Raw genomic sequence first — 106,473 nt, forward strand, 5'->3', positions numbered from 1 at the left:
AAGGTTTACCTACGGGGTCTGGCCTTTCCGGTCTGGGTCAGTTGGTACCGCTACCCTCTGCCCAAGGGGAAATGGGAATGGCGGTATGTGGTGGCCACCTTTCCCGCCAGCGGAAGGACGGTGCTCCTGTGGGGCAGGCGGAGGTTCAGCATCGAGCATTTCTTCAAGGCCATGAAAAGCGAGTTTTCTTTGGGGCAATTCGGCCAGAGAACCCCCTTAGGGGTGCATCGCTTCCTGGTGCTTTGCTTTCTCGCCTACCTGCTGGCGCACTGGGTGCGGATGGAGCAGGAGGGAGAGGGGCTGACCTGGCGGGAGGCGGCCAGGGAGTCCCTGCGCCTTCTCTTGCCCGGACTTGTAGCTCAGGCGGCACTGGGGGAACTTCATGCCCTAGGCCTCTGGCACCCACCGCCGGATGAAGTGAGAGGAAAAGCAGGTTTATGCAGGCTATGCAAGAGGTGCAAGTTTTGAGTCAACCGAAGGCAGGCCCTGCGGTTTTCCCTGACCTATCTGGGGTTGGGCTTGCTGGCAGGCGGCATTGGCCTGCTCGCAAGCCCCTCCCTCAACGCTACCTCCATCAATACTGCTGTGCAATTTACCCTTTCCAACATTGCTTACCTGGCTTTGCTGTACATGTTTGCCTTTCTGCGCCGCCACTACGCCCAGATGCATCAGATGGCCCATACCGATGCGCTTACCAACCTGATCAACCGGCGGGGCATGCAGCAAAAGCTGGAGGGCGAGCTCGAGCGGGCCCGCCGCTACAACCGCCCGTTTGCGCTTGTTCTGGCCGACATCGACCATTTCAAGAAAGTCAACGACACCTACGGCCACTCGGTGGGGGATCAGGTTTTGCGCGAAGTTGCTGGAAGGCTGGCCCAGCACCTGCGCGATAGCGATAGCCTGGCCCGCTGGGGCGGTGAAGAATTCCTAATCCTGGCCCCCGAGACCGACCTGCACCAGGCCCATCTCCTGGCCCGGCGCCTGCTCGAGGCCATCGGCGAAAGCCCCATATCGGGGGTACCGGTCACGCTCAGCCTTGGGGTGGCCTGCTACCGCCAGGGTGACACCGTGGCGGCCCTGCTGAGCCGCGCTGACGAGGCCATGTACCGGGCCAAAGCCGGCGGACGCAACCAGGTCGTACTGGAAGAGCAGCTCGAAGATGTGATCATCCCGGCCCACACCACACTCAACTCCTAGCTGCCCCTTGGCGATAAGCTATAGCCATGCAACTCGACCAGCTATCGCCCCACACCCTGCGCGACCCCCACGGCTACAGCGGCAAGTGGCACTTTTACCCCGAGGACGTGCTGCCAATGTGGGTAGCCGATATGGACTTTCCCATCAGTCCGGCCATCACCCAGGCCATCGTGGAGCGGCTCAAAGAGCGGGTGGGCTATCCTCAGATGAAGGGCGACAGGCAGCTTTTAGAGCTTATTGTTCAACAACAAAGCCGGCACGGCCTGGAAGGCCTTACCCCCGAAAACCTGCTGCTCACCACTTCGGTCGTACCGGCCATCTATGCCAGCGTGCTGGCCCTGAGCAGCCCCGGCGACGAGGTGATTACCCAGGTTCCGGTTTATCATCCCTTTCTGAACGTGCTGACTGAGCACCACCGGATTGCCCGACACAACCCTTTGCTGCCCACCCCCAGCGGCTGGGAGATCGATTTTGAGCAGCTAAAGCGCCTGGTCACACCCCGCACCCGCCTGCTGATGCTGTGCAACCCCCAGAACCCCACCGGGCGGGTCTTCCGGCGCGACGAGCTAGAAAAGCTGGCCGAGTTTGCCCTCTCCCACCGCCTGTGGGTGATGTCGGATGAGCTCTGGGCCGACCTCATTTACGAAGGGCGGCACATTCCCATCGCCTCCCTGGGCCCCGAAATAGCCCAGCGCACCGTTACCCTGACCGGGCCTTGCAAAACCTACAACACCGCCGGGCTGGGCGGCGGCGTGGCCATCAGCCACAACCCGCAGATACTGGCGGCCATGGCCCAGGTCAGCAAGGGGCTGGGCGGCCACCCCAACGTACTCTCGATGGCGGCCTGGCGGGCCGCGCTCGAGCACGCCCAGGACTGGCTGGAAGAAGTGCGGGCCTACCTGAAAGGCAACCGCGACTTCATCACGGCGTTTATGCAGCAACACCTGCCCCAGGTCGGCTACCGACCCCCTCAAGGCACCTACCTGGCCTGGCTCGATTTCAGGGGTACCCCTTTTGCCCAGGAAATCCATAAGGTCATGCTCGAGCGGGCCAAGGTGGGCCTCAACGAGGGCCGGATGTTTGGGCCGCAGTACCAGGGCTGGCTGCGTTTAAACTTCGCCACCAGCCGCAAGCTGCTGCAGGAGGCGCTCGAGCGAATTGCAGGGGTAGTGCAGGCTACAGATTAGAGCGGCTTCAGAGAAAATGACCTTAGCAAGTGCTGTTCAAGTGGGGTTCATTTCAGCATTTCCCGCCCCACCAGCACATACTCCTCCCAGGCCCGTGCAGCCCGCGGATCTGGGGCATTTTGCACCAGGGTTCCAGCCAGCACCGCCTTCTCGTAGGCAGCCAAGCGATGGATGGTATGTTTGAAATGCGGTATTTTCCGGGCCTTCAGATGGGCAAGCGTGCGCACTCCATCCAGCGAGGGAAAGGGTGGAACCAGGGTCACCAGGGCCTTAAACGGCAGGCCCTCGAGCGCCTGTACAAACTGCTGCAAGCTGGTCAGCGAGAGCACCCCCGGCGAAGTGGGAACTACCACCAGATCGGCCTTGTTCGCGTACTCGCGTAGGGTCTTGCCCCTGGGGTGCCCGGCTGTATCAATCACCACGTGCTCAAACCGCCTGGGCCGGGCCTCCTCGGGGCCCACCACTTCAAAGGGCAGCCCTGCGCCTTGCCGCGCCCATACCAGCGCGCCCTCAGCAGGATCGGCATCTATCAGCAAAGTGGGTGCGCGAAGCTGCAAAAACGCTGCCAGGTGCACCGCCGTGGTGGTCTTGCCCACCCCGCCTTTGAGCGATGTAACCAGAACGCGCATGTCTGGCTACATTCTAGCCGCACCGGCAGGGCATCCCGCTTACGACGCGGCAAATTTGCTCTGGTAAGCACAGAAGCAGCCTGCCCCTCCCAGCGCCATCTGCCAGGGAGGGGCTTGTATGCCTATGCGCTAGGCTCGATGAGGCCGTAGTTGCCATCGCGGCGGCGATAAATCACGTTAATCTGCTCGGTGTCGGAGTTGCGGAACACGAAGAAATCGTGACCCAGGGCCTCCATCTCGAAGGCTGCATCTTCTGGGGTCATGGGCTTCATGTTAAAGCGCTTGGTTCGGACAATGCGCGGCTCATTATCTTCTTCGGCTTCGGCAAAGCCACCCCCCGCCAGCACCGGCTCTGGAACTGCCTGACGTTCCCGCTGGAAGTGGCGCTCCTTGTAGCGTTTGAGCTGGTACTCCAGGCGGTCAATTGCGCGGTCGATGGCCGCGTACATATCGGAGTCGGACTCCTCAACCCGCACAATGCCCCCCGGCACATTGACCTGAATCTCGGCCTTAGCCTTACGCTCAACCCGCGCGCCCTGGGCCATCGAGAGCACCACTTTGGCCTCGGCGTTGTCGAAAAAGCGATCCAGGCGAACCATCTTCTTATCCAGATAGTTCTTGAGGGCCTCAGTAATCTCAATTTGACGACCAACCAGCTTATAGACGTTCATACTCGCCCTCCGATCGTACTCCGAGTTTGGCTTTCCAGGCTGGATTTCGGGGTGGAGGCGGCTCGGAAACCTCTAAATTTGGGTTTCCCGAAACGCTGTTTGGGCTTTCAAAATACCCCTATAGCCTGGTACCTAAATACTACCACCACCTGATGCGGGATATTTGTCCAAATCCACCTGGTGCATCGCGGTTCAACAATTGCGCTGTACCGGGTATTCCTCAGGGCACTCATACCGGATTCAAAAAGATAATCTTCAAATAAAAAGCGCTAAGAGGCTATCTTTTTGAATCCTAGAGCACACCCCTCGCTGCGCTCGGCGAAGAAAGCGTATCCCTTCGGTCGGGTTAGTTCGACACCGTTCGGTGACGAACTAACCGAATCTGGTATCACACCAGGCTGTACTTCCCCTCTCGCTCGTCGCGCACCAGTTGTCCGGCCTTGAGCACCACCACCCGCTGGGGATAGGCTTCCACCAGGTCGCGGGAGTGGGTGGCCATCAAGACGGTAGCCCCTCGAGCGTGCACCGACTTGAAAATTTCCAGCACCGCCAGGGCATTGGCCGGGTCGAGGTTGCCGGTGGGTTCGTCGGCCAGCAAGACCTGCGGGTCACCCACCAGGGCCCGGGCAATGGCGACCCGCTGGGCCTCACCCACCGAGAGTTCTTCAGGATAGGCCCGCTTCTTGTGGACAATCCCCACCTGGCGCAGCACGCGGGTCGTCCGGGCATCCCACTCGGTTTTGGGCACCCCCAGCACATGCAGGGCAAAAAGCAGGTTCTCTTCAACGGTTCGATCCCTTAGCAACCGGTGATCCTGAAAAACCACTCCGATGCGGCGGCGGTGCAGGGCAATGCGGTCACCGTGGAGGGCCTTGAGGTTTTCCCCGGCGAAATAGACCGCCCCCGAACTGGGCTCGAGGCGCTTCAAAATCAGGTTAAGTAGGCTTGACTTACCCGCACCCGAATGCCCAACCAGAAAAACAAACTCACCTTTTTTTATCTCCAGGCTAAGGTCGAACAGGGCCTTGGTCTGGGTACGGGGGTACTCGAGCGTCACCCGGTGAAAGTGAATCATCAGTACCCAGGGTACAACAATGCACCCCTGGCTGTAGCCGAGCAGGCCAAGGCCCGCTGGGTAGCGGGTCTTGGTACAGGTTCAACGTCGGGGCCTTCAGTATTGTCTGCGGGTGAACACTCCGCTCTCATCCATTGCCGCTACACTGTGGACTTAGGTGAACGAAACCATGAAGCGCAGAGCCTGGTTAATTGTGGTGGGTGGCATTCTGGCCGCCCTGGTTTATGCCCAGCTATCCGGCGGGGCCGCCGAGGCCTTTAGCCGCAACCCCTACGGACAAGCCCTGATCCAAACCTATCAACTCCTGCAAAGTCAGTACCTGACGCGCCTCGAGCCCGAAAAGCTCAACCGCGTGCTCGAGGGCGGCATTAGGGGTATGCTGGGCGCTTTGGACGACGAATTTACCAGTTATTCGCCGCCCCAGCGGGCTAGCCTGCGCAACCAGGACGTGCAGGGAGAATTCTTCGGCATTGGCGCTACCCTGGCCCCCAACGAGAACGGTGGTGGCGCACGGGTTCAGGGGGTGATCCGGGGTCTACCGGCCTTCAACGCTGGCATACGGGCTGGGGACATCATCGTCGAGGTCAACGGCCAGGACGTCACCAAGCTCGACCTGAACGAAATTGTGGCCCAGATTCGGGGCCCCCAGAACACCAAGGTAACCGTTGGCGTTCGCCGCGAAGGCAGCAACGCCATCCTGCGTTTCGAGATGATCCGGCAGCGGGTAGAAATTATCTCGGTTTCCAAAACCATCCTGCCGGGCAATGTGGGCTATGTGGCGCTGGAAACGTTCGGCAACGTGCGGGTAATTGAGCAACTGAATGCCGCCCTGAACGAGATGAAGCAACGGGGTGTGCAAAAGCTGGTCTTCGACCTGCGCGACAACGGCGGCGGCCTGCTGGATCAGGGCTGCCAGGTGGCGCGGGCTTTCATCCGCGAGGGCCCCATCGTATACGTCCGCACGCGCAGCGAGACCCGGCTCTACTGTGAGGCCAACGGCCAGGTCACCTGGAGTGGCCCCATGGTGGTGCTGATTAACGGCAACTCGGCCTCGGCCTCGGAGATTGTGGCGGGGGCCATGCAGGACACTGGGCGGGCCAAAGTCATCGGCGAAACCTCGTTTGGCAAAGGTGTGGGGCAGAACGTCATCGACCTTCCCAACGGGGGCGACCTGACCCTGGTCACCTTCGAGTGGCTCACCCCCAAGCGCCGCGGCATCAACAAGCAGGGCATCAAGCCCGACATCGAGGTTAAGGACACCCGCTTCGAAGTTCCGGTGGCCTTCGAGGGCACCGGGGCCAAGCCTGGGGAGACCGTGACCATCACCATCGGCGGCCAGACCTTCACCACCAAGGCCGATGAGCGGGGCAAGTTCAGCTTTAGCCAGCCCCGCCCAGCAGTGAACCTGCCTGCCGAACGCGGCCAGGCCGAGGTAGACCTGAACAAAGACGCCATCCTGCGTCGGGCGTTGGAAGAACTCAAGTAAAAGCCCCCAGTCCAGAGGCTCAAAGTCGGCTTTTTCACCGTTGTTTTGGGCCTTTGGCCTTAGGCTTTAGTGGTGGCGATGATCTGTCTGGAAGACCTCAGCAAGCGCTACGGGCAGTTTGTAGCCCTGGACGGCTTGAACCTCGAGGTACGCCCTGGCGAAACCCTGGCCCTCTTGGGGCCCAACGGGGCAGGCAAAAGCACCGCCATCAAGGCCCTGGTGGGGTTGCTGCGGCCCAGCCGGGGGCGGGCACTGGTGGGCGGGGTGGATGTGTGGAAAGAGCCTGTGCGGGCCAAGGCCCAGTTTGGTTACGTGCCCGACCGGCCCTACCTGTATGGCAAACTATCGGGCCTCGAGCTTCTGCGCTTTGCCGCTGGGGTGTACCGGCTGCCTAAGGCTAGGGCCGAAGCCCGTATCGAGGAGCTGCTGGTGCAGTTTCGCCTCGAGCGCTTCGCCTCTTCCCTCATTGAAACCTACTCGCACGGTATGCGGCAAAAACTATCGCTGGCCATGAGCCTCCTGCATACCCCCCAGGCCCTCATCCTGGACGAGCCGATGGTGGGGCTCGACCCCCACGCCACCCGGCTGGTCAAAGACCTGCTGCGCGAGTATTCCAAAGATGGGCGGGCGGTGCTCTACGCCACCCACCAGCTCCACCTGGCCGAGCAGGTCGCCGACCGCGTCGCGCTGGTGCATCGGGGCCGCCTGCTGGCCCTGGGCTCCCCCAGAGAACTCCTGCATCAACACGGCTCTGCCGATCTGGAGGAGTTTTTCCTGCGCCTCACGGAGGATGCCAGCGCATCCGAAACCACGCTGGTCTAGTTCAGGGTGCGGGAACCGGCTTCTGGCAGGCGCAGGGCAAAAGCCGGAATTTCGACGCGAAACAGCTCGCCCAGCATGTTTTGGAAGGTATAAAAACCCTGCATCGAGCCGGGTGGGTGGGCAATGGGGCAAAAGCTGTTGTACTGGTAGGCCTGTCCGGGCTCGAGGATGGGTTTTTCGCCCACCACCCCCTCGCCCTCCACGTGTCCTACCTCGCCATTGCCATCGTGGATGAACCACTCGCGGCGCAGGAGCTGCACGGTTTCCTGGCCCCGGTTTTCCAGGGTGATGAAATAGACAAACACATGCTGCCCCGGCCTCGAGTGCTGCTCGGCATAGAGCACCTTTACCTCGATGTGGATATCGTTGCGGATAGGCAGGTGCTGCGGCACCTTATAAGCATATCGCTGTTTCACGCAAACCCCACCAGAAATGTCTTTGATTTGGTCTTTTTCTGGGGCCCCGCCTGAAGCGCGGATAGCAACAGCCTTAAGCCCCAGCCTGTCCCTAACAGAACGATTCAGGCGAGGTTCATATAAAGCATTTCTGTTGGGCAACCACACTACAGCGGGTCGTCCTGAAAGACCACTGTCTTCAGGTACAGCGACTCCGGCACATGCAGGCTCCAGGGGTGATCGGGCGGGTTGTAGTGGATGGCATCTACCCGCAGCCGGCGGCCTTCATCGGCAGCGGCCCGGCGGGTCACCTCGAGCAGCGCATCCACCCCCAGATAGTACGCACAGCTCGATAGCCACAGCCACCCCTCCCGATCCAGCAGGCGCAGGGCCGGTCGGAGCAAGTCCACCAGGAGCCTTTTGACCCGCGGCAGTTCGTCGGGCTTTTTGACCAGGGTGGGCGGGTCAAGCAACACATGCTGAAAGGGCGTGATCTGGCTTCGGGCCAGGTTTTCCAGTACTGCTACCGCATCGCCCTGGCGTATGTCCACCCGCCAACCCTGCAAGGAAGCTGCCCGATCCAGCACCGCCAGGGCGTCCAGGTCTTTATCCACAGCCAGGGCATAGGCCCCCTTGCGCGCGGCCCGCAGGGCAAAAGCCCCCACGTAGCTGTACACGTCCAGCACCCGCTGGCCCGGCTGAATCATCTGCTCGAGCCGCCTGCGGTTTTCCCGCTGATCGAGGTAGTAGCCGGTTTTTTGCGCCAGGGCCAGCGGAATGGGAAAAACCAGTCCGTCCTCCCGCACTTCCAGCACCGGCGGCACCTGACCATACAGAACACCCACCTGCTCGGGCAGACCCTCCTGGCGGCGGCTATCCACATCGGAACGCTCGTAAATACCGGCTGGCTGCATCACTTCGATCAGGGCTGGCAGCCAGCTTTCCCGTAGGGCTTCCATGGCCCGGTTGCGCACCTGCACCACCAGCAAAGCAGCGAAGCGATCCACCACCAACCCTGGCAGCCCGTCGGCCTCGGCGTGCACCAGGCGATAAAAATCTCCCAGTTGAGCCCGCTTTTGCTGGGCCCGCGCGAAACGCTGCTGAAAAAACTTTTTATCCAGCGGGCCGTCCTCAAAACGGTAAACCCGTACCGCCACCCGGCTTTTGGGGTCGTAGTAGCCAACGCCCAAAAAAATGTTCTCGTCCGAAAATACCTGTACAACCCCCGCCTGTTCGGGCACCAAGGCCAGTTCATCGGCGAACAGACCGGGATAAAAGTTGCGTATTTTTTTGTCTTTACCTGCCTTGGTGATTACCCGGTTCACCGGCTCCCCCAAATCGTAAGTCCCGGCAAAAAAGCCAGGACTTTCAACAAGCTACTGCTTGCCAGAAAACTGGTGGGCCGTGCAGGACTTGAACCCGCGACCTGGCGATTATGAGTCGCTTGCTCTGACCAACTGAGCTAACGGCCCCCAAGCAGGTAGTCTAGCGGGTTTGGCCGATTTGCTCAACGCGGGGGGGGCGGATGCCTGTCCTGGCCGGTGAGCTGGTCCTCGAGCTCGCCGATATAAGCAGCCAGGGTATTCCCGGCCTTCTCGATATCTTCTCGCAGCTCGTGCTCTACTCGGTCAATCCGCTCGACGATCTCCTGTAGCCGGGCCTCGAGCCCCGCCGGGCTCTGGGCTTTGATGCTGGCCAGCTCGCCCTCGAGCCACTTTTTTAGCTCCGAGAAGCGGCTGGCCTCGGCCTCATCGGCCAGCTTCCGGGCCGCCAGAAGCTCCCGGGCATACCGCTTGACCTCGAGCAAAGCCGCGGTCTCGAGGCCTACCGTGTACATGAAATAGATCACCACCAGCACCGCCATAATCGAGAGCATCACGATGCCAAAGGGCGCGGTGACCTGGGTAAAGATCAGCGAGAGTGTCTTCTGCTCGCTAAAGACAGCCCAGTTGCGCCAGGCAAAAAGCGCCATCGCGACAACTAAAATCAGTAGGAAAACATTTCGCCCTCGCATCTTTAGCCTCAAACGATTATATCCTTGTCCTGCCTGAATCAAGCCAGGTCGGAGCTTCAGGCGGAAGCCCGCCGAAGCCGATCCATAATTGCCCTTCCCAGGCCCACTTCGGGTATCGGCTCAGCATAGATGGCCTCCAGGCCCAGCCGGTCGAGCTGGTGCAGGGCCTCAAATAGGTGTGCGGCAGCTTCCAGCAGATTACCGGTAGGGGACAACACCTTGACCACCTTGAACCCCTTGGGCACCTCGCGGAAGGCCAGGTAGCCCACCCGTTTACGCAGGGCCGACGGAACCTCTTCTGGCGCAGCTATGCGTATGGGTGTGCGGGGAGCATAGTGCTGGGGCAACTGGCCCGGAACCAGGGGCTTTTCGCTCGCCTCCACCTGCAGCGCCACCGTACCCAGCACCCGCTCCAGCTCTTCCAGCGGCACTGCCCCATGGCGCAGCAAGACCGGCTTTTCGGCCAGCAGCACAATGGTAGACTCCACCCCAAAAAGGGTGGATCCCCCGTCCAGAATCAGGTCTACCCGATGGCCCAGCATGCGCTCGACATGCTCGGCCCGGGTAGGGCTCAGGTAGCCAAAGGGGTTGGCACTCGGCGCAGCTATCGGCACCCCGGCCTTTCGAATTAGCGCCTGGGCCACCGGGTGAGCCGGCATCCGCACGGCCACTGTGGGTAGCCCTGCGGTAACGATGCCGGGCACCGCTTCCAACCTGGGCAGCACCAGGGTAAGGGGGCCAGGCCAGAAACGCGCCATGAGCTTCTCGGCCACCGCCGGGACTTCTCGCACCACCTGCTGCAACATCTCTCGATCGGATATGTGAACGATGAGCGGGTCAAAGCTGGGGCGCTGTTTGGCCTCGAAGATTTTAGCCACAGCGGTCGCGTCTAAGGCGTTGGCCCCCAGCCCATAAACGGTCTCGGTAGGAAAGGCCACCAGCCCGCCGCTGCGAATAATCTGGGCGGCGCGCTCGAGGTTTGCGGGGGTGGGCGGTACAACCATAACAACCTGCACATCATAGCAGAGCCGGTACAGCCCAACCCCATCTCATCGCGTTTCCACAATCGCTCCGCACGCACTGCGGCGTACTGGGTATTCGTGGGAACCGCTCGCAGACTGGGCGTTTACACACCGGCGGGCCGTGCCCCAAAAGGTAGACTGAGACTATGAGCTGGCTACAACGCCTCAAAGAAGGCCTGAGCAAAACCCGCGATAACCTGGTCAAAGCCATCCCCTGGAACGAAAACCCCGAAGAGGTACTAGAGGAGCTCGAGTTTGCCCTGCTGGCTGCCGATGTGGGGGTCGAAGCCACCCGGGAAGTGCTGGAAGAAGTGCGCCAGTCGGGTAAAAAAGACCTGCGTGAAGCCCTCAAACAAGCCCTTACGGTAGAGCTCGAGCCCGATCGCTTCCGGGCCAAAATTCGCAAAGCTGGCTTCAACCCAAGCGCCAAAAAGTCCACCGTGGAGCCCGTCGGCAAGGTGATTCTGATGGTAGGGGTCAATGGGGTGGGCAAAACCACCACCATTGCCAAACTGGGCCAGTACTACCGCTCAAAGGGCAAGAGCGTGATGTTTTGTGCGGGTGACACCTTCCGGGCCGCGGGGGGTGCTCAGCTCGGGCTGTGGGGTGAACGGCTGGGCATCCCGGTAATCCAGGGCCCCGAAGGCTCCGACCCCGCCGCGCTGGCCTTCGACGCCGCCTCGGCCCGCAAAGCCCGGGGGATCGACCTGCTCCTGGTAGACACTGCCGGGCGGCTGCACACCAAGCACAACCTGATGGAAGAGCTGGCCAAGGTCAAGCGCTCCATCGCCAAGGCCGACCCTGGCGAGCCGGGCGAGGTCTGGCTGGTGCTGGATGCCGTCACTGGGCAGAATGGCCTCGAGCAGGCCAAAAAATTCAACGAAACCGTGGGCCTGACCGGGGTGATTGTGACCAAGCTCGACGGTACGGCCAAAGGGGGCATTCTGGTGCCCATCGTGCGCGAGCTGGGCGTGCCCATCAAGTTTATTGGGGTGGGCGAAAAAGCCGACGACCTTCAGCCGTTTGATGCAGGCGAGTTTGTCGAGGCCCTGTTAGAATAGAGAGGAACCATGAGTTGGCAAGATAAGGCTAAAACTAACCCTGGGCAACGCACCTTGGCCAAATCGGATTGGCCGTTGTTCGAGTGCCTCATCAACCAGGATTGGCAAGACCCTACGTCTTTATGCCAAATTCTGGTGGCTCGGAAATCCGCGCAAGGCGAGATCGCCTTTAGCTTTTTTTTGGTAGATCTGGCCTGTCTTGGAGTAAAAAACGCGGGCTATGGGCGTGGGGCTTGGCAATACGAACAGATCAAAGAAGCGATGGTTTCGACCCAAGACATGGTTCCTTGTTCGCTCGACCTGGCCGCAAAAGTGCTTTCCGAGGCCATCTTGTATGCAAAGCGCTGGGGTTTTGAACCCCACAAAGATTACGCTAAAGCCAAGGCGTTGCTCAAAGGAGCCAACCCCATAGACACACCCATCCCAACCGGTGGCCCCACTGGCAAACCGTTTTATGTGGCTGGGCCCTACGATAACATCAAGCTCATCATCGCTACGCTCAACCGTACCGCCGGAGAGGGCAACTACGACTTCCTACTCCATCTGTAATCTTTATTTACCCCTGGCCTCGCGACAGCATTCCGGCGAGGTAGCGGGTATTCCCTATCTGCTCCAGCCCAACTTTCCTCTGCTTCTTGCCAACACCGCCTTTGGCTACGCCAAGGCCGCCCAAAAGGAGCTCGAGGCCCGTTTTCGGGCTATCCAAGCCCCACCGGCATTTACCATGCTCGAGGGCGACCTTCCCTCAGCGTTACTGGCCGCGGGCTACCGGGCGTCGGCCACATTCGAGCTGTGCCAGTCTGAACCCAGCCACCGGGCTTTCTGGACCGAGCAAGTGCCTTGGTCGGAAGCCTGGTCCATCGCGCGCATCCTAACCGAGGCCTACCAGGTTCCTCAGTGGCGCTTTCCTGTTTCTCAGCGGATAGGCAAGCTGCTACAAGACCCCGACAGCCAGGCCTTTGTGGCCTATCTGTATGGCGAGGCGGTGGGGGCCATTCTCGTTTACCAGGGCATCGGTCTTCTGGCGGGGGTGGTGCCCAAACGACTGGGCCACGGGGTAGGAGCCGCCCTGATAGGCCGCATTGACCCAAGGCCCTTCTTGCGTCCGGCAGGAACCGAAGCCGAATTTCCGGGTCAAGTCCTAAACCGCTTCATACGCTACAGCTTAGAATAAGCCCAATGCAGAAATCGTCTTCTTCCACGTTTGATCGCAACGCCTTGCTGCTGGCTTTTGCCTGGCTGGTAGCGCTGGTCGCCACCCTCGGTAGCCTGTACTACTCGGAGGTGCGCAACTTCATCCCCTGCACCCTGTGCTGGTACCAGCGCATCGCCATGTATCCCCTGGTGTTCATCCTGGGCATCGCTACCTGGCGCAACGACGCCCAAATCCGGCCCTATGCCCTCACCCTGTCGCTTTTAGGGCTGTTTTGGAGCAGTTACCACCTTTTGGAGCTGTGGGTGCCCGGCCTGGCCCCCAATGTCTGCAAAGGCCCCATTCCCTGCAACGTGGAATACATCCCCAGCTTCCCCATTCCGCTGCAGGCCGCAATCGCTTTCTTGCTCATCTCGGTAGCCCTGTTTTTGGTACGCCCGCCCCGGCGGTAGTAGCGGCTAGGCCCTTTTGCGTACCCAGTGGGGAACCCCTAGGGTGCAAAACAGGGCCACGCCAAAGGGCAAGGTCAGGGTTAGTGCCAGGAAGGGGTCAAATAGCCCCAGCAGCGCACCTGCGCCCATTAGAACCAGCACGGCAAAGGCAAAAGCCCGGTGTCCTTTAAGCTCCAGGCGCTGGAACAGGTTTCCTCGAGCCTCCGTAGGGTTCTGGCCCATGGCTTTGCTCAGGCCCAGCATGGCATACCAGGCCAAGAGCAGCATGACCGAAATCACCAGCAAGGCATCGCGCCAGGAGCCCACCGTCTGCACCAGCAGCACATACACCGCCTGGGTGGCCGCAGTACAGGCCAGGTTGATGCGGCTTTGCAAGCGGTTCTGGGCCTGGCTCAGGCTTACCTCTACCGAGACCACCAGGGCTAAGGCCCAGGCCCCCACCGCGAAGACCAGCGCCAGCAGCAGGTCAATAACCATCGGTCACCACGTTTTGCAGGGGCTCGCCGCGCAGGTAGCGGGCCACCTGCTGGCGCACCAGCCGAAAGCCCCGCTCGAAAAGCCTGGGGGTTGAGCCAGCAATGTGTGGGGTCAGAAACACCTCCGGCAGCGACCACAGCGGGTGTCCTTCGGGCAGGGGCTCGGGGTCGGTGACGTCGGTAACCAACCGCACCTGCCTGGCCCGGATGGCCTCCACCAGGGCCTCCTGGTCTACGGTTTTGCCACGCCCCGCGTTCACAAACAGCACGCCCGGCTTCATCTGGGCAAAGTGAACAGCCCCAATCAGCCTGTCGGTCTGTTGGGTGTGGGGCAGCAGGTTTACAATCACGTCGGCTTTGGGTAGCAAATGGGGCAGGTCGGCCCAGGTGTGTACCCCCTCGCGGGCTGTGCGGGCTACCCGGATAAACTCCACTTCGAAGGGGGCCAGGCGTTTCTCGGTGGCCCGGGCAATGGAACCATAGCCTAAAAAAAGCACCGTGGCGCCCTCGAGGTCGTCCACCCAACGGTAGTCCCAGCGTTGTTCCCGCTGGGCATCGCGGAACTCGGGGAAACGCTTCACAGCACCCAGTATGGCCGCCACGATCCACTCCGAGACCGGGATGTCGTGCACGCCGGCCGCATCGCACAGCACCAGACCGGGGGGCAGGTGGGGCAGGATCCAGTCCACCCCCGCCGTGAGGGTCTGCACCACCTTGAGCTGCTTGAGCTTGGGCAGCTCGGCAAAAAAGCGCCGGGCCCCGCCCCCATAGGGCGCCACCGCAAACTCGGCCTGAAGGGCTTTCTCCGACAACGGCCCTTCCTTCGGTAAAAAAGCCACCTCGACCCCTTCCGGAAAGCCCTGTAAAAGCCGGGGCTCCACCGCTTCGGAAACCAGCAGAATCATCAGGGTTACTATATCGCGGGCCCAAACTTTTTCTCCAGGCGTTATAGCGTTGGTGTCTGCTGGGCACTGTCCGCTCTAGCCCAGGCCTGTACAATCGGGTTGGCCGTGAGCGATACCTCGGAGATTCAAACCCGCAAGCGCAAGCACTTGGAGGTCTGCCTACAGGAGCCCGTGGAGTACACCCGGCTCACCACCGGGCTCGAGCGCTACCGCCTGCGCTACCGGGCGCTGCCCGAGCTGGCCCTGGAGGATGTCGATCTGTCCACCCAGTTTCTGGGCAAAACCCTTAAAGCACCCTTTCTGATTGGGGCCATGACCGGGGGTGAGGCGCACGGGGGGCGCATCAACCACGCCCTGGCCCAGGCCGCCGAAGAGCTTGGGGTCGGCATGATGCTGGGCAGCCAGCGGGTCATGCTCGAGCACCCCCAGGCCCAAAGCAGCTTCCAGGTGCGCGCGGTAGCCCCCAGAACCCTGCTCATCGGCAACCTGGGGCTGGTGCAGCTCAACAAAGGCTATGGCCTACAGCAGCTCAGGCAGGCCGTTGAGCTGGTACAGGCCGACGCCCTCGCCCTGCACATCAACCCCTTGCAAGAAGCCCTGCAGGTGGGGGGGGATACCGACTTCAGGGGCCTCTTGCATAAGCTACAGGGCCTGCTGCCCCAGGTGGAATTCCCGGTCATTCTCAAGGAAGTAGGACACGGAATCGGGCGTGAAATCGCCCAACATCTGGCAAACCTGCCATTCGCAGCATTGGACGTGGCCGGTGCGGGTGGTACAAGCTGGGCCAGGGTAGAGGAACTGGTGCATCACGGGCGCATTCTGCACCCCGAGCTGGTGGAAATCGGCATCCCCACCGCCCAGGCCCTGGTGGAATGCCGCAGCGTGCTGCCCCACAAGCCCCTGGTGGCCTCGGGAGGCATCCGCAGCGGTACCGATGCCGCCAAGGCCCTGGCCCTGGGCGCACAGGTGGTGGCGGTGGCCCGGCCTTTGGTAGAACCCGCCCTCAAAGGCCCCGAAGCGGTGGTGGACTGGATACAGAATTTTTTGCACGAGCTGCGGGTGGCCCTTTTTGCCATCGGAGCCCGCACCCCTGCCGAAGCCCTGGGCCGTATCGAAAATGTGCAGTAAAAAACCCCCCGATTAGCGGGGGGCTTCTTGGATTTTGGTTGCGGGGATAGGATTTGAACCTATGACCTTCGGGTTATGAGCCCGACGAGCTACCAGACTGCTCCACCCCGCGATGGCGGCTGCATGTGACAGCTTTTACATATTAGCCGGAAAAGCCCGTTTGGTCAAGATGCCCCCTGCCCTCAGGGGAATGCCTTCCACCGGTGGCTAGATGGGCAGTGGAAGAGGCAAGCAGTCAACCATAGACCTCGCGTTGGGGTAAAGCAAAACGAATATCTTCCTGCCTTTTGGTTAACCCCGACTGGGTAGGATAAGGGGTATGAAGCAGAACCTGACGGTCGAAGATGCTCTGGAAATCGTATTACAGGGGGCCAGACCCCTACAGCACATTGAACACCTGCCGCTGGCAGCAAGCTATGGTGCAGTTTTGGGTGAAGACCTGCGCTCCAGGGTCAACCACCCCTCGGCCAACGATACCGCCGTAGACGGTTATGCCTGCCTCGAGGCCGACACACGAAGTGCCTCCCTGGGCAACCCGGTTCGGCTTAGGGTAATCGGGCAATCCCCCGCAGGCAAGCCTTTTGCCGGGAAAATTGGGCCTGGCGAGGCTGTGCAGGTATTTACCGGAGCCCCCATCCCAAAAGGGGCCAATGCGGTGATTCGGGTGGAGGATACCCTGCGCGAGGGCGATTTTGTCTGGCTGATGAAGCCCGCCTCGGCAGCGGACATTCGCCACCAGGGCGATGATCTGGTAGAGGGGCAGACCTACCTGCACAAAGGCGACCTGCTCACGCCAGGGCGGGTGGGGCTGGCCGCTGCCATGGGCTACGCCACCGTGCCGGTGGTGCGGCGGCCTCGAGTAGGCATTTTGGCTACCGGAGACGAGGTGGTCGAGCCAGGAGAACCCCTGCCTTATGGAGGGGTTTATAACTCCAACAGCTACTCTGTGGCAGGTCTGGTGGTTGAGGCGGGGGGCGAGCCCATCATTTTACCCAGGGTCTCGGATAGTGTGGAGGGCCTGCGCACTCAGCTCCAGCGGGCCGGGAGGCTCGACCTGCTCCTTACTACCGGTGGGGTTTCGATGGGGGAATACGACATCGTGCGGCGGATGCTCGAGCTCGAGGGCGAAATTCACTTCTGGAAGGTTAAAATACAGCCCGGCGGCCCCCTCTTGTTTGCAACCTGGAACGAACTACCCCTGATGGGCCTACCTGGCAACCCCGTATCGGCCATGGTAACGTTTTTACTTTTTGGGCGGCCTTTTCTTTTCAGGCTATTGGGGCGCACCGACCCCCCCCTCAGCCGGGTCAGGGCCGTGGCCGATACCCCTTTCGAGGCCAACCCCACCCGCCGGGCCTACCGCCGGGCGGTACTGCGCTGGGTCGAGGACCGTTACCACGTAAGCAGCACCGGTAGCCAGTCCAGTGCAGTGCTCCATTCGATGGCGCTGGGTAACGCGCTGGTGGTACTCGAGGCCGGGCTTTCGGCCAAGCAGGGTCAGATGGTCGAGGTGATTCCCTTTCCAGGAGCGCTTTAGGGCCTGGCGGCCTCGAGCGCCCGCAAGCGGTGCCAGAGCTCCCAGCGGCCAGTCCGCAGTAAACTTGCACCGCTTGACAAAACCTGCTCCATCCGCCACACTGCAAGGGTTGCGCTTACTTTCCGCAGGGTGCGGCCAAGCGCATGGTTCACCAAAGCCGTACATCCTACACCTCCGTACAGTCTGGACATTCGGTTCTTTCTGGGATGAGCGGCTCGAACCCTATGGGGTTGGATTCGCCCAAGCGCTTTGCGCCCCGGTGGCTTTTCAGCCCACACCCAAAAAGGACGTTTGAGATATGGAATTTTCAGCATTTCCGTTAAGGCCTGAGGTAGCTCAGGCCATCCAGGCTAAAGGTTTCTCCACCGCCACCCCCATCCAGGCTGCGGCCATCCCGCTGGCCCTCAAGGGCAAAGACGTGCTGGGCCAGGCCCGCACCGGCACCGGCAAGACCCTGGCTTTTGGCATTCCCATCGCCAACCGCCTGGATGCTGCCCGCGAGCGCGGGCGTCCCCCCAGGGCCTTTGTGCTTACCCCCACCCGCGAGCTGGCCCTGCAAGTAGCCAGGGAGCTCGAGTGGCTGGCGCCCCACCTCAACATTACCCCCATCTACGGGGGCACCGGCTACGGCAAGCAGGCCGAAGCCCTCAAGCGCGGCACCGACGTGGTAGTAGCCACCCCAGGCCGGGCCATTGACTACCTCGAGCAGCGCGTGCTCGACCTTTCCAAGGTAGAAATCGTAGTGCTCGACGAGGCCGACGAGATGCTCTCGATGGGCTTTGAAGAAGCCGTCGAACAGCTGCTGGAGGCCACCCCGCCCACCCGTCAGACGCTGTTGTTCTCGGCCACCCTGCCCACCTGGGCGCGCCGCCTCTCGGAGCGCTACCAAAAGGCCGCCATTCACATCAACGTAATCAAGGACGAAGCCATCTCCTACGAGGAAGTAGCGATTCAGGCACCCATTCAAAACCGGATTGCGGTGCTGTCAGATCTGCTCTTTGCCTACGCCCCCGAGCGCACCATTGTCTTTACCAGCACCAAGGCCGAGTGCAACGACCTGGCCCTGGGCCTGGAGAGCCGCGCCCACAGCGCAGCGCCCATCCATGGCGACATGGGCCAGATTGACCGGGAGCGCGTGATGGAGCGCTTCCGCAGCGGAGCCGTGAGTGTGCTGGTAGCGACTGATGTAGCCGCCCGCGGGCTGGACATCCCCGAGGTAGACCTGGTGGTGCACTACCGCCTGCCCGACCAAAACGAATCGTACCTGCACCGCTCAGGCCGCACCGGACGGGCGGGGCGCTCGGGCAAGGTGGTGATTCTGTACGGCCCCCGCGAAAAGCGTGAACTCGAGAACCTCGAGCGCGAGGTCAAACGCAGCTTCAAGCGGGTTAACCCGCCCACCCCTGAAGAGGTCATGTCGGCCAAGTGGGCTGTGCTGGCCCGCCGCATCGCCAAACAGCCCGAGGCCGACAAAAAGCTCTGGCGTGAGCAGGCCGAGCGCCTGATCGCCGAAGGCGGCGTGGATGCCGTAGCCGGGATGCTGGCCCTGATTCTGGGCGGAGCCCCCACCCCCAAAAGCCTGATTACCGGCGAAGAGAACTGGGTTACGGTGAAGCTGTCGGGTTCCCGCCTCAGCGTGAACCGAGCCGTAGCGGTTCTGAAGGGCGCTGGAGCAAGCGAAATTGGTCGCGTCCGCCTCGAGGGCGAGATAGCAGCATACGTCGATATCCGCCCTGAAGACCTGGGCAAACTCGATCACTCGGCCCTGCGCGACCTGCGCCTGAGCAAAGCCAGTGAGGTTCCAGCCGAGGCCCGCCAGTCCGAGCGCCAGGGACAGGGCTTTGGCCGCAGTCAGGGTAAGCGTCAGGGTCAGGGGCGCCGCGAAGGCAGTGGTCAGCGCCACAGCCAGGGTGAGCGCCCTTTTGAAGGCCCTGAAGAGCGCCGTGAGGGCGAACGCAAGCGGGTGGTATACCGATAAACGACGTAAAAACCCAAAGCCCCCTTGAGCGAGGGGGCTTTGGCGTCAGGCTGGCAGGCGGGGACGGCGTTTGCGCGTCAGTAGCCAGATTCCAGCCACCAGCAGCAACAAAGGCAGCCCCCATTGCAGCAAGAAACCCAGCAAGCCCGCCGCCACGCCCAGGGCGCTGCCCACCACCCACAGCACCAGGCCCAGCACCAGCAATACCAGCAGCAGCGGGAACAGCATCACGCCCAGCACGGCCAGCAGCGGCAGGGCCACAATCGCCAGCACCACCCCCAATAGCGGCCCCAGCAAACCCGTGACCAGCAGGACGGCCAGAATTACCAGCAACCACCCGAGCAGTTCCATGCCTCGAGGGTAGCGCACCTGGGGGTGGGGGTCGTAAGCCCCCTTACACTTCAAAGCTCCTCGTCGCCGCCCAGCCCCTGCTTGCGGAAGCGGGCGATGATCACCGGAGCGAAGAGCGAGAGCGCCGCCAGCACCCATAACCCAATGGCAATGGGGCTGCTGAAGAGGTAGCCCACATCGCCGTTGCTGATGGTCATGGCCCGGCGCAGGTTAATTTCCATCAGGTAGCCCAGCACCAGCCCCAAAAGTACCGGGGCCAGGGGAAACTCGAGCTTGCGCATCAGGTAGCCCAGCAGCCCGAACACCGCCATCAGCAGCAGATCGAAGGGGTTGTTGTTGACCGCATAGACCCCAATGAAGCTGATGGCCAGCACCGCCGGAATCAAGAACCAGGCCGGGACAGCCAAAAGGCGCACGAAGAGGCCCACCAGGGGCAGGTTCAACAAGAGCAGTACCGCGTTGCCCACATACATCGAGGCAATCAGGCCCCACACCACCTCGGGATTCTTCTGGAACATCTGCGGCCCCGGCGTCACCCCCAGGCTCACCAGGGCCCCCAGCATGATGGCGGTGGTGCCGCTGCCGGGCAGGCCCAGGGTGAGCAGGGGGATCATGGCCCCGCCCGCCGCCGCGTTGTTGGCCGACTCGGGGGCCGCCACCCCGCGCAGGTCGCCCTCGCCAAAACGGGCCTTGGCACCCAGCAGGCGTTTCTCGGTGGTATAGGCCACAAAGCTGGCGATGGAAGCCCCCGCCCCCGGCAAGACCCCAATCAAGAAGCCCAGCACGCTGCTGCGCAGAATGGTGACGAGCGAGGCCATGAAGTCTTTGAAGGAGAGGTAGATACGCCCCACCTGGGCCCGCACGGCGCCGGGGGTTTTTTCCTCCAGGAGCATGAGTACCTCGCTCACCGCAAAGAGCCCGATGGCCACCACCAGAAAGTCCATGCCGTCTTCTAGCTGCAAGAACCCGAAGGTGTAGCGCGAGATGCCCGACTGGGGATCCTGGCCCACGGTGGCCAGCATCAGGCCGAAGCCGGTGGCAATCAGGGCTTTGAACATATTCTTGCCCGCTAGGGCCGAAAGGGTGGAGAAGCCAAAGACCATCAGGGCGAAATACTCGGCGGGGCCAAAACGAATCGCCCACTGGGCCAGCAAAGGCCCCAGGGTCATGAGGCCCACCACCGAGAGGGTTCCGGCGATAAACGAGCCCCAGGCGGCCATGGCCAGGGCCGGGCCAGCCTGCCCCTGCTTGGCCAGTTTGTGGCCGTCGAGGGCGGTGACCACCGAGGAGGTCTCGCCGGGGATGTTGAGCAGGATGCTGGTGGTGGAGCCGCCGTACATGGCCCCGTAGTAGATGCCCGCCAGCAGAATCAGGGCCGACTCCGGCGGCATCTTGAGGGCAAAGGTGAGGGGCACCAGCAGGGCCACCCCGCTGATGGGACCGATGCCGGGCAGTACCCCGATGAGCGTGCCTACCAGGCACCCCAGCACCACCAGGAGCAGGTTGAGGGGCTGGAAGGCCACCCCAAAACCGTTTAGAAGCGCTTGCAGGATGTCCATGGGCTGCTCCTATCCAAAAACCCGCCCCACCGGCAGGGTTACGCCCAGCGCTTCGGTGAACAGGAAGTAGACCGCCAGCGTAAAGGCCAGCGCCCCGCCCAGGCCTTGCCACCAGCGCGCCCCAAACAAAACCGAGAGCAGGGTCATCTCGAGGGTGGTGGTGAGGATAAAGCCCAGCGGAACCACCAGGTAAGCGTAGGCCACCAGGCTCAAGAGCACCAGCCCCAGCACCGGCCAGAAGCGGGCGGGCGGCCAAGTGGGATCGGGGTCGGGCCTGAAGAGGAGCCACAGGGCCGAAAGCCCCACCAGAAGGGCGATGATGTATGGGAAAGGCCGGGGGCCCAGGGGGTCGGAGAGGAAACCCACCTGCATCCGGCTGGCCTCGAGGCCATACCCCAGGGCCAGTAACAATACCAGGATGCCAACGATGCGGTCGGTCATAAAGGGAGGCTTTAACGCTATAGCCGATAGCCAAAAGCGGTGTGCCCTGGGCTATCGGCCATCTGGTTAGGGGCTACCGGATGATGCCCAGCTCGCGGGAGAGGTTGCGGAACTGGTTCACCTGGCGGTCGATGAAGACCTGGAACTCGGCCCCGATCATGAAGAACTGCCCCAGGCTGTTTTGCTCGCGCACCTTGGCCCACTCGGGGCTGCGTTCGACCTGGCGCAGCGCGTTGGCCCAGAACTCATAGGCGGGGGTAGGCATGTTTTTGGGCACATAGAAACCACGCCAGACCACCCATTCCACGTTGTAACCAAGCTCTTTGAGGGTAGGCACGCTGGCATACGGCGCCGGGAGACGACGGGGCGACATCATGGCCAGCACCCGCACCGTTCCGGCCTCGACCTGGGCGCGAAGCTCGGAGGCATCGCCTGCAAAAACCTGAATAAAGCCCCCCAGCAAAGAGGTCAGGGCCTGGCCGCCGCCGTCGAAGGGGACGTATTTAATCGCGCGCGGCTCGATACCTGCCGCCCGGCCCAGAAGCAACACCTTCATGTGGTCCTGGCCGCCCACCGCGCTGCCACCCCCCACCGCAATTTTGGCGGGGTCGGCCTTCCAGGCTGCCACCAGCTCCTGCATGGTTTTCCAGGGGGCATCGGCCTTGACCGCTACCAGACCAAAGTCGGCGGCCACTGCGCCCAGCCAGCGCACATCGCGCTCGGTAAAGCGGCTGAACTGGCCCTGGGCCAGGCGCACCGTGGTGGCCGGGCTGGCTGCCACAATCAGGTTGGGATCGTCGCTGCGTTGGGTCACCACGTGGGCATAGGCTACCCCTCCTCCACCCCCGGTCATGTTGGTCACCTTGATGGGCTGGTTCACAATCCTGAGATCCTGCATGACCTGCGCCACGCTGCGGCAGGTGAAGTCCCAGCCGCCCCCGGCCCCCGCCGGGGCGATGCACTCGGGGTTACGCGGGGTGAACTGGGCCAGCCCACCTCCAGCCGCCAGCAAAACCACAGCTAAAGTTGCCAATCGTACCATGTGTCCTCCCTTGCCTGAAGCGTTGAGCGTCTATGATTCTATCCAGCCTACCCCACCCGTCAAGACGGCCTGGCGCCCAGCAGAATGGAGCCCTCGAGGCTTTGCAACAAGGCCTCCCTCGAGCGCTCGAGGTGTTTTTGTAAAAAGGCCGCTGCTTCCTCGGCCTGCCCTTGCTGCACCAGCTCAATCAGGTGCAGGTGGTCGCTCAGGGCCTGGTCGGCCCCCTGCGGACGGGTAATCTCCAGGTAGCGGGCCCGGTAGATGCGCTGCAAAACCTGGGCCAGCGAGGCCACCACAAAGCGGTTGCCGGTGAGCTTGGCCAGGGACAGGTGAAAATCGGTGGCCTTCTCCAGTTCGATCTCGGGGTCGAGGTCGGCCTCCACCGAGGCCAGCAGCTCCCGAAGCTGGCGGGCGTTGGGTCGCCGGGCCGCAGCCACCCGAACGATATGGCCCTCGAGCCAGTTGCGAAACTCAAAGGCCTCCTCCAGCTCGGCCAGGTCGAGGGGCGCTACGGTATAGACCCGGCCCGTACGCTGCGCCAGCCCCTCGCGGAAAAGCTGCTGAATGGCGGCCCGAATGGGCGTGCGTGAGACCGCCAAAAGCTCTTCCAGTTTGCGCTCGACCAGTGGTTCGCCGGGCCTGAGCTGTAGCGACAGGATCATCCGGCGCAGGCGACGGTAGGCTTCTTCAGTTTGCGGTGCAAGCATAGTGTATGGAAGATATGCTACCTTTTTTGGTATACCACCTCAACCCGCTGGGCTGTGCTGGCTGGACAGATTCGCCTCAACCAGAGCCAGGATTTTCTGATCCAGCCGTGATAAAGGACGGCTGGCCGGGTTCTCGCCAGCCACCCAGGGCGCTCTGTACACCTCGATGTGCAGCTTGCGGTGGGTAAACTCGTGGCGAAGGCTACCCAGCCGCTCGGCCCGCTCGAGCCCAAAGCGGACCAGCAAACGGGCCAGGGCCCCGGGGCCTTCTTCCATCGGAACCCCCCACAGCCCCCCTAGAATCGGCCCCTGGCGCTGTTCCAGGTAAACCCCACCAGGGCCTTGCAGCACCAGCGCGGTCAGCTCGAGCCGCCTTTGTTTGCGTTCCTTGGCGCCAGGGTAACGCTCGGGCGCTGCCTGGCCCAGGCAGAAGCGGGCCACAGGGCAGCGGCCACAAGCGGGGTTTTTGGGCAGGCAGACCGTGGCCCCCAGCTCCATCAGGGCCTGATTCCAGTCGCCAGGGCTAGGGCCTTGCGACTGTGCAAGCCCAGCCATCAAGGCCTCGGCAGCCTGCTGGATTTGTCCCGCCGTAGGCTTTTCCCAGGCGTACCAGCGTGACAAAACCCGTCGCACATTGCCATCTACCGCTGCCACCGGCTCGCCAAAGGCAATCGAGGCCAGCGCAGCAGCGGTATAAGGGCCGATGCCGGGCAAAGCCCTTAGCGCGCTCGAGGTTCTGGGAAATACCCCGCCAGCAGCAACAACCTGCTGGGCCAGCCGGTGCAGGTTGCGGGCCCTGGCATAGTAGCCACAGCCCTGCCAGACTTTCAAAACATCTTCCTGGTCGGCCCTGGACAGGGCCTCGAGGCTCGGGAAACGCGCTAAAAAGCGCTCGTAATAGGGAATGGTCTGCTCAACACGGGTCTGCTGCAACAGCACCTCCGACAGCAGCACCTTGTAGGGGTCGGTCACCCCCCGCCAGGGTAGTTTGCGCTGGTGCTGCCGGAACCATTCCAACAACACCGTTTGAACACTCGACATAGGCCATGCGCTCCCATTTGTATAGACCCAGGGCGCTTCCCGGCTGACTGTGGCCCCGCCTAGCCCATTAGCTGGCGGTGCACCACCATCAAACACCGGTTCTGCACCACCTGAATCCCGGCCTGTTGCAGGGCCTCGGCAAAGGCCTCGTTTGCAATGCCCGATTGCAGCCAGACCAGTTTGGGCCGGACGGCCAGAATCTCCTCCAGGTGGTCGGGCAGGGCCTCGCTACGACGAAACACCTCCACAATATCCAGGGGCACTGCCAGGTCGGTGAGCTTGCTGACCACGGGCTGGCCCCAGAGCACCTGTCCTGCATAGGCCGGATTAACCGGCAGCACGGTATAACCCTTCCGGGCCAGGTACTCGGGTACATAGAAGGCTGCTTTGGCGGGGTTGGGGTGGGCCCCCAGCACCGCGATGGTGCGGGTCTGGTGCAAAAACGCGCGCAGGTTTTCCATAGCAACTAACCTCATCACCGATTTTTACATGCCCTGGGGGCTGGCCACCGCGAGCACGCAAAAGTTCGACCATCCATAACCGTTTTGCCCCGGAAGTTTTTCCCGCCCAGCCTAGGCGAAACGTTCCGGGTGGGCTGCCCGATAAAGCCGCCAGGCGTCCCAGTCGCGGGGGAGGGCCTGCGCCTCGGCCCAGTACCAGAAGTGCATCAACAGCGAGCGGGCCGTGCGGGTCTCGTGGTAAAAGATGTCTGCCCCCAGCCCCCCAGCCTCCATCAGGCCCGAATCGTAATAGGCCTGCAGGGCAGCTTGCAGGTTATAAGGAATCTGGCGGAAGTCGGCCTGCACATGGTTTTCCCCAATTTCCACCACCACATACTGGGCCCGCACATCGCCGTTGAACGGAGCCCCCACCGCCCCGCTGTTGAGCACCAACGCCTCGCCCAGTTGGTACATGAAGGGGCGATGGGTATGCGAACCCACCAGCAGCCGCGCTGGGTAGTCTTCGCTGATTTCCGTGAGGGTACTCAGGGTCTGGTGTTCGTCATAACCTTCCCGGTAGTGGCGGGGTGAGCCGTGAGTGGCCCGTACCAACACCGGTTCCCCCAGGCCTTCGGCTTTGTCCAGCCCAAAGGTTCGTCGAGGTGCTTCGCCAATGGCAACCTGAAAAGGCAGATTACCCAGCCAGTCCAGGTGGGCCTGGGATAGCTGGGTCACCGACCAGGCGGTGGGCTCGAACAGGGAATCGGTATAAAGGTCTTTTAGAGAAGGATCGCGCTGGGCCCATTTGACCAGTAGGTCGTCGTGGTTACCCAGGGTAAACCAGAAGCCCTCGGGAGCCAAGGCCTGCCCATCTTTAGAAGCGCACAGGTTGAGCAAGCGCTCAAGCACCTCGCGGTTGGAAGGCCCTCGGTTCACGATATCGCCGTTGACAATCACCAGCTGGGGCCGCACTTCCTTCAGGTCGGCCAGGACTGCCTCGAGCGCCGGCAGATTACCGTGAATATCCGACAGAACCGCAATACGCATAGCTTAGTTTGCCGTTGCAAAAGGGTTGCCCTGAATGGTGATAATGCCGGTTACTAAAGCCACCATCGCCAGTACACTTACCACGCTAAGGGCAACCAGCAGCATCCAGAAAAAATCCCGCAGGCCCCACAGCACAGAGGTTTTGGGGGTCTGGCGTAGCACCAGAAAGCCCACCAGCGCGATAATCCACAAAATAGCCAGAACTATCAGGGCTTTACCCACAGTTTACTCATGGTAACAGCTAAAGCGCCCTGCAAATAGCACGGTTCCCACCATTGCGCCACTGCACGCCTCTGCAAATAGAGCGCTTTTCATACGAACCCCGCCTGAATCGTTCCGTAAAAGTGGCCGCCCAGATGGGAGGCCACGTCTGTGAAGGGTGCGATAAGGGCCTTCGCAGGCAGCGCGCTCACTTGCCGCCTGAGGGGTCGGGGTTTTCTTCGCTGGGGTCGCCCTCATCTGAGCCGGCAGCACCGCTATTGGAGGGGGGCGTGGGGGGGCGCTGCGGGCTGGGCGGTGGCGCGGCTTGTCCGGTGTTTACACTGGCCCAGGCATAGGAGGAGCGCAGCAGGTCCAGGTCTTTTTGGTCCACCACCCCGTCGCCATTAAGGTCGCCCTCGAGTTTGGGGGCCTGGAGCTGGGCTGGGGCTGCTGGCTGGGGCTGGACTGCTCCTGGCGGGTTGGGCTGCGCCTGCCCAGGTTGGGGAGGCTGTGCCTGCCCAGGTTGGGTGGATTCGGTTGGGTTGGGGGGCGCAGCCAGAGGGGTGGCGGGTGAACTCCCCTGGGTTTCGGTCTGGCCTGGCGGTGGGGTACCCGGGGTGGGGGGCGGGTTGGTTGCAGGGGCTTGTGGGGTCACGGGCGCGGCAGTTGAGGCCAGGCGACGACCCCAGTTGCGGGCGATGGCCTCGAGGTCGCTGTACCTGTACTGGCCCTGGGTGCTCACGCGGGTGATGGCCTGGGCGTTGCCGGCCAGTTTGCCGTTTTTGTCATAAAAGGCCACCCTGGTCTCGCGGAAGCTCGAGTCGGGGCGTACTTTTTTGTCGGGCAGGGGGGTAGCGGTAAAGCGAAAGGCCTCGAGGTCCTTGCGCGGACTGGTAAACACCGCATCAATATCGAGGAGGCCATTTTCTTGGTCGTAGCGCAGCACATACAACAGGCTGGCATCGGCCTTGAAGCTATCCGGGGTGAATTGCAGGTCTTTGAGCGGAATTTGCGCCTGGAAGCCTCGAGCCTCCCTATCGCGCACCCGCCACAGGTAGGGGAAGGGGTCGGATACCTCCGCCAGTGGAAAAACCTGGTCGAGCCGGGGGGGTGGGGTTTCCCCAATTACCAGGGTTACTTTCTGGGTACGGTTGGAGAGGTTGGCGTCCTCTACGCTAACCGTAAGCTCGAAGCTACCTTTTTCCTGCGGCGTGCCACTGATGCGGCCATTGCTGTAGATCAGCCCTTTGGGCAGGTTGCCCTCGAGGGTGAAGCGGTAAGGCCGCACCCCACCATCGGCAGTAAGGGTGGTGTTGTAGGGTTCGTCCACATAGCCCGTCTCGAACCGAAGCGTCAGGCGCAGGGGCTGGCGGCTCTGGTTGTTCTGGCTGTCCGAACCACAGGAGGCCAAGAGAATGCCAAAGGATGCCAGCCAGCCCAGCAATAAGACCCTGCCCAATACCGGTAGCTTGCGCATGACTTCAGTTTAGACCTATTGATGAAGGCCGGTTGTGAAAATGGCCGGGAGATTCCTCATGGCGGGCCGCTGCAGGGCGCAGGGATGCCCTGTAGGCCACCTTGTATAGTGTGGGTCATGAGCGTTAAACCCGACTGGTGGATACGTGAAAAGGCCAAGCAAGGCATGATTGAGCCTTTTGAGGAACGCCTGGTGCGCGATGGGGTGATTAGCTATGGCCTGTCGAGCTTCGGCTACGACCTACGGGCGGCGCGGGAGTGGAAAATTTTCGCCAACGTGTTCCACACCATCGCCGACCCCAAGGGCCTGGACCCCAAAAGCTTCGTGGACTACGAGGGGGACGAGGTCATCATCCCGCCCAATTCCTTTGTGCTGGCCCGCAGCATGGAGTACATCCGCATGCCCGACAACGTGCTGGCCATCGCCATTGGCAAAAGCACCTATGCGCGGGTGGGTATTGTGGCCAACATCACGCCCTTAGAGCCCGGCTGGGAGGGGCACGTGACCCTCGAGTTCTCCAACACCACCCCCTTGCCGGCCAAGATGTACGCCGGTGAAGGCGTGGTGCAGTTGGTCTTCTTCGAAGGGGAGCGCCCCGAGGTAACCTACAGCGACCGTAAAGGCAAGTACCAGGGCCAACGGGGCATTACCCTACCCCGGATCTGAGCCCCGAAGCGTTCTGTCTTTGGCGATAGTCTGTGAAGGCTGCTGCAAAACCAACGAGAAGGCCTGGTCACACAATTTGCTCGGCCCAGCAAGCGCAGTGTGAGAAGCCCCTCTACCAGGTAGCGAGGCTTTATTGCTGCGTGGCTTTCCGGTTCCTGGCGTGTTCTCATCCTGGGCGGTAAACTGTTTTAGATGCGCGTTGCTTTGGTAATTGCCGTCCTGCTGGCTTTGGCCGTCGCCGCTTTCTTCTTTTGGCAGGGAAGCAGCGGGGCAAGCGGTAGCTTTGGAGGAAACATGGAAGCCCTACCCTACAAATCCGACAAGCCCATTACCCAGTTTTCTAAACCCGAGCAGGTGATAGACCCCAGCAAGTTCGACTACTACGCCGAGATCGAGACCAGCAAAGGCAAAATCGGCATAGATTTGTTCGAAAACGAAGCGCCTATTACCGTCAACTCCTTCGTGTTTCTGGCGCTTAACCGCTACTTCGAGGGGATTGTGTTTCACCGGGTGATTCCGGGGTTTGTGGCCCAGACCGGCGACCCCACCGGCACCGGCATGGGCGGCCCCGGCTACCAGTTTGGCCTCGAGGTCACCCCCAAGCTCAACTATGACAAAAAAGGCCTGCTGGGCATGGCCCGTACCATGGATCCCAACTCCAACGGCAGCCAGTTCTTCATCACCTATAGTCCCACCCCCAACCTGAACCAGCAGTACACCATCTTCGGGCAGGTGGTGGAGGGGATGGAGGTGGTCGAGCGCATCGCCCCCACCGAAGGCCCCATGGCCAGCCGGGAGCGCGACAAAATCCTCTCGGTGAAGATTTTTGCCAAGCGCAAGTAGCGGCATGATCCCCGAAGGCACCCGCTACTTCCTGCCCCCCGAAGCCCGCCTGCGCCGCGAGCTGCAGGAGCGTTTGGTGAATCTGCTGTATGGCTGGGGCTACGAGCCGGTCGAGCTGCCCGCGCTCGAGTTCTACGACCCCCAGCACACCCTGGCCGAGCGGGCCTTTAAGCTGGTGGATAAGAGCGGCGAGGTGCTGGCCCTGCGCTCGGAGTTCACCACCGCGGTGGCGGGGCTGCTTAAGAGCAACGGTCGGCTGGTGTCAGGCCAGCCGGTGCGGCTGCAATATGCCGGAACCCTCTGGCTGCGCGAGGCCAACGCCGAGCTGGGGCGCAGCCGCGAGTTCAGCCAGGTGGGGGCCGAGCTGGTGGGGGTCTCGAGCCCCCAGTCCGATGCCGAGGTGCTCGAGTTGGCCTGGGCGTGTTTGCAGTTGGTGGGCTTTGCCGAGGCCAAGATTGAGGTGGGGCTGCCCGCTTTGGTGCGGGACTTACTGGATGCCACCGGCTTACCGGGCGATCAGAAAGAGCGCCTGCGCCAGGCCATCCACCGCAAGAATAGCCCCGAGCTCGAGGCCTTGCTGATGGGCTACCAGGTACACCCCAGCCTGCAAAAAGCCCTGCTGGCTCTGCCCGATCTGTACGGCGGGCGGGAGGTGCTGGAGGAAGCCCGCCGGCTGCCCCTCTCGGGCAAAGCCCAGGCCGACCTGGACTGGCTCGAGGCCGTCCTGGCCCTGCTGCCCGAGGTGCCTTTGCTGCTCGATCTGGGCCGGGCCCGGCTCCTCGGCTTCTATACCGGCCTCAACTTCCAGGCCTACACCCCCGACTTCGGCCTGCCCCTGCTGGGTGGAGGCCGCTACGATGGGGCCTTGCTGCCCTACGCGGCTGGCTTCGCCCTGGGTTTAGAGCGGGTGATGGAAGCCCTGCGCCTGCCCCTGTCCGAAACCCCGCCGGAGGTTCTGGCGCTGGATCGGGCCCTGGCCCGCGAGTTGCGGGCTCAGGGCAAGCGGGTGGAGCTGGCCTGGACCCATCACCTGCGCGAGCTAAAGGAGTACGCCTTAGAAAAAGGCATTCGCTGGCTGGCGGTAGACGGACGGCTGGAAGAAGTGCTTCCAGGGCAGTAAAGAATACCCCTTCTGCCCAAAGCAAAGGGAAAGACCCACGGACGCGGTAAGTGGGCGGCGCTAAGCCGCCCACGCGCAGAGTTGGTAGAAGGGCGCTCCCACCAAGGAGAGCACCCTTCTCCCAGCCTCACAATCCAGGGGACTGAAACTGACCCACCATTACCAGGAGCCAGCGCAGCCCTACCGCACCGGCCAGGCCCAGGGCAGCCGCCCAGCGGGGGTTGCGGAATAGCAGTGCGGCCACAGCAATCAGCAGGCCGGCCAGGGCATACCCCACCAGACCCTCGCGGAAGAGGTGTTCGCGGGCCGCTTCCTGAAGCGTAAAGGGGTAGGCCAGCAGCAGGCCAAGGCTCAGGGCAGCCGCCCAGACCTCCCAACGTTTGGCCCAGGTGCTGCCCAGGAGTATTGCAATCGCCAGCACCATCAGCAGGGCCGTGATGGGAAAGATAGCCAGCATCATGCTGTTCCACAGCGGGCGGGTGGTGTTCACGGCAAGGGCAAAGCCGGGGTAGGCCAGGACCACCAGGCTGCCCAGAAGCATCACCACCCCCAGCACACCCTCGGGGATGCGCTCAAGGAGACGCACCCACTGTTTCAGCAACAGCAGCGCCACGGCAGCCATGGCAGCCGACAAGCCCCAGGCCCCCCACCAGATGGGCGCGCCAGGTTCAAAACTAAAGAAGAGCCAGATATGGCTAAACCGCCAGCGCGCGGGGGACTCGGCCCAGAGCACAAACAGGTCCAGGGCAATCAAAATTCCCGCCAGCCACCAGTAGCGCTTCCGTTCGGGGTGCTGGCGCAGGGTCAGGATGGCGGCCAAAAAAGCCATCCCGCCCGCCAACCCTACCAGCACAAAGTGCAGGGCATTGGTCCAGTGCCAGAACTCACCGGTGTTGGGCAGGCCGTAGAACTCGGTCATGATTCCATCACCTCCTGTGTGAGCCCTTTCTTGCTAGGGGCATTCAGGTAAATCACCTTGGGCCGGGTGCCCATATCGGGCCTTAACACATCCTGGCGTCCGGCGGCCTCGAGGGTTTTGGAGATCTCGCTATTGGGATCGTCCAGGTCGCCAAAAATGCGGGCATAGGTGGGGCAGGTTTCCACACAGGCAGGTTGCTGGCCCTTGGCGACACGGTGGCTGCAGAAGGTGCACTTATCGGCATAACCGCCCTTCTTATCGATATAGCGGGCGTCGTAGGGGCAGGCCGCAATGCAGGCTCCACAGGCAATGCACTTGTTGTAGTCCACCTGTACCAGCCCGTCCTGGGTCTGGTAGCTGGCCCCCGTGGGGCAGACCGGTACGCAAGGGGGGTTCTCGCAGTGGTTGCACTGCTCGGGACGAAACTCCACGGTCAGGTCGGGGAAGACACCCACTTCGCGCTCCCGAATCCACAGCCGATTGGCCCCGGCAGGCACCTGGTTCTCCATTTTGCAGGCCACCGCACAGGCGGCACAGCCCACGCAGGCCGATAGGTCTATTAGCATTCCCAGGCGTGCCATTTAGGCCCTCCTTTCCTTGATGAGTTTGACGACGCTCTTGAGCTTGGGCGCCGGTGCTTTTTCCAGCTTGACGAAGTTGTTGCGCAGCCCAGCCCCGCCCGAGATGCGATCCAGGGTGTAGCGGGTCTGGAGGTAGCTGTCGGAGGCCCCACGCCCGTCGGCCAGGGTCATGCCTTTGGCCTTGTGGCCGAAGCCGTGGGTGATAAAGACCGCGTCCTTGCGGATGCGCTGGGTAATCTTGACCCGCACCGGGCCTTCCCGCACCCCATCCTGGTTAACTAGGTAGGCATAGTCGCCCGGTTTGAAGCCCAGCCGGGCGGCCTCTTCGGCATTGAGCCAGACGCTGTTGGAGGATTCCATCTCCATCAGCACCGGGTTGTTCTGGGTGCGGGCGAAAGTGTGCACCGGGCTGCGCCCATAGAGCAGGCGGTAATAGCCTTCGGGTACGGGCTGCGGGGGCTCATACTTGGGCAGGGGGTCGAAACCTGCCTTGGCCAGCGACTCGGAGTACAGCTCAATTTTGCCCGAGGGGGTATTGAAGGGGTTCTGGCCTTCTTTTTCCCAGTCGGTAAGCCAGGGTTTGCCGTTTTGCACCATGGTTCCCATGCTTTTCATGGTCTCGAGGTCGAGCCCCACCGACTGCATGCGGGTGTCGAGGTACTCCTCGATGGTTTGCCAGGGAAAGTACTGCTCGAGGCCGATGCGCTTACCCAGTTCTTTGGCAATCCACCAGCCGGGTTTAGTGTCGTAGAGCGGCTCGTGGGCAGGAACCCGGAGCTGGATGAAGGGGGTCTTGTGGCTAACCGTGACAAAGTCGTCGTAGCGCTCGAGGTAGGTGGCCTCGGGCAGGATCACGTCGGCCCACATCACATGCTCTTGTGGCAACACGTCAATCGCCACGTACAGCTCGAGGTTCTTTAGCGCCTCTTTGGTGCGTGGTACGTTGGGGATGGCGTGGAAGAGGTTGATGCCGTAGGCAAAGAGCCCCTTGATGGGGTAGGGCTGGCCGGTGATCATGGGCTCAATCAGTTCCTGGATGGCGGTGGTTTTGGCCAGGAACTTGCCCTTGTCGGCCCGGGGTTTATAGCCTTCGGGCTCCTTGTCCACTGCGGTAGGGCCAGCACATCCACCGGCGGCGGGCTCGAGCGGCAGAGGCGGCGTGGGGTATTTCTCCAGGTAGGGGGGCATGGCAATATAGAATCCCCCCTCGCGCCCGTAGTTGCCCAGTAGGGCGTTGAGAATGTAGGAAGCCCGCATACGCTGGGTGTCGTTGCCGTACCAGACGGTATGGCGGGTGGGGGGAAGCACCGCTTTCGGCTTGTGCTGGGCCATCTCGCGGGCCACCTCCCGGATCACCTGGGCCGGGATATCGGTCTGCTGCTGGGCCCACTCGGGGGTGTAGGGCTTGATGTGGGCCACCAGCTGATCCATCCCTACGGTGTACTTCTCCACATAGGCTTTGTCGTAGAGGTTTTCGCTAATCAGCACGTGGATCCAGGCCAGCAGCAGCGCGGTGTCGGTGCCGGGCTTGATGGGCAGCCAGCGGTCGGCCTTGGCCGCGGCGGTGGAAAAGCGGGGGTCTACCACCACCAGCTTAGCCCCGTTCTTGCGAGCCTCGCTAAACTCCTGTAGCTGGGTGTTGTGGGTGTCCTCACCGATGTGGTGGCCGATCAGCACAATGTACTTGGTATTGGGCCAGTCAATGGGCTCATGCCCGCCGATGGCCCGCCCGAAGGTGTACTGGGCGGCTACCTCACGCGGGGCGGTGCAAAGCGAAACCGAGGGTTTGGCAGCGTTGGGGCTACCCCAGGCCGCGGGCAGGAAGTCCACAAACCAGCCATCCCCCGTGCCGTGCCCAAAAAAGGCGATGCTCTCGGGGCCGTACTGCTCCTTCAGGCCCAGCATCTTCTTGGCGATGTAGTCCAGGGCCTCTTCCCAGGTGGCCTCGCGGTACTTACCTGCGCCGCGCTCCGACCCTTCAATGCGAATCAGGGGCTTCTTGAGCCGGTCGGGGTCGTAAGTCTGGGCGGGTGCTGCTTGCCCCCGGGGGCAGAGCATGCCCCGGCTTTTGGGGTTTTCCTTGTAGCCATCTACCTTGTAAACCCGGTTCCCCACCACGCTGGCCCTGATGCCGCAGCGCCAGAAACAGTTCTCGCAAATCTGGAAGACCTGCTTGACCTCCTTGGTGTACCAGGCGGGTGCAGCCTTGGCGCGGCTGGAGAGCGTGGCGGCTCCCCCCACGCTGACCGCGCCCACGGTAGCGGCAGAAAGCTTAAGAAAGCTGCGACGAGGCAGTTTCACTCTGTATCACCTCCAAAGCTTGGGAAAGAAAGTGTGCAATGGTGCTGTAGAAGCCGGTGGGATCGGTTTCCTGCAGGACGGGGGCATACTGCTTTAGCCAGGGATACAGGTACTCCAGGGCCAGCGACTGGGCCAGGGCGGGCTTTCCTTCCAGCAGTGCGATGGCTTCACCCACGGCCGCTACGTGGTCGGGCAGGTCGCGCCAGTCGGGAGAGGTCTCGAGGCCCGCCACCTGGTACAGCTCGAGCAGCCGGTCAAATCCTTCGCCAAACAGCCGCTCGTCCAGGGCCATCCCCACATAGGGGGGGCAGGGAAGCCCGGCGGGATTGCTTATGAACAACGAGGTGTAGGCCGCCTGAAGCTCGCTCAAAGGGGTTTGGGGGAGTGTGGGGGTCGGCAGGCCGCGGGTCCGGGCCATCTCGGCCAGGGCGGCCTGTAACGCGCCCGAGACCAGGTCCTGCTCGAGGGCAGCCTTGGGGGGCGCGAAAGCAGCGGCAGTAACCCAACCTAGCAGTTGCATGTGTACCTCCTGTCTTTACCCTAGGGCCTTGCTGGTTTTTCGGGGTCAGGCGAGGTCTTACAGCGGAGTCAGAAGAATTCCTACGCAAAAGCCCCCTCGAGGGAGGGGGCCAAGAAGGGGGGAGGTTCTGACTATTCCTTCACCACTGGGAAGTTGGCAGCCACCCAGGCTTTATAGCCACCCATGATGCTCTTGACGTTGTAGCCTTGGCCGCGCAGGAAGACCACCGCCATTGCACCCCGGTGCCCGATGCCGCAGTAGACCAGGATGGGTTTGTCCTTGGGCAGGCTAGCAATTTTGGCCGGCAGCTCGCGGATGGGAATGTTCACCGCACCCGCAATAAAGCCATCCTTGTACTCGTTGGGCTCGCGCACATCCAGCAGGAACGGCTTGATGGCGTCGATCTGGGCTTTGGCCGCAGGGGGTTGTACCCCGTAGAAGTCGGTGGGCAGCGCGGTGAGGAAGCTGCCTACTTCGCGGACGGTGAGGGCCGAGAAGTTAGCGGAAGAAGCCAGAACCGGGATCAGGGCCAGCAGCACAACCAGGAGCAACTTTTGTTGTTTCATTTCCTAACCTCCTGACTCCAGGCTAGAACCGCCGGCCAATTGTGGGGTCAGGGAAGGTCTTACAACTTCGTCAGAAGAATTCCTACACCAATCCGCGCTCCCGTGCCCACTGCACCAGCTCGGGCTGGGTCTCCAGGCCCAGCTTATCCAGGGCGCGGGCCTTGTAGGTAGCGACGGTCTTGACCGAGATGCCGAGCTTTTCAGCGGCCTGGCTGAGGTTGTAGCCCTGGGCCAGCAGACCCACCACAGCCCGCTCCCGCTCCGAGAGGGCCTCGGGGGCAGGCAGGCCCACGTGCTCGGCCAGCCGGGGGGCCAGAAACGGATGCAAGTAGCGTTCTCCGCGGGCAATGGCTGCCACTGCATCCAGCAAATCCCGATCCACTGCCCGCTTGGGTAGGTAGCCGCTGGCTCCCCTGGCAAAGGCTTCGGCGATGTACTCGGCCTCCTCATGCATGGACAGCACCAGCACTTTTCCCTTCTCTCGCAGCCTGGGCAGGGCCTCGAGGCCCGAGATACCGCCCAGGTTCAGGTCGAGGATCCACAGCTCAGGCACGGATTCTTTGGGTGCATTCGAAAGCCAGGCCAGGGCCTCTTCGGCACTGGCAAACTCGACCTCCACCGAATGCAGATCCGCCTCGAGCAGCAGCCGCAGGCCGGTGCGGATCAGGGCATGGTCTTCGATCAGGGCAATTTTCATAGTGGCACCACAAAACTAATGCGCGTCCCCTGTCCTGGTGCGCTTTCCACACTCAGGCTGCCGCCTAATTGCTCGATGCGTTCGCGCATGCCCACCATCCCGACAGAGGTGGGGGCCTGCTCCGGGTCAAAACCCCGACCATCGTCGGCGATCAGGCCCCGCACCCGCTTGTCCCAGGCCGAAAGCCCCACATAGACCTGATGGGCCTGGGCATGGCGGGCCACGTTGGTAAGGGCCTCCTGAATGACCCGAAAAAGGGCGATCTGCTGGCTTTCGCGCAGTTGTGGACACTCGATTTCGGCCTGTACCTGAAGACCGGTACGCTGCCGGAACTCATGCAGGTAGCGCTCGAGGGCCTTCACCAGCCCCAGGTCGTCCAGCACTGCCGGGCGCAGTTCGCGGGAGAGGCGGCGTACTTCTTCCAGGGCCTGCACCACCGCTTTGCGGGCTTCCCCCAGGTATTCGGGGCGCTTCTCGGTAATCTGCAACGCCAGCAGGGCTGCGGTCAGGTGGCTGCCCACCTCGTCGTGTAATTCCCGCCCCACCCGGCGACGTTCTTCCTCCTGGGCAAAAAGCAACTGGTGCATTAGGGTTCGGCGCTGGGCCTCGCGCCCTTGCAGACGGTCGATCTCGCTGACGTGCCGAAGGCCCATCGCCACCACGGCGGCGCTGAGGCTCAGGAATCCCTCCTCCGAAGGGGCTGGGTCGTCGGGCAGGTGCAGAACATACACCCCGAGCACCTGCTCTGTCGCCAGCAATGGCAGGGCCACCACACGCCCCTGCCAGGCGGCCTGCCGCGTATCCACGGCCATCTGGGCCAGCCCGTGCGAGGTCTGGCTGAGGGGGCAGTCTATCTGGCAGTTTTGCAGGTGTTCCAGGGCGGGCTGCCCTTGCCGAAAGCAGTATATTTCGCCACAGCGCGCCCCCAGGTTGCAGCACAAAACCTCGAGGCCTTTACGCAAAAGAACGGTTTCATCTGTACCCGAAGCTGCGGCCGAGGCCAATTCGGCCAGGGCATCACACCACTGCTGCGCTGCAACGTGCACCATGCTTCACAGCCTAGTATGTCCTGGAATAACGTTTGTCCCTGTTCATGCAAACGACAAGAAAAGGGCTTCCCCCCGAGGGCAAACCGGTCATAGCGGCAACTCGGTGGTGCTCTTGACCTGCCGCAGCACCGCCGAGGAGATGACCGTGCTGAGGCCCGGGATGGCGGTCAGGTGGTCCAGCAAAAACTTCTGAAAGTCGTTCAGGTCGGCCACCATAATCTTGAGCAGGAAGTCGTCCTCGCCCATCACCACATGGCACTCGGTCACCTCGGGGTATTGCAGCACCTCCTGCTCGAAGCGCTCCACATCGGCGCGGCTCTTGTGGTCGAGCTTGACCCGCACAAAGACGCACAGGCTGCGGCCAATCTTATCTTTGTCCAGCAGGGCCACATAGCCGCGAATCACCCCCAGTTCCTCCAGCCGCCTTACCCGGCGCAGGCAGGTGGAGGGGGAAAGGTTGACCTGCTCGGCCAGTTCGTTGTTGGGGATGTTGGCCTGGCGTTGCAGGATGCTCAGGATTTTGCGGTCTTTCTTATCCAGTTCAATTGCTGCCATCAGATTGCGCCATTTTAGCATTCTGTGGAATTTGATTGCAGGGGGCGGCTTCTAGCCAGGCCTTATTGCACGCTGCTGCCGGGGATAAAGTGCTAGCTTAAAGAAAGACCCGAGGTAGCCTGTATGAAAATTAGAACCCGCGCCGTCCACGCCGGACACCACCCCGACCGAGAGACCGGAGCCCACGTGGTGCCGATTTACAGCACTTCCACCTTTGCCTATGGCTCGTTTGCTCGAGGCGAGCGCTTGTTTGCTGGCGAAGAGCCGGGCTATATCTACGGACGCATCGGCAACCCCACCGTGCGGGCCTTCGAGGAGAAGCTGGCCAGCCTCGAGGGGGCCGAGGATGCCGTGGCCTTTGCCAGCGGCATGGCGGCCATCAGTGCCCTGTGCAACACCCTGCTGGCCCCCGGCGACGAGATCGTCTACCTGGCCCCGCTCTACGGCGGAACCGAGGGCTACTTTTTGGAAACCCTGACCCGGTTCGGGGTGCGTGTAACCGGCGGCAAAAGCGTGGAGGAGCTACCCGAGCTTATTTCGCCGGCCACCAGGCTCATCTACCTCGAGACCCCCACCAACCCCACCCTGCGCATCTACGACCTCGAGGCCGTAGCCCGGATTGCCAGGGCCAGAGGGGTTCTTTCGGTGGTGGACAACACCTTTGCCACCCCCTACCTGACCCGCCCTTTGGAGCACGGCATTGAGGTGGTGCTGCACTCCGCGACCAAATACCTGGGGGGGCACGGCGACTGCCTGGCCGGGGTACTGGCAGGGCCCAAGGAGTTGATGGAGCACATACGGGCCGAGGGGCTGCGGCACATTGGCGCAGCCCTGGGGGCTTTCGAGGCCTACCTGATGTTGCGGGGCCTCAAGACCCTGCCTTTACGCATGGAGGCCCACTGTGAGGGAGCGGCCAGGGTGGCGGAATATCTGTCAGCCCATCCCGCCGTCCAGCGTGTGCACTACCCTGGCCTGAGCGCCCACCCAGGCCACGAGGTTGCTAAGCGGCAGATGCAGGGCTTTGGCGGGCTGGTCTCCCTCGAACTCGAGTCCAAACAGGCCGCCGCGCTTTTCCTCGACAGCCTGAAGCTGTTCACCCAGGCCGTAAGCCTGGGCGATGTGGAGTCGCTGGCCACCCATCCGGCCTCCACCACCCACCAGCTTCTGCCCCCCGAGGTGCGGCAGGCCCACGGCGTAAGCGATGCGCTGGTGCGGCTCTCGGTGGGCATCGAGGACCCCCAAGACCTGATTGCCGACCTCGAGCAAGCCCTCGACCAGGTTGCTAAGGCGCTGCTGCGCTCGAGGTAGCCCGCCTGTGCGCCCCAGCAGGCCAGGCAAATCGGGTTGGTTGGGCAAACTGGCCGCAGTCAGGCCGGTCTGGCTACAGCAGCGAAGCCAGGCGCATACCCTCTGTGGCCATCTGGTTATATGAACCCTGGCCCAGCACGCACAGGCCCACCCCGTAAAGACCCTCGAGACGGGTCAGGCGCATGGAGCCTGGCTCCCACTCGCCTTCGGCAAAAACCTTATACTCCACCCGATATCCGGGCGTTCCGTCCTGCTCAGCCACCTCGGCCTGCTGGGAAGAAAAGGCAAAACCAAGCTCTTCTAGGTGCTGGTACAGATCGGGGTAAGCCACCTCCGAGAGGCGCCCAGCCTCCTCAGCCACGCTGCCGATGTAGAGCCTGGGCGCGAGAAAACTGCCCACCGCCAGCACCACCTTGCGCGCCGTTTTACGCGGCCCTTCCCAGCTCTCGATGCCCACCACAGCCGGCCCTTCCAGCAACAGCCGGGTAACAGAGAGCTGCAAAAGGAAAATTTGCGGGTGGTTTTCCAGCCTGTACTTGGCCCGGCTGTGCAAGGCCCAGCCTTTCAGGCCATCCTCACCCACCTCGGCCAGCAGCGAACCCTGGGGAAACGGGGCCCGAATGGGTGTAAAAGGCAGGTAAACCGAGTCCAGGCTGGTGGTGACCAGCCCCACCCTGACACCCTTTTTGGCCAGCGCGAAGGCGGCCTCACAGCCCGCAAAGCCTGCGCCCACAATCAGTACGTCGTAGTCCACAGATGCCACCATGAGGATTTCTTTCGCCCGGCCCCAATGAAAAACTTAAAACCCCGCATTTAGTGCATGAGGGCCGCGACGCCTAGTCTTCCAGATAGGTATACCCCACCAGCTCCCGCGCGTACAGCTCCATAAAAGAGCCCTTTTCAGCAGGGCTCAGTTTTTTGGATGAGCGCACCAGCTTCTCGACAGCCTCAGCCAGTTCATCGTCCTCGTAGCCCATCTTCTCGATTACCTTACGGGCTTTTTCACCCATGATAAAGCGCTCGATGTCGTAGCCGTCGTGGTCAATCACCACATGGGCCTCCCCGATGCGCCCGAAGAGGTTGTGGTTCATGCCAAGCACGTCCTGGTAGGCTCCGGTTAAGAAAACCCCCAGGTAGTAGGGCTGGCCCGGACGAATTTCGTGCACCGGCAGGGTGTTGCGTACATCGTGGGTATCAATAAAACGGTCGATTTTGCCATCGGAGTCGCAGGTGATGTCCACCAGGGTGGCCTCGCGGCTGGGGCGTTCGTTCAGGCGCGAGAGGGGCACGATGGGGAACATCTGCTTGATGGCCCAGGTATCGGGGAGGCTCTGGAACAGGCTAAAGTTGCAGACCAGCTTATCGGCCAGCATCTTTTGCAGATCCTCGAGCTCGTCGGCGGGGTAGTCGAGCTCCAGGGCCAGCTTCAGGGTCTTGCGGGCAATCTGGTAGAAGAGGGCCTCGGCAGCAGCCCGGTCACGCAGCGAGATCAGGCCCAGATCGTAGAGGTTCTGGATGGTGTCCTTGTTGGCGAAGGCGTCGTGGTAGACCTCGCGGTAGTTTTTGGCCGAGATGCCCCGGGCCAGCTCGAACATGTCCTTGACCACCGGATGGGCATCCTTGGGCTGCTCGATTTTTTCCTCGCCGGGGGGGCGGATGGTGTCCACCACTTCCAGCACCAGCACGCTGTGGTAAGCGGTAACGGCCCGGCCCGACTCGGTGACCAGGGTGGGGTGGGGCTCCCCGTGGCCGTCGCAAATTTCCTTGGTCACATAGACCAGGTCTTCGGCGTACTCTTCCAGGGTGTAGTTGGCCGAGGCGTAGAAGGCGGTCTTGGAGCCGTCGTAGTCGACCGCCAGGCCCCCACCCAGGTTGAGGTAGCGCACCGGAGCCCCCAGCTTACGAAGCTGCACGTAGGTCTGGGCAATCTCCCGCACGGCCTGCTTGATGCGGCGGATGTCGGTCACCTGACTGCCAATGTGCGAATGCAGCATGGCGATGGTGCCCAGCATGCCAGCTTCGGCCAGGATGTCGATGGCTTTAATGATCTCGGGGGTGGTGAAGCCAAACTTAGCTGCCTCACCGCCCGACTCTTCCCAGGCCCCCGAGCCTTTGGTTTTGAGTTTGTAGCGAATGCCGATCTGCGGCTCTACCCCCAGTTCCTGCGCTATACGGATAACCCGCCCCAGCTCAGCGAATTTCTCCAGGGTGACCACCACGTTTTTACCCAGCTTTTTGCCCATCAGGGCCAGCCGGATAAAGTCGTCGTCTTTGAAACCGTTGCAGGCGATGATGGACTCGGAGTGCAGATCCTGGGCCAGAATCAGGGCCAGCTCGGCCTTGGAGCCGGCCTCGAGGCCATAGGCATAGGGTTTACCTGCCCTGGCCACGGTCTCGACCACCATGCGCCGCTGGTTGACCTTGACCGGGAAAAGCCCCTGGTATCCAGCGCTGTAGCGATACTTCTTTATGGCCCGCCGGAAGGCCTCGTTGAGGGCCACCACCCGGGCTTCCAAAATTTGGGGAAAACGCAGCATCACCGGCAGCGGACGCCCTTCGTCCCGCAAGTCCTGCACGATTTCAAACAGCGAAGCGCTGGGACCATCCTCGCCCTCGGGTGTGACCTCGAGCTCGCCGTCCTCCCCTACCCGAAAAAACCCCGCCGCCCAGTGGGGGACGAGGTAGGTTTCTTCAGCATCCTTGGTAGTGAAACGCTTGAGCTTCTCCAACTTGAATCCGGGTCTCCTTACACAGGCTACGGACGGAATGTCAGGGGCATTCACCGTGCGCTGTCCAGAACAGAGTGTAGGGCATTTTGCCCCAGGATGCTATAGCAAATTGCCACGCACAAATTTCCCCCAACACCGACGACGGATTAACGCGAGCCTGCCCGGCATAGCCCTGCTTAACAGTTGGGCAGAAACCACAGCAAATCCAAAGCAGGGGGCTTGATGCCTTGGGTGCGCAGAAGCACTGCGATCTGGGCCGTATGTCGAACCTCGTGCAGCATCACGTGCCAGAGCAATCCCCGCACGGTGTAGCATTGCTCTGGTGCATCGTGCAGTCGCACGGCCCGCTCGAGTTCGCCATCTGTCAAGGTGTCTAGGTAGCCCAGGGTGCTTTGCTCAACCGTCCGCCAATAGTCCAGCAGGGTAGACAAAGGAAAGCCCGCATACTCTGGGCCGCCGGTGGTGTCTTTCAGAGCAGGCATGCGCATCAGTACCGGTTCGTTCTGCTCTATGTCCTCGTGCAGCCAGGAGTCTTCTACAACAGTGATATGAAACAACAGGTCTTTGATGCAGTGAAAGCGCTCACCTCCCAGCAACGGGCGGGCCAGCACCTCGTCCGGCACAGCCTCGAGCGCCCCCCACAGCTCGCGCCGGGCGCGAACCAGGTAGCTGTACATATCGGGTATGTTCATCGCTTCCTCTTCTCGTTCGGACTGACCTCGAGCCACACCTGCACAATTTGCCCCACCTCGAGGCCCTCGGCCCGCCGAACCGCATCCTTGAGCGGAAGCACATACAGGCCGTCCTTGGGCCATAGCGCGGTCTTCCACTCGGTCTGGCCAATGCGGACTTGCACCGGAATCATGCCCCAGCCGTAGGTCAAAAACCGCTCGGCGCGCTTGATGGCTTGGCTTTGTTCATGGGGAACGGTCACGAAGTAGTACGGCGCGGGGCCGCGCCATTCCCAGATTACCCCGCTAAACCTTAACCCCATCATCCCACCCAGGTCTTTTCCTTGGCAGCCTCAGCCCAATTATAGCCTTGCAGCAAAAACCACCCCCTGCCTCGGGGGTGGTGCAAAAACAGGGTTCTACTTGACAAAGAGCATCTCGCGATAGCTGGGCAAAGGCCAGTACTTATCGGCCAGGATGCGCTCGAGGGCATCGGCCGCCTTGCGCACCTCGGTCATGGCGGGCAGCACATTGTCGCGCATGTGATGGGCCTTCTCGTGCACTTCGTCGCCGCCCAGCTCGGCGTTTTGCGCCTTGAGTTTCTCCAGGGCGTCCGAGAGCGCATCGGTGGCTTCCACTACCTGCTTAACGGTGCGTTCAGCCGCACGGGACTTAACGTCAACCTCCGAGAGCTCGGCCAGGTAACTCAGAGCACCCGGCAGAATCTGGGTCTGGGCCACCCACTCGGTGGTCTCGCCCTCGATGTTCACCTGCTTGAAGTAGATGTCGTACATGATCTCCTGGCGGGCGTGAATCTCACGCTCGTTGAGCACCCCCAGGCGGGTGAACAGCTTGATGTTTTTCTCGTCGGTAAAGTGTTCAATGGCGTCAATAGCGGTACGCAGGTTTAACAGCCCACGCTTGGCTGCTTCCTTGTGCCAGGCCGCCGAGTAGCCGTCGCCGTTGAAGACGATGCGCTTGTGCTTGGCGTAGGTCTCCTTGATGGTCTCCAGGACTGCCTGTTCGAAGGAGACCTTCTTCTTCATTTTGGCCTCTACCGCGTCCATCAGGGCGTCAATGGCATCGGCCACGATGGTGTTGAGTACCGTAATGGGGAAGGAGATGCTTTGCGAAGAGCCCACCGCGCGGAACTCGAACTTGTTACCGGTAAAGGCGAAGGGCGAGGTGCGGTTGCGGTCGCCGGCGTGTTTGGGCAGGGGGGGCAGAACCGGAACGCCGAGCTCGAGCACGCCCGTCTTCTTGCCCGAACCCCCCTTGCCGCTAGCAATGCGCTCGTAGATGTCGGTAAGCTGGTCGCCCAGGAAAACCGACATGATGGCGGGTGGGGCTTCGTTGGCCCCCAGGCGATGGTCGTTGGAGGCCGAGGCCACGCTAATGCGCAACAGATCCTGGTGCATGTCCACCGCTTTGATGACCGCGGCGCAGAAGAACAGAAACTGCAGGTTGTCGTGGGGGGTATCGCCGGGCTCCAAGAGGTTGATGCCGGTGTCGGTGCTCATGCTCCAGTTGCAGTGCTTGCCCGAGCCGTTAATGCCAGCAAAGGGCTTCTCGTGCAGCAAGGCCACCAGGCCGTAGCGGCGGGCGGTGTTCCTAAGTACCTGCATGATTAGCTGCTGGTGGTCGGCGGCAATGTTGGAGGGCTCGAAGATGGGGGCGATTTCGTACTGACTGGGGGCTACCTCGTTGTGGCGGGTCTTGACCGGGATACCCAGGGCATAGAGCTGGTTTTCCACATCGGTCATGAAGGAGAGCACCCGGTCGGGGATGGAGCCAAAGTAGTGATCCTCGAGCTCCTGTCCGCGCGGCGGCTTGGCCCCAAACAGGGTGCGCCCGGTCATGACCAGGTCGGGACGGCGGTAGTAAAACTCTTCGTCGATCAGGAAGTACTCTTGCTCGGCCCCCAGGGTAGAAGAAACCTTGCTGGCCTCCACCCCAAAGTACTTGAGGGCCCGCTGGGCGCTTTTATTGAGGGCCTCGATGGAGCGTAGCAGGGGGGTTTTGAGGTCGAGGGCTTCCCCCGTCCAGCTCGCGAAAGCGGTGGGAATACAGAGGGTCGCGCCGTTGGAGTGGCGCATGATGAAGGCCGGTGAGGTGGGATCCCAGGCGGTGTAGCCACGGGCCTCGAAGGTGGCTCGCAGGCCGCCCGAAGGGAACGAGGAGGCGTCAGGCTCGGCCTGGATAAGCTCCTTACCGGTAAACGAAGCGATCACCTTTCCATCGGAAATGGGGACATAAAAGCTGTCATGCTTCTCGGCAGTGTAGCCGGTGAGGGGGTGAAACCAGTGGGTGTAGTGGGTAGCCCCTTTTTGCAGGGCCCATTTCTTCATGGCCAGGGCGATGGTATCGGCAATGCTGGGGTCTAGAGGAACCCCCTTCTCGATGGTGGCCTGAAGCGACTTCCATACCGGCTTGGAAACCAGCTCCCGCAGCTCATCCATGTCCAGCACATCGCTGGCAAATACCTCGCCGGCGATATCGCTGGAGACCTGCCGCACATCCTTAAACCGCCAGTTACGGGCTGCCGAGACAACATCAAACTCGTGGATCATATCTTCTCCTGGGGGTGGTGCCGGGTTGCCGGCTGCATTTTAGATGCTATTTGTATCTAACTTTGCCAGCTCGATGCATTTACTAGCACCACTTGGAATAACACATTACCATAAATTTGCAAAAATCAACACCGCATTCCCTGCCTAAATTGCATTTTGTTTCTAGATATATGTACATTTGTTGAGTAATTGATTTACAAAAGTGCATCAGTGCGTTAACAGCTTGATTTAGCTACATTTTGCATATATGCTTTTTACATATAAGTTGTCTACCAAAGGGGGCCTGTTTGAATCGGCACAGCATGGAAGAGCACCACCTCCCGAATAACCACGATCCAAATGCCTTTGACCGGCCCTCGGTAACGGTGGATGTGGTTATCCTGACCCTGCGCGAAGGGCAGCTCGAGGCCCTTCTGGTCAAGCGCAAGGAACACCCCTACCTCAACTACTGGAGCCTGCCCGGCGGTTTTGTGCAGGCCCAGGAGTCGCTCGACGAGGCCGCAGCGCGGGTGCTGCGACAAAAAGCCGGTCTGGAAAGCGTGGTGGGGATGGAGCGAGAAGGATCTTACAGGCACCCCGTCTACCTCGAGCAGCTCTACACCTTTGGCGACCCTGGGCGCGACCCGCGGATGCGGGTGATCAGCGTGGCCTATTACGCCCTGGTGGAAGCCAGCCACATCCGCGAGGTGGGCGAGGAAATCGCACTGTTCAAGCTGCGCCTGCCAGAAGGCGAAAGTGGCGTGGAAATTTTTGACCACCGGCACAAAAAGTACTCCCTGGCCTTCGACCACGCCGAGATTCTGGGGGTGGCTCTAAGGCGCATTCGGGGCAAGCTCGAGTACACGCCCATAGGTTTTGAACTGCTGCCGGAGCAGTTTACCCTACGCCAGCTCCAGGCCGTACACGAGACTATCCTGCAAAAAAGGCTCAACAAAGACTCTTTCCGGCGCAGGATGCTGTCCTCGGGAAGGCTCGAGCCTACCGGCAAGCTCGAGCGTGGCCTAGGCCGACCCGCCGAACTTTACCGCTTCCGGAGGGCCACATGAAAACCGCTGTATTCATCGGCCGCTTTCAGCCACCCCATCAGGCCCACCTCGAGACCATCACCCGCGCTTTAAGCCGCTTCGACCGGCTGATTGTGGTGCTGGGCAGCGCTTTCTGTCACCCCACCCCCAAGAACCCTTTCAGCGCCGAAGAACGGGCGGCCATGATCCGGGAAAGCCTGAGCGAGTCCAGCAGGCTTCACTTTATCCCCATCGCCGACGACTACTACAACGACCCCCGCTGGTTTGGCAGCGTGCGGGCTGCCGTGGAGGCCCTTACCGGGCCCGGGGCTGAGATCTGTATCACCGGCTACCACAAGGACGAAAGCAGCTACTACCTGCACGGCTTTGGCGACTGGCCCTTTGAGCCCAGCGGTGTGGTGAGCCCGCTCAACGCTACCGACGTACGAAACAGCTACTTTGCCAGCAGCGGCGAGTGGAAAGCTATGGTTCCGGTTGCAGTGCGGCAGTTTATGGAGCAATTTGCCCGCACGCCCAGCTATAGCCGCTTGCAGCGGGAGTGGAAAACCATCCAGCATTACCGTTCGCTCGAGCGGCGCTACCCCTACCCCATCCTCCACATCGCCACCGACGCAGTGGTGCTGGCCCAGGAACAGGTGCTGCTGGTCGAACGCAAAGGGCCGCTGGGCCAGGGAGCCTGGGCCTTGCCGGGGGGCTATGTGGAGCTTAAAGAAACCCTGCTGCAAGCCGCCTTGCGCGAGTTGCGCGAGGAGACCGGCTTGGCCCTGGAAGCCCGGCACCTCAAGGCCACCCAGGCCTTCGACTACCCGGGCCGCAGCCTGCGCGGAAGGGTGATTAGCCTGGGCCACTTCTTCGACTTAGGCGATACCCCACCCCCCGCGGTCGATGGCCAGGACGACGCTTCCAGGGCCTTCTGGCTGCCCCTAGCTGAGCTAGATCCCCACCAGGATCGCTTCTTTGAAGATCACTATCAGCAGATTTGTTGGTTTTTGGGGCGTGCGCCGCACCAGCCCGCGCTGTCCCAAACAAAGGAGCCTTTATGAAACCCCTCAACCCCCACAACCTGATCCTAAACACCGACAGCTACAAAGCCAGCCACTTCGCCCAGTTTCCTAAGGGCATGACCTACGCCAGTTGGTACATCGAAAGCCGGGGCGGCGACTCCAACTTTGTGCGCTTCTTCGGCCTGCAGGCCTTCCTGATCGAGTACCTGAGCAAAGGGGTTAGCATGAGCGAGGTGGAGGAGGCCCAGGCGGTCTTCCTGGCCCACGGCCTGCCCTTCCCCTACGAAGGCTGGCGCCATATCGCCCAGGACTTAGGGGGGCGGCTGCCGGTACGCATCCGGGCGGTGCCGGAAGGAATGGTGGTGCCGGTGCACAATCCCCTGGTCATCATCGAGAGCACCGACCCCAAAGTGCCCTGGCTGCCGGGCTGGCTCGAGACCGCCCTGCTGCGCGCGGTCTGGTACCCCACCACGGTCTGCACCATCTCCTGGAACATCCGCAACACCATAAAGGCCTACCTGGAGAAAACCGCCGACGACCCCCAGGCCGAGCTGCCCTTCAAGCTGCACGACTTTGGCGCGCGGGGGGTAAGCAGCTTAGAGAGCGCCGGGCTGGGCGGCATGGCCCACCTGGTCAACTTCCAGGGCACCGACACCGTCACCGCCCTAGTCTACGCCCGCAACTACTACGGGGCCGAGATGGCCGGCTACTCCATTCCGGCCATGGAACACAGCACCGTAACCAGCTTTGGCCGCGCGGGCGAGGCCCAGGCCTACCGCCAGATGATCGAGACCTACGGCAAGCCGGGGGCGCTCTTGGCGATGGTGATTGACTCCTACAACCGCGAGCACGCCGTGGGTTGGATCATCGGCGAGGAGCTGCGCGAGCTGATACAAAACTCGGGGGCCACCGTGGTCATCCGGCCCGACTCAGGCGACCCGCCTTTTGTGGTGCTGCGCACGGTGCAGACCCTCGAGGCCAGGTTCGGCGCCACCGTCAACCAGAAGGGCTACAAGGTGCTCAAAGGGGTGCGGGTCATCCAGGGCGATGGGGTGAACGCCGATACCATCCGCAAGGTGCTGTTTTTGCTCGAGCAGTGGGGCTACAGCGCCTCCAACGTGGCCTTCGGCATGGGCGGGGCCCTCCTGCAGCACCCCCACCGCGACACCCAGAAGTTCGCCCAGAAGCTGCACCTGGTCACGGTAGACGGCAAGACCTACGGGGTGGGCAAAAGCCCGGTGGACGACCCCAGCAAGCTCTCCAAAAAAGGCCGCCTGGACGTGATCCAAGACGAGCGCGGCATCCGCACGGTGGAGCTGCCCCTGGAGGCCACCCAGCCCCACCCCCAGAGCATCTTGCAGACGGTCTTTGAGAACGGCGCCATCACGCGGCGCTACACCTGGGAGGAAGTGCGCGCAAACGCCTAAAAAACGCTGGTTCCAGGCCCGGCCCAGCCCAGCCCGAAAGCCTGGGCCCAACTCGCAGCCACATCGGCAAAGGTGGCGCGGGTGCCCAGGTTCCGCCCGGCCATCCCCGGCCCCGCTACCAGGAGCATGCCGTACTCGCGGGTGTGGTCGGTGCCGCGGTAGGTGGGGTCGTTGCCGTGGTCGGAGACGATGAACAGATAGTCGTCCGGGCCCAGCGCGGCCAGCAACTCCGGCAGCCGGGCATCGAACTCGGCCAGCGCCTGGGCGTAGCCCTGGGGGTTGCGGCGGTGGCCGAAGCGGGCGTCGAAGTCCACCAGGTTGGTGAAGATCAGGCCGGAGAAGTCCTGGTGCATGAGTTCCAGGGTGCGCTCGAGCCCTTCCCCATTACTGCCAGACTTGACCTCGCGGGTAAAACCCCTATGGGCGTAGATGTCGGGGATCTTGCCCACCCCCACCACCTCCAGCCCGGAGGCCTTGAGCTCGTCCAGCACGTTGTGGGGGGGCTCGAGGGCAAAGTCTTTGCGCAGATCCTCGCGCCGGTAGTACTGGCCGGGCTCGCCCTCGAAGGGGCGGGCGATCACCCGGGCGCAGGCCAGCGGCCCCACCAGCATTGCCCGCGCGACCCGGCACCAGTCGTAGAGGGTCTCGAGGGGAACCTTGCCGATGTGGGCCGCCACCTGAAAGACCGAGTCGGCCGAGGTGTACACGATGGGAAAGCCGGTGCGCAGGTGCTCGTCGCCGTAGTCGCGGATGGCCTCGGTGCCCGAGTAAGGCTGGTTGAGCAGATACCCCTCCACCCCAATGCGCCGGCAGTACTCGGCCAGAAAATCCTGTGGAAAACCCTGTGGAAAAACCTGGAAAGGGTGCTCGAGATGGATGCCCACAAACTCCCAGTGGCCGGTGGAGGTATCCTTGCCGGGGTTGACCTCCCGCATCCGGCCAAAGGCCCCCTGGGGGGAGGCCACCCTGGGCAGGGTGTGCACCCCCGGTACGCGGCCCAGCCCCAGCGCGGCCAGGTGGGGTAGCTCTATCCCGGTCTTGAGCACGGTGTGGTCGAGGGTATCGGCCCCTTCATCGCCAAACTGCGCGGCGTCGGGCAGGTAGCCCAGGCCCACCGAATCCAGCACGATGGTGGTAATCTTCATGTCCACCAGCATACCGGACACCGGTGGGCTGGCTTTGCATCCCCCTACTACAGAGCCTGGAGCACTAAGCACCCACCAGATCACGGGCTGTGCCCAGAGAACGCCACAGCAGCCCCAGCAGTTCGCGGGTGGCAAAGTCCACCGAGGAATCGGGGTAGGAGACCCAGTGCACCCCCAGGGAAAAACCCGCGTCTTCGATGAATAAAAGCCGTAACAAACCGGCCTTTTGCTCGGGTTCCACAAACGAGCGGCTGGCCAGCCCCACCCCCAGCCCGGCGGCGGCCGCGGCCTTGACCCCATACAGGCTGCCGCACTCCAGAAGACGCGCTGGCACAATGCCGTGGCGTTCCAGAAACTGCTCGAGCCGCAGGCGCAGGCGCGAGTTGCGCTGAGGAACCAGCAGGGTCATGCCCTCGAGCTGCCCCAAAGCCACGCCCCCCAGCCCGGCCCAGGGGTGTGAGGGGGCCACCGCCAGCACCACCTCCTCACTGGTCAGGCGCTGAGCTACAAGCGGCTCGGGCAGGGTATCGGTTCCACCCAGCACCAGTGCTGCATCCAGGTCGCGCTGGTAAACCTGTTCGATCAACTCCAGGGTGGTGCCATTCACCAAGCGAAGCTCGCAGCGGGCCTGCTGGGTTTGAGCCCAGGAAATCAGGGAGGCCTGGTAACGCGGAATCAGGCTCCAGGCCAGACCCACCTCGAGGCGGGGGATGCGCTGGTGGCGCTTCTCCTCGATAAAGCGGGTGGCCTGGGCCAGGCTGCGACTCACCGCGCAAGCATAGGGCAGCAGGGCTTTGCCGGCTTCGGTCAGGGTGATGCCCTGGGGGGTGCGCTCGTAGAGGGGCTGCCGCACCGCGTCCTCGAGGGCCTTGAGGGTTTTGCTGACCGCAGGCTGGCTCAGGTGCAACACTTCGGCAGCACGACTCAGACTGCGCAGTTCGGCCACCACGCAAAATACTACCAAGTACCGTGGGTTTAAACGCATAAGAATAGGCTTGTGTAGTATACAGCTTCAACAACCCGGCAAAATCCACCCACAACCCAAAGCCCAACCAGTTCCCTAGCCGCAGGACTTTGCCGACCAATCATTTCACTTATATCCCCTTAGGGTATTTGACAGAATACCCCCTGGGGATATATCCTGGCGGTCAGGAGGTTAGCGCATGCTCTTCAAGCAAATCTACGAGGAAGGACTGGCGCAAGGCAGCTACTTCATCGGTTGTCAGTCGGCAGGTACCGCGGTGGTGGTAGACCCCCGGCGCGATATCCAGGTCTACCTGGACGAAGCCCAGAAGAACGGTATGAAGATTGTGGCCATCACCGAGACCCACATCCACGCCGACTACCTTTCGGGCGCCCGCGAGCTGGCCAAGGCCACCGGGGCTAAGCTGTACCTCAGCGACGAGGGCGACGAAAACTGGAAGTACAAAGGCCTCGAGGGCTTCGACTATCAGCTCGTGCGCGATGGCGACCAGATCAAGCTGGGCAACATCACCCTCACGGTAGTGCATACCCCCGGCCACACCCCCGAGCACATCAGCTTTTTGGTGCAGGACGGCGCAGCCGCCAGCGAGCCGGGCTTCTTCCTGACCGGCGACTTTGTGTTCGTGGGCGATATTGGCCGCCCCGACCTGCTGGAAGAGGCCGCCGGCATCCTGGGCACTGCCGAGCCCGGTGCGCGGCGCATGTTCAAGAGCCTTAAGGAAAAATTCCTCACCCTGCCCGACTACGTGCAGGTCTGGCCGGGCCACGGGGCCGGTAGCGCCTGCGGCAAAGGGCTGGGAGCCGTAGCCAGCACCACCGTGGGCTACGAGCGCCGCTTTGCCTGGTGGGCCGACTACCTGCGTACAGGCGACGAAGAAGGCTTCGTAAAGGCCCTGCTCTCGGGCCAGCCCGAAGCCCCCTACTACTTTGCCCGGATGAAGCGGCTCAACCGCGACGGGATGCCCATCCTGGGACGCTTGCCCGAACCCCCCCATCTCACCCCCGAGCAGTTTGAGCAGCAGCTCAAGCAAGGGGCCTTGCTGGTGGACACCCGCGACAAGCTGGCCTTTGCCGGCGGGCACCTAAAGGGAGCCATCAACATCCCGGCGGGCAAGAGCTTCAGCACCTGGGCCGGCTGGCTGCTGCCCTACGACCGCGACCTGATCCTGCTGGCTGGCCCCGAGCGGGTGGGCGAGCTGGTCAAGCAGCTTATTCGCATCGGGCTGGATCGGGTGGTGGGGTATATCCCGGGCCTCGAGGGCTACGCGCAAGGCGAGCTCGAGACCGTTCCCCAGATCACCGCAGCCCAGGCCAAGGCCCTGTGGGAAAAGGGCGAGGCCGCCATCCTGGACGTGCGCGGGGCCGACGAGTACCAGGCCGCTCACATCCCCGGAGCCCAGAACATCCACGCCGGGCGGGTGATGAACAACCTGGAGCGCATCCCCAAAGACAAGCCGGTGGTGGTGCACTGCCTGGGCGGCGACCGCTCCTCCACCGCCATCAGCGCGCTGATGGGCGCAGGCTTTACCAACCTCATCAATCTCACCGGCGGCATCCGGGCCTGGCAGCAGGAGGGCTTCCCCATCGAAAAAGGCTCGGCCCGCGATCTTGTAAGCGCCTAATCGATACACCCTCGTATCGGGCCCCTGGCTCTAGCTGGGGGCTCCCCCTACAAACCAAGCACTATGAATCTATCTGTCAAAACCGCCTATCAAACCCTGGAACGCTTTCAAGTGGTGGACATCCGCGAGCCCCAAGAGTGGGCCGAGGGGCTCCTGCCGGGGGCTTTGCGCCTGCCTTTGTCCAGGCTAGAGGCCCTGGCCCCCCTGTACCTCGAGCGCGAACAGCCGGTGCTCCTGTACTGCCGCAGCGGCAACCGTTCGCAGGAAGCCCGTCAAATCCTGCAAAACCTGGGCCACCCCAAGGTCTGGCACCTCGAGGGCGGCCTCAAAGCCTGGTGTGAAGCCGGCATTCCCTGTGCAAGCCCCGTCTAAGGAGGACACTCATGCTTACTGCTCCATACAAAGACATCAACCCCCAAGAAGCCCGCAAGCTGCACGAGCAAAACACTCTTTTTGTTGATGTGCGCGAACCTGAGGAGTTTGCCCAGGTGCGCATCGAGGGTGCACAGCTCATCCCCTTGTCGGAGTTTGCCGGACGCTATCAGGAACTGCCCAAAGATCAGCCGGTGGTGCTCTACTGCCGCAGCGGCAACCGCAGCGCCCAGGCCGCAGCCTGGCTCTCGGCCAAGGGCTATACCAACCTGCTCAACCTCGATGGGGGCATTATGGCCTGGTACCAGGCCGGGCTGCCGCTGGATACCGAGCCCCTCGAGGCCACCTACCAGGACACCGCCTTCACCGAGCTCACCCCCCACGAAGCCCAGCAGTGGATTCGGGAAGGGGCCTATGTGGTGGACGTGCGCGAACCCTACGAGTACGCCATGGGGCACGTGCCCGGCGCGGTCAACATCCCCCTGGGGCGCTTTGTGAGCGAGGTGGGCAAGCTGCCCAAAGACCGCAGGCTGGTGGTGGTCTGCGCCTCGGGAGGCCGCTCCGCGCAGGCCTCTGAATATCTGGTAGGGCATGGCTTCGCCAAAGAAAAGGTGGGCAACCTCGAGGGCGGCACCTACGGCTGGATGAGCGCAGGGCTCGAGGTAGAGCGTTGATCGGCTGGCTCAAAAACCTGCTGGGGGGTGGGGCAGCAGTGGGCCGCCTCAGCCCTGCTGAGGCCTACGAAAAGGCCAGGGCCGGGGCCATTATCCTGGACGTGCGCACCCCATTAGAGCGCAAGGAAGGTAAAATCCCTGGCTCACAGGCTCTACCCCTCGACAAGCTGGCTAGCGAATGGGAGAAACTGCCCAAGGATAAAGAGATCATCTGCCAGTGCCGCAGCGGCGCACGCAGTGCCCAGGCCGCGCGCTTTCTGGCCGCCAAGGGCTACAAGGTCTACAATCTGGTGGGCGGCCTCGAGGCCTGGAAACAGCACAAGCTCCCGGTGAAGTGATGTACGACATTTTCCCCAACGAGCTTTCCCTCTGGCAAAAACGCGGTGCGCTGCTCTTGGATGTGCGCTCACCGGAGGAGTTTGCCAGTGGGCACATTCCGGGCTCGCGTAACCTTCCCCTCGAGCAGCTCCTAGACACGCCCCAATCCCTAAAAAGCCCTATCGTAACCATCTGCGCTACGGGCAGCCGGGCAGGGTTGGCTGCGGAGGTGCTGGGGTACGAGGGCTTCGAGGTGGGCAAGCTGGTGGGGGGCATTCAGGGGTATAGGGCCCTGGGATACCCGCTCGAGCGCTCCACTCCCCCAGAAGAGGTCGAGGTGCCCTTTAGACCCGAGGAGGCTCCATGCTCCTAGCCTGGATGGGTGCAATTCTCATCGGTCTGGCCCTGGGGATGCTGGGCTCGGGGGGCTCGATTCTCACCGTGCCCATCCTGGTCTACCTGGTGGGGGAACCCGACAAGCTGGCCATCGCCGAGTCGCTGGCTATTGTGGGCCTGATCGCCTTGGTAGGGGCTGTGCCCTACGCCCTGAAGGGCCTGATCGACTGGCGCAATGTGCTGTTTTTTGGCCTGCCGGGCATGGCCGGCACCTACCTGGGGGCCTATTTTTCCAAGTGGGTGCCGGGGGTCTGGCAGCTGGGGCTGTTTGCGGTGGTAATGCTGCTGGCCGCTTACATGATGTTCCGCCCACCCAGGCTCGAGGCCACCCCGCAGAAGCGCGCCTACTTCAAGATTGTTGTGGATGGCCTGGTGGTAGGCGTCCTGACCGGCCTGGTTGGGGTGGGCGGGGGCTTCCTGATTGTCCCGGCCCTGGTTTTGCTGGGCGGGCTGCCCATGCACCTGGCGGTGGGTACGAGCCTGCTGATTGTAGCGATGAAGTCGGCCAGCGGCTTCTACAAATACCTGCACCTGCTGCCCGAGCAGGGCTACACCGTACACTGGGACATCGTGCTGATCTTCGCGGCGCTGGGCATCGCGGGCAGCTTGTTTGGGGGCCGCCTGGCCGCCTCCATTCCCCAGCTTGCCCTGCGGCGCGGCTTCGCCGGGTTTTTGGTAGTGATGGGGGTTTTTATCCTGTGGCAGAACCTGCCCAAGGTGTTACATGGCTAGGCCAGGTTACGGTTGAATCCAGCTCCCCAAAACACATTTGCTCAAGAAAAAACGCCTGGGCTCTGTGGCCCAAAGCCTAGTTTTTTCGGGGCAACCAGTGTGGTACAACCATCACTCCTGCACAATTTCGCGATGCATACCAACTTTAGAGCTTTTATAGGGGGGCCTCGCGTTTCGTTACGCGATGCAATGGCACATAACGCCGCAACAGTGGACTTTTTGCACATTTGTTCCACAAACTGCATGTACCATGCCACTTATGAACCTTTTTGATTGGCTCCGCAACTGGGGCCGTAAACAACCCACGGAGGCCCCCAAATTAGAATCAGAAGAACAACACTTCATGGGCCTGGATGTGCAGGCGGTCATTAATACCCACCTGGCCTGGCGCAAACGGCTCGAGGACTGCATTCTAGGTCACTCCAACGAAGAGCTAGACATCAGCGTCATCATGCAGGACAACCAGTGCCAGCTGGGTCAGTGGCTTTATGGTCAAGCCGCTCGCAGCACCCTGGCCCTGCATCCCGAGTTTGCGGCCCTGCGCGAAACACACCGTACTTTCCACCTGTACGCTGCACGGGTGCTACAGACCCTGCGCATGCGGGGGGTGGAGGCCGCTCAGACCATGCTCGAGACCGAATTTGACCGCCTGTCCAAAGACATCGTGTTCAACCTGGCCGCCCTCATGCACAAGGAGCGCACCCTCCATTAAAACCTTTGCCCAATGGTAGCCGCTGTGCGGCCAGAGCCAGGCCGTTGCGGCTATTTTTTGGTGTTGCAGTCCAGCGAGGATTCCTGGCGATACCTCGAGCCGGCCCCTATCGCACACTTCACTGGCGCGGCCCCTCATCCGGGAGGATGATGCTGAAGGGTGTCTAATACCTTACTGGTAGCCCGCCAGGGCCAGGTCGTCCTTGAGGGACTCCACCTCCACCTTGCCGGCATAAACGTTCACCACCCTGCCCTCGCCATCGAGCACAAAAGTCCAGGGCTGGCCCAGCGCCTTATAGCGGTTGGCCACGGCCACCGGGTTGTCGCCACCCGGCTGGGCCAAAAGCGGGAGAAAGCGCGGGTAGTTTTTCATGTAATCCCGCACCACCTGCTCGGTATCGCGCGGCTCCCGGCTAATCACCACAAAAGGCACCTGATACTCTTGTGCAATCTGGTGCAGCTTGGGGAACTCGGCCCGGCAGATAGGGCACCAGCTAGCCCAAAACGTAATCACCACCGGCTTGCCCTTAAAGCTGGCCAGGGTGTACACCTTGCCAGAGATATCCCGCAAGCGAAAGTCGGGTGCCACCTGCCCCGGAGAAACGGCCAGGCCCACCGCAAACAAAATTAAAGTTGCCAACCAGCGTTTCATGCTTCCTCCCATTGAGTTGATACCTATAGTGGGTATGCCACTTTGAATTAAATAGCAAGCTCCCTCTGCGCACAAGGGGTTGGGCCACACGATCCACAAAAAAACTTTCAACATCCTGGCAAATACGGCTTGTAGAAGGCTATTGTGCACCGCGCCGAGGTGGTTGCTTGGTAGAGGTTTGGCTGGTTAGTTGCTTCTTGCAAAACTCATCAAGTCACAACAGCAACACCCGGTGGAGGGACTTGAATAAAAATAGTGATGAGGGCTATATTAAAAAGGAATAGGGTCTACGATAATGCATAAAAAGTGTATGTAACACCTCATTGGTTGCCCTTAGGCAGCGGTGGCACCTTAATGGGGAGTTGACGTGTATACCCCCAGGCAGTATTAATGGGTAATCGATAAGCTAAGGTTTGCTATGCGATACATTTTGTTATCAATCATCGGGGCCTTACTGACGGCCAACGCCCAGGGGGTGGATTTTGACCGCTGGTATCCCTATGCCCAGGCCAGCCAGTATGCCCAGATGCACGGGCGCATCCTGATGGTCTATTTCTGGAGTGGGGTCTGTCCTTACTGCGACCAAATGAACACCCATGTTCTTTCCGACCCGGCGGTCTCGAGCGTCCTCGAGCGCCGCTTTGTGGTGGCCAGCGTGGACAGTCATAGCCCCGAAGGACGCGCCCTCAGCGCGCAAATGCGGGCATTTGGCACCCCAAGTTTTGTCTTCTTCGTACCCCAGGGGGGTACGTTGAAAGAGGCGGGTCGGCTCTTTGGTAGCCGTACCCGTGCACAGTTTCTGAGCGAACTGCAACAGATCTGTGCGAAAGTGGGAGGTGAAGGTTGTGGATAGAAGAAAATTTTTGAAAGCATCGGCAGGGGCTGTTGCCGGAACCCTGTTGGCTCATCAGCTCACCTCGGCACTGGCCCAAGGGGGCCTCGAGGGCGAGGATATTGCCAACCTTGAAAAGGGCTTGCAGCAAGTGCTGGGCAAGAGCTTCAAAGACTTGACAGCCTCGCCCCAGGTTAAGCTGGTGGCCCCTACCATCGCGGAGTCGGGCGCCAACGTACCGGTGGAGATCGAGGCCAGCCTGCCCGCCGACCAGGTCAAGGCCATTCACTGCTTCAGCGACAAAAACGCCAATCCCCTGCTCTTCACGGTCGTTCTTAGCGGGGTCTTGCCCTACTACGCCACCCGCGTGCGGGTCGCCGAAACCGCCCCGGTACGGGCCGTGGTCGAAACCAAAGACGGCAAGTTCTTGATGGCCTCGCAGTCGGTACGTGTCACTGTAGGCGGTTGCGGTTAAGGAGGCATGCTTATGGCGATTAACATTCTGGTTCGTTTCACCCCAGCTAAACCCAAAGCCGGCGAAGAGGTTCGGGTGCAGGTCGTCGTGCAGCACCCCATGGAGCCTGGTACCCGTAAGGATGCCAATGGCAAGCTGATTCCAGCCGATTACATCAACGAGGTCAACATTACGATGGATGGGCAACTCATCGCCCAGGTCAAGCCCGGCCCCGGCACCAGCGCCAACCCTTTGTTTGCTTTCAAGATGAAGGCCAGCAAAGCGGGCCAGCTTAAGGTCACCTGCAAAGACCTGAACGGCCAAACCGGCGAAAGAACCGCAGACCTGACCCTGGCCTAGGAGGTTCGGATGGGTCGCTTCTGGCGTTTGGTAGGGGCGGTTGCTCTAGCCCTTTTTAGCCTGATGGTGTTGGCCCAGGAAGAAGACGATCCGGTCAAGGAGGCCGAGAAGCAGAAGAAGCAGCTTCTGGAGCAGAGCGGGGGGATTCTTCCCAGCGACCTTTATGTAGAGCAGGGCGAGCAGTTGTTCAAAGCCAAGCGTGGGCCCAAGCAGGTGAGCCTCGAGGCCTGCGACTTTGGCCGAGGGCCGGGGAAGCTCGAGGGGGTGGTGGGGCGGCTGCCCCGCTACTTCTTCGATACCAGGCGGGTCGAAGACCTCGACTCGCGCATTCGCACCTGCATGATTCGCCTGCAGGGCTTCCGCCCTGAGGAAATTCGGCGTGCTGACGTGGTAGCCATTGCTTTCTACCTGGCCTCGCTCTCCAACGGGCAGCCGGTCACGGTGCGTCCCTTGATGCCCCAGGAGAAAAAGCTCTACGAGCTCGGCGAGCGGCTCTTTTATCTGCGGGCTGGCCCGCGCGACATGGGCTGTGCCACCTGCCATGTGACCTACGTGGGCAAGCGGGCGGGGGTTCTCCCCTACTCCGACATCCTCAAGGACAAGCGAGCCGCCAGCCACTGGCCGGCTTTCCGCTACTCCAACGACCAGGCCTGGACCATGGCCGATCGTATCCGGGCTTGCTACAGCAACCTCAGCATGCCCGCGCCCGACTTCTACTCCGACCCCATCATTGCCCTGACCCTCTTTATGAACGTCCAGGCCAACGGGGCCCGGATGGATCTACCCGGTTTCATACGCTAGGGAGGTTTTGTGCGGCGCTTTTACATAATTACGTTGCTCCTCATACTCCTTGGCCTGGCCAGCGGCCAAACCGGCCCGTCTTACATCACCCCGGAACTCCAGCGGCTGATCCAAGCGGGGGGCCAGAACTACTCGAATACCTTGCTCAGACAAGCCTCCGACCAGGCCCTTTGCTCCATCCACCGCAATAGGCTACCCGCCGATGTGCTCGGCCCCTTCATCGAGGCCCAGCGCCAAACCATCAAGTACCCCGCCGATGGCAAGCTGATGGGCGACTGGAAAAAAGGCGAAGCCATCTTCAACACGCTGGCCCGCGGCAACTGCTTCTCCTGCCATGTGGGCTCGCCACTCAACATCGGCGGCAATGTGGGGCCCAGCCTGGAGAAGTACGGCCAGCGCGGCACTTCCGAAGCAGTTCAGAAATATACCTACGAGGTGATCTACAACACCTGGGCCTACTTCCCCTGTACGGTGATGTACCGCTTCGGGCATAATGGTTTGCTTAAACCCGAGGAGATAGCCGACGTGGTGGCCTACCTGCTCGACCCGGCCTCGGACTTCAACACCAAACCGGCGCTTAAGCGCTAGTTGCCTTAGCCGCAGTGTGTTCCCTGGCGGGCGCATGCCTGGGAAATGGAGGTGCAATGACCCGACGTGAACTGGTACAACTCTTGCTGGCCTTGGGTATTACCTCCCCCAAAGCCTTTGCCCAGGCCATGGAACGCCCCGAGGCGCTCTACGACCTGCCCCCCTTCGGCAATGTTACGCTGCTCTTCAACACCGACCTGCACGCCCAACTGCGGCCCCACTACTTTATGGAGCCGCCCAACCTGCTGGCGGCCAAAGCCCTGGAAGGCAAGCCTGGCTATCTGGCCGGTGAGGCTTTTTTGCGCTACTACGGTATCCGACGGGGTAGCCTGGAAGCCTACGTGTTTTCCTCGGTAGACTTTGCGGCCCTGGCCCAGCGCTTTGGCCCGATGGGCGGTGGGGCCTACATCGGCGCCCTCATCAAACAGCAAAAAGCCCAGGCAGGGGAAAAGCGCACCCTGGTGCTGGACGGCGGCGATACCTGGACCAACTCCGGCATCTCGCTTTTGACCAAGGGGCAGGTGGTGGTGGACTGGATGAACCGGGTGGGTTTCGACCACATGGTCTTCCACTGGGAGTACACCCTGGGCCGCGCGCGGGTCGAGGAGCTGGTAAAGCAGCTGCAGGCCCAGATCGTGAGCTTCAACATCGTGGACGACCTCTTTGGCGACCCCATCTACGAGCCCTACGCCATCCACGAAATCGGGGGCTACACCCTGGGCATCATCGGCTCGACCTTTCCATATGTCAAAGTCTCACACCCCGAGGAGTTCTCCGAAGGGCTTTCTTTTGGGATCCGGGAAAACGAGTTGCAAAAATACGTAGACGAGCTGCGAGGCAAAGGCGTGGATGCGGTGGTGCTGCTCTCGCACAACGGCGTGCCGCTGGATCTGGCCCTGGCCGGACGCATCAAGGGCCTCGACCTGATTTTGACCGGCCACACCCACGACTTCACGCCCGCCCCCATTCGGGTGGGCCAAACCTGGCTGGTGGCCGGGGGTTCGGCGGGCAAGGCTGTGGTGCGGGTAGACCTGGAGATGAGGAAAGGCGGGATTGCCGATATACGGGCCAAGACCCTGCCGGTCGCTACCAACCTGATTAAGCCTGACCCTGGGCTCGAGGCCTTCATCCGCGAGGCCTACGCACCGCATCTGGACTACCTCGACCAGGTGCTGGGCACCAGCGAAACCCTGCTGTACAAGCGCGACTCCACCTACTCCACCCTGGACGAGCTGGCCGGTCGGGCGGTTCGGGCGGCCTACCCCGAGGTGGAGGTGGCCTTTAGCACCGGCACCCGCTGGGGTACGGCCATTCTGCCGGGCCAGCCCATCACCATGGATAAAATCCTGGCCTTCACCGGCTTCACCTACCCCGAGGTCTACGTGTTCAAGCTCAAGGGCGATCGCCTGCAGGCCGTGCTGGAAGACGTGGCGGCCAATACCTTCAACCCCGACCCCTTCTACCAGCAAGGGGGCGACATGAGCCGGGTTTTTGGGCTCTCCTACGACCTGGCGGTGAATGCTCCCACCGGCCAGCGCATCCGCAACGTGGCCATCCAGGGCCGTCGCCTGGACCCCAACCGGGAGTACACCCTGGCCTCGTTTGGCGGGCGCCTCCAGCGCAGTGGCACCCTGGTAGAAAAGTACACCCCCCGCCCCATCTACGACCTAATTGCCGAGTATCTCAAGCAGGTCAAAACCGTAAACATCCCCCCACGCCCCAGCATGCGGGTGCTGGATCAACGCTATGTATTGCCCGGATAACCAGGAGGACAAGAAGTGAGGAAAAGATACGTGTTAGGACTTTTGGCCATGCTGCTGGCGGGGCTGACCCTTTCGCAGCAAAGCCCCTTTCAGCAGCGGGTGCAGCAGGCCATCCAGAGTGGCGGCAGCAAGTTTGCTGAAACCATGAAGCAAGACCCCGACCAAGCCCTGTGTTCGCAGTACCGCGACAAGCTGCCCCCCGAACAGGTAGGGGCTTTCCTCGAGCGCCAGCGGGCCCTGATTAAGTACCCCGCCGACGGCAAGCTGATGGGCGACTGGAAACAGGGCGAGGCCCTTTTCACCAATCCCCGCAAGGGCAACTGCTACGCATGTCATACCGGCGACCCCAAAGAAGCGGGAGCTGGCCGCATGGGGCCGGGGCTGGTGGGGTATGGTGCCCGTGGCACCAGCGAGGCGGTGGTCAAGTACACCTACGACAAGATTTACAACGCCTGGGCTTCCATGCCCTGCTCGCTGATGTACCGGGCCGGTCATCACGGCATCCTGACCCCAGAAGAAACCGCCCACGTGACGGCCTTCCTGCTCGACCCGGCCTCGCCGGTGAATGCCAAGAGGTGATGCCATGCAGAAGCGCAGCCTGTGGATCGGATTTTTGTTGGCGCTGGGGTTGGGCCTGAGCATCGCCCTCACCCAGCAGCAAGAGGTAGACCCCTACAAGGAAGCCGAGCGACAGCGGGAGCTGTTCCGCCAGACTGCCGGCATTTTGCCCGGCGAGCTCTATGCCGCCCAGGGCGAAGAGCTTTTTGTCCAGAAGCGCGGGCCGAAGAATGCAAGCCTCGAGGCCTGCGACTTTGGCTTAGGGCCGGGGAAGCTCGAGGGCGCCCTGACCCAGTTGCCGCGCTACTTTGCCGACACCAAGCGGGTGGAGGACCTCGAGACCCGCATCGTGAGCTGCATGGTGCGGCTGCAGGGCTTTAGACCCGAAGAAATCAAGCGCGACGATGTAAAGGCCCTGACTGCTTACGTGGCCTCCAAGTCCAGCGAGATGCCCATCAATGTAGTACCCAAAACCTCGCAAGAAATCGCCATGTACAACATCGGGCGTGAGCTATGGTACCACCGGGCAGGCGACCGCGACATGAACTGCGCCATCTGCCACGACAGTTACGCCGGGGGCAAGGTGCGGCTGTCGCCGGTACGCAGCCCCCGCCAGGGCCTGTCCAACGAGTGGCCGGCCTACCGCTTCGAGGCCGACAAGCTCTATACCCTGGAAGACCGCATCGCCTTCTGCTATGAGTCGGTGGGCATCGCCGCACCCGAGTTTTATTCCGAGCCCTACATCGCCCTTTCCATCTACATGCTAGCCGAGGCCACCAAGGGCAAGAACAAGTTCACCGAATTGCCGGGGTTCACCCGCTAGACCAGGCCAAGCCGGATTTGGCAAAAGGAGGTGCTTATGCGTAGAGGTTGGATCCTGCTGGTACTGCTGAGCAGCTTTGGGCTGGCTCAAGAAATGACCCCTGGAGCGCTGCTCCAGATGGGCAGTTTTCTCAAGAAAATCAACCCAGCCAGCTACCTGCTCTACGCAGCCGAGGCCAAGGATTTTGTGGAGGTCTTTGAGCCATTTATCCTGGACGTTCGCACCGCCGAGGAGCGCTCGAGGGGGTTCCTGCCCGACTCGGTGCATATCCACATCAGCCAGCTCCCCGATCGCTTGAGCGAACTGCCCAAAGAGAAGGATCGGCCCATCCTGGTGTACTGCGGCACCGGCCACGTCAGCGCGGTAGCGGCGGCGTATTTGCGGGCCCTGGGCTACCGCGAAGTCAAGAACCTGAACGGGGGTTTTCGGGCCTGGCTCGAGCTGGGCCTACCCGTACAGAAACCTTAGAGGAGGCGTATGAAGATCAAGTGGATGTTGTTGTTGGGTTTTATCCTCTCGCTGTCGGCCCTGGCCCAGTCGCTGGAAACCAGCCTGCGCGGTGTTAGTGTGACCGACGCCCAGGCCCGGGTCGAAGCGGCCGTCAGTGCCCAGGGCCTCAAGGTGGCCCGTACCTTGAACCTGGGCGGGCAGGTCAAAAACTTTAAGGCCGACTTCCCCGACTATCTGCTGATGGTGCTGGAGCCTGAAGCCGGGGTGCTGGCTGCGGTGCAGGAAAACGTGATGACCGCCATCATCCTGCCGCCCACCATCTACGTGCACGCCGCCCGGCCCGGGGTGGTCACGGTGGGCACCTTCGACCCCGACCTGATGTTTGCCATGCTGGGGGTCAAAAACAGCAAAAGCCGCTTGTTGGGGGCTAAGCTCAAAGCGGTTATTGCCAGCCTGGGACTGCCCCGCAAGGTGGCCCCGGCCATGATGCCCGACCCCAGCTCCGGCATGATGCCGGCGCTGATGTACTGGGTCGAGGGGGGTAATGTGGACGAACTGACCCTCCTGATCGAAAGCGAGCTGGGCAACAACGGCCTCAACGTGCTGCCCTCGGTCAAGATGGGCGAGGTGGTGGGCATCCAACCCTGCAAGAGCGAGTGGGCCTACGAGATGTTCATGGCCCAGCCTGCCGGTGGCTTTGCCGCCCCGTGCCGCTTCTTTGTGGCCCCCATGCCCGGTGGCGTGCTGGTAGGGGCCATCGAGCCCATGCTGATGGGCATCATGCCAGGGGTGGCGCAGAACCAGAAAACCATGGGCATGCTGCAAGAAGCCCGCCGGGTGATGAGCCAGATTCTGGAGGGGGTGGGCGGCCAGCCCTATCGCCCCCAGCAATAGGCGTTATAACTCAGCGTTATGGCTTTCGTAAGCTTGGATATAATCAGATAAACTTTCCGATAAGCCCAAGCCTACGAAAGCTGCCGGAGAGATAGCCTCCGGGGTGGCTCGGGTCACGGGAGGAAGCATGAGCAAGGTAACGCGTCGTAAGGTTCTCAAAGCAGGTGCGGTGGCGGGGGCCGCTGCAGCCAGCAGCGCCTTTGCCCAGGAGTTTTTTAGCAAGCCCAGCAGCGTGCTGGGGCCGGCCAGGGGCAACCGGGTGGTGATCATCGGTGGGGGCTGGGGGGGCGTGAGCACGGCCCGCCACCTGCGGCGCAAAAACCCCAACATCGAGGTGGTGCTGATCGAGAAAAACCCCGCCTTTATGTCCTGCCCCATGAGCAACCTGTACCTGGGCGGGGTAAAAGACCTCGACTTTATCGTCTTCGATTACGCCAACGTAGCCAAGGCTGGGGTCACTATCGTTAACGAGCGGGCCATTGAGGTCAACCGGGCCGGTCGCTACGTGCGCACCACCAGCGGCATCATCTTCTACAACTACCTGGTGGTCTCGCCCGGCATCGACTACATGTACGAAGCCATCCAGGGCTACAACGAGGTTAAGCAGTTTTTGCCGGTGGGCTTTAAGCCCTGGGAGCACATCGCCCTCAAGCGCCAGCTCGACAACTTCGAGGGCGGCGACCTGGTGCTGGCCATCCCCAAGCCCCCCTACCGCTGCCCGCCAGGCCCCTATGAGCGGGCGGCCATGCTGGCCTACTACCTCAAGACCAACCAGATCAAGGGCAAGGTGATTGTGCTGGACGCCAACCCCGGCCCCATCTCCAAGGGCCCCGGCTTCACCGCGGCCTACAACGACCTGTACAAGGACTACATCCAGTACATCCCCCAGGCCGAGGTTACGGCCATTGACTACGCCAAGAAGGAGGTCAAAACCCCGCTGGGCGAGTTCAAGTTCGATCTGGCCAACATCATCCCGCCCATGAAAGCCGGCGAAATTGTGCGCACCGCGGCGCTGGGCGACCGCTGGGCCAACGTGCGGCTGCCCACTTTCCTCTCCGAGCGGGACGACCGGGTCTATATCATCGGCGACGTGATCGGCAACGTGCCCTACCCCAAGAGCGGGCAGGTGGCCTACAACGACGGCAAAATCATCGCCGAGCACATCGCCCAGCGCATCGCTGGCAAGCGCCCGGACGAAATTGCCAACCCGCTCCCCGACAACATCTGCTACAGCTTTGTGAGCAGCGAGGAGTCTATTTGGGTATCACATAAGCACAACTGGGACGAGGCCGCCCGCCAGATTCGGCAGCAATCTACCGTAGACAACAACCGCTCCAAGCCCAACGGGGCACTGGCCTTGGAATGGGCCCGGGGCCTGTGGGGCGACATGTTTGGCCCAGGGGCCTGAGCCTGGGCACCGGGGTGGGGCGAGCCCCGTCCCACCCCACCATAGGAGAACACACCGGATGAACCGTCGTAAACTGTTGCAACTCTTGAGCAAAGGGGCGGCTGCCGGGGCTTTCGTCAAGCTCTCCGGGGGTCTGGCCCAGAGCAAAATTCCCCAGGGGGCGACCGACACCATGAAGGTGCTGGGAGCCACCCTGCGCGAGTACGGCGAGCGCAGCGAGTTCGAAAAAGACGTGATTCGCTACATCTCGCCCAACCTGCGTAGCCGGCATACCGGCGCCGACTTTTCCCCCTTGGAAAAGCTCGAGGGCATCATTACCCCCAGCTCGCTGCATTTCGAGCGGCACCACGGGGGCGTGCCCAACGTGAACCCCGCCGACTACCGGCTGGTGATTCACGGGATGGTCGAGCGGCCCTTGATGTTCAGCCTGCAAGACCTCAAGCGCCTGCCTTCGGTCACCCGCACCTACTTCATTGAGTGCGCGGGCAACGGGCAAAACGGCTACCGCAACCCCCCCGACATGACCCTGACCGCCACCCGCAGCCGGGGCCTGGTCTCGAACTCTTCCTGGACGGGGGTGCCCCTCTCGATCCTGCTGAAGGAGGCCGGCCTCAAGGAAGGCGCCCGCTGGCTGATCCCGGAGGGGCAGGATGCCGCTGCCTATACCCGCAGCCTGCCACTGGAGAAAGCCCTCGAGGACGTGCTGGTGGCCTACGCCCAGAACGGCGAGGCCATCCGGCCCGAGCAGGGCTACCCGGTGCGCCTGGTGGTGCCGGGCTGGGAGGGGAGCATCCAGGTCAAGTGGCTGCGCCGCATCCAGGTCACCGACACCCCGGTCATGAGCAAAGACGAGACCTCGGAATACACCGACGTGATGGCCGACGGCAAGATCTACGCCTTTACCTGGGTAATGGATCCAGAGTCCATCATCACCTATCCTTCGGGGTTGCAACAGATTCAGCGGGGCTTCCACGAGATCCGCGGCCTGGCCTGGAGTGGCCACGGGCGCATCCGCCGGGTGGAAATTTCGCTGGACGGGGGCAAAACCTGGAAGCAAGCCAACCTCGAGCCCGCCCCCGATGCGCTCTCGGTGGTGCGCTTCAAGTACAACTGGGTCTGGGATGGCCGCGAGACGGTCATCATGAGCCGGGCCTGGGACGAAAAAGGCAACACCCAGCCCACCCAGGAGGAGTTTTTCGCCAAGTGGGCCCGCAACAACCGCTATCACTACAACGCTATCCAGGCCTGGCGGATTGGGGCCGACGGCAAGGTGGTCAACGGCGACAAGACCCTGGCCGGAGCCCCCGCCCGGCTCGGCGCTGTGGGCCGGGGCGGCTGTGGAGGTGAGTCGTGATGCGGCGCAAGTGGTTCTATGTGGCTCTTTCGGCCCTGGCTCTTTCGGCCCTGGTGCTGGCCCAGGGGCGTTATCAGATCGGTACCCCGCTGAGCGAGCAGGAGGTGCAAGAGTGGAACATCCGCCCCTCCATTCTGGCCAACGGGGTCGGGCTGCCCCCCGGCGAGGGCACGGTGGACGAAGGGGCCAAGGTCTACGCCGTTCACTGCGCTGGCTGCCACGGCGCTACGGGCGAGGGTGGGGCCTTCACTCGGCTGGTCTCCGAGCCATTCCCCATCACCAAAGAGATAGACTCGGTGGACTTTGCCATCGGGAACTATTGGCAGTACGCCACCACCCTTTTCGACTACACCCGCCGGGCCATGCCCTTTGCCACCCCCGGCATCCTGAGCGACAGCGAAGTATATGCGGTGGTGGCCTACATCCTCTATCAGAACGGGGTTATTGACGGAAGCGAGCCCATGAACGCCCAGACCTTGCCCAAGGTGCAGATGCCGGCTCGAGCCCTGCTGGAGCTTGACCCCGCCACGCAAAAGCGCTTCCCCTGGATCAAGCTCCCTTGAGGTTAGCAAATGGATCGTCGCAACTTTCTAGATTTGTTGGCTAAGGGCGCTTCACTGGGCCTGCTGCTCAAGCTATCGCCATTGGGGATGCTCGAGTTCGTGCGGGCCCAGTCCAGCGCTACCAGCTTCCCCAAAGCCCTGCTGGTGGACAAGGCCGGCAACCCCTTCAAGCTCAGCTCCCTCAAGCCCCACGAGCCCTTTGTCTTCGCCTATCCCTTTGCGGCCACGCCCAACATCCTGGTCAACGTGGACGCCGAGCTCGCCCCGGTAGACGTGAAGATGCCCGGCGGCAAAAACTACCGCTGGCCCGGCGGGGTGGGCCCCCGCAAAAGCGTGGTGGCCTACACCAGCATCTGCCCCCACGCCTACAGCTACGCCGCGCCCAACCTGGGGGCCATGGGCTACTACAAGCCCGAGGGGAACCGGGGGCCCCGCATGGTCTGCTGCTCGCACCTATCGGCTTTCGATGTGGCCCGTGGCGGCGAGGTCAAAGGGGGACCGGCCCCCCACGCCCTGGCCGCAGTGGCCCTCGAGTACGATGCCGCCAAGGACGAAGCCTATGCGGTGGGTTTTCTGGGCAACCCCCAGTTCGACGAGTTCTTCCGGGCACAAAACCAGGCCCTGCGCGACCTCTTCCGCACCACCGCCCGGGCCCGCGAAGAGGTGGCCAAGGCCACCGTAATCCCCTACGCCGAGCACACCAAGGTGCCCACCACCTGCCCGGTGTTGGGGTAGCCCTCGAGTCCCTCCCATGACCCTGAGCCTTCCCATCGCCTTTCTGGCAGGAATCCTCTCCTTCCTGTCGCCCTGTGTGCTCCCCCTGGTGCCCACCTACCTGCTGTATCTGGGGGGGCAGCAGGGCCGCCCGGTACGCAACGCGGTCTTTTTTGTGCTGGGCTTTTCGGCCATCTTCTTGCTGCTGGGCCTGCCCTTCACCCTGCTGGGGGGCTGGCTCTTCGAGTACCGCGACCTGCTGGGGCGCATTGGGGGTGGGGTGCTCATCTTGCTGGGGCTTTACATGCTGGGCCTCAAACCCAAGTGGGGCGTGAACCTGCGCTACCAGGGCCCCACCGACCGCCCCTGGGGGGCTTTTGTACTGGGCATCGTGCTGGGACTCGGCTGGACGCCCTGCATCGGCCCCATCCTGGGGGGCATCCTGACCCTTACCGCCACCGGTGGGGGTATCCATCTGCTGGTGGCCTACATCCTGGGGCTGGCGGTACCGTTTTTGCTCGTGGCCCTCTTCGCCGAGCGGGCCAGGGGCTTCCTAAGACGCGCCGCACGGCTCTCTCACGCAGTGGAGATTACGGCGGGAGTGGTGCTGATTGCGGTGGGGATTCTCTTGCTCACCGGCACCTACACCCAGCTCAACAGCTTCTTCCTGAAAATCACCCCTGAGTGGCTACAAGAACTGCTGTGAGCGGAGGGGCCCATGAACCCTGGCAAATCCACCTTCTCCGATCCCGAGACCTTAGAGGGCATCCTCCGGCGTCTCAAGCGCATCGAGGGGCAGGTGCGGGGCCTGCAACGCATGGCCGAGGAAGGGCGACCCTTTAGCGAGTTACTCGATCAGATCAACGCAACCCGCAAAGCCATGGACTCGGTAGCCAGCGTGGTGCTGGAAGAGTACCTGAATGCCTGGGAAGCCCAGGCCGCCGCAGGCGATGCGGAAATTAGCAAGGGCCAGATCGCCACCATTCTGCGCAAAATCATTTGAGCCGACTGGTGTGAAACCCCACCTGAAGCTTTCTGTTTAGGGCAGGTCAAAACCAACCAGATGCAAGGTCAGCTCTTAGCATAGCTTCAGGTGCGGGCCCCAGCAAAAAGAACAAGCCAAAGACATTTCTCACTGGCACCAGGCGAGGGTTCCAGTTGCGCCAGGGCAGATTGGCAAAACCCGCGGAACGAGTCTATGCGTTCCTGGCGCAATTCCTAAAGCGATCTTTCGGAACAGCATCCTGCATTTCAACTATGAAGACACTCTATAAGGCAAAAGAATTTACGATGCCCCTGCCGCAGCCACAGCACGCGACAAGGCTTTGCTGTTGACGAGGAAAGCACCCAGACCCATAAGGCCTGGGTGCCCCGTTTATCGGCTTACTTGAGGCCCAGTTTGTTGCGGGCTTCGAGCACCTGGGCCGCCGTCATGGTTTTGGCGCGCTGGGCCTTAACCTCATCGGCAGTGAAGGCTTTCTGCCCAGCGGGAAGCTTGTTGCCCCACTGGGTGGAAATGTGGTTGAGCAGGGCTGCAATCTCTTCGTCCTTGAGCTGGGCGTAGGCGGGCATTACACCCTGATACTTGGCGCCCTTTATGGTGATCTGGCCCTGCAGGCCATAAAGCATTACCTGAATCAAGTACTCGCGACCACCTTTAACCGCCAGAACTTCGGGTATGTGGCCTGCCAGCGGGGGGAAGACACCGGGAATTCCGGCGCCGGTGGGCTGGTGGCAGCCCTGGCACTGGGCGTAGAGAGGACTGGTTTGGGCTGCTGCTGTCTGAGAAGCAAACACCCCCAGGCCCAGTAGCAGCACAGTCGAGGAAACAAGTAGGGAAATATTGCGCTTGATCAAGCTGTATCACCTCCAACCTATAGTATGAACCCAAAGAACTGGTTTGCAAGCCCGTTTTTGTTATCTGAAGGATAACTAAAGGTTATTTGCCCGTCTTTTCGGCCTGTACCAACCATAAGGCTGCCCCCAGCAGGGCCACTGCCCCGGCATAGAAAAGGAAGTCGAGGGCCGCTTTGGGCGAAAAGGCCTGGGCCTTCTCGAAAAACTTTACGATCAGAATCATCAGGATGACCTGTCCCAGCTTGGTCTTGAGGTCGCTAAGGCTTTTGACCACAAGCACGTTTTCGAAGCCGCCCTCGGTTCGCTTAAACCTAACCTCGGCAATAAATAGCTCGTATAGCCCTAAAGCAAAGATGATAAGTACCGAGGCCAGCAAAGCCAGATCCACTGCACCCACCATCAGGGGAAGGGCTTTTTCCAGGCTGCCCGAGCCCAGCGCCCGCCAGACCTCGAGCCCCGTCTGCACTGCAAAATAGACGGCTCCAGCCAGAAGCCCCACCACCGGTAAAAGCATCACCCAGCGGGCGTTCCAGAGCACCGTCTGAACCAGTTGTTCGAACCTATTCAAGCCCGCCCCACCGTGCCCATCAGCTCGAATTTTTCTTTGATGACCTGCTTGAGGTAGTCCCGCCCCTTGCCCAGGATTTTGCGGGGGTCGAACTCCTTGGGGTTGCCCACCACCACCTCGCGGATGCCGGCGGTGAGGGCCAGGCGCAGGTCGGTGTCGATGTTGATTTTGGCGATACCGTTGGGAATGGCTTTCCTTACGTCTTCGTCGTGGATGCCGGTGGGATCGCCCAGGTCGGCCCCGGTGGCGGCCATTTTGTCTTTGAGCCACTGCGGCACGCCAGAGGAACCATGCAGCACCAGCGGCAGGGAAACTTTGGCCGCGATCTGCTCGAGGCGAGCGTGGTCAATGTAAGGCCGTCCCTTGCCCTTGTAGGCCCCGTGAGAGGTGCCGATGGCAATGGCCAGGTAGTCGATCCCGGTGGCCTCGACAAAGCGCGCGGCTTCGTCGGGGTCGGTGAGGAAAGCGTCCTTGGCGTCAACCACGATGTTGTCCTCGATGCCCTGCAAACGCCCCAGCTCGGCCTCCACGCTGACCCCCACCGCGTGGGCTGCCTCCACACACTTTTTGGTCTCGTGTACGTTTTCTTCGAAGGGGTGGTGCGAGGCGTCAATCATCACGCTGGTAAACCCAGCCCTGAGGGCCTGCAAGACCATCTTGTAGTCGGCCCCGTGGTCGAGGTGCAGCACCACCGGAACACGCACCCGGCTAGCCATATCGCGCACCAGGTTGGAAAGATTCTCCAGCCCGGCGTATTTGCGGGCCCCATCCGAGACCTGGATGAAGACCGGGGCCTTGAGGGCCTCGGCGGTCTCGAGGATGGCCTGGGTAATCTCGAGGTTGTTAGTGTTGAAGCTGGGTACGGCGTAACCTTCGCGCCGTGCTTTGTCGAGAACGTCTTTACCTAGAGCCAGCGGCATATACTTCTCCCATCAGTTTGTCCATATTTTCGGCCACAGGCCGGTTATTAAACAAGGCGCTGCCCACCACCACCACGTCGGCTCCGGCCCGAAAAACCTCGGCCACATTCTCGGGCTTGACACCCCCATCCACCTGAATCAGACAAGTCGGGTTCAGGTGCTGGCGCAGGCCGCTAAGCCTGCGGATGCGCTCGGTGCTGGCGGCGATGTACTTCTGCCCACCAAAGCCAGGGTTCACGCTCATTAGCAGGGCCAGGTCGAGCTCGGGCAGCAGGGGCAGCAGGGCTTCTAAGGGCGTGCCGGGGTTGATGGCCAGACCGGCCTTCTTGCCCAGCTCCCTGACCTGCTGCACCGCCCGGTGAACGTGGGGGGTAGCCTCAAAGTGCACTGTAATCCAGTCGGCCCCGGCCCGGGCAAAATCGGCCAGGTAGCGCTCCGGCTCCACAATCATCAGGTGTGCATCTAAGGGCAGCTTGGTGACCTTGCGGATGGCCTCCACCACCAGCGGGCCAAAGGTCAGGTTGGGCACAAAACGCCCGTCCATCACGTCCAGGTGAATCCAGTCCACCCCCGCGGCCTCGGCCTCCCGGATTTGCTCGCCCAGGCGGGCAAAGTCGGCGGTCAGGATGGACGGGGCCACCAAGAGTTTAGGCATAGGCCAGGGCTCCTTTCTGGATGGCTTGCTCGCGCATATGTACCAGATAATACGCGATAACCAACTGGGTGAGGGCCAGCGGGTAGCTCTGCCCCCCTTTGTCCCAGAAAGTGCCGATGAGTTCTGGGTTGAAGTGTTCGGCGTGCTGGCCGAGCTGCTCCCAGATAAGCCGCTCAAATACTGCCGCGCGCTCTGGCTCCATACCCCCCGAGATATCCAGGATGTCGGCCTCTTTGCGGGCCTCGAGCCGTATGACCGAGGGCTCGTCCTCGTAGGCCGAGTGCAGCACCTCGGTCAGGTCGAGCTTGGGCAGGCTGCGCTTGAGGGTGACGCGCACCGAGAGGGTGCTGGGCTTCTCGGGGTCGTAGCCGGGGGGTCGGTAGAAGCGCACCACGATGTCGGCATACTCCTTCTGCGGCCAGATGAAACTCCGCGAGTCGGGCATCCGCCGCTCGATATCGGCCACCACCTGCTCGGGGGTGTAGCCGCGTTTGGCCACGTCGCGCTTGACCTTCCACTCCCGGCGCAGGTCTTCCTCGGGGTCGAGGTACACCTTCAGGTGGTAGCGCTCGCGCATGGGCTGAGAGAACAGGGTGAGCAGGCCCTCGAGTACCACGGCCCGGGGAATATGCCGGTTGCCCTCGGCGATGGGCCGGGGGGCCGGAATGTACAGCGGTGGGTCGAAGGTGCCGGTGGCGTGGTTGTACACCGGCTTCAAGATGGGCTCGCCCAGCGACAGCAGCCGCACGTGCTGTTCCATGATGTCCATGTAGTTGCACTCGGGGTTGAGCGGGGTGATTTTGAGCTCCGCCCGTTGCTTGCGGTCGTACTTGTGGTAGTCGTCTACGCAGATGTTAGTGGTGCGCTCCTGCCCCAGCAAGCGGGCAATACCGCTGCTGATTGTGGTCTTGCCCACCCCTGAGTCGCCTGCGATGCCCAGCATAAAGGGTCTATGGGGCATGTTCCCCTCCTTTCTCTAACTCCTGACACTCCTGGAATACCCGGCTGGCCCGGATGTCGCTCTCTTCGATGCGGCGCAGGTCATCGGTAGAAACCTGCCCTCCCCGTTCGAACAGGCGACGGGCCTGGCGCAGTTTGAAGCGGTCGATGGCGTTGCGGATGCTACGGGCATTGGCGAAGTTGGGCAGCCGCATCCGGCAGGTCACGTACTCGGAGAAAGCCTGCGTTGCAGCTTCATCCAGGTAATAGTTCTGCTCGGCAAGCATGAGTTGTCCGATGGCCACGAGTTCGTCGTGGGAATAGTCGGGAAACTGGATGTGGTGGGCAATGCGCGAACGCATGCCGGGGTTCAAACTGAAGAACTGCTCCATCTTGTCGGCGTAGCCTGCCAGCACCACCACCAGGTCTTCGCGCTGGTTTTCCATCACCTGCAGCAGGATTTCGATGGTTTCCTGGCCGTAGTCACGTTCGTTCTCCGAACGGTACAGGCTATAGGCCTCGTCAATGAACAGCACCCCACCCATGGCCCGCTTTAGCACTTCCTTGGTTTTGGGTGCGGTATGGCCGATGTACTGGCCCACCAGGTCGTCGCGGCTGGCCACCACCAGGTGGTCGCGCCGGATGTAGCCCAGGCGGTTCAGGATGGTGGCCATGCGCATGGCGACGGTGGTCTTGCCGGTACCGGGGTTGCCGGTAAAGGCCATGTGCAGCACCGGGCGCGAACCCCCCAGGCCCAGCTCGCGCCGCAGCTTGTCCACCACCAGGTAGGCTGCAATCTCACGGATGCGCCCTTTGACCGGCGCCAGGCCAATCAGTTCCCGGTCGAGCCGCTCCAACACCTCGGGCACCCCGGTTTCCTGGAGCAGGGTCTTAAGGTCGGCGCCGCGCTGGGTCTCGGTCATGGTAGGCCTCGCTAGTAGCGTTCGCCGGCAGGTTTATCGGTGGCGTAGGGCTCGAGGCCGTACTTCTGCACCCGCCCGTCCGACCACAGGGTGCGCTTCAGGCGGAAGCCGGGGTCGTCCTGGGTGGGCCGGTGGGCGATAAAGCTCACCCGCTGGGCCTGCCACATGGGGCTGGGGTCAAAGCCGTTGATCTTGATGTAGTGATTGGGAAAGGCCTCGCGGCACTTCCTGAACTCGAGCATGGCCCCAGCCGCATCCTTGAGGTCGAACATGGGCAGGCCCCACATCAGCCAGTAGGTGTTGTAGGGATGGGGGTCGTCGGTGTACTCGATGGAGACCGACCAGCCGTTGCGCAGGATGTAATCAATTTGCCGTTCGATCTGCTCGTCGGTCAGGTCGGGCAGGAAGGAAAAAGTTCCCTGGTGGATACGCATAAAGCCTCCTTATCTGGTGTTAGATAGATGGGGTGGGCAGTACATCGGCGGTGTCGGTGGAGGTGTAGTCGAAGGTAACGTCCTTCCACAGCTCGAGGGCCGCCGCCAGGGCCGGGGAATTCTTGGCGGCCTCGCGCAAAATCTGCGGGCCTTCGCGCAGGTAGTCGCGGCCCTCGTTGCGGGCCATCACCATGGCTTCCAAAGCCACCCGGTTGGCCGTGGCCCCGGCTGCAATGCCCATGGGGTGGCCGATGGTGCCCCCACCAAACTGCAAGACCACATCGTCGCCAAACAGATCCAAAAGCTGGTGCATCTGGCCGGCGTGAATACCTCCGGAGGCCACCGGCATCACCGCCGGCAGGTAGCCCCAGTCCTGCTCGAAGAAAATGCCTTTGACCGGGTCGGGCTTGACGTGCTGCAGCCGCAGGACGTCGTAGTAGCCGCGGGTCAGGTTGGGGTCGCCCTCGAGCTTCCCCACCGCCGTGCCGGCGTGGATGTGATCCACCCCCAGCATCCGCATCCACTTGGCTAGCACCCTGAAGTTGATACCGTGCGACTTCTGGCGGGTGAAGGTGGCGTGCGATGCCCGGTGCAGGTGCAGAATCATGCCGTTCTTATGGCACCACTTGGAAACCGACTGAAGCGCGGTGTAGCCCATGGTCAGGTCTACCATCACAATGACCGAGCCGATCTCTTTGGCGTACTCGAGGCGCTCGTAGACCTGCTCCATGTCGGCCGCGGTCACGTTCATGTAGTGGCCCTTGCGCTCACCGCTCATCTGCTCGGCCCGCATCACCGCTTCCTGGGCGTAGTTGAAGCGGTCGCGCCAGCGCATGAAGGGCTGGGAGTTGATGTTCTCGTCGTCCTTGGTGAAGTCGAGCCCGCCCACCAGGGCCTCGTAGACCACCCGGCCGTAGTTGCGGCCCGACAGGCCCAGCTTGGGCTTGACGGTAGCCCCCAGGATAGGGCGGCCATACTTGTTCAGGAGGTCGCGCTCCACCGGGATGCCATGGGGGGCGCCCAGGAAGGTCTTGAGGTAGGCCACCGGCACCCGCAGGTCTTCCAAGCGCAGGGCCTTGAGGGCCTTGAAGCCGAACACGTTGCCGATGATGGAGGAGGTCATGTTGGCGATGGAACCTTCCTCGAACAGGGCCAGGTCGTAGGCAATCCAGGCAAAGTACTGCTCGGGGTTGCCCGGTACCGGCTCCACCCGGTAGGCCTTGGCCTGGTAGCGCTCGAGGGTGGTCAGCCGGTCGGTCCAGACCACCGTCCAGGTCGCCGTGCTCGACTCCCCGGCCACCGCTGCTGCCGCCTCTTCGGGCTCCACGCCGGGCTGGGGGGTGATGCGGAAAAGAGCCAGGGTATCGGTCTCCTTGGGCTCGTAATCGGGTTGCCAGTAGCCCATCTCGCGGTACTCCACCACCCCGCCTTTTTTGTACTTGGCTTCTTTGTCTTTAATCACCCTAAACCTCCTTTAGTACAGCTCTCCACTAATCGCCCGTAGTTTTTCCAGGCGGTGGTACGACTCGATGTAGCGCAAGGTGCCGGTGTGGCCGCGGATCACCAGGCTGTGGGTGATGGCGTGTTGGTCGCGGTAGCGCACCCCACGCAAAAACTGCCCATCGGTGATGCCGGTGGCCGCAAAGTGGGTGTCCTCGGCCGGGCAGAGCTCCTCGAGGGTGTAAACCCGCTGGGAGCTGTATTCACTGTTGACCAGGGCCCAGCGCTCCTCTTCGCTCTGGGGGTCGAGCCGCATCTGCATGCCCCCACCCAGGGCCTTTACCGCCACCGCTGCTATGACTCCTTCTGGCGTGCCGCCGGTGCCCATCAACACATCTACTCCGGTATCGGGCAACACCGCCGCCAAGGCCCCGGCCACGTCGCCATCGGTGTGCAGGCTGACCCTTGCCCCGGCGTAGCGAATCTGGTCAATAAGCCGGGCATGGCGGGGTTTGTCCAGCACAAACACCGTGAGTTCGCGCACCCGCTTGCCCAGGGCTTTGGCTATTGAGCGCAGGTTCTCTTCCGGGCTAGACGCCAGGTTGATCGCCTCGCGGGCCTCTGGCCCCACCACCAGCTTGGCTGCGTAAAAACCAGGGCCGGGATTGAACAGCCCGCCCTTTTCAGCGGCTGCAATCACACTTATAGCCCCAGACCGCCCGTGGGCTACCAACCGGGTGCCTTCGATGGGATCCACAGCCAGCTCGGTATCGGGGCCTTCGCCGGTGCCCAGCTCTTCCCCGTTGTAGAGCATGGGGGCCTTGTCCTTTTCGCCCTCACCGATGACCACCTTTGCCCGCATGGGAATCGTGCCCAGCAACAGGCGCATGGCATCTACTGCGGCCTGATCGCCATCGTTCTTGTTGCCCAGCCCTACCCAGCGGGCCGCAGCCAGGGCGGCGGCCTCGGTGCTGCGCAACAGATCAAGGGAGAGGTTGCGCGTAGGGCGTTCTATGGAAATCACGTTGCACCTCCTTTGGTAGACCCCAGGGTAGGCATTTGTGACAAATAGTGCAAGTTTGCATTTTGATTATTTGATAATATCTACTTATGATTGAACGACGCCCCTTCCCCAACCCCCAGGCCTTGCGGGTGTTTTTGTGTGTGGTGCAGGAGGGCAGCGTGGGCCGCGCCGCCCTGAGCCTGGGCATGACCCAGCCGGGGGTGAGCCAGCACCTGCGGGCCTTAGAGCAGCAGGTGGGCCGTCCGCTGTTTCATCGGCAGGGCCGTCGGCTGGTGCTCAGTAAGACCGGGCAGGACTTGCTGCCCGAGGCCCGGCGGGCCGTTCAGGCCCTGGAGGAGTTTGTGCAGGCCGCCCAGGCCCTGCATCGCCTCGAGCGCGGTCGGGTAGAGTTGGGGGCCTCGACCACCATGGCGGTGTATGTACTGCCTCGCTACCTGACCGAGTTCAAGCGGCTCTACCCCGATATCCGCATCAAGTTGGAGAGCGGCAGCTCGGAGCGGCTGACCCAGCGGCTTTTACAAGGGGAGATCGAGCTGGCGGTGGTGGAGGCAGTGGAGCACCTCGAGGGCTTCGAGCGGCAGCTTTTCTACGAGGACGAGCTGGTGGTCATCGTACCCCCCGAGCACCCCTGGGCCAAAAAGGAAGAGGTGGCCCCCGAGCTTTTGGCCGAAGTGCCCCTCATTGTGCGGGAACCGGGGGCCATGACCTTCCGGGTGTTGGGGTCGGCTTTGGAGCAGGCCGGCCTCGAGGTCAACCCGGTCTTTTACACCGACAACCACGAGGTCACCAAGCGGCTGGTGCTCGAGGGGGCCGGGGTGGGCATCGTCTCGAACGTGGTGGTGCGGCCCAACGTCAAGGTGGGCAACCTGCGGGCCTTGCGCATCAAGGGCATGGAGCTACGGCGGCTTTTCTGGCTGTTTTATCCCCGCGAGGCAGGCAACCCCGCCGCCGAGGCGCTAAGAAACATGCTGGTTTCCTGAGGACTGGCGCTAGCGGCTTTTTTCCGGGCAGGCCTCGAGCCGGCCCTCAAAAGGCACGGGCGGGGGCAAGGGCTGCCAGACCGAGCGCACCTGCTCCATTCGCCAATTTAGGGGCATGGGCCTCAGAACAAGGGGCTCCTTGCGGTACTGTAGCCGCAGGCCCGGTGCGCTGCCGCGGGTAATCCAGCCCTGGCCCTCGGGGCTGTAGCCGTAGCTGAAGCCCACCGCACGGGGCCCCTGGGGCTCCAAAAAACGTAGCGAACCCAGCCCCGGCCCCAAGGCCAACGCCCGCCCAGGCTCCATCCACAAACCGCGCCGCTCACCCTCTACCTCGGCCTCGCCCACTAGCACCCGACCCCTGGGATAGTCGCGCCACATGCGAAAATAGTCGAACCCCGGCCTGCGCCATAGCTCGGCTAAAGCAGTATCCGGCCAGAGCAAAAACCCCTCCGAATCGCCCGCTTGTTCGGCCCGTCCCACCGCCAGCCCAGCCCCCACATAGCGCAGATAGTCGTTGCCCGGAAGGTTGCTGCGCCAGGCCTGCTTTGGCCTTCCCTCTAGGTCGAGCTGCATCCAAAAAGCATCGAACCCACCCGGCCCCGTCGTTCGCCCCACCACCCATAGACCCTTTGCGCTGCGAAAACTGCTGTAAGCGTAAGCATCGCCCGCTGCGGGATATACCCAGCTTCTTTGGTCTGCTAACCGCAGCACCCAGACATCCCAGTCGGGCCTGCGCAACCCGCCCACGGCGTATACCCCATCGGTAGACCAGAGCAAGCCCTTACCCATGCGGTAGGCGGCCCTGGGCTGCCCCTGCCCATCCAGCCCCACCACCAGGCCCGCCTCACCGCTAAAACCCACCGCCACCCAGCCGTCGGGGCTTTTGGCCAGGCCGTACAACCCTTCGTCGCTATCGGCCAAGCCCAGGGTGTAGGCACCCTTCGGTGTCACGACCAGGGCCTCCAGCCGACGCCCCTCCACCCAGGCCCGCCCCACCCATAGGCCATCCACCCCCGCAAACAACGCGCTGTTGTACAGCGTGGCCAGCACCAGACAGGCCGCCAGCATAACCCGTGGCTACTCCGGCCGCTGGGGCGGGCGGGGCTGAGACTCATGCTGCGAAGCCAGAAGCCGGCGGTGAATCTGACGGGTGAGCCACCAGACCCCGAGCATCACCGGCGGAATGGCCAGCCCCACCGCCAACTCGGGCGAGATGGGCAGGCCGGCTTCTTTGCCCGCTTTGAAGAGGTAGTACAGAAGGCCCACCACATAGTAGGAGATGGCCGCAATGGAGAGGCCCTCCACGGTGCGCTGGAGCTGGTACTGCATTTCCTGGCCGCGCTTGAGCTTGTGCAGTAGCTCCTGGTTCTGGGTCTCGAGGGCAATGTCTACGCGGGTACGCAACAGGGCCCCGGCCCGCTCGATGCGCTGGGAGAGGGCGGCCAGGCGCTGGGCGGTAGATTCCACCGTGGCCATGGCCGGGCTGAAGCGGCGCTGCAAAAACTCGCCGATGGTCTGGGTGCCAGGGATGGGGGCCTCGCGCAGCTCGGCCAGGCGGGCCTTAACCAGGGCGTGGTAGGCCGCGGTGGCGCTGAAGCGGTAGCCGTGCTCGGCCATGGCGTGCTCCACCCGGGCGGCCAGGGCCTCGAGCTCGTCCAGCAGCCGGGCATCGGCCTGGTTGGTATCGCGGATGCGGGCGGTAATCTGGGCCAGGGCTTGCTCCGACTCCAGCAGCATGGGCCGTAAACTTCGGGCCACCGGAAACCCCAACAGGGCCATCATGCGGTAGGCCTCCATCTCCAAAAGCCGGGCGGCAATGCGGCCCGCCCGGGTCTCGCTGGTTCCGGGAGGCGCCACCACCACCATGCGCTCAAAGCCGCTTTGCCGCAGGCGAAAATCGGTCACAGCGCAGCTATGCCCATTCCGGCCCATCACCGAGGCCACCACGCTATGGGCCCCCAGCCAGGGGCGGGCGATGTTCAGGGCCTCCTCTACCGGCCCGTGCAGCAGAATGAGCTTGACCGCCGAAAGGGTGCGGCCGGGGATACTGCGCAGCCAGCTCACGTCCACGGCCAGGTGGCCCAGGAGGTCGGCCTCGGGGCTGGCCTCGAGCGCCGGCAGAGCCTGCACCAGGGTATAGGTGCTGAACTCGGTGTGCCGCTCCCAGCGCAGCGAACCCTCTGGCAGCCGCAGCCGCAGGTAGGTACCTGCAAGCTGGTCGAGCTCGAGCTCCCCCAGGCCCGAGAGCCGTCGCAGGTGCTCGAGCTCGGCCTCGCGGGAAACCCCCTCGTGCCGCACCGCCACCTGCACCACCAGGGCCGGCAGACGGATGCGCGGGGTGGGCCGGGCATGCAGCTCGTTGTGAAGCTGAAGGCGCAGGGGGTCATCGGGCGGTAGCACGCCCGCTTCACGGTAAGATTCAACGCTCGAGTGCACCATGCCTGCTCCCATTATGGCTCAACATCGGCCTCACCTAGCCCATGTTCCCCTGACCGCCGCCTTTCGTTCTCTTGTTCGGATGAGACGCCAAGGGCCACGGCTATACAAAGCCGCGCTAGTCCAGGTCGTTTTGGTAGCTTTCGTAGCCGTTTTCCTCGAGCCAGCGCTTGGCCTCGTAGGGAGGGCGGAAGGCGCCGGAGTCTTGCGTTGGGCCTTCCAGCCAGTGGGGCCTGGCCCCAGATGGGGGTTCTTGGTTCCAGTAGAAGAAATAAAGCCCCCAGTAGCCATGCTCGTCTTTGAGCACCAGAAGCTCGCCAAAGCCATCCATCCTCTGCCCGATGGCCTGGCTGCGGGCTGCCTGGTAGGACAACTCATCGTACTCGCGGGCGGTTGACGACATCCCAAACCTCCTACTTGCTCTCGTTGATGAAAAGGTTATAGCCGTTTTGCTCGAGCCAGTGGGCCATCTGGTAGGGAGGCAAAAAGCCTTTGGGGTCGGCCTGGGGACCTTCCACCCAGTCCGGGGGGTACGAGGGCTGGGGCGCGCACAGACCCAGCACCCCGAACAGGTAGTAAAGCCCGTAGTAACCACCAGTGCCCTCCAGCACCAGCCCCTCACCATAGCCATCTACCAGCACCTGAAGGGCTTTGGGCTCGGCCTCGGCATAGGGTAGGCGACGGAAGACCTCAGACGTCATAAAGCCCCCACATACCGTCAGTAGGCCCTCAAGGTCATTTGATGCCAGGCACGCAGCACCTCCAGCGTGACCACCCCCAGGCAGCTTCGCGGCCCCTCGCGCACCTGGGCCGGCAGTTCCGGCTCGCCCAGATGATCCAGCACCGCCAAGGCCCCCTCAAAGCGCTGGGTGCGGGTGTAGTGGCTGTAGGTGATCAGCACCGGCAGGCCCGCTTGCTGGGCCGCGATCAGGCCGTTGTGGGAGTCCTCGATGGCTAAGGCTTCCTGGGGCTTCAGTTTCATCTGCCGCAGCGCCTCTATGTACACATCGGGGGCGGGTTTTTTCCTCTCAACCATGTCGCCCGCTACGATGCACTCAAACCAGCCCGGTACCTCTGGCCCGGCTTGCTCGAGCAGCACCTGCACATTCTCCAGCGAGGTGGTGGTGGCAATCCCCAGCCGCACCCCCTGTTCGCGGGCCTCGCGCCACAGGCGCAGCACCCCCGGACGAAAGGGCACCTCGCCCGCCTGCACGATCTGGTTGTATAGCTCGGTTTTGCGGCGGTGCAGCCGGGCGATGTCGGCCTCCAGCAGCTTGGGGCACTCGAGGCAGTGGTAGAGGTAGTAGGCGATGCGCTCCTTGCCGCCGGCGACCCACAGCAGCCGCTCGTACAGCTCCCGATCCCACTCGATCTCGAGGCCAGCCTCGGCAAAGGCCCGGTTGAAGGCCAGCCGGTGGCCCTCCTCGGTCTCGGCAATCACCCCGTCTACATCGAAAATCAGTGCTTGCATGCTTCACCCATACGTATTGCTGAACCAAGCCCCCTAGCCAAAAATCAAGGCCTCCCCACGCCTTTGCAGCAGGCGGGGCACCCGTTCGGAAAGACCCAATTGGGCGCAAAAGGCCACGTCCTCGCCCAGCCCTTCGCGCGCTAGAGCCAGGGCTGCCTCGGAGGCCTCGAGCAGGGGCCGGGCCGGTTTTTGCGCCAGGTGCAGGGCCACCTGTGTACCATCCCCCACCGGCTCAAAGCCCTCGGCAAGGAGCATCTGGGCCAGCACCCCGGCTGTGTAGAGGTCGTCCATACCCATCTGGCCCTCCTTGCCCGCGCACAGGATGGCCACCTGGGAACCCAGCCGGGCCGCCTGTTGCGCGGCAGCAGGGGCGTTCAAGAGCGAGGCCAGAAGCACCTCGCGGGCTACCTGGGCGGCTTTATGGGCGGCCTTGGTGCCGTTGGTGGTGGCGTGGATGACCGTGCGATCCCAGAGCTCGGCCAGGGCCACCTCACGAGGACTGTTGCCAAAGTCGAAGCCCGGCGGCTTCAGCCCGCCCACCTCGCCCGCCAGCAGTTCACCATTTTGCCTAAGGGCCCTGGCCTCCTCCAAACCCGCCGTAAGCCACAAGGCCTTTACCCCCGACTCCAGGAACATCACCGCCGTGCTGGTTGCCCGTATCACGTCCACCACCAGCATCACCTCGGCTTCCGGAAAGGCTGCCGTGGGCAGGGGGTGCACCCGAACCCGTCTCATACCTGGATGAGCTCGAGCACCGCCCGCACCACCGCGCCGGGCCGGAAGCCCAGGTTCTCGTAGACGGCGGGGTAGGGGGCGCTTGCACCAAAGTGATCGAGGCCCAGCACCGCATCGGCATAGCGTTCCCAGCCAAAACTGGCCCCGGCCTCTACCGCCAGGGTGGGCAGCCCCTTGGGCAGCACGGCCTCACGGTACGATTCGGGCTGGGCCTCGAAGGCTTCCCAGCAGGGCAGGCTCACCACCCGCACCGCAATTCCCTCGGCCTCGAGCTGTTTCTGGGCTTCCAGGGCCAGGGCTACCTCACTGCCGGTGGCCACGATGGTCGCCCTGGCGCCGGGCCGCTCGGAAAGAACGTAGCCACCCTTCAGGGTGCCCTCGGCGCCAGCCAGGGTACCGCGCTCCAGCACCGGCAGGGCCTGCCGGGTAAGTACCAGGGCGGTGGGCCCCTCCCGGCGCTCGAGGGCCAGCCGCCAGGCCTGGGCGGTCTCCAGGGCGTCGGCCGGCCGCACCACCCAGAGGTTGGGCATGGCCCGCAGGCTGGCCAGGTGCTCGATGGGCTGGTGGGTGGGGCCGTCCTCGCCGATGGCCACCGAGTCGTGGGTCAGCACAAAGATGCTGGGGGTGCCCATCAGAGCGGCCAGCCGGATGGCCGGGCGCATATAGTCCGAGAAAACGAAGAAGGTGCCCCCATAAGCGCGGTAACCCCCGTGCAGGTTGAGCCCGTTCAGGATGGCTCCCATGGCGTGTTCGCGCACCCCGTAGTGCAGGTAGCGCCCGCGGGGGTTCTCGCGCGAGAAGGACTGCATTCCCGCTGCCTGGGTGTTGTTGGAAGGGGTCAGGTCGGCGCTGCCGCCCAAAAGCTCGGGCAGGCGGGGGGCCAGCGCGTCCAGCACCTTGCCGCTGGCCGCGCGGGTGGCCAGCTTGCCGCTAAAGCTGGGAAGTATGGCTTCCCAATCCAGTGGGGGCAAGGCCCCTTTGAGGCGGCGCTTTAGCTCCTGCGCCTCCTCCGGGTAGGCCTCGGCGTAGCGCTGCATGCGGGCATTCCAGTCGGCCTCGAGCCGTTGTCCCCTTGCCACAGCGGCCCGCAAGTGTTCGTACACCTCGCGGGGAATCTCGAAGGGTGGGTGGGGCCAGTTCAGGTTGTTGCGGGTGGCCTCGAGGGCCTCGGGGCCCAGCGGTTCCCCATGCACCTTATGGCTTCCGGCCTTGGGCGAACCGGCCCCAATCACCGTCCGCACCGCAATTATCGAGGGTCGGGCGTCCACCTGGGCCGCCCGCAGGGCCAGGCGCAGCGCCCCCAGGTCTTCCCCATCCACCCGCTGGGTGTGCCAGCCGTAGGCTTGGTAGCGCTTTAGCACGTCCTCGCCAAAGGAAAGCCCGGTATCGCCGTCAATGGAGATGTGGTTGTCGTCCCACAGCACAATCAGCTTGCCCAGCCCCCAGTGCCCGGCCAGGCTGCTGGCCTCGCCCGAAACCCCCTCCATCAGGTCGCCGTCCGAGGCCAGCACATAGGTGTAGTGATCCACTACCGTATGCCCCTCGCGGTTGAACTCAGCAGCCAGCTTGTGCTCGGCCAGGGCCAGCCCCACCGCCGTACTGATGCCCTGGCCCAAAGGCCCGGTGGTCACCTCCACCCCTGGGGTGTGGCCGTACTCGGGGTGGCCGGGGGTTTTGGAGCCCCACTGGCGGAAGCGCCGGAGTTCGTCCAGCGGCAGGTCATAGCCGGTCAGGTGCAGAAGGGCATACAGCAGCATGGAGCCGTGCCCTGCCGACAGCACAAAGCGGTCGCGGTCGGGCCAGTGGGGGTGGGTGGGGTTATGCTTCAGGAAGTCGTTCCAAAGTACATAAGCCGCGGGGGCCATACCCAGGGGCATGCCCGGATGCCCGCTTTTGGCCTGTTCTACCGCATCAGCAGCCAGCATCCGAATGGCGTTGATGGCCTGTGTCTCAATTGCGCTGAGGGTGCTCGCCATGTGTCTCCTTTCACAAGGTGGGTTCTGGCGTCAGTGTAGACGGAGAAATCCAAAACTATCAATCTCAGTTTCGGCTCTTTATATAAATAATTCTTATTGAATAACATCAAAGCTCGCCGGATTGAGCCCTGATAGCAGGTGATATGAAATCTCGCTGGATTGTTTCCCTTGATGTAGTGAGCCGGAGCGATAGCGGGTGATATGAACCCCGCCTGAATCGTTCCGTTAGGGACTGTTGGAGCACCATCGTTTTTCAGGCTGTTATACCGGATTCAAAAAGATAATCTTCAAACAAAAAGCGCTAAGAGGCTATCTTTTTGAATCCTAGAGCACTCCCTTCGGTCGGGTTAGTTCGTCACCGTTCGGTGACGAACTAACCGAATCTGGTATTACTACCCGCACTTCAGGCGGGGGCCCCAGAAAAAGAACAAATCAAAGACATTTCTTATGAGGCCGCCTTCAGCCAGCTTCGAAGCTGGGCAGCACCAGCCGCCGACCGGCGTGAACGAGCACCTCGAAGGGCACCCCGTAGACCTCCTGCAACAAAGCGGGCCGAAGCAGATTTTCCGGCGTACCGAGAGCCACCAGGCGGCCCTCCTTAAGGAGCAAAAGCTGGTCGGCAAACAAAGCCGCTAGGTTCAGGTCGTGCAGGGCGGCCAGCACCAGACGGCCTTCCCGTGCCAGCCGCTGGGCCAGGGCCAGTACCTCGAGCTGCTGGCGGGGGTCGAGGTGGTTGGTGGGTTCGTCCAGCAGCAGGATGGGGGTCTCCTGGGCCAGCACGCGAGCCAGGTCGACCCGGGTGCGCTCGCCCCCCGAAAGCGAGAAGTAGGGCCGCTCAGCCCAGGCAAGGGCGCCGGTTTGCTCCAGGGCCCACTCCACACGCGCCCGGTCGGTGGGGTTTTCGGGGCGGCGCTGCTGGTGGGGCAGGCGGCCTAAGGCCACCACCTCGCGCACCGTGTAGGGAAAGGCCAGACTACGCTGCTGTGGCAAAAAAGCCCGCTCCAGGGCCATCTGGGCTGGCGTGTAGCGCTGTAGGGGCACCCCTTTGAGGGCCACACTGCCCTCGCTGGGGCGCCACTCGCCCGAGAGCAGGCGCAACAGGGTGCTCTTGCCCGCCCCGTTGGGGCCTAAGATGCCCCAAAAACCCGGCTCCAGGCTGAACGAAGCCCCGCGCAACAACCAGCGACCCGCCCGCTGGAAGCCCAGCGCGTGCGCCTCGAGCCAGCTAGCCACGCCAGCCCTCCCGCCCCAAGAGCAGCAAGAAGAACGGCCCGCCTAAAAGCGTGGTGAGCAGCCCCACAGGCAGTTCCGCCGGGGCCAGGGCCGTGCGGGCCACCAGGTCGGCCAGTACGGTCAGGCTGGCCCCCAGCAGCCAGGCCGCCGGCAGCACAAAGCGGTGGTCGGCCCCACCCCCGGCCCGCAGCAGCCAGGGCACCAGCAGGCCCACAAAGGCGATGCTCCCCGCCGCGGCCACCGCCGCCCCCACCCCCAGGGCCACCAGCAACAAAGCCTGCCGCTTCAGGGCCGCCACCCCAATCCCCAGGTGAAAGGCCTCCTCTTCGCCCAGGGTAAGGGCATTGAGGGCCCGGCCCAGGCGCAAAAGGGCCAGGGCACTCAACAGGGCCAGGGGGGCGGTCAGGGCCAGCAGTTCCCAGCCGGCCCCCCCAAAGCCCCCCAGGGTCCAGAAGGTCAGGCTGCGGCCCTGGGGGTCACCCACACGAAACTGCAAAAGCCCCACCAGGGCGTTCAGGATGGTAGTAAGGAGCAGGCCCACCAGCAATAGCCGCACCCCGGTCTGTTCGCCCCCGGCGGGCGCCAGGCGCAGGAGCAGGGCCAGCGTTGCCAGCACCCCCAGAGCCGCCGCCAGGGGAAGGCCCCAGGCGGCCAGGGGAAAAAAAGCCAGCCAGAGCACCGCGCCCAAAGCCGCCCCGGCCCCCAGGCCCAGCAGGCCGGGCTCCACCAGGGGCGTGCGCAAAAGGCCCTGCAGCACCGCCCCGCTAAGGGCCAGGGTGCCCCCCACCAGCGCAGCCAGGAGCACCCGCGGAAAGCGGATGTTGAGCAAGACCGAAGCCCCCTCGAGCCCCTCCCGCAAGACCCGGGGAATCTCCAGGGGGGGAATGTAGTAGGCCCCGCTGGCCGCCGCCAACAGCAGGCTGGCGGGCAGCAGCAGGGCCAGGGCTATAAACAAGAGCCGCCGACGGCTAAAAGCGCTGGGGGGCATCAGGGGTTGAAGCCAGGGTGGTTAATCCGCACCGGGCCGGTTTTCTCGTAGAGGGCCTGGTGGAGCTCGAGCGCCGCCCGACCCACCGTGTAGCCATAGCCCGAGATGTAGGTCACGTCCATAGCCACAATCCGGCGGTTACGGCCGGCAGGGGTCTCGGCCACCCCCGGCAGGCGCAGGATGTTCTCGAAGCTAAAGGGCTGGTCGGGAAAGAAGGGCACCACGATGGCCTCGGGCCGGGCCGCCACCACCGCTTCGGCGGTGATGTTCACACAGCCCCGCACCGCACCGGCCCCCTGCACAGCCTTGACCGCATTCTGGGCCCCGGCTAGGGTGATGAGCCCTGCGCCACTGGCCTCCTCACCGCAGACAAAGGTGTTGCGGGGATCGCGCGGGTAGATGTAGAGCACCCGCAAGGGCTCGCCCCGGCGCACCTGGGTTTTAGAGCGCAGGGCCAGCAGGTCGCGCTCGAGGGCCCGTACCAGTTCTTCGGCCCGCGCTGGCTGCCCCACCGCAGCCCCGATGGTGCGGATTTTCTTCTTGACCCCCTCGGGCGTGGGCTCGTCGGGCACCAGCACCACACTCACACCGGCCTGGCGCAGCTGGGCCAGCACCGGCGGGGGGCCCGCTTCGGAGACCGCCAGCACCAGGGTGGGCCGCTGGGCCAGCAAAGCTTCGGCGTTCAGGCGGAAAAACAGCCCAACATCGGGCTTCTTCAAGAGGGCGGCTGGAATGTACGAGCCGGTATCGCGCCCCACAATGCGCTCGGTGAGGCCAAACTTGTCCAGAATCTCGGAAATGGAACCTCCGATGCTCACGATGCGCTCGGCGCTTCTAACCTCGACCTCGCGGCCCGTGGCATCGGTTACGCGCAAGGGCTGGGCCAGCGCCAGCCCCAGCAGCAGGGGAAGTGTAAGGAACCAGTGTCTCATACCAACTTGTAAACTTACCAAAGCTCATACCCCAGAGTGTCACAAAAGTGTCATTGCCTAGTGCTCCGGTAACTTAATTCCTGGGATGGATTTGGCTCCTCTAATACCTAGGGGTTGCTTTGAGCGCTTCATTCCGGGAACTTCACTGCATATCTATCTTTGACTTACCAAACCACTAGCCTTTAGGGGGACGCAAAGCCCCCAGGCCAGCCCAGGCCCGCAGGGAGTAGAACATCACCCACAGCCAGAAGGCAGCCAACAGCAGGAGCAGCACCCAGGCCAGACCGCCCAGGAAGGCCGAGTCCAGCGCCCTGGCCAGGGCCAGGGTGGCCAGGGTGAAAGCCCCCAGGGGGAAGACCAAGCCCCACCAGCCTGGGGCAAAGTGGAACTGCGCCCGGCGGCTCTCTACAAGCAAGGTATCCAGGAGCAAAAGCAGGCTCAAGGCCAACCACCAAAACCCCAGGCCCCAGACGGCCAGCCCCACCACCGGCCAGGCTTCCACCCAGCCCTGGTGAACCAGCCCCGCCTTGGCCCCGCCCTCGAGCCAGCGCCAGGGCGCAAGCACCAACAGACCCACCGGGGCCAGCCCAATAAAGACCGAGGGCAGAAAGTGGGGCTCGAGCCGACCGTACCCATACAGCCGTTGCAAAAAGCTGGGCAGCACGAACAAAAACAGGAAAAACCCAATGCCCAGGAAAAGCCCGCTCAGCACCCACAGCTCTTTCTGCCAGACTTGGGGAAAACTGGAAAGCCACAGCCCTCCAGCCATGGGCACCAAAAGGGCCGAGACCGGCGGGATAACCCAGGCCCCGTTGGCGGCCTCGAGCGGCAGCTTAAGCCGGGTGCTCACGGTAAAGACCACCAGCAGGCCCACCGCAAAGATCAAGGGCGTCCCCAGCAGAAAAAGCCCCTGGCCCAAAAGGAGCGACCAGGGCCCCAGCGGCAACGCACGGGTCACCAGGCTCAGCACCAGGAGAGCGATGGGCAGGGTGGGAAGCATCTGAGAGAAAAGGGGATGCTGTAGGTCGGCCAGGGCGGCCTGGGGAAAACGCAGGAGCTTGGTCAGGTAGAGCGCCAGGAGCGCTGCCATGACCAGGAGAGTCAGCAGATAAACCGGCAGGGCCAGCCCCACCAGGCCGAACTGGGCCAGGGCCAGGGCCAGCACGCCGGTGCCCATCACCGCGGCAAACCAGGCTGGGTTAAAGTAGCGCACACTGGGCGCTGCTAGAGCCACTTCCACCCAAAGCCTCCTAGTGCACCGCGGCGTGTTCCTGCTCGGCCAGGTAGCGCTCGGCCATCATGGCCGCACGGGTACCGGCCCCCACGCTGGTAGAAAGCTGACGGTAGATGGGGTCGGCCACGTCGCCCGCGGCGAAAAGCCCCGGCACCGAGGTAAAAATTTCGTCCCGCACCGCCACGTAGCGGTCGGGCCGGAGTTCCACCACCCCCTGCAAAAAGCCGGTGTTGGGCTCGTGCCCGATGAAGACGAAGACCCCATCGGTGGGATAATCGTAGACCTCGCCGGTCTTGAGGTTCTTCAGGCGAACCCCGGTCACGGTCTCGTCGCCCAGCACCTCCTCGACCACGGTGTCCCAGATGAAGTGCATCTTGGGGTGGGCCAGGGCCCGGGCCTGGGCGGTCTTGTTGGCGCGCAGGGAGTCGCGGCGGTGTACCAGGGTGACCTTGTTGGCGAACTTAGTGAGGAAAAGACCCTCTTCCACCGCAGCGTCGCCCCCACCTACTACCACCACTTCCTTGCCCCGGTAAAAGAAGCCGTCGCAGGTCGCGCAGGTGCTCACACCCCGGCCATAAAACTTCTCCTCGCCCGGCACGCCCAGCTTCTTGGGGTTGGCTCCGGTAGCCAGAATCACGCTGCGGGCACGGTAGTCTTGCTCGTAGCCCCGCACCACAAAGCCCTCGGGGGTTCGCTCTAGGCCCTGGGCCTCGTCCATCACAATCTCGGCCCCAAAGCGCTTGGCTTGCTGCACCATACGCTCAGAAAGCTCGGCCCCACTAATAGGCTCGGGGAAGCCCGGATAGTTTTCGACCTCCTCGGTCTGGGCAATCTGGCCCCCCGGCAGGCCTTTTTCCAGGATGAGGGTCTTCAGGTTGGCCCGTCCGGTGTAGATGCCTGCGGTCAGCCCGGCGGGGCCGCCCCCGATAATCACCACGTCGTAGAGTTGGCTCATAGCAAAGTCTCCTTGCGCCAGCATAAGGCTGGCCCTTCATGGGTCAGTATAACATACCCCTGGGGGATATGTATTCCGGGACGTTTGCCCCTGGGGGGGCCCTGGCTATACTGGTTCCAAGTATGTGGGCGGCCCCGACTCGAGTCCACCGCACCCCCTGGGTTTTCTTTCTGGTGGGGCTGGTGCTCTTGGTCTCGAGCCAGTACGCCCTGCGCGACCCACGCAGCCAGGCCTTGCCAGTGGGCTTTCTGCCCAGTGCGGATATCTGTGCTTTCTCTCCGGGGTCTTCCCATTCCCAGCCTACCCCCTCCCCCACCCATACCCACCAGCCCCACTGCCCCCTCTGTGTGATGGGGGGCTATAGCGACGGGGCCCCACCCTTCGTTGCGCTTCCGCAGCCGGTGTTGCAAACCGGGGAAAGGCTGCGGCCGCTCGAGGCTGCCCAGCCCTTGGTGCGGCCAGTCTTCCCCCAGCTCAACCGGGGGCCACCCAGCTAGGCTAGACGCATCCGTGCCCTGTGCAAGTGGCCTATAGCCCCTGGCATAGGCGTGATTTGAGGTCATCTGTCCATCCAGGCCCCAATCCTGCCCTTTGTCCAGCCATGCTGGTTCTTCATCCCCCTGCACCCCTACCCCCCCTGCCCCCCGGACAGACCGTGGTGCTGGAGGCGGGCGTTTACCGCGGCCCCTGGGAGATTCGCACCCCTGGGGTGCGCCTGCTGGCCCGTCCGGGTGCGGTGCTGGACGGGGGCGGCCAGGGCAGCGCACTAACCCTCTCTGCGCCCGGCATTGTGGTGGAGGGCCTCGAGGTACGCGACGTAGGCCTCGGCGACGATTTCTACGAACCCGACGCCGCCGTGGTGCTGTACAAATGCGAGGGCTGCGTGGTGCGGGGCCTGCGGACCCGGGGGGTAACGGGAGGTATCCGGGTGGAGCAGTCCAGCCGGGCGGTGGTGGAAAACTGCACCCTCGAGGGCACCCTGGCCGCCCCTGGCCTCCAGGCCTACCGCAGCGACGAGGTGGTGCTGCGGGGCAACCGCATCGAGGGCTTTCTGGACAACCTCTATGTGGAATACGGCGAGCGGCTGGTGGTGGAAAACAACCGGCTGGAGGGCGCGGCGCGCTACGGCCTGCACCTGATGTTCACCTACCAGGCCCAGGTGCGGGGCAACCACAGCCAGCGCAACCGGGTGGGCTCGGCCATCATGCACGGGGCCGAGAACCGGGTGGAGGTCAACCTGTTTGCCGAGGAGGTGGGCCCCTTGCGCTACGGGCTGCTGTTACAGGAGGAGTGGAAAACCGTGCTGCGGGACAACCATTTTGCACGTAACACCATTGGGCTATTGTCGCTGGATTCGCGCGACACCCGGCTCGAGGCCAACCGCTTTAGCAGCAACGGCACCGCCCTGCTCTTCGCCCGCGATACCGACCAGAACACCCTCAACGCCACTGGCAACACCTTTGTGGGCAACCTCCACGACCTCGCCGTGGACGACCCCAGGGCCCGGGTGGTGCTCAAGGGCAACGCCTTCGACCGCGCCGCGCCCCTGCCCATTCCCCACCTGCCCAGCAGCAGCTTTGCCCTGCTCAGTGCGCGCCAGCCCGACCTGAGCCTCTTTGCACTTTCACCGGGGATGCTGCTGTGGGAGGCCGCCGAGGCCAGGGTACCGGGGCTGCGTCTGCTGGCCCTGGCCGACCCAGAAGCCCTGCCTGCATCCCGCCCGATCACCAGCATTGCGCCGGGTCTGGTTGGGCTGGCCCTTTTGAGCCTGTTGGGAGGAGCATGGTTGAGGTCGTAGGCCTGTACAAAAAGGGTCGTTTGGAAGACATCAACCTGCGCCTGGAGGCAGGCAGCCTGGCCCTCCTGGGCCCCAACGGGGCAGGGAAAAGCACCCTTCTGGGGGTGCTGGCCGGGCGGCTCAGGCCCGACGGTGGCATGGTGCGGCTGTTCGGGCACCACCCCCAAAGCCCGGGCGCGGCCAGAGTCCGGGCCTACATCCCCCAGCACCTGACCTTCCCGCCCACCCTGCGGGTGGAGGAAGTGCTGGAAGCCGCAAGGCAGCTCAAAGGGGCCAGCCCAGCCGAGAAGGAGGAGGCCCTGGGGCGCATGGGCCTGGCTGGCTACCTGAAGCGCCCGGTGGCCCAGCTCTCGGGGGGTTGGCGGCAGCGGCTGGCCCTGGCCGCAGGACTCATGGGCTACCCACCTTTATGGCTGCTGGACGAACCGGCCTCGGCCCTGGATCGCGAGGGCTTGGGCCGCTTACAGGACTGGTTCTCGGCCCACCTCGCCACGGGCGGACTGGTGATTTTGTCGGCCCATCGGCAAGAAGAAATCTCGCGCCTGGCCGAGCAGTTTTTACGCCTGGAAAACGGCCAGGTGGTTGAACAAGGAAGTCTTTATGTACAAGAACCGTCGTGAAGTGATGAAGATGCTTGCGGCTTTAGGCGCTTCTGGCGCGCTTTCCCAGGTGCTGGCTCAGCACATGCAGCAGCAGATGCAGCCCGCTCCCATGCCGGCCAACCTCGAGACCATCCCCGCCAAGACCATCCCCTGGGAGCAGGGCACCTGCGACTTCTGCGAGATGCCCCTCAAAACCCCGGCCCCTGGGGCCTGGATGGGTCGCACTTTTGCCCCCGGCTTCTTCGAGCAGACCTACAGCCAGATTGCCCTCAAAGAAGCGGCCAAGGGCAAGGAGGCCTACCACTTCGAGTCCATCGCCTGCATGGTGAACTACGCCTGGGTCTACGGCCTGCGCGACGGGGTGGGCAGCACCTTCTACGTGGCCGACCGGGGGGCCTACGACCCCGCCAAAGGCCCCGCCGCGGTTAATCTGATTCCGGCCCGTCAGGCGGTGTACCTGTGGGGCGAAAAACGCGCCTGGGTGGTGATGGACGCCAAAATTGCGGCCTTCAAGAACGCCGAGGCGGCCATGGCCTTTGCCCGCACCATCCCCGACCTGGGGCGCACCCGTGTGCTGGACTGGCAGACCCTGCTCGACCTGGCCCCGCTGCCGGAGATGAACCTGGTGAACCTGCTGGCTAAACACGCCGGCCTACTGAAGTAACTGCACCCACCTGGGGCTGGGGGCCACAGTCGCCCCCACCCCCGCTAGAGGAACCCATGAAGCGACGCACCTTGATCAAAAGCCTGCTGGCCCTGCCCCTGGGGTTTGGGGTACTGCAACCGGCCCTGGCCGCACCCAGGCCGCTGCGGGTGGGGGTGGACGCCTGCCCCTACTGCAACATGACCATCCTGGACGCCCGCTATGCCGCCCAGATGATCACCTCCACCGGCAAGGTTTACGCCTACGACGACGTGGGCTGCCTGCTCGACCACCTGCTGGGCTACGGCGGCCCCAAAGTTTCGCCCAAAGAGCTTTACGTGGCCGACTTTGCCGCCTCCGAGCGCAAGGAGGCCCGCTTTGTCCCGGTCAACCAGGCCCATTTCCTGTACAGCGAGCGCATCCGCACCCCTATGGGCACGGGCCTGCTGGCTTTTGGCACTGCCGCGGGCCTGGAAGCTTACCTGAGAGAGCGCCCCCAACACCAGGGGGAAAAACTGCGCTGGAACGAGCTTCTGGCCAGGGGCCGCAAACAGGCCTGGGTGCCCGGCTACGGAAGGTAGACATGGCTCTTCTACCCCTGTACGCCAAGGCCCTTCTGCGCAACCCCTGGGCTTTTGCCCCGCTGCTGTTGCTGCCCCTGCTGGCCCTGGCCTTCCAGGGCCGGGGGGAGGCGGTGGCGGTGGTCTCGCTTTTTGCTTCTTTGGCGCTGCTGCTGCCCCCGCTGGTGCTGGCCCTGGCCGTGCCCCTCCTCACCGCTCGAGAGGACTGGGCTTTCTGGGCCGGGATGCCCAGGAGCCCGGCCCGGCTCTACCTGAGCGGGGTGCTGGGGGTGGGGCTGGGCCTGAGCCTGCCCATTCTGGGGGGGCTGGCCCTGGCCGCGGGGCTCCTGGGGATGGGGGGCCCGGCGGCGGGGCTCCTGCTCTTCAGCGGGCTGGGCCTGCTGTGGTTCTGGGTGGCCCTGGCGGGCTGGGTGGGGGCAGGCCTCGAGCCCGCCCGGGCACTGGGGGTGGGCCTCTTGCTCTGGGGCCTGCTGGTGCTGGCCTACGACCCCCTGGTGGTGGGGGTGGCGGTGGCGCTCAGGGAGTACCCGCTGGAAAGGTTTTTGCTGGCGGCGGTGCTCCTGAACCCGCTGGAGCTTTTTCGGGTAGGGCTTCTGTATGCCCTGGGGGCCCCGGTGCTGGTGGGGCCCACGGGGTATCTGCTCAAAGAGTTTTTGGGTTACACCGGCGGCCTGCTTCCGCTCTGGGCAGGCCTGCTGGCGGTTGGGGCCGGGCTCCTGGGCGCGGGCTGGCGCTTTTCCAGACGGGACAGATAAATCGGGGTGCTCGGCTGTACCACCCCTTACATATGTGCCGTGCCCCTAGCTGCAAAATGATGCTTATGAAAAGGTTTTTCCTTGCTGTTTTCTTCACACTTGTAGGCCTGGCTCAGGCCCAGCCTACCCTGAAGCTCGAGCAGGGCTGGATTAGGCGGGTACCGGGCAACATCACTGCGGCCTACCTGGTGCTCTACAACCCCACCAACCAACCCATCCGCATCGTGGGGGCCAGTACCCCTATCGCAACGCGGGTGGAGTTTCACCAGACCACCCACACCGGCCACGACGACCAACTGGACATCTCGGCCATGAAGCGGGTGGAGGCCCTGACCGTGCCGGCTCGAGGTCGGTTGGAAATCCTGCCCGGCAAGTACCACCTGATGCTTTATGGCCTGCGCGAGAAGAACCCCCGCCCCTTACAGGAGGGGCAAAAGGTACCCCTTACGCTACGGCTACAAGGTGGGGCCACCCTCACCTTTACCCTCACCGCAGAGATGCGCTAAAAGCTCGAGCGTCTTGCAGATGTCATTGGGGGCTATATTGGAAGCCCCTTTTTATTTTCTCCGTCAAATCCCGTTTGCGCTTTATATCCCCCAGGGGTATAATGTCCCCGGATATGATGCGATTCGCAAAGATTGGCCTGGAGCGCCTACGCAGCAGCCTGGCCTGTCGGCTACGCGGGTTTTCGCTGTGCCGGGTGATGCCCTGGGTGGCAGTGCTGGCCTTGGGATGGGTGGTGTATAGCCGATGAAGCTGACCCCGGACGCCCTTTTGCTGGGCCCTCTGGCCCTGAGCTGGCCCAACCTGGCCCTGCTGGTTGGAATTCTGGCCTTTACCTGGCTGGCGGCCCGGCAGGGGGTGGAAAGCAAGGCCTGGTGGGTGCTGCTGGTCACGCTGCTGGCCGCCCGGGTGGGCTATACGGTGGCGCACCTCTCCACCTGGCCCAGCCTGGAGGCCGCTCTGCTGGGCACCCTGGACATCCGCAGCGGGGGCTGGAGCTGGTGGGTGGGGCTTCCGGTGGGGGCTCTGGCTGCAGCGCTACTTTTGCGCCAGGAAAGCCCACGGCTTTTGCTGCCGGGGGGGGTTGCGCTGGCGCTGGCCTTGCTGCCCCTGGGGGTACAGTTGAGCCTGACCCGGCCCACCCAGGCCACCGCTACACCCGAGTACGCCAGCCGCATGGTGCAATACCTCGAGCCCGCCCAAAGCCGCCTGGCTGAGGTGCGCTTTGACGAGCTGCCCAAGCCCATGCTGCTCAACTTCTGGGCCACCTGGTGCCCACCCTGCCGGGCCGAGATGCCGCTTCTGGTAGAGTACCAGCAAAAAGGCTACCCCATCGTGCTGCTCAACACCGGCGAGGACGTAGGGGCCATCCAGAGCTTTCTGGCCCAGACCGGGCTTTCGGCGCGGGTTTTCCTGGACAGCGCAGGCTTGCAGCGGGCCTTTCAGGTGAGCGGGCTGCCCACCACCCTGCTGATTGGCCCCGATGGAAAGGTGCTGGCCCGCCACCTGGGGCCGGTCAACCGGGCCCAGCTCGAGCAGCTTTTGCGGCAGCTGCAGTAGGGCGGCTTGCCTGTAGATGGCAGCCTCTGTCTGTACCTGTTGGAAGACACGGGCACATGGGGTACGATACCCCCTAGGGATACACCATGCGAGCTGTTAAGAAAAACGACCTCGAGGCCCGTACCCGCGTGCTGAACCGGCTCAAGCGGCTGGAGGGGCAGGTGCGGGGCCTGCAAAAGATGGTGGAAGAAGATCGCGACTGCCGCGAGATTCTGACCCTGCTCTCTGGCATCCGAAGCGCCCTGGAAGCCACCGGCGACCTTATCTTTGAAACCTATTTGGAAGAGTGTCGGGCCGATTTAGCCAAAGGCCAAGGGGACACCAAAGCCATCGTGGAGGCCGTGCGCCTGCTGCGCGGCTGAAGCCCAACGCTCAAGCGCCCCCTCCAGACCCTGGCCGGGCCCGGTAATGCTCCAGTAACCCTGGCGGTTTAGTTTGTAGCTACCTTTTAGGAAGGGCCTCATGCGGGGGTTAATTGCCACACTTGGCTTGTTCTCGCTGGCCTTTGCCGGGCCGGATGCCGTTCTGGTGGTGCGCGATCAGGTGTTGGAGCAAGGGCGGGTGGTGGAGTATGTGGGTACTCAACGCTACCCCGTACAAAACGAGGCCGAACTCGAGCTGCTGGTTGGTCAGCTAAACCGCCCCGCACGACCGGCCCGCTTCGTCTTCGACCCCCATAAGGGCTGGATTGCGGTGCAAAAAACGGGTTATCGCCTGGATTCTAAGGCGGTTCGGCTGGCCTACCGGGCTGCCCTCGAGGCCGGCAAACGCGAGTTTGTGCTGCCGGTGACCCTAGAGCCGCCCAGGCCCAGCGTGCACAACCTGTGGCAGCGTGGCATTGTGAACCTGGTGGGCGAAGGACGCACCGGCTTTGTCGGCTCGCCCCTCAGCCGGATTCACAACATCCGCCTAGCCTCTTCCAAGTTCGATGGGGTGCAAATCCCACCCGGGACAATCTTTTCGTTCAACCGCACCCTGGGGCCTGTAACCGCGGCGGCTGGCTATCAGAAGGCCTGGGTCATCCGGGGCAACCAGACCGTATGGGATGTGGGGGGTGGGGTCTGCCAGGTCAGCACCACCCTTTTCAGGGCCGCCTACTTCGCTGGCCTGCCCATCGTGGAACGCTACCCACATAGCTACCAGGTGGGCTACTACAAACCCACCGGCCTGGACGCCACAGTCGCTTCAACCAGAGACTTTCGCTTCAGAAACGATACCTCTGGCCATCTGCTCATCCAGACCTCCGTCCAGGGAAACGACCTGATTTTTCGCCTTTTTGGCCGCAAAGACCGCGACGTCAGCTGGCAGGGGCCGGTGGTGCTGTGGCGCACCCCTCCCCTGCCCACCCGCTACATCTACGATGCCTCCCTACCCGCCGGATACCGCCGACAAATTGACTTCGCCGCCGAGGGGGCGCTGGTGCGGGTTTACCGAACCGTGCGGTTGCAAAGTGGGGAGGTTCGGCAGGATGTGCTCGAGAGCCGGTACAAAGCCTGGGGGGCGGTGTATCTGGTAGGCCCCCGACCATAGCCTCACCATACTTCCCTGCACGGCAGGCACTTTCTGAGGCTGCCACAATCAGCCAACTACCAGCGGGGCATACCTGCCAGACCGCCCAGCTCGCTCAACAAACGCTGCTCGGCTTCGGCCCGAACGAACTCGAGCCGGGAACCAAACTGTGCTGCCAGCTCGGGCAGTACCCGCTTGAACTCTACCTCTTCCACTCGTTGACCGGGGCAGTGGGTTTGGGCGGCCTGAGGGCTAATGCCTACCCAACCATCGGGACAGCGCCAGGCTTTTTCCTGCAGGTGCCAGGGCACCAGTACATACTGCAAGCGCCCTTCCTGTAGCAGGTTCAGCACATGATCAAGGCCCCCCACCCCCTTCTCGCGCACTTCCAGCAACAAGGCCTCCTCCCCCCGCCGCTCCACCTGTTCGATGGTGGGGGCCACGGCCTTGAGAATTTCCGCTGGGCTGGGGTTAGAGGTGTGCAAAGGGGGCAGCACCGCCACCACTTTTTCGGCCACCGGCTGCGGCAGGGCTTGCCGGGCTTCCTCGGGCACCCCCAGTAAAATCAACCGCTGCAGGCCCCGCTCGCCCACCTGCTGTTGTAAAAGAACCCCAGCCTCGCGGAAGAAGCGCAGGCTCCACTCATCTACCCGCCGGCGGAAATGATCCTTGCCCGAACCTCCGCGTGCCGGCACCCCCACATCGCTGGCATTTGGCGAGGCGCTGCGCCCAGGCGTGCCGGTACGGTCTTCGCCCAGGTGGCGCCAGTTGTGGGTGTCGAGCAATCTGAAGGCATCGGCCACTTCTTCAATCTCGCCCAGGAAAACCTCAAACAAGCGCAGGTGCTCCTGATCCATATGCACCACACCGTAGCGCTCGTATTCGTCCAGGGCTAGCAGAAGCGGGGCCAGGTAGGGCGCGCCCCAGTGCGCTTCCACCCCCGCACGGGGCTCGAGCAAGGGCAGCTCGACCTGCAGATGATAGTCTTCAAACAGGTCTTCGGCCACAAAAAGCGCGCGCGTACGGCCCTGGGGAATATAGTGCTGGAGGCGCTCGAGCACCTTCCTGGCAAGGGCCTGCGGAACCCCTAAGCGCTCCATGGCTTCCTTGGCCCGCAGCACGTAGGCTTTGCCGCTGTTATCGGGGTTGGCCAGGTTTACATCCAGGTACAAGGAGAGCATCGGAGCGGCGTGTGGCGCTATGACCTCGTGGAGATAGACGACTTGCGCTTTACTGAGCATATTGGTCTCCTTCTGTACCAGCATCATAAATACTATTGCGGTCTTTACTTTTTTGCCACCGCAGGAAAACGAGACCATCCCTTTCGGTCTGGGTGAACAATCGCCTGAATGATGGCTGTTCACCCAGACCCGGCATCATAGGTTAATCCCTAAACCCCACCGCCCTAAGGTTAGCAGAATCAGGACAATGACCAGCACCGTAGCCAGGTTCAGCACAAAACCGGCCCGCACCATGTGGTGAATACGCAGCCCCTCGTAGGCAAACACAATGGCATTGGGCGGGGTAGCCACCGGTAGCATGAAGGCCGCCGAAGAAGCCACCGCCACCGGGATGGCCAGCAGCCGCGCATCCAGGCCCAAACCCTGGGCCAGCGCGCCCATTACCGGTAGAAAGGTCGCGGCCACTGCGGTGTTGGAGGTGAGTTCGGTCAGGAATATCACCACCAGGGTCGCACAAAGAACCAGAACCCAGGGGGGCAGGCTACCCCAGGCTGCCAGCGCCGCGCCAATCCAGGCCGACAGCCCCGTCGCCTCGAAAGCCGAGGCCAGGGCCAGCCCCCCTGCAAAAAGCAGCAACACCCCCCAGGGCAGCTTCAGGGCGCTATCCCAGTCCAGGAGGCGACCCCCCCCCGGTGCCGGAATCACAAACAACAGCAGCGCTGCCAGCAGGGCTACCGCTGAATCGGAGAGGGTGATCCCCAGAACTGCCGTTAGCTGTGGGCGCAGTATCCAGCCCAGCACGGCCAGCAAGAACACCCCCAGCACATACCCTTCCGCCCGACCCAGGGGGCCCAGCGCCCTGTATTCCTGGCGCACGCTGCCCAGCAAATCGCCCCAGGGCATCCCCCGCAAAGGGCGCGAGAGCCAGAACCAGGCCAGAGGAAGCATGAGGCCCACAAAAGGAAGCCCGATCCAGAACCAGCGCTGCATGTCCAGGGTGTAGCCGTGGGCCTCGCGCAGATAAGCGGCCAGGAGCGCGTTGGGCGGGGTACCGATCAGGGTACCCACCCCCCCAATTGAAGCAGAGTAGGCAATGGCGAGCACCAGGGCCACCCCGAAGCGACGGGTCTGGGTCTCGCTTGCCACACCCCCCAGCGACTGGATCACCGCCAGCCCCACCGCAAACATCATTACGGCGGTAGCGGTGTTGGAAATCCACATTGAGAGAAAAGCTGTGGCCAGCATAAACCCACCCAGCAACCCCGACGGCGTATGCCCAAGGCGCAGCACAATCGCCAAGGCAATCCGGCGGTGCAGGCCCCATTTCTGCAAGCTTTGCCCAATCAATAAGCCACCCAGAAATAAGAAGATGAGGGGATGTCCGTACTGGGCTGCCACAGCGGTCTCGGGGACGATACCCAGCAAGGGCATCAAGGGAATGGGCAGGAGGGCCGTCACCGGCAACGGCACCGTCTCTGCCGTCCACCACAGCACCATCCAGATCGAAAGCCCAACCAGGCGCCAGGCCTCGAGGCCCAGTCCAGCCGGTGGTGCCATAAGAACGACCCCCCCACACAGCAACGGCCCCAGAACCAGGGCAGCCCACCACCAGGCGCTTTTTGCAGTTTGCTGATTTTGGCTCATGAAGCAAGTTCCTGTTGCAGCACCTTCAGCAGGTCGTAGCGGGAGATGATGCCCACCACCTTACCTCGGCGCACCACCGGGATGCGGTTAATGTCGTGCCGGAGCATTAGAGCCAGGATCCGCTCGAGCGAAGCTTCGGGCGAAACCGTGACCACCGGGGCGCGCATGATGTCCTGGGCCCGCAGGTTACGGGCAGCCTTATAAACCCTCTCCACCTGCTCGGGGTAGAGCCAGTTGGCCAGCACATTGGCGCTTTCGAACAGGGAAAAAGGAACCATCCGCCCCGGATGGCGGCAAAAATCGCCCTGGGTGATGATACCCGCCAGCTGGCCTTTCTCGTCCACTACCACCACCGAGCCAATGCGGTGCTTTAGCATCTGCTGGGCCACCTCCGTGAGTGGGGTCTTGGGTGAAACTGCAACAATGGGCTTGACCATGATCTCTTTGGCTTTCATCCCATTCCTCCTCAGCACCCGCTGCTGGCCTTCTCGGCTGGTAGCGCCGGGCTGTTGGCAGTGGCCTTTGCGCCCAAGAGCAGGATGACGCCTACCGCTCAAGCACGCCCAGCACTTCTACAAAACACTTCGACATAACCTCGAGGTCGCACCCAGCTACGGGAAAATTGGCTGGTAGCACAAGAGCATTCTAAATGTGGTCAACCAGGGACATCTGGCCTTAGGCCAGTCCATTAGAGTTGTTAATGCCGGGAACCATCTCCCATACAACACCAGCCCCGGTTTGTCCCGAGTTTGGCTGGAGCGCAGCGGAAATCCTCCAGGCTGCGTAAAGCCGTATCCCGCGGATTGGTGGGTTCTCTTACCTGAGGAGGTGAGGTTATGTATAAACACATTCTGATTCCCACCGATGGCAGCGCGTGCAGTCAGGCGGCGCTCGAGGTTGGTCTGGCCCTGGCCCACCGTCTGGGGGCTAACGTTCGCCTGTTAAACGTGCTGGAGTACGGCGAGGAAGCAGCAGATGCCGAGCTGCCCACCAGCCGTACCCTATTCCACAACCTGGCCCGCCATCAGGGCAAGCTGGCCCTCGAGCAAGCCACTGCACTGGCGCAAAAGTATAAAGTGGCATTTCAAACCCTTCAGCCTTCGGGCTGGCCCGAACAGGTGATCTTGGAGCAGGCCGAGGACTGCGACCTGGTGGTGATGGGTACCCACGGGCGGGGCGGGCCGGCACGCTGGTTGATGGGCTCGGTGGCTCAGGCCGTGGTATCCAAAAGCCACAAACCAGTGCTGGTGGTGCACGCCCCGTCCGAGGCCAGCCAGGAGCCCCCACGGGACTTTGCGCGCATCCTGATCGCCACCGACGGCAGCGAGTGCAGCCGGGGGGCCTTACAGCACGGCCTGGCCCTGGCCCGCACGCTCAGGTCTCAGGTCACCCTGCTCCTGGCTACCGAGTATTCCTTCCAGTACCTGGGGCCCGAGATCGCCATGAGCCAGGAGTATGGCTACCTCGAGGACAGCCTGCACAGCTGGGGTGAGGCGGTGCTGGCCCAGGCCCAGGCCCAGGCCGAAAAGGAGGGTCTGGCAGCCCAAGCCAAGCTTGTCAAGGGAAAACCCCTCCACCGCATCCTGGAGGAAGCTCCCAATTACGACCTGGTGGTCATGGGTACCCACGGACGCAGCGGTTGGAACAAATTCGCGCTGGGCTCGGTCTCCGAAGGGGTTGTGCGGCGTTGCCCCAAGCCGGTGCTGGTAGTACCGGCCCGTTGTGCAGCAGGCTGAAGGGGGGTGTGGGGGGTGTCTTACTGGAAGTTTAGTGATGGAACCACGGTATACAGCCACGCCGATGTGGTGGGGCCCAGCCCATTTGCTGCCCATTTACGGCGGGAGCTACTCTGTCTGGCCTACGGTTGCGGCCCGCTGGTCTGGCTACCCACCCAGGGCCACGCAGTGGAGTTGGACACCACCGACGACTTCTTGCTGGCCCAGTGGCTGGAACAGGAAGCCAGGTTATACAAGATCCAGCTGGTCGAGACCGATTTCCATACCACGCATCCCCTGCTCTCGCCTGCGGAGGAAAACGGGGATCACCATGGTCGAGTTGCAACCGATTGACGAGCGTCGGTGGCGGGCAATTTTTGTTTTACCCAAGGGCATTACCGCCCACAAAGCAGCGGTGGTGGGGGATTTTTTGGACGAGTCCTGGCATCCCGATGGCGTGCACATGGTGTGCGGTAGCGATGGGTGCTGGCGGGCGAGCCTCGAGCTGGAAGCAGGCCAGAGCTATCAGTTCCGCTACCTGGTAGACGAGTGCTGCTGGTATAACGACGATGGTTGCCCACTGGTTCGCAATCCATTTGGCAGCTTTAATAACCTGCTGGTGGTGCCCGAGCAGGAGGGTATGCCGCTGCCTTTATTAGAGCGGTCTATAGAGAGAATGACACCACCCCAATCATAAAAAGGGCTGTCTTAGGCTTATTTTTGTCGCTGGGTAACTCGAAAACATGCGTCTAGGCTAGGTTAGCCACGTTGTGGCTATGGCGCACGCCACCCCCTGTAGGTTAGCCACGTTGTGGCTATGGCGTACGCCATCCCCTAGCAGAGGCATGTTTTGTGCAGCGGCAAGAATAGCGAGATGGTGCGGCGCTCGTGTCGCATCCAGGGACAAGTTACCCGAAGCTGTTGAATACACTAAAGCTGGCTTCCACCTTTGCCTGGGGGAAGACCCTCGAGGAACGATGTAATTTTTTATCGGTGATTTGCCTATGGGAGGTGCTATGTACCGGAAAATCCTGATTCCCGTTGATGGCAGCCGTTGCAGCGAGGATGCAGCCCGCTTTGGCCTTAAGTTGGCTCAGCGTCTGGGAGCTGAGGCAACCATCCTGCACGTGCTCGAGCCCTATACCGGCATTCTCATGACCCCCGACAGCATTCCCTACTACACCGACTTTGAGCGCGAACTGCTGGTAGCCGGGCGGCAGGCCCTGGAAAAAGTGGAGGCCCAGGCTCAGGCGCTGGGGGTGGCCTGCACAACCCTGCAACGCCAGGGGCGGGCTGCCGAGGTGATCGTCGAGATGGCGGCAGATCACGACCTGATCGTGATGGGAAGCCACGGCTACGGCGTGCTGGATCGGTTGCTGCTGGGCAGCGTGTCCATCCGGGTCTTGCACAAGAGCCATAAGCCGGTCTTGGTGGTGCGCGAAGGGGCCCAGACAAACGAGATACACTCGGTGCTGCTCCCCACCGATGGTAGCCGGTCTGGTGAAATCGCGCTGCGGCAGGGGCTCGAGCTGGCCAAGGCCCTGGGCGCAAACGTGACCCTGCTTTATGTGATAGAAGGAATGTACCGCTACCTGGGGCCCGAAACCGCCATCTATCCTGTAGCGGAGGTAACCGAGGCTGAGTTCCAGCAAATTGGGCAGGAGGCCCTCGAGCAGGCCCAAAAGTTGGCTGACGCAGTAGGGGTCGCGGCCTCGACCAGGCTGGCAAGGGGAAATGCCGTTGAGGGCATCCTGGAGGAAGCCAGGGCCCATGATCTGGTGGTGATGGGCACCCACGGGCGCAGCGGACTGGATCGGCTTTTGTTGGGATCGGTGGCCGAGGGGGTGCTTCGCCGCAGCGAGAAGCCCGTGCTGGCCATCCCTCGCCCCAACTGAGGCGAGCCGAAAGATGAGCAAAGCGACCATGCGTGTGTATACCAGCCTTCTGATTCCACTGGATGGAAGCCTGTGTGGCGAGAAAGCTGCCCAGGTGGGGCTATCGCTGGCTGCCCAGCTCGACCTGCAGGTGCGTTTATTGTATGTACTGGACAACGATGTTCAGGTTGAACCCGGCCCAGCAGAACTGGTAAGCGCCCTGAGTCTTGTGCGGGAGGCGGCGCGAACGCGGGGTCAGGGGATTCTGGACAGGGCCGTTGAACTAGCCCATCGCCTGGGGGTTGAGGTCAAAACCAGGCTGGAGTCGGGCTGGCCCGAAGAGGTAATTTTGCAGCAAGCCAAAGACTGCGACCTGGTGGTGATGGGTACCCACGGACGGGGCGGCCTGGAGCGCTGCATTATGGGCTCGGTGGCCCAGGCGGTCATCGCCCGAAGCCTCAAACCCGTGCTGGTAGTCAATGAACGCTACAACCCCCCGCCGTCGCCAGAGGAAAACATCTTCCGACGGCTGCTTATCGCCACCGATGGCAGCGAGTGGAGCAGCCGGGCGGTGCAGCATGGAGTCCGGCTGGCCTCGAGCCTGGGGGCAGAGGTCTCCCTCTTGCACGTGGTTGAGCTACCCCACAAACTGGCTGGGCAAAAAACTGTGGGCTTACCAGAACACGAGTTGCTGGGCCAGGGCCAGGCCGTGCTGGAAGAGGCTTTGAAGCTGGCTGCAGAAACGGGCCTGGCTGCCCAACCCATCTTGATGCAAGGTCACCCTGTCGAAAGTATCTTGCAAGCCAGCCAGCAACACGATCTGGTGGTGATGGGCACCCGCGGGCGCAGCGGGCTGGATCGGCTCCTGCTGGGCTCGATCACCGAGCGGGTGGCCCGCCTGAGCGCAAAACCAGTGCTGGTGATTCCCGGTGGTTTTACCCAAGGAGCTTCATGACAGGCCAGATACCCAAAGGCATTACCCAGGTAGAAGCAGAACATCGGCTGGCCCAGTATGGCCCCAACCGCCTGCCCGAGAAACCCCCAGAAGCGCTGTGGCGTAAGGTTTTGCGGCAGTTCCAAAGTCCCCTGATCTACATTTTGCTTTTTGCCCTGGCAGTGGACCTGGTTTTGTGGGTGCTCGAGGGCAGCCACGGCTTCCCTTTCGAGTCGCTGGCCATTGGGATTATCTTGCTGTTCAACGCTGGACTGGGGGTGTGGCAGGAAAACAAGTCGGAAGCTGCCCTGCACAAGCTCAAACAGATGGCTACTCCACGGGTCTGGGTGGAGCGGGATGGGCGCTGGCAGCAGATACCCAGTGACCTGCTGGTGCCAGGCGACCTGGTACGCCTCGAGGCTGGCGACCGGGTCCCCGCCGACTTACTTCTGCTGGAGGGCAGTGCCGCAGTAGACGAGTCGGTACTGACCGGCGAAAGCCTGCCGGTAGAAAAATCCCCAAGCGACGAGCTTTACGGCGGCACTTTGTTGGTAAGGGGCAGGCTTTATGCCCAGGTGGCGCGCACCGGTAGCCAGAGTGCCCTGGGCCGTCTGGCCCAGATGCTGGGTGATGTGCAGGCCGATCCCACCCCCCTGGAGCGCCGTCTGCGACACTTTGGCCACCAGATCGCCAGGGCGGTGCTGGGGGTGGCCTTTCTGGTGGCGCTGGGGGGGGTTATCTTCGAGGGCTGGCATCGCCTGGACGAGGTGCTGCTGTTCGCGGTAGCGCTGGCGGTAGCAGCCGTACCGGAGGGCCTCCCGGCGGTACTTACCCTGACCCTCTCGCTGGGGGTGGAGCGAATGGCCACCCGTAAGGCGGTGGTTCGCAAGCTCGCAGCAGTGGAGGCGCTGGGCTCCGTCACGGTGATTGCTACCGATAAAACCGGCACCTTGACCGAAAACCGCATGGAAGTACGCGCCCTGGACAGCCCCGACCTCCAGGCGGCCTACCGGGTGTGCGCCTTAGCCAACGATGCCGACCATCAGGCTGGCGATCCCATGGATCTGGCCCTGCTGGATTATGTGCGTGCTCGAGGGGTCGACCCCGAGGAGCTACGCATCCGGCTACCCCGCCATTCCGAGCGGCCGTTTGACAGCCAGCACAAGTTCATGCGGGTGACGGTACGCGAAGGCGCCCAAACCACCAGTTACCTCAAAGGCGCCCCCGAGGTGCTGCTGGCCCGCTGCGCCCTGAGCCAGGCCGAGCTCGAGTCCTGGCGCGAAAAAGCGGCGGCCTATGCCGCAGAAGGTTACCGGGTACTGGGGCTGGCCTGGGGCCAGGGAGAGCGGGAGAAGGACCTTCACTTCGCCGGCCTGGCCCTGTTCTGGGATCCTCCCCGGCCCGAGGTGCCAGGGGCCATCCGACAAGCCCAGGAGGCTGGTATCCGAGTGCTGATGATCACCGGCGATCACCCTGCCACGGCCCTGGCCATTGCCCACCAGGTGGGCATCCAGGGTGACCGGGTGCTTACCGGCGAGGACCTCGAGGACTTCACCCCTGAGGCCTTGCAGCAGGCCCTGGACGAGGTCAATGTCTTCGCACGGGTGCGGCCCGAGCACAAACTACGCCTGGTGGAAGCGCTTAAGGCCCGGGGTGAGATCGTGGCCATGACCGGGGATGGGGTCAACGACGCCCCTGCGCTCAAACGCTCGGATGTGGGGGTGGCCATGGGGCAGCGCGGCTCGGATGTGAGCCGCGAGGTGGCCGATCTGGTGCTCCTCGACGACAACTTTGCCACCATTGTGGCTGCCATCGAGGAAGGCCGCAGCATCTACGAAAACATCCAGAAGTTTATTCGCTTCCTTTTCTCCACCAACGTGGCGTTGGTGCTGCTGGTGCTGCTGGGACTTATGGCTGCGGTGGTGCTGGGTTTGCGCGATGCAGCGGGGGCTTTCTTCTTACCCCTCACGGCAGTGCAGCTTTTGTGGATCAACATTATTGCCGACGGCCCCCCGGCCCTGGCCCTGGGCGTAGACCGCAACCCAGGCGTGATGCGCCAGCGTCCCCGCGACCCCAAAGCCCCCCTGCTGGATGGCCCCTCGCTGGCCTTTATCCTGGTCACTGGGGTGGCCAAGGCCGTGCTGGGGGCCAGCTTACTGGTCTTCCTGTACTTGCGGGGGGCGGGCCTCGAGGTGGTGCGCAGCTCGGTTTTTCTATACGAATCGCTGGCCCAGCTCATCTTCGCCTACCCTTCGCGCAGCGTGCGTCTGTTACCTCTTCCCAACCGCTGGCTGGATTTGAGCATATGGGGCGCGGTGGCCCTGATGGTGCTGATCTTTGCCCTGCCACAAGGGCGGGTCTTGCTGGGGCTGGCACCTCTAAACCTCGATCAGACCGGCTGGGTAATAGCCACAACCCTCCTCACCTGGGCGGTAGCGGCAGTCATGGCCCGCTGGTTCCGCCAGCAATCCAGGTGACGACTCCCCGTTCTGAAGAACGGGGCTTCGCGGTTCTCACGGGACGGCCTACGCCGTACCCATCCCCGCAGGCTCCGTCCGAGCCCAGAAAGGACCTTGACACCCCGCTTCGCGGCGAAGAAAGCGTCTCCGTATCGGCAGGCGAGCGCAATGCTTCTAGCTCTGCCACGGGTGTTCGTTTGGAGTTTTACCCATCGGACTACCCGATGGAACCCCCTACTCCAAGTTTCAAGGTGCACGGGGAACGCTGTCCCCAAGGAGATGTTAGCACACATCTGCCGCCC

The 106,473-nt window shown here is 62.7% G+C and carries 119 protein-coding genes and 2 tRNA genes; 60 read left to right on the top strand and 61 right to left on the bottom strand.

All coding sequences use genetic code 11. The annotated features are described in order from the left end of the window. The 3 genes from Q355_RS0105170 to Q355_RS0105180 form a co-directional block, all read left to right on the top strand. Window positions 1-468: transposase (locus Q355_RS0105170; protein WP_027876815.1), on the top strand; the 468-nt coding region annotated here is incomplete at its 5' end. Between the two features lie 117 nt (window positions 469-585). Further along, on the top strand, window positions 586-1,197 hold the full coding sequence (locus Q355_RS15410) for a GGDEF domain-containing protein (RefSeq protein WP_245597497.1): 612 nt from the start codon (window positions 586-588) through the stop codon (window positions 1,195-1,197). A 26-nt stretch (window positions 1,198-1,223) separates the two neighbouring features. Continuing rightward, window positions 1,224-2,384: a MalY/PatB family protein gene (locus tag Q355_RS0105180; protein ID WP_027876816.1), complete on the top strand. Its 1,161-nt coding sequence runs from the start codon at window positions 1,224-1,226 to the stop codon at window positions 2,382-2,384. Between the two features lie 47 nt (window positions 2,385-2,431). On the opposite strand, the gene Q355_RS0105185 is transcribed toward Q355_RS0105180, so the two are convergent. The 3 genes from Q355_RS0105185 to ftsE all read right to left on the bottom strand — a co-directional run bounded on the left by Q355_RS0105185 (window position 2,432) and on the right by ftsE (window position 4,759). Next, window positions 2,432-3,013, bottom strand: coding sequence for an AAA family ATPase (locus Q355_RS0105185; protein WP_027876817.1), 582 nt, complete (start codon window positions 3,011-3,013; stop codon window positions 2,432-2,434). Window positions 3,014-3,135: 122 nt separating this feature from the next. Further along, the gene (gene hpf / locus Q355_RS0105190; RefSeq protein WP_027876818.1) at window positions 3,136-3,684 is read right to left on the bottom strand and encodes a ribosome hibernation-promoting factor, HPF/YfiA family; all 549 of its coding nucleotides are present in this window, start codon (window positions 3,682-3,684) and stop codon (window positions 3,136-3,138) included. A 388-nt stretch (window positions 3,685-4,072) separates the two neighbouring features. After that, on the bottom strand, window positions 4,073-4,759 hold the full coding sequence (ftsE, locus tag Q355_RS0105195; RefSeq protein WP_027876819.1) for a cell division ATP-binding protein FtsE: 687 nt from the start codon (window positions 4,757-4,759) through the stop codon (window positions 4,073-4,075). A gap of 169 nt (window positions 4,760-4,928) precedes the next feature. Between ftsE and Q355_RS0105200 the strand changes: the two genes are divergently transcribed. After that, the gene (locus Q355_RS0105200; RefSeq protein WP_027876820.1) at window positions 4,929-6,245 is read left to right on the top strand and encodes a S41 family peptidase; all 1,317 of its coding nucleotides are present in this window, start codon (window positions 4,929-4,931) and stop codon (window positions 6,243-6,245) included. A 78-nt stretch (window positions 6,246-6,323) separates the two neighbouring features. Further along, window positions 6,324-7,067, top strand: coding sequence for an ABC transporter ATP-binding protein (locus Q355_RS0105205; RefSeq protein WP_027876821.1), 744 nt, complete (start codon window positions 6,324-6,326; stop codon window positions 7,065-7,067). On the opposite strand, the gene apaG is transcribed toward Q355_RS0105205, so the two are convergent. The 5 genes from apaG to Q355_RS0105230 all read right to left on the bottom strand — a co-directional run bounded on the left by apaG (window position 7,064) and on the right by Q355_RS0105230 (window position 10,480). Beyond that, entirely contained in the window at window positions 7,064-7,483 is a 420-nt protein-coding gene (gene apaG, locus Q355_RS0105210; protein ID WP_245597498.1) for a Co2+/Mg2+ efflux protein ApaG, read from the bottom strand. The genes Q355_RS0105205 and apaG overlap by 4 nt on opposite strands. Before the next feature lie 146 nt (window positions 7,484-7,629). Then, the gene (locus tag Q355_RS0105215; protein WP_027876823.1) at window positions 7,630-8,787 is read right to left on the bottom strand and encodes a class I SAM-dependent rRNA methyltransferase; all 1,158 of its coding nucleotides are present in this window, start codon (window positions 8,785-8,787) and stop codon (window positions 7,630-7,632) included. Between the two features lie 70 nt (window positions 8,788-8,857). Then, window positions 8,858-8,934: transfer RNA gene (locus tag Q355_RS0105220), tRNA-Ile, on the bottom strand. 35 nt (window positions 8,935-8,969) lie between these two features. Further along, window positions 8,970-9,476, bottom strand: coding sequence for a hypothetical protein (locus Q355_RS0105225; protein WP_027876824.1), 507 nt, complete (start codon window positions 9,474-9,476; stop codon window positions 8,970-8,972). A 56-nt stretch (window positions 9,477-9,532) separates the two neighbouring features. Next, window positions 9,533-10,480 (bottom strand): L-threonylcarbamoyladenylate synthase, encoded by a 948-nt coding sequence (locus Q355_RS0105230; protein ID WP_027876825.1) that lies wholly within the window; start codon window positions 10,478-10,480, stop codon window positions 9,533-9,535. Window positions 10,481-10,644: 164 nt separating this feature from the next. Between Q355_RS0105230 and ftsY the strand changes: the two genes are divergently transcribed. The 4 genes from ftsY to Q355_RS0105250 all read left to right on the top strand — a co-directional run bounded on the left by ftsY (window position 10,645) and on the right by Q355_RS0105250 (window position 13,164). Further along, window positions 10,645-11,559 carry a signal recognition particle-docking protein FtsY gene (gene ftsY / locus Q355_RS0105235; RefSeq protein WP_027876826.1) on the top strand — a complete coding sequence of 305 codons (915 nt, stop codon included), beginning with the start codon at window positions 10,645-10,647 and terminating at the stop codon, window positions 11,557-11,559. Between the two features lie 9 nt (window positions 11,560-11,568). After that, the gene (locus Q355_RS0105240; RefSeq protein ID WP_156941878.1) at window positions 11,569-12,108 is read left to right on the top strand and encodes a hypothetical protein; all 540 of its coding nucleotides are present in this window, start codon (window positions 11,569-11,571) and stop codon (window positions 12,106-12,108) included. Between the two features lie 175 nt (window positions 12,109-12,283). Further along, a complete protein-coding gene (locus Q355_RS0105245) occupies window positions 12,284-12,733 on the top strand; it encodes a GNAT family N-acetyltransferase (protein WP_245597499.1) in 450 nt (149 codons plus the stop codon). Window positions 12,734-12,738: 5 nt separating this feature from the next. Beyond that, window positions 12,739-13,164 (top strand): disulfide bond formation protein B, encoded by a 426-nt coding sequence (locus Q355_RS0105250; RefSeq protein WP_027876829.1) that lies wholly within the window; start codon window positions 12,739-12,741, stop codon window positions 13,162-13,164. Between the two features lie 6 nt (window positions 13,165-13,170). Here Q355_RS0105250 and Q355_RS0105255 read toward each other — a convergent pair whose 3' ends face one another. Beyond that, complete coding sequence (locus Q355_RS0105255) at window positions 13,171-13,641, bottom strand: hypothetical protein (protein ID WP_027876830.1); 471 nt, start codon at window positions 13,639-13,641, stop codon at window positions 13,171-13,173. Next, a complete protein-coding gene (locus Q355_RS0105260) occupies window positions 13,631-14,545 on the bottom strand; it encodes a 2-hydroxyacid dehydrogenase (protein WP_027876831.1) in 915 nt (304 codons plus the stop codon). The genes Q355_RS0105255 and Q355_RS0105260 overlap by 11 nt, the downstream gene beginning before the upstream one ends. A gap of 105 nt (window positions 14,546-14,650) precedes the next feature. Here Q355_RS0105260 and fni point away from each other — a divergent pair, with 105 nt between their 5' ends. Next, window positions 14,651-15,673: a type 2 isopentenyl-diphosphate Delta-isomerase gene (fni, locus tag Q355_RS0105265; protein ID WP_027876832.1), complete on the top strand. Its 1,023-nt coding sequence runs from the start codon at window positions 14,651-14,653 to the stop codon at window positions 15,671-15,673. 35 nt (window positions 15,674-15,708) lie between these two features. On the opposite strand, the gene Q355_RS0105270 is transcribed toward fni, so the two are convergent. Continuing rightward, window positions 15,709-15,785, bottom strand: a tRNA-Met gene (locus tag Q355_RS0105270). Between the two features lie 207 nt (window positions 15,786-15,992). Between Q355_RS0105270 and Q355_RS0105275 the strand changes: the two genes are divergently transcribed. After that, window positions 15,993-17,210, top strand: coding sequence for a molybdopterin molybdotransferase MoeA (locus Q355_RS0105275; RefSeq protein WP_027876833.1), 1,218 nt, complete (start codon window positions 15,993-15,995; stop codon window positions 17,208-17,210). Between the two features lie 298 nt (window positions 17,211-17,508). Continuing rightward, on the top strand, window positions 17,509-19,188 hold the full coding sequence (locus Q355_RS0105280) for a DEAD/DEAH box helicase (RefSeq protein ID WP_027876834.1): 1,680 nt from the start codon (window positions 17,509-17,511) through the stop codon (window positions 19,186-19,188). A 45-nt stretch (window positions 19,189-19,233) separates the two neighbouring features. On the opposite strand, the gene Q355_RS0105285 is transcribed toward Q355_RS0105280, so the two are convergent. From Q355_RS0105285 to Q355_RS0105330, 10 genes are all read right to left on the bottom strand, one after another. Continuing rightward, the gene (locus tag Q355_RS0105285) at window positions 19,234-19,539 is read right to left on the bottom strand and encodes a hypothetical protein (RefSeq protein WP_036258751.1); all 306 of its coding nucleotides are present in this window, start codon (window positions 19,537-19,539) and stop codon (window positions 19,234-19,236) included. 50 nt (window positions 19,540-19,589) lie between these two features. Beyond that, window positions 19,590-21,098 carry a tripartite tricarboxylate transporter permease gene (locus tag Q355_RS0105290; protein WP_027876836.1) on the bottom strand — a complete coding sequence of 503 codons (1,509 nt, stop codon included), beginning with the start codon at window positions 21,096-21,098 and terminating at the stop codon, window positions 19,590-19,592. A gap of 9 nt (window positions 21,099-21,107) precedes the next feature. Further along, window positions 21,108-21,539: a tripartite tricarboxylate transporter TctB family protein gene (locus tag Q355_RS0105295; RefSeq protein WP_027876837.1), complete on the bottom strand. Its 432-nt coding sequence runs from the start codon at window positions 21,537-21,539 to the stop codon at window positions 21,108-21,110. A gap of 73 nt (window positions 21,540-21,612) precedes the next feature. Beyond that, window positions 21,613-22,581 (bottom strand): Bug family tripartite tricarboxylate transporter substrate binding protein, encoded by a 969-nt coding sequence (locus tag Q355_RS0105300; protein ID WP_027876838.1) that lies wholly within the window; start codon window positions 22,579-22,581, stop codon window positions 21,613-21,615. A gap of 59 nt (window positions 22,582-22,640) precedes the next feature. Further along, on the bottom strand, window positions 22,641-23,288 hold the full coding sequence (locus Q355_RS0105305) for a GntR family transcriptional regulator (protein ID WP_027876839.1): 648 nt from the start codon (window positions 23,286-23,288) through the stop codon (window positions 22,641-22,643). 39 nt (window positions 23,289-23,327) lie between these two features. After that, entirely contained in the window at window positions 23,328-24,329 is a 1,002-nt protein-coding gene (mutY, locus tag Q355_RS0105310) for an A/G-specific adenine glycosylase (protein ID WP_027876840.1), read from the bottom strand. A gap of 59 nt (window positions 24,330-24,388) precedes the next feature. Next, a complete protein-coding gene (locus Q355_RS0105315; RefSeq protein ID WP_245597500.1) occupies window positions 24,389-24,805 on the bottom strand; it encodes a CoA-binding protein in 417 nt (138 codons plus the stop codon). 96 nt (window positions 24,806-24,901) lie between these two features. Continuing rightward, the gene (locus Q355_RS0105320; protein WP_027876842.1) at window positions 24,902-25,816 is read right to left on the bottom strand and encodes a metallophosphoesterase family protein; all 915 of its coding nucleotides are present in this window, start codon (window positions 25,814-25,816) and stop codon (window positions 24,902-24,904) included. Between the two features lie 3 nt (window positions 25,817-25,819). Further along, window positions 25,820-26,038: a hypothetical protein gene (locus Q355_RS0105325; RefSeq protein ID WP_027876843.1), complete on the bottom strand. Its 219-nt coding sequence runs from the start codon at window positions 26,036-26,038 to the stop codon at window positions 25,820-25,822. A 187-nt stretch (window positions 26,039-26,225) separates the two neighbouring features. Further along, a complete protein-coding gene (locus tag Q355_RS0105330; RefSeq protein ID WP_027876844.1) occupies window positions 26,226-27,494 on the bottom strand; it encodes a putative Ig domain-containing protein in 1,269 nt (422 codons plus the stop codon). 117 nt (window positions 27,495-27,611) lie between these two features. On the opposite strand from Q355_RS0105330, the gene dcd reads away from it, so the two are divergent. The 3 genes from dcd (at window position 27,612) to Q355_RS0105345 (ending at window position 30,123) form a co-directional block, all read left to right on the top strand. Beyond that, window positions 27,612-28,160 (top strand): dCTP deaminase, encoded by a 549-nt coding sequence (gene dcd, locus Q355_RS0105335; protein WP_027876845.1) that lies wholly within the window; start codon window positions 27,612-27,614, stop codon window positions 28,158-28,160. A 294-nt stretch (window positions 28,161-28,454) separates the two neighbouring features. Beyond that, window positions 28,455-29,003: a peptidylprolyl isomerase gene (locus Q355_RS0105340; RefSeq protein WP_036258780.1), complete on the top strand. Its 549-nt coding sequence runs from the start codon at window positions 28,455-28,457 to the stop codon at window positions 29,001-29,003. Between the two features lie 4 nt (window positions 29,004-29,007). Continuing rightward, window positions 29,008-30,123 (top strand): ATP phosphoribosyltransferase regulatory subunit, encoded by a 1,116-nt coding sequence (locus Q355_RS0105345; RefSeq protein ID WP_027876847.1) that lies wholly within the window; start codon window positions 29,008-29,010, stop codon window positions 30,121-30,123. A gap of 127 nt (window positions 30,124-30,250) precedes the next feature. Here Q355_RS0105345 and Q355_RS0105350 read toward each other — a convergent pair whose 3' ends face one another. From Q355_RS0105350 to Q355_RS0105390, 8 genes are all read right to left on the bottom strand, one after another. Beyond that, entirely contained in the window at window positions 30,251-31,042 is a 792-nt protein-coding gene (locus Q355_RS0105350; protein ID WP_027876848.1) for a polysulfide reductase NrfD family protein, read from the bottom strand. Beyond that, window positions 31,039-31,623 (bottom strand): 4Fe-4S dicluster domain-containing protein, encoded by a 585-nt coding sequence (locus Q355_RS0105355; protein ID WP_027876849.1) that lies wholly within the window; start codon window positions 31,621-31,623, stop codon window positions 31,039-31,041. The genes Q355_RS0105350 and Q355_RS0105355 overlap by 4 nt, the downstream gene beginning before the upstream one ends. Continuing rightward, window positions 31,624-33,924 (bottom strand): molybdopterin-dependent oxidoreductase, encoded by a 2,301-nt coding sequence (locus tag Q355_RS0105360; protein WP_245597501.1) that lies wholly within the window; start codon window positions 33,922-33,924, stop codon window positions 31,624-31,626. Further along, a complete protein-coding gene (locus tag Q355_RS0105365; RefSeq protein ID WP_027876851.1) occupies window positions 33,896-34,444 on the bottom strand; it encodes a TorD/DmsD family molecular chaperone in 549 nt (182 codons plus the stop codon). Before Q355_RS0105365 ends, Q355_RS0105360 begins: the two co-directional genes overlap by 29 nt. Before the next feature lie 131 nt (window positions 34,445-34,575). After that, window positions 34,576-35,010 (bottom strand): rhodanese-like domain-containing protein, encoded by a 435-nt coding sequence (locus tag Q355_RS0105375; RefSeq protein ID WP_027876852.1) that lies wholly within the window; start codon window positions 35,008-35,010, stop codon window positions 34,576-34,578. Window positions 35,011-35,092: 82 nt separating this feature from the next. Beyond that, the gene (locus Q355_RS0105380) at window positions 35,093-35,707 is read right to left on the bottom strand and encodes a response regulator transcription factor (protein ID WP_027876853.1); all 615 of its coding nucleotides are present in this window, start codon (window positions 35,705-35,707) and stop codon (window positions 35,093-35,095) included. Further along, window positions 35,704-36,756: a sensor histidine kinase gene (locus Q355_RS0105385; RefSeq protein WP_051529321.1), complete on the bottom strand. Its 1,053-nt coding sequence runs from the start codon at window positions 36,754-36,756 to the stop codon at window positions 35,704-35,706. The genes Q355_RS0105380 and Q355_RS0105385 overlap by 4 nt, the downstream gene beginning before the upstream one ends. A gap of 87 nt (window positions 36,757-36,843) precedes the next feature. Then, window positions 36,844-37,311: an Lrp/AsnC family transcriptional regulator gene (locus Q355_RS0105390; RefSeq protein WP_027876855.1), complete on the bottom strand. Its 468-nt coding sequence runs from the start codon at window positions 37,309-37,311 to the stop codon at window positions 36,844-36,846. A gap of 123 nt (window positions 37,312-37,434) precedes the next feature. On the opposite strand from Q355_RS0105390, the gene Q355_RS0105395 reads away from it, so the two are divergent. Then, window positions 37,435-38,619 carry a trans-sulfuration enzyme family protein gene (locus Q355_RS0105395; RefSeq protein WP_027876856.1) on the top strand — a complete coding sequence of 395 codons (1,185 nt, stop codon included), beginning with the start codon at window positions 37,435-37,437 and terminating at the stop codon, window positions 38,617-38,619. 73 nt (window positions 38,620-38,692) lie between these two features. Here Q355_RS0105395 and Q355_RS0105400 read toward each other — a convergent pair whose 3' ends face one another. The 5 genes from Q355_RS0105400 to Q355_RS0105420 all read right to left on the bottom strand — a co-directional run bounded on the left by Q355_RS0105400 (window position 38,693) and on the right by Q355_RS0105420 (window position 44,589). Then, the gene (locus Q355_RS0105400) at window positions 38,693-39,385 is read right to left on the bottom strand and encodes an FAD-dependent oxidoreductase (protein ID WP_036258756.1); all 693 of its coding nucleotides are present in this window, start codon (window positions 39,383-39,385) and stop codon (window positions 38,693-38,695) included. Between the two features lie 70 nt (window positions 39,386-39,455). Beyond that, window positions 39,456-41,348 carry a biosynthetic arginine decarboxylase gene (speA, locus tag Q355_RS0105405; protein WP_027876858.1) on the bottom strand — a complete coding sequence of 631 codons (1,893 nt, stop codon included), beginning with the start codon at window positions 41,346-41,348 and terminating at the stop codon, window positions 39,456-39,458. Window positions 41,349-41,524: 176 nt separating this feature from the next. Beyond that, entirely contained in the window at window positions 41,525-42,040 is a 516-nt protein-coding gene (locus Q355_RS15415) for a DinB family protein (RefSeq protein WP_036258759.1), read from the bottom strand. Beyond that, the gene (locus Q355_RS0105415; RefSeq protein WP_245597502.1) at window positions 42,037-42,345 is read right to left on the bottom strand and encodes a DUF1905 domain-containing protein; all 309 of its coding nucleotides are present in this window, start codon (window positions 42,343-42,345) and stop codon (window positions 42,037-42,039) included. The genes Q355_RS15415 and Q355_RS0105415 overlap by 4 nt, the downstream gene beginning before the upstream one ends. A 93-nt stretch (window positions 42,346-42,438) precedes the next feature. Continuing rightward, on the bottom strand, window positions 42,439-44,589 hold the full coding sequence (locus Q355_RS0105420; protein WP_027876860.1) for a glutamine synthetase III family protein: 2,151 nt from the start codon (window positions 44,587-44,589) through the stop codon (window positions 42,439-42,441). Between the two features lie 302 nt (window positions 44,590-44,891). On the opposite strand from Q355_RS0105420, the gene Q355_RS0105425 reads away from it, so the two are divergent. The 3 genes from Q355_RS0105425 to Q355_RS0105435 are packed head-to-tail and all read left to right on the top strand — an operon-like array spanning window position 44,892 to window position 48,045. Further along, window positions 44,892-45,635, top strand: a complete 744-nt coding sequence (locus Q355_RS0105425; protein ID WP_027876861.1) for an NUDIX hydrolase — start codon at window positions 44,892-44,894, stop codon at window positions 45,633-45,635. After that, window positions 45,632-46,657: a bifunctional nicotinamide-nucleotide adenylyltransferase/Nudix hydroxylase gene (locus Q355_RS0105430; protein ID WP_027876862.1), complete on the top strand. Its 1,026-nt coding sequence runs from the start codon at window positions 45,632-45,634 to the stop codon at window positions 46,655-46,657. The genes Q355_RS0105425 and Q355_RS0105430 overlap by 4 nt, the downstream gene beginning before the upstream one ends. After that, a complete protein-coding gene (locus Q355_RS0105435; protein ID WP_027876863.1) occupies window positions 46,654-48,045 on the top strand; it encodes a nicotinate phosphoribosyltransferase in 1,392 nt (463 codons plus the stop codon). The genes Q355_RS0105430 and Q355_RS0105435 overlap by 4 nt, the downstream gene beginning before the upstream one ends. Here the strand turns inward: Q355_RS0105435 and Q355_RS0105440 are convergent. After that, window positions 48,042-49,190 carry a phosphopentomutase gene (locus Q355_RS0105440; RefSeq protein WP_027876864.1) on the bottom strand — a complete coding sequence of 383 codons (1,149 nt, stop codon included), beginning with the start codon at window positions 49,188-49,190 and terminating at the stop codon, window positions 48,042-48,044. The two genes, Q355_RS0105435 and Q355_RS0105440, sit on opposite strands and share 4 nt — an antisense overlap. Before the next feature lie 64 nt (window positions 49,191-49,254). Further along, a complete protein-coding gene (locus Q355_RS0105445) occupies window positions 49,255-50,175 on the bottom strand; it encodes a LysR family transcriptional regulator (RefSeq protein ID WP_027876865.1) in 921 nt (306 codons plus the stop codon). A 178-nt stretch (window positions 50,176-50,353) separates the two neighbouring features. Between Q355_RS0105445 and Q355_RS0105450 the strand changes: the two genes are divergently transcribed. The 7 genes from Q355_RS0105450 to Q355_RS16165 all read left to right on the top strand — a co-directional run bounded on the left by Q355_RS0105450 (window position 50,354) and on the right by Q355_RS16165 (window position 55,000). Next, on the top strand, window positions 50,354-51,796 hold the full coding sequence (locus Q355_RS0105450) for an MBL fold metallo-hydrolase (RefSeq protein ID WP_027876866.1): 1,443 nt from the start codon (window positions 50,354-50,356) through the stop codon (window positions 51,794-51,796). A 63-nt stretch (window positions 51,797-51,859) separates the two neighbouring features. Next, complete coding sequence (locus tag Q355_RS0105455; RefSeq protein ID WP_027876867.1) at window positions 51,860-52,168, top strand: rhodanese-like domain-containing protein; 309 nt, start codon at window positions 51,860-51,862, stop codon at window positions 52,166-52,168. Window positions 52,169-52,179: 11 nt separating this feature from the next. After that, window positions 52,180-52,842, top strand: coding sequence for a rhodanese-like domain-containing protein (locus tag Q355_RS0105460; protein WP_027876868.1), 663 nt, complete (start codon window positions 52,180-52,182; stop codon window positions 52,840-52,842). Beyond that, a complete protein-coding gene (locus Q355_RS0105465) occupies window positions 52,839-53,180 on the top strand; it encodes a rhodanese-like domain-containing protein (protein WP_027876869.1) in 342 nt (113 codons plus the stop codon). The genes Q355_RS0105460 and Q355_RS0105465 overlap by 4 nt, the downstream gene beginning before the upstream one ends. Next, the gene (locus tag Q355_RS0105470) at window positions 53,180-53,533 is read left to right on the top strand and encodes a rhodanese-like domain-containing protein (RefSeq protein WP_027876870.1); all 354 of its coding nucleotides are present in this window, start codon (window positions 53,180-53,182) and stop codon (window positions 53,531-53,533) included. The genes Q355_RS0105465 and Q355_RS0105470 overlap by 1 nt, the downstream gene beginning before the upstream one ends. After that, window positions 53,524-54,288: a sulfite exporter TauE/SafE family protein gene (locus tag Q355_RS0105475; protein ID WP_027876871.1), complete on the top strand. Its 765-nt coding sequence runs from the start codon at window positions 53,524-53,526 to the stop codon at window positions 54,286-54,288. Before Q355_RS0105470 ends, Q355_RS0105475 begins: the two co-directional genes overlap by 10 nt. A gap of 259 nt (window positions 54,289-54,547) precedes the next feature. Continuing rightward, a complete protein-coding gene (locus Q355_RS16165; protein ID WP_051529323.1) occupies window positions 54,548-55,000 on the top strand; it encodes a CZB domain-containing protein in 453 nt (150 codons plus the stop codon). A gap of 171 nt (window positions 55,001-55,171) precedes the next feature. Here the strand turns inward: Q355_RS16165 and Q355_RS0105485 are convergent, their stop codons facing one another. Continuing rightward, on the bottom strand, window positions 55,172-55,651 hold the full coding sequence (locus tag Q355_RS0105485; RefSeq protein ID WP_027876872.1) for a TlpA family protein disulfide reductase: 480 nt from the start codon (window positions 55,649-55,651) through the stop codon (window positions 55,172-55,174). A gap of 418 nt (window positions 55,652-56,069) precedes the next feature. Here Q355_RS0105485 and Q355_RS0105490 point away from each other — a divergent pair, with 418 nt between their 5' ends. The 16 genes from Q355_RS0105490 to Q355_RS0105565 all read left to right on the top strand — a co-directional run bounded on the left by Q355_RS0105490 (window position 56,070) and on the right by Q355_RS0105565 (window position 68,216). Continuing rightward, entirely contained in the window at window positions 56,070-56,504 is a 435-nt protein-coding gene (locus tag Q355_RS0105490; RefSeq protein WP_027876873.1) for a thioredoxin family protein, read from the top strand. Continuing rightward, window positions 56,497-56,958 (top strand): thiosulfate oxidation carrier protein SoxY, encoded by a 462-nt coding sequence (gene soxY, locus Q355_RS0105495; RefSeq protein WP_027876874.1) that lies wholly within the window; start codon window positions 56,497-56,499, stop codon window positions 56,956-56,958. Before Q355_RS0105490 ends, soxY begins: the two co-directional genes overlap by 8 nt. Window positions 56,959-56,970: 12 nt before the next feature. Then, complete coding sequence (gene soxZ, locus Q355_RS0105500; RefSeq protein WP_027876875.1) at window positions 56,971-57,297, top strand: thiosulfate oxidation carrier complex protein SoxZ; 327 nt, start codon at window positions 56,971-56,973, stop codon at window positions 57,295-57,297. A gap of 9 nt (window positions 57,298-57,306) precedes the next feature. Continuing rightward, on the top strand, window positions 57,307-58,098 hold the full coding sequence (gene soxA, locus Q355_RS0105505) for a sulfur oxidation c-type cytochrome SoxA (RefSeq protein ID WP_027876876.1): 792 nt from the start codon (window positions 57,307-57,309) through the stop codon (window positions 58,096-58,098). Window positions 58,099-58,107: 9 nt separating this feature from the next. Beyond that, on the top strand, window positions 58,108-58,686 hold the full coding sequence (gene soxX / locus Q355_RS0105510) for a sulfur oxidation c-type cytochrome SoxX (protein WP_027876877.1): 579 nt from the start codon (window positions 58,108-58,110) through the stop codon (window positions 58,684-58,686). Between the two features lie 56 nt (window positions 58,687-58,742). Then, the gene (gene soxB, locus Q355_RS0105515; protein WP_027876878.1) at window positions 58,743-60,449 is read left to right on the top strand and encodes a thiosulfohydrolase SoxB; all 1,707 of its coding nucleotides are present in this window, start codon (window positions 58,743-58,745) and stop codon (window positions 60,447-60,449) included. Between the two features lie 48 nt (window positions 60,450-60,497). Continuing rightward, window positions 60,498-61,028 carry a sulfur oxidation c-type cytochrome SoxX gene (soxX, locus tag Q355_RS0105520; protein WP_027876879.1) on the top strand — a complete coding sequence of 177 codons (531 nt, stop codon included), beginning with the start codon at window positions 60,498-60,500 and terminating at the stop codon, window positions 61,026-61,028. A gap of 4 nt (window positions 61,029-61,032) precedes the next feature. Beyond that, window positions 61,033-61,830 carry a sulfur oxidation c-type cytochrome SoxA gene (gene soxA / locus Q355_RS0105525; RefSeq protein WP_027876880.1) on the top strand — a complete coding sequence of 266 codons (798 nt, stop codon included), beginning with the start codon at window positions 61,033-61,035 and terminating at the stop codon, window positions 61,828-61,830. A 36-nt stretch (window positions 61,831-61,866) separates the two neighbouring features. Further along, window positions 61,867-62,298 carry a rhodanese-like domain-containing protein gene (locus Q355_RS0105530; protein WP_027876881.1) on the top strand — a complete coding sequence of 144 codons (432 nt, stop codon included), beginning with the start codon at window positions 61,867-61,869 and terminating at the stop codon, window positions 62,296-62,298. Between the two features lie 9 nt (window positions 62,299-62,307). Beyond that, on the top strand, window positions 62,308-63,174 hold the full coding sequence (locus Q355_RS0105535) for a translation initiation factor 2 (protein ID WP_027876882.1): 867 nt from the start codon (window positions 62,308-62,310) through the stop codon (window positions 63,172-63,174). 127 nt (window positions 63,175-63,301) lie between these two features. Then, window positions 63,302-64,582: an FAD-dependent oxidoreductase gene (locus tag Q355_RS0105540; protein ID WP_027876883.1), complete on the top strand. Its 1,281-nt coding sequence runs from the start codon at window positions 63,302-63,304 to the stop codon at window positions 64,580-64,582. Between the two features lie 58 nt (window positions 64,583-64,640). Beyond that, the gene (gene soxC / locus Q355_RS0105545; RefSeq protein WP_027876884.1) at window positions 64,641-65,936 is read left to right on the top strand and encodes a sulfite dehydrogenase; all 1,296 of its coding nucleotides are present in this window, start codon (window positions 64,641-64,643) and stop codon (window positions 65,934-65,936) included. Beyond that, window positions 65,936-66,499, top strand: a complete 564-nt coding sequence (locus Q355_RS0105550; protein WP_084496066.1) for a c-type cytochrome — start codon at window positions 65,936-65,938, stop codon at window positions 66,497-66,499. Before soxC ends, Q355_RS0105550 begins: the two co-directional genes overlap by 1 nt. A gap of 9 nt (window positions 66,500-66,508) precedes the next feature. Next, window positions 66,509-67,234 carry a Rieske (2Fe-2S) protein gene (locus tag Q355_RS0105555; protein ID WP_027876886.1) on the top strand — a complete coding sequence of 242 codons (726 nt, stop codon included), beginning with the start codon at window positions 66,509-66,511 and terminating at the stop codon, window positions 67,232-67,234. 16 nt (window positions 67,235-67,250) lie between these two features. Then, the gene (locus Q355_RS0105560; protein WP_027876887.1) at window positions 67,251-67,919 is read left to right on the top strand and encodes a cytochrome c biogenesis CcdA family protein; all 669 of its coding nucleotides are present in this window, start codon (window positions 67,251-67,253) and stop codon (window positions 67,917-67,919) included. Window positions 67,920-67,931: 12 nt separating this feature from the next. Next, window positions 67,932-68,216: a metal-sensitive transcriptional regulator gene (locus Q355_RS0105565; RefSeq protein WP_027876888.1), complete on the top strand. Its 285-nt coding sequence runs from the start codon at window positions 67,932-67,934 to the stop codon at window positions 68,214-68,216. Between the two features lie 380 nt (window positions 68,217-68,596). Here Q355_RS0105565 and Q355_RS0105570 read toward each other — a convergent pair whose 3' ends face one another. From Q355_RS0105570 to glpX, 9 genes are all read right to left on the bottom strand, one after another. Continuing rightward, the gene (locus Q355_RS0105570; RefSeq protein WP_051529324.1) at window positions 68,597-69,070 is read right to left on the bottom strand and encodes a c-type cytochrome; all 474 of its coding nucleotides are present in this window, start codon (window positions 69,068-69,070) and stop codon (window positions 68,597-68,599) included. 82 nt (window positions 69,071-69,152) lie between these two features. After that, window positions 69,153-69,638, bottom strand: a complete 486-nt coding sequence (locus tag Q355_RS0105575; RefSeq protein WP_281172001.1) for a YqhA family protein — start codon at window positions 69,636-69,638, stop codon at window positions 69,153-69,155. Then, on the bottom strand, window positions 69,635-70,558 hold the full coding sequence (gene fba, locus Q355_RS0105580) for a class II fructose-1,6-bisphosphate aldolase (protein ID WP_027876891.1): 924 nt from the start codon (window positions 70,556-70,558) through the stop codon (window positions 69,635-69,637). The genes Q355_RS0105575 and fba overlap by 4 nt, the downstream gene beginning before the upstream one ends. Further along, entirely contained in the window at window positions 70,539-71,213 is a 675-nt protein-coding gene (rpe, locus tag Q355_RS0105585; RefSeq protein WP_027876892.1) for a ribulose-phosphate 3-epimerase, read from the bottom strand. The genes fba and rpe overlap by 20 nt, the downstream gene beginning before the upstream one ends. Beyond that, window positions 71,206-72,174, bottom strand: a complete 969-nt coding sequence (locus tag Q355_RS0105590; RefSeq protein WP_027876893.1) for a phosphoribulokinase — start codon at window positions 72,172-72,174, stop codon at window positions 71,206-71,208. Before Q355_RS0105590 ends, rpe begins: the two co-directional genes overlap by 8 nt. Beyond that, window positions 72,164-73,075: a CbbX protein gene (gene cbbX / locus Q355_RS0105595; RefSeq protein WP_027876894.1), complete on the bottom strand. Its 912-nt coding sequence runs from the start codon at window positions 73,073-73,075 to the stop codon at window positions 72,164-72,166. The genes Q355_RS0105590 and cbbX overlap by 11 nt, the downstream gene beginning before the upstream one ends. Window positions 73,076-73,086: 11 nt before the next feature. Further along, window positions 73,087-73,509, bottom strand: a complete 423-nt coding sequence (locus Q355_RS0105600; RefSeq protein WP_027876895.1) for a ribulose bisphosphate carboxylase small subunit — start codon at window positions 73,507-73,509, stop codon at window positions 73,087-73,089. 19 nt (window positions 73,510-73,528) lie between these two features. Then, window positions 73,529-74,971 (bottom strand): form I ribulose bisphosphate carboxylase large subunit, encoded by a 1,443-nt coding sequence (locus Q355_RS0105605; RefSeq protein ID WP_051529325.1) that lies wholly within the window; start codon window positions 74,969-74,971, stop codon window positions 73,529-73,531. Between the two features lie 12 nt (window positions 74,972-74,983). Then, window positions 74,984-75,973, bottom strand: coding sequence for a class II fructose-bisphosphatase (glpX, locus tag Q355_RS0105610; protein WP_156941879.1), 990 nt, complete (start codon window positions 75,971-75,973; stop codon window positions 74,984-74,986). A gap of 86 nt (window positions 75,974-76,059) precedes the next feature. Between glpX and Q355_RS0105615 the strand changes: the two genes are divergently transcribed. Beyond that, a complete protein-coding gene (locus Q355_RS0105615; protein WP_027876898.1) occupies window positions 76,060-76,953 on the top strand; it encodes a LysR family transcriptional regulator in 894 nt (297 codons plus the stop codon). Window positions 76,954-76,962: 9 nt separating this feature from the next. Here Q355_RS0105615 and Q355_RS15425 read toward each other — a convergent pair whose 3' ends face one another. From Q355_RS15425 to trxB, 12 genes are all read right to left on the bottom strand, one after another. Further along, window positions 76,963-78,021, bottom strand: a complete 1,059-nt coding sequence (locus tag Q355_RS15425; protein ID WP_051529326.1) for a hypothetical protein — start codon at window positions 78,019-78,021, stop codon at window positions 76,963-76,965. A 9-nt stretch (window positions 78,022-78,030) separates the two neighbouring features. Next, window positions 78,031-79,404: a DUF3422 family protein gene (locus Q355_RS0105625; protein WP_245597503.1), complete on the bottom strand. Its 1,374-nt coding sequence runs from the start codon at window positions 79,402-79,404 to the stop codon at window positions 78,031-78,033. Between the two features lie 103 nt (window positions 79,405-79,507). Further along, on the bottom strand, window positions 79,508-79,792 hold the full coding sequence (locus Q355_RS0105630; protein WP_027876900.1) for a hypothetical protein: 285 nt from the start codon (window positions 79,790-79,792) through the stop codon (window positions 79,508-79,510). Between the two features lie 10 nt (window positions 79,793-79,802). Further along, complete coding sequence (locus tag Q355_RS0105635) at window positions 79,803-80,090, bottom strand: hypothetical protein (protein WP_027876901.1); 288 nt, start codon at window positions 80,088-80,090, stop codon at window positions 79,803-79,805. 17 nt (window positions 80,091-80,107) lie between these two features. Then, complete coding sequence (locus Q355_RS0105640; RefSeq protein ID WP_027876902.1) at window positions 80,108-80,860, bottom strand: HAD-IA family hydrolase; 753 nt, start codon at window positions 80,858-80,860, stop codon at window positions 80,108-80,110. 33 nt (window positions 80,861-80,893) lie between these two features. Then, window positions 80,894-81,595: a 2-phosphosulfolactate phosphatase gene (locus Q355_RS0105645; protein ID WP_036258763.1), complete on the bottom strand. Its 702-nt coding sequence runs from the start codon at window positions 81,593-81,595 to the stop codon at window positions 80,894-80,896. Beyond that, the gene (gene tkt, locus Q355_RS0105650; protein WP_027876904.1) at window positions 81,592-83,571 is read right to left on the bottom strand and encodes a transketolase; all 1,980 of its coding nucleotides are present in this window, start codon (window positions 83,569-83,571) and stop codon (window positions 81,592-81,594) included. Before tkt ends, Q355_RS0105645 begins: the two co-directional genes overlap by 4 nt. A 459-nt stretch (window positions 83,572-84,030) precedes the next feature. Continuing rightward, window positions 84,031-84,804 (bottom strand): heme ABC transporter ATP-binding protein, encoded by a 774-nt coding sequence (locus Q355_RS0105655; protein WP_027876905.1) that lies wholly within the window; start codon window positions 84,802-84,804, stop codon window positions 84,031-84,033. Beyond that, complete coding sequence (locus Q355_RS0105660; RefSeq protein WP_027876906.1) at window positions 84,797-85,792, bottom strand: FecCD family ABC transporter permease; 996 nt, start codon at window positions 85,790-85,792, stop codon at window positions 84,797-84,799. The genes Q355_RS0105655 and Q355_RS0105660 overlap by 8 nt, the downstream gene beginning before the upstream one ends. Beyond that, on the bottom strand, window positions 85,792-86,724 hold the full coding sequence (locus Q355_RS0105665; protein ID WP_027876907.1) for a heme/hemin ABC transporter substrate-binding protein: 933 nt from the start codon (window positions 86,722-86,724) through the stop codon (window positions 85,792-85,794). Before Q355_RS0105665 ends, Q355_RS0105660 begins: the two co-directional genes overlap by 1 nt. A 175-nt stretch (window positions 86,725-86,899) precedes the next feature. Then, complete coding sequence (locus Q355_RS0105670; RefSeq protein WP_027876908.1) at window positions 86,900-87,964, bottom strand: SLAC1 family transporter; 1,065 nt, start codon at window positions 87,962-87,964, stop codon at window positions 86,900-86,902. 10 nt (window positions 87,965-87,974) lie between these two features. Then, window positions 87,975-88,913 (bottom strand): thioredoxin-disulfide reductase, encoded by a 939-nt coding sequence (gene trxB / locus Q355_RS0105675; RefSeq protein ID WP_051529333.1) that lies wholly within the window; start codon window positions 88,911-88,913, stop codon window positions 87,975-87,977. Between the two features lie 122 nt (window positions 88,914-89,035). On the opposite strand from trxB, the gene Q355_RS17095 reads away from it, so the two are divergent. The 11 genes from Q355_RS17095 (at window position 89,036) to Q355_RS15445 (ending at window position 96,385) form a co-directional block, all read left to right on the top strand. Further along, complete coding sequence (locus Q355_RS17095; protein ID WP_245597504.1) at window positions 89,036-89,410, top strand: hypothetical protein; 375 nt, start codon at window positions 89,036-89,038, stop codon at window positions 89,408-89,410. A 104-nt stretch (window positions 89,411-89,514) separates the two neighbouring features. Continuing rightward, window positions 89,515-90,711 (top strand): NosD domain-containing protein, encoded by a 1,197-nt coding sequence (locus Q355_RS15435; protein WP_051529327.1) that lies wholly within the window; start codon window positions 89,515-89,517, stop codon window positions 90,709-90,711. Next, window positions 90,696-91,331, top strand: coding sequence for an ATP-binding cassette domain-containing protein (locus Q355_RS15440; protein WP_036258769.1), 636 nt, complete (start codon window positions 90,696-90,698; stop codon window positions 91,329-91,331). The genes Q355_RS15435 and Q355_RS15440 overlap by 16 nt, the downstream gene beginning before the upstream one ends. Beyond that, entirely contained in the window at window positions 91,312-91,977 is a 666-nt protein-coding gene (locus Q355_RS0105695) for a nitrous oxide reductase accessory protein NosL (protein ID WP_027876910.1), read from the top strand. Before Q355_RS15440 ends, Q355_RS0105695 begins: the two co-directional genes overlap by 20 nt. Window positions 91,978-92,033: 56 nt before the next feature. Next, on the top strand, window positions 92,034-92,537 hold the full coding sequence (locus Q355_RS0105700) for a nitrous oxide reductase accessory protein NosL (protein ID WP_027876911.1): 504 nt from the start codon (window positions 92,034-92,036) through the stop codon (window positions 92,535-92,537). Window positions 92,538-92,539: 2 nt separating this feature from the next. Beyond that, window positions 92,540-93,292, top strand: a complete 753-nt coding sequence (locus Q355_RS0105705; RefSeq protein WP_027876912.1) for a hypothetical protein — start codon at window positions 92,540-92,542, stop codon at window positions 93,290-93,292. Window positions 93,293-93,357: 65 nt separating this feature from the next. After that, the gene (locus Q355_RS0105710; protein ID WP_027876913.1) at window positions 93,358-93,798 is read left to right on the top strand and encodes a copper chaperone PCu(A)C; all 441 of its coding nucleotides are present in this window, start codon (window positions 93,358-93,360) and stop codon (window positions 93,796-93,798) included. 113 nt (window positions 93,799-93,911) lie between these two features. After that, window positions 93,912-94,046, top strand: coding sequence for a hypothetical protein (locus tag Q355_RS17220; RefSeq protein ID WP_281172002.1), 135 nt, complete (start codon window positions 93,912-93,914; stop codon window positions 94,044-94,046). Beyond that, on the top strand, window positions 94,043-94,855 hold the full coding sequence (locus Q355_RS0105720; RefSeq protein WP_027876914.1) for a TlpA family protein disulfide reductase: 813 nt from the start codon (window positions 94,043-94,045) through the stop codon (window positions 94,853-94,855). Before Q355_RS17220 ends, Q355_RS0105720 begins: the two co-directional genes overlap by 4 nt. A gap of 86 nt (window positions 94,856-94,941) precedes the next feature. Beyond that, the gene (locus Q355_RS0105725) at window positions 94,942-95,217 is read left to right on the top strand and encodes a metal-sensitive transcriptional regulator (protein WP_027876915.1); all 276 of its coding nucleotides are present in this window, start codon (window positions 94,942-94,944) and stop codon (window positions 95,215-95,217) included. Between the two features lie 100 nt (window positions 95,218-95,317). Further along, a complete protein-coding gene (locus Q355_RS15445; protein ID WP_036258797.1) occupies window positions 95,318-96,385 on the top strand; it encodes a VanW family protein in 1,068 nt (355 codons plus the stop codon). A 56-nt stretch (window positions 96,386-96,441) separates the two neighbouring features. Here Q355_RS15445 and Q355_RS0105735 read toward each other — a convergent pair whose 3' ends face one another. The 3 genes from Q355_RS0105735 to Q355_RS0105745 all read right to left on the bottom strand — a co-directional run bounded on the left by Q355_RS0105735 (window position 96,442) and on the right by Q355_RS0105745 (window position 99,644). Continuing rightward, complete coding sequence (locus Q355_RS0105735) at window positions 96,442-97,605, bottom strand: VLRF1 family aeRF1-type release factor (protein WP_027876916.1); 1,164 nt, start codon at window positions 97,603-97,605, stop codon at window positions 96,442-96,444. 135 nt (window positions 97,606-97,740) lie between these two features. Continuing rightward, window positions 97,741-99,189, bottom strand: a complete 1,449-nt coding sequence (locus Q355_RS15450) for an SLC13 family permease (protein ID WP_051529329.1) — start codon at window positions 99,187-99,189, stop codon at window positions 97,741-97,743. Further along, a complete protein-coding gene (locus tag Q355_RS0105745; protein WP_027876917.1) occupies window positions 99,186-99,644 on the bottom strand; it encodes a CBS domain-containing protein in 459 nt (152 codons plus the stop codon). The genes Q355_RS15450 and Q355_RS0105745 overlap by 4 nt, the downstream gene beginning before the upstream one ends. A 381-nt stretch (window positions 99,645-100,025) precedes the next feature. Between Q355_RS0105745 and Q355_RS0105750 the strand changes: the two genes are divergently transcribed. The 6 genes from Q355_RS0105750 to Q355_RS0105775 all read left to right on the top strand — a co-directional run bounded on the left by Q355_RS0105750 (window position 100,026) and on the right by Q355_RS0105775 (window position 106,189). Next, window positions 100,026-100,925 (top strand): universal stress protein, encoded by a 900-nt coding sequence (locus tag Q355_RS0105750; protein ID WP_027876918.1) that lies wholly within the window; start codon window positions 100,026-100,028, stop codon window positions 100,923-100,925. Between the two features lie 15 nt (window positions 100,926-100,940). Beyond that, window positions 100,941-101,258 (top strand): hypothetical protein, encoded by a 318-nt coding sequence (locus Q355_RS0105755; RefSeq protein ID WP_156941880.1) that lies wholly within the window; start codon window positions 100,941-100,943, stop codon window positions 101,256-101,258. Then, a complete protein-coding gene (locus Q355_RS16170; RefSeq protein ID WP_051529330.1) occupies window positions 101,236-101,601 on the top strand; it encodes an isoamylase early set domain-containing protein in 366 nt (121 codons plus the stop codon). The genes Q355_RS0105755 and Q355_RS16170 overlap by 23 nt, the downstream gene beginning before the upstream one ends. 319 nt (window positions 101,602-101,920) lie before the next feature. Beyond that, window positions 101,921-102,799, top strand: a complete 879-nt coding sequence (locus Q355_RS17255; RefSeq protein ID WP_333659819.1) for a universal stress protein — start codon at window positions 101,921-101,923, stop codon at window positions 102,797-102,799. A 28-nt stretch (window positions 102,800-102,827) separates the two neighbouring features. Beyond that, window positions 102,828-103,733: a universal stress protein gene (locus tag Q355_RS15465; RefSeq protein ID WP_051529331.1), complete on the top strand. Its 906-nt coding sequence runs from the start codon at window positions 102,828-102,830 to the stop codon at window positions 103,731-103,733. Continuing rightward, window positions 103,730-106,189, top strand: coding sequence for a cation-translocating P-type ATPase (locus Q355_RS0105775; RefSeq protein ID WP_027876920.1), 2,460 nt, complete (start codon window positions 103,730-103,732; stop codon window positions 106,187-106,189). The genes Q355_RS15465 and Q355_RS0105775 overlap by 4 nt, the downstream gene beginning before the upstream one ends. Window positions 106,190-106,473: the final 284 nt, after the last annotated feature.

Source organism: Meiothermus cerbereus DSM 11376 (assembly GCF_000620065.1).
GTDB lineage: Bacteria > Deinococcota > Deinococci > Deinococcales > Thermaceae > Meiothermus > Meiothermus cerbereus.

Bases quoted from the DNA above. Each gene is read 5' to 3' on its own strand.
- Q355_RS0105180 (WP_027876816.1), top strand. From the start codon at position 1,224: ATGCAACTCGACCAGCTATCGCCCCACACCCTGCGCGACCCCCACGGC.
- Q355_RS0105185 (WP_027876817.1), bottom strand. From the start codon at position 3,013: ATGCGCGTTCTGGTTACATCGCTCAAAGGCGGGGTGGGCAAGACCACC.
- hpf (WP_027876818.1), bottom strand. From the start codon at position 3,684: ATGAACGTCTATAAGCTGGTTGGTCGTCAAATTGAGATTACTGAGGCC.
- ftsE (WP_027876819.1), bottom strand. From the start codon at position 4,759: ATGATTCACTTTCACCGGGTGACGCTCGAGTACCCCCGTACCCAGACC.
- Q355_RS0105200 (WP_027876820.1), top strand. From the start codon at position 4,929: ATGAAGCGCAGAGCCTGGTTAATTGTGGTGGGTGGCATTCTGGCCGCC.
- Q355_RS0105205 (WP_027876821.1), top strand. From the start codon at position 6,324: ATGATCTGTCTGGAAGACCTCAGCAAGCGCTACGGGCAGTTTGTAGCC.
- Q355_RS0105225 (WP_027876824.1), bottom strand. From the start codon at position 9,476: ATGCGAGGGCGAAATGTTTTCCTACTGATTTTAGTTGTCGCGATGGCG.
- Q355_RS0105230 (WP_027876825.1), bottom strand. From the start codon at position 10,480: ATGGTTGTACCGCCCACCCCCGCAAACCTCGAGCGCGCCGCCCAGATT.
- ftsY (WP_027876826.1), top strand. From the start codon at position 10,645: ATGAGCTGGCTACAACGCCTCAAAGAAGGCCTGAGCAAAACCCGCGAT.
- Q355_RS0105240 (WP_156941878.1), top strand. From the start codon at position 11,569: ATGAGTTGGCAAGATAAGGCTAAAACTAACCCTGGGCAACGCACCTTG.
- Q355_RS0105245 (WP_245597499.1), top strand. From the start codon at position 12,284: ATGCTCGAGGGCGACCTTCCCTCAGCGTTACTGGCCGCGGGCTACCGG.
- Q355_RS0105250 (WP_027876829.1), top strand. From the start codon at position 12,739: ATGCAGAAATCGTCTTCTTCCACGTTTGATCGCAACGCCTTGCTGCTG.
- Q355_RS0105255 (WP_027876830.1), bottom strand. From the start codon at position 13,641: ATGGTTATTGACCTGCTGCTGGCGCTGGTCTTCGCGGTGGGGGCCTGG.
- Q355_RS0105260 (WP_027876831.1), bottom strand. From the start codon at position 14,545: ATGATTCTGCTGGTTTCCGAAGCGGTGGAGCCCCGGCTTTTACAGGGC.
- Q355_RS0105275 (WP_027876833.1), top strand. From the start codon at position 15,993: ATGAAGCAGAACCTGACGGTCGAAGATGCTCTGGAAATCGTATTACAG.
- Q355_RS0105280 (WP_027876834.1), top strand. From the start codon at position 17,509: ATGGAATTTTCAGCATTTCCGTTAAGGCCTGAGGTAGCTCAGGCCATC.
- Q355_RS0105285 (WP_036258751.1), bottom strand. From the start codon at position 19,539: ATGGAACTGCTCGGGTGGTTGCTGGTAATTCTGGCCGTCCTGCTGGTC.
- Q355_RS0105290 (WP_027876836.1), bottom strand. From the start codon at position 21,098: ATGGACATCCTGCAAGCGCTTCTAAACGGTTTTGGGGTGGCCTTCCAG.
- Q355_RS0105295 (WP_027876837.1), bottom strand. From the start codon at position 21,539: ATGACCGACCGCATCGTTGGCATCCTGGTATTGTTACTGGCCCTGGGG.
- Q355_RS0105300 (WP_027876838.1), bottom strand. From the start codon at position 22,581: ATGGTACGATTGGCAACTTTAGCTGTGGTTTTGCTGGCGGCTGGAGGT.
- Q355_RS0105305 (WP_027876839.1), bottom strand. From the start codon at position 23,288: ATGCTTGCACCGCAAACTGAAGAAGCCTACCGTCGCCTGCGCCGGATG.
- mutY (WP_027876840.1), bottom strand. From the start codon at position 24,329: ATGTCGAGTGTTCAAACGGTGTTGTTGGAATGGTTCCGGCAGCACCAG.
- Q355_RS0105315 (WP_245597500.1), bottom strand. From the start codon at position 24,805: ATGAGGTTAGTTGCTATGGAAAACCTGCGCGCGTTTTTGCACCAGACC.
- Q355_RS0105320 (WP_027876842.1), bottom strand. From the start codon at position 25,816: ATGCGTATTGCGGTTCTGTCGGATATTCACGGTAATCTGCCGGCGCTC.
- Q355_RS0105330 (WP_027876844.1), bottom strand. From the start codon at position 27,494: ATGCGCAAGCTACCGGTATTGGGCAGGGTCTTATTGCTGGGCTGGCTG.
- dcd (WP_027876845.1), top strand. From the start codon at position 27,612: ATGAGCGTTAAACCCGACTGGTGGATACGTGAAAAGGCCAAGCAAGGC.
- Q355_RS0105340 (WP_036258780.1), top strand. From the start codon at position 28,455: ATGGAAGCCCTACCCTACAAATCCGACAAGCCCATTACCCAGTTTTCT.
- Q355_RS0105345 (WP_027876847.1), top strand. From the start codon at position 29,008: ATGATCCCCGAAGGCACCCGCTACTTCCTGCCCCCCGAAGCCCGCCTG.
- Q355_RS0105350 (WP_027876848.1), bottom strand. From the start codon at position 31,042: ATGACCGAGTTCTACGGCCTGCCCAACACCGGTGAGTTCTGGCACTGG.
- Q355_RS0105355 (WP_027876849.1), bottom strand. From the start codon at position 31,623: ATGGCACGCCTGGGAATGCTAATAGACCTATCGGCCTGCGTGGGCTGT.
- Q355_RS0105365 (WP_027876851.1), bottom strand. From the start codon at position 34,444: ATGCAACTGCTAGGTTGGGTTACTGCCGCTGCTTTCGCGCCCCCCAAG.
- Q355_RS0105375 (WP_027876852.1), bottom strand. From the start codon at position 35,010: ATGAAACAACAAAAGTTGCTCCTGGTTGTGCTGCTGGCCCTGATCCCG.
- Q355_RS0105380 (WP_027876853.1), bottom strand. From the start codon at position 35,707: ATGAAAATTGCCCTGATCGAAGACCATGCCCTGATCCGCACCGGCCTG.
- Q355_RS0105385 (WP_051529321.1), bottom strand. From the start codon at position 36,756: ATGGTGCACGTTGCAGCGCAGCAGTGGTGTGATGCCCTGGCCGAATTG.
- Q355_RS0105390 (WP_027876855.1), bottom strand. From the start codon at position 37,311: ATGGCAGCAATTGAACTGGATAAGAAAGACCGCAAAATCCTGAGCATC.
- Q355_RS0105395 (WP_027876856.1), top strand. From the start codon at position 37,435: ATGAAAATTAGAACCCGCGCCGTCCACGCCGGACACCACCCCGACCGA.
- Q355_RS0105400 (WP_036258756.1), bottom strand. From the start codon at position 39,385: ATGGTGGCATCTGTGGACTACGACGTACTGATTGTGGGCGCAGGCTTT.
- Q355_RS15415 (WP_036258759.1), bottom strand. From the start codon at position 42,040: ATGAACATACCCGATATGTACAGCTACCTGGTTCGCGCCCGGCGCGAG.
- Q355_RS0105415 (WP_245597502.1), bottom strand. From the start codon at position 42,345: ATGATGGGGTTAAGGTTTAGCGGGGTAATCTGGGAATGGCGCGGCCCC.
- Q355_RS0105420 (WP_027876860.1), bottom strand. From the start codon at position 44,589: ATGATCCACGAGTTTGATGTTGTCTCGGCAGCCCGTAACTGGCGGTTT.
- Q355_RS0105425 (WP_027876861.1), top strand. From the start codon at position 44,892: ATGGAAGAGCACCACCTCCCGAATAACCACGATCCAAATGCCTTTGAC.
- Q355_RS0105430 (WP_027876862.1), top strand. From the start codon at position 45,632: ATGAAAACCGCTGTATTCATCGGCCGCTTTCAGCCACCCCATCAGGCC.
- Q355_RS0105435 (WP_027876863.1), top strand. From the start codon at position 46,654: ATGAAACCCCTCAACCCCCACAACCTGATCCTAAACACCGACAGCTAC.
- Q355_RS0105440 (WP_027876864.1), bottom strand. From the start codon at position 49,190: ATGAAGATTACCACCATCGTGCTGGATTCGGTGGGCCTGGGCTACCTG.
- Q355_RS0105445 (WP_027876865.1), bottom strand. From the start codon at position 50,175: ATGCGTTTAAACCCACGGTACTTGGTAGTATTTTGCGTGGTGGCCGAA.
- Q355_RS0105450 (WP_027876866.1), top strand. From the start codon at position 50,354: ATGCTCTTCAAGCAAATCTACGAGGAAGGACTGGCGCAAGGCAGCTAC.
- Q355_RS0105455 (WP_027876867.1), top strand. From the start codon at position 51,860: ATGAATCTATCTGTCAAAACCGCCTATCAAACCCTGGAACGCTTTCAA.
- Q355_RS0105460 (WP_027876868.1), top strand. From the start codon at position 52,180: ATGCTTACTGCTCCATACAAAGACATCAACCCCCAAGAAGCCCGCAAG.
- Q355_RS0105470 (WP_027876870.1), top strand. From the start codon at position 53,180: ATGTACGACATTTTCCCCAACGAGCTTTCCCTCTGGCAAAAACGCGGT.
- Q355_RS0105475 (WP_027876871.1), top strand. From the start codon at position 53,524: ATGCTCCTAGCCTGGATGGGTGCAATTCTCATCGGTCTGGCCCTGGGG.
- Q355_RS16165 (WP_051529323.1), top strand. From the start codon at position 54,548: ATGAACCTTTTTGATTGGCTCCGCAACTGGGGCCGTAAACAACCCACG.
- Q355_RS0105485 (WP_027876872.1), bottom strand. From the start codon at position 55,651: ATGAAACGCTGGTTGGCAACTTTAATTTTGTTTGCGGTGGGCCTGGCC.
- Q355_RS0105490 (WP_027876873.1), top strand. From the start codon at position 56,070: ATGCGATACATTTTGTTATCAATCATCGGGGCCTTACTGACGGCCAAC.
- soxZ (WP_027876875.1), top strand. From the start codon at position 56,971: ATGGCGATTAACATTCTGGTTCGTTTCACCCCAGCTAAACCCAAAGCC.
- soxA (WP_027876876.1), top strand. From the start codon at position 57,307: ATGGGTCGCTTCTGGCGTTTGGTAGGGGCGGTTGCTCTAGCCCTTTTT.
- soxB (WP_027876878.1), top strand. From the start codon at position 58,743: ATGACCCGACGTGAACTGGTACAACTCTTGCTGGCCTTGGGTATTACC.
- soxX (WP_027876879.1), top strand. From the start codon at position 60,498: ATGCTGCTGGCGGGGCTGACCCTTTCGCAGCAAAGCCCCTTTCAGCAG.
- soxA (WP_027876880.1), top strand. From the start codon at position 61,033: ATGCAGAAGCGCAGCCTGTGGATCGGATTTTTGTTGGCGCTGGGGTTG.
- Q355_RS0105530 (WP_027876881.1), top strand. From the start codon at position 61,867: ATGCGTAGAGGTTGGATCCTGCTGGTACTGCTGAGCAGCTTTGGGCTG.
- Q355_RS0105535 (WP_027876882.1), top strand. From the start codon at position 62,308: ATGAAGATCAAGTGGATGTTGTTGTTGGGTTTTATCCTCTCGCTGTCG.
- Q355_RS0105540 (WP_027876883.1), top strand. From the start codon at position 63,302: ATGAGCAAGGTAACGCGTCGTAAGGTTCTCAAAGCAGGTGCGGTGGCG.
- soxC (WP_027876884.1), top strand. From the start codon at position 64,641: ATGAACCGTCGTAAACTGTTGCAACTCTTGAGCAAAGGGGCGGCTGCC.
- Q355_RS0105550 (WP_084496066.1), top strand. From the start codon at position 65,936: ATGCGGCGCAAGTGGTTCTATGTGGCTCTTTCGGCCCTGGCTCTTTCG.
- Q355_RS0105555 (WP_027876886.1), top strand. From the start codon at position 66,509: ATGGATCGTCGCAACTTTCTAGATTTGTTGGCTAAGGGCGCTTCACTG.
- Q355_RS0105560 (WP_027876887.1), top strand. From the start codon at position 67,251: ATGACCCTGAGCCTTCCCATCGCCTTTCTGGCAGGAATCCTCTCCTTC.
- Q355_RS0105565 (WP_027876888.1), top strand. From the start codon at position 67,932: ATGAACCCTGGCAAATCCACCTTCTCCGATCCCGAGACCTTAGAGGGC.
- fba (WP_027876891.1), bottom strand. From the start codon at position 70,558: ATGCCGCTGGCTCTAGGTAAAGACGTTCTCGACAAAGCACGGCGCGAA.
- rpe (WP_027876892.1), bottom strand. From the start codon at position 71,213: ATGCCTAAACTCTTGGTGGCCCCGTCCATCCTGACCGCCGACTTTGCC.
- Q355_RS0105590 (WP_027876893.1), bottom strand. From the start codon at position 72,174: ATGCCCCATAGACCCTTTATGCTGGGCATCGCAGGCGACTCAGGGGTG.
- cbbX (WP_027876894.1), bottom strand. From the start codon at position 73,075: ATGACCGAGACCCAGCGCGGCGCCGACCTTAAGACCCTGCTCCAGGAA.
- Q355_RS0105600 (WP_027876895.1), bottom strand. From the start codon at position 73,509: ATGCGTATCCACCAGGGAACTTTTTCCTTCCTGCCCGACCTGACCGAC.
- Q355_RS0105615 (WP_027876898.1), top strand. From the start codon at position 76,060: ATGATTGAACGACGCCCCTTCCCCAACCCCCAGGCCTTGCGGGTGTTT.
- Q355_RS15425 (WP_051529326.1), bottom strand. From the start codon at position 78,021: ATGCTGGCGGCCTGTCTGGTGCTGGCCACGCTGTACAACAGCGCGTTG.
- Q355_RS0105625 (WP_245597503.1), bottom strand. From the start codon at position 79,404: ATGGGAGCAGGCATGGTGCACTCGAGCGTTGAATCTTACCGTGAAGCG.
- Q355_RS0105630 (WP_027876900.1), bottom strand. From the start codon at position 79,792: ATGTCGTCAACCGCCCGCGAGTACGATGAGTTGTCCTACCAGGCAGCC.
- Q355_RS0105635 (WP_027876901.1), bottom strand. From the start codon at position 80,090: ATGACGTCTGAGGTCTTCCGTCGCCTACCCTATGCCGAGGCCGAGCCC.
- Q355_RS0105640 (WP_027876902.1), bottom strand. From the start codon at position 80,860: ATGCAAGCACTGATTTTCGATGTAGACGGGGTGATTGCCGAGACCGAG.
- Q355_RS0105645 (WP_036258763.1), bottom strand. From the start codon at position 81,595: ATGAGACGGGTTCGGGTGCACCCCCTGCCCACGGCAGCCTTTCCGGAA.
- tkt (WP_027876904.1), bottom strand. From the start codon at position 83,571: ATGGCGAGCACCCTCAGCGCAATTGAGACACAGGCCATCAACGCCATT.
- Q355_RS0105660 (WP_027876906.1), bottom strand. From the start codon at position 85,792: ATGCCCCCCAGCGCTTTTAGCCGTCGGCGGCTCTTGTTTATAGCCCTG.
- Q355_RS0105665 (WP_027876907.1), bottom strand. From the start codon at position 86,724: ATGAGACACTGGTTCCTTACACTTCCCCTGCTGCTGGGGCTGGCGCTG.
- trxB (WP_051529333.1), bottom strand. From the start codon at position 88,913: ATGAGCCAACTCTACGACGTGGTGATTATCGGGGGCGGCCCCGCCGGG.
- Q355_RS17095 (WP_245597504.1), top strand. From the start codon at position 89,036: ATGTGGGCGGCCCCGACTCGAGTCCACCGCACCCCCTGGGTTTTCTTT.
- Q355_RS15435 (WP_051529327.1), top strand. From the start codon at position 89,515: ATGCTGGTTCTTCATCCCCCTGCACCCCTACCCCCCCTGCCCCCCGGA.
- Q355_RS15440 (WP_036258769.1), top strand. From the start codon at position 90,696: ATGGTTGAGGTCGTAGGCCTGTACAAAAAGGGTCGTTTGGAAGACATC.
- Q355_RS0105695 (WP_027876910.1), top strand. From the start codon at position 91,312: ATGTACAAGAACCGTCGTGAAGTGATGAAGATGCTTGCGGCTTTAGGC.
- Q355_RS0105700 (WP_027876911.1), top strand. From the start codon at position 92,034: ATGAAGCGACGCACCTTGATCAAAAGCCTGCTGGCCCTGCCCCTGGGG.
- Q355_RS0105705 (WP_027876912.1), top strand. From the start codon at position 92,540: ATGGCTCTTCTACCCCTGTACGCCAAGGCCCTTCTGCGCAACCCCTGG.
- Q355_RS0105710 (WP_027876913.1), top strand. From the start codon at position 93,358: ATGAAAAGGTTTTTCCTTGCTGTTTTCTTCACACTTGTAGGCCTGGCT.
- Q355_RS17220 (WP_281172002.1), top strand. From the start codon at position 93,912: ATGATGCGATTCGCAAAGATTGGCCTGGAGCGCCTACGCAGCAGCCTG.
- Q355_RS0105720 (WP_027876914.1), top strand. From the start codon at position 94,043: ATGAAGCTGACCCCGGACGCCCTTTTGCTGGGCCCTCTGGCCCTGAGC.
- Q355_RS0105725 (WP_027876915.1), top strand. From the start codon at position 94,942: ATGCGAGCTGTTAAGAAAAACGACCTCGAGGCCCGTACCCGCGTGCTG.
- Q355_RS15445 (WP_036258797.1), top strand. From the start codon at position 95,318: ATGCGGGGGTTAATTGCCACACTTGGCTTGTTCTCGCTGGCCTTTGCC.
- Q355_RS0105735 (WP_027876916.1), bottom strand. From the start codon at position 97,605: ATGCTCAGTAAAGCGCAAGTCGTCTATCTCCACGAGGTCATAGCGCCA.
- Q355_RS15450 (WP_051529329.1), bottom strand. From the start codon at position 99,189: ATGAGCCAAAATCAGCAAACTGCAAAAAGCGCCTGGTGGTGGGCTGCC.
- Q355_RS0105745 (WP_027876917.1), bottom strand. From the start codon at position 99,644: ATGAAAGCCAAAGAGATCATGGTCAAGCCCATTGTTGCAGTTTCACCC.
- Q355_RS0105750 (WP_027876918.1), top strand. From the start codon at position 100,026: ATGTATAAACACATTCTGATTCCCACCGATGGCAGCGCGTGCAGTCAG.
- Q355_RS16170 (WP_051529330.1), top strand. From the start codon at position 101,236: ATGGTCGAGTTGCAACCGATTGACGAGCGTCGGTGGCGGGCAATTTTT.
- Q355_RS17255 (WP_333659819.1), top strand. From the start codon at position 101,921: ATGTACCGGAAAATCCTGATTCCCGTTGATGGCAGCCGTTGCAGCGAG.
- Q355_RS15465 (WP_051529331.1), top strand. From the start codon at position 102,828: ATGCGTGTGTATACCAGCCTTCTGATTCCACTGGATGGAAGCCTGTGT.
- Q355_RS0105775 (WP_027876920.1), top strand. From the start codon at position 103,730: ATGACAGGCCAGATACCCAAAGGCATTACCCAGGTAGAAGCAGAACAT.